The following is a 115,343-nucleotide window of genomic DNA, read 5'->3' as shown; positions in this document are numbered from 1 at the left end:
TGGTTGTAAGTATACAGCAAATGTTACTTTATGTAAAGACACAGTAGATTTAGTTGCTGCAAACGGATATACAAGTTATACCTGGTATAGTGACGAAGCGCGTACAAAACAAATAGGGACAGGACAAACACTTACGGTTAAAGATCCGGGAACTTATTATGTATACAATTTAGCTGCGGCACCTTGTAGATCAATTTATCAGGCTATTACAGTAACCAGATTTGGTGCTACAAATACAAACCCTGTAATTCCTTATGCAAAAGCTCCGTATAAAGGAGAGGTCTTAATTTGTCCAAATAATGGGAAAGAGTTACCTAATCTTTTCTTATGTGGTGCAAATGATTCCAGACTAATTGAAACGCATATCTCAGATGGTTCAACCCTTGTTTGGGAAAAATTAGATGAAGCAAGCTGTACAGCGCCAAGCAGTCCAAATTGTGCCAATGAAGGTACTTCTTGTTCTTGGACTCAGGTTGCAACGGGACCAAATTACTTGGCTAAAATTGCCGGGCAATACCGATTAACATTAAATTATGCCGGAGGTTGTTTTAACCGTTTTTATTTTAATGTTTTCACCAATTCATTAAGTCCTACAGAGAAACATACCGATATTATTTGTGGTAAAGCTGGTACGATTACAGTAGGAGGTGTTCCTGCCGGATATGAGTACAGTATTAATGGTACAACTTATCAGGCTAGTAATGTATTTAATGTTACTACTGCAGGCTTCTATACCGTTTATATAAGACTAGCAGGTGTAACAGGAAACACTTGTATTTTTACGGTTCCGAATATTCAAATCAGACAAAGGGACTTTAAGGTAGTACAAGAGGTAACACAGCCATTGTGTTATGGTGAAAAAGGTAAAATTAAAGTAGCCGTAAATGATGCTAATGCACAATATTATTATAAACTTTATAATAATGGAACATTATTGTCTAGTGTAGGACCTGTGCCAGATTCTGAATATACTTTTGATAATTTAAATACAGACCAGAATTATGTTGTAGAGATTACTACAGATGATGGTTGTAAAGATACCAAGTATATATACATGGGTAAGGTTTGGAACGAATATAAAGCAACAGTTGCTTTAGTAGAACCTCTTACTGCATGTAGTGACGGAAAAATCAGAATCACAACAGAAGGAGGTAATTCGCCTTATAATTATTTTATAAACAGCGATACTGTCTTTCAAACCAGTAATGAGTTTGTGGTAACAGCTCCGGGACTTTATACCATTAAAATTGTAGATAAAAACAACTGTACGATAACAAGAACTATTACAGTTCCTGATAATACAAAACCTGCTTATACTATTGATCATACCAATAGTAATTGTTATGATGGAAGCTCTAAGATAGAAGTAAAACTTACTGCCGGAGCAAACGGGTACACAATGGGGTATAGTATTAATGGAGGTGCTACTTTTCAGTCTAATCCTGTTTTTTCTAATTTACAGCCGGGAAGTTATGATGTAGTTGTCAGATACGGTATAGGAACGCCAATCAAGTATTGTACAGATCCTAAACAAAAAATAACAATTACAGGACCAACTTCTGCTATTTCAGCTTCTGCGGGAGTTGCCGCTTTGGCCGGATGTACATTACCTGACGGTAGCGGTGCAAACCAGGGAGGTAAACTGCGTATCAATAATGTTCAGGGAGGAACACCTGCTTATCAGTTTAGTTTTGATGGTGGTGTTACATGGCAGGCATCGAATGAAAAAGATGTTATGCCGGGTAATTTTATTTTACAGGTTAAAGACGCTTTAGGCTGTATATTCGAAATTCCTTATCAGATTACTTTAGATCCAAAACCTGCTGACCCAACGATCACTGTGGCTGATCCTGTTTTTGGCTGTAATGGTATGGCATCAACTACGGTTACGGTTACAAATCCGTCAAATAATTATACGTATGAGTACTATATTAATAATGTACCTAATACGCCAATTACAAATAATGTCTTTACAAATGTTCCTTCCGGAACACATACTATAAAGGTTAAATACAAAGTTACTACGGTACCTACTTACAGTAACTTGTTAAGAGAAGATTTTGGTAGAGGACCAGACACAACAACTCCGGGTATTCACCCTAATTATTGTTGGGAAAAACAAGATGCTGTAGAAGATTGCGGTATTGGAGGTTATATGCCAATTTTGCTTAATGATGGGGAATATGTTGTGACTCAGGCTCTGTTGCCACAGCACGTAGCTGGTTTTAACTGGAATCTGCCTAAAGATAATACGGCAGTTATTAACAATACACCACAAATAAAAGACGGAAGATTTTTAGCCGTTAATGTTGGAGGTGTGGTACCAATAGGTGGTGTTTTATACAAAAAAACGATTAATGATGTTATTCCAAATCAGGACATACAGGTATCACTTTATATGCTTAACTTATTAAGTAAAAATAATAATTTACCTTCTCCAAGATTAACGATACAACTTCAGAAAAATGGAACTGTTATAACGGGAGCCTCAAAAGATACACAAAGTATTCCTAGAGATGAGAAATGGCATAATACAACTGATCTTGGAAGTGGCCAGGTATTAACTTTAAATCCCGGAAATAATACTTCTCTTGACTTTGTTATCTTATCCTACAGTCAGGTTATTTCTGGTAATGATTTAGCGGTTGATGATATTTGGGTACGTCAGATTCCGGAGGTTTGTGGCGCTGAGAAAGAATTCCCAGTTGTTATTGGAAAAGATAAAGCATTTAAAGCTTCAATTGTAGGTCATAAAGACGTAACCTGTAATGGTGCTAATAATGGAGAAATTACATTATCTGCACAAAATTTTGATGCCACTTATGGTTTTGATTACTCTTTAGATAATGGTGCAACCTGGGTAAATTCTAAAACTTCACCGGTTACCGTTAAAAACTTGACGAGTAAAACGTATAATATTTTAATTCGTTATGATGATAAGGCGGGAACATGTAGTTTCCCATTCGATCAGCCAGTAGGTACTCCTGCTGCATTAACAATTACGGCAAGTGTTACAAAAACGGCTACTTGTACAAATGGAGCTACTATTACGGCTGTTGCAGGAGGAGGAACACCGGCATATCAATATGAATTAAGGGCAGCAAATGGTACTACAGTTATAACTGCATTCCAGAATTCTGGTGTATTTACAAATGTTCCTACTGGTACCTATACAGTGGTAACACGTGATGCATATGCATGTTCTTCAAGCGCCTCTGCACAGGTTAATGTTGTTGCACCAACAATGCCAACAGCATCTTTAGCAGCTACTAGTGACTATTGTGTTACCGGGACTAAAGGAGCAACTCTTGTGGTTACGGCTACAGGTACAGGAGCTCTAACGTATAGTTTAAATGGTGCACCTGCACAAACCAGCCATACATTTACAAATGTTGGAGCAGGAACACATACTATTACAGTTACAGACAGTAATAATTGTCCGATTACTATAAACGGAATTGTAATTGCTCCTGAGTTAAAAGCAGCAGCCTCTATTACAAAAACATTGGATTGTACAACTCCAAATGCAACGATTAAAGTTGACATTACGGATGGTGTTGCTGCCTATACTTATAAAGTTAAAAAAGACGCAGGTGCTTATGGTGGCAGTGTAAATGTTACAGGTAATACTTTTAATTATCCTACGCCGACAGCCGGACTTTATACTTTTGAAATTACAGATTCTAAGGGATGTAAAGCTTATATAGATGCTACAATTAGTCCAATTACAAATCCAACAGTTACTGCTAATCCAACGCAAATTACTTGTAACGGTCTTAAAAATGGTAGTGTACAGTTAGTTGGAGCAGGAGGTTCAGGCGGATATGAGTACAATTTTAATAATTTAGGTTGGTCAACAACTTCATTATATTCTGGTTTAGATCCAAATATTAACTATTCTTATCAGGTAAGAGACAGTAAAGGATGTACTTCTCCTGTTGGAAATATTACATTAACACAGCCAACTGCTGTATCAGGAACTATTGGAGCTACTATTATTAAATGTGGCACACCAAGTACTGTACCGGCAGTAGTTACAGTTACTGGTTCTGGCGGAACCGGTGCTTATACTTACAGTTTCAACGGAACGGCAAACTTTACAACAACAAATACTTACTCAACAACAGCTGCCGGAACAGTTACGGCATATGTTAGAGATGCAAATAACTGTCAGTTTGGGCCATTATCAATTACAATTGGTGCTTTAGAACCAATTACAGATATCACTATTGTTGATAGCGGATATGATTGTTCTACGGTTCCGGCTGGTGGACGTGTAACTTTGACAGCGGTAAAAACAGGAAGTACAGCAAATATTATCTATCAGATTATTTCTGGTCCTGCAGGATTTAACCCTGCGACCAATTCAACAGGAAACTTTTTATCACTGACTCCGGGAGATTATATCTTCCAGGCAACTGATACGGTTACTAATTGTTCATTCACAAAAGGACATACCATTAAAGCAACGTCAGATATTATTACAGGTGGTTCAGTACTTACAAGTATTCAATGTTTTGGTTCTACCGGAACTATTGAATTTACAGTAAATGGTGTTAAGGCAAACGGATATGATTATGTTATTAAAAACGCTGCCAATACAATCATTCAGCAAGCAACTGGTGTAAGTGCAGCTACAACTACCGTTGCAGTTCCTACTGCTCAGCCTGTAGGAGCGTATACGATTACTGCAACAGACAGATTAACGAAATGTCAGTCTTCTTATACAGTAACTTTAACGCAGTCAGCTGCAGCTGTTGATGTTACTGCTGTAGCCACTACAGTAAATTGTAACAAATTTACAGCTGAGATTACAGCAACCGGAACAGGAGGGACACCAAATTATACCTATGCAGTAGCAAGACAAGGTGCTGCAGTTCCTACAGTTTATGCTTCCAATAATGTTTTAACAGTTAATACTGTTAACGGAACAGTATTAAACTGGGTGGTTTATATAAAAGATGCGAATGGTTGTTTGGATAATTTCCCTATAAAAATTGATGTTGATGCTAAACCGGTTATTACAGGTGTGGTGGTTGACAATCAATGTCAGACAGGATCAGTTTCAAGTTTTACTATTACAGCTACTGCTACGGGATTAGTACCTTTAACGTATAGTATTGATGGAACTAATTTCCAGACTAGCAATACTTTTACAGTGAGTGCTGGATCTTATACCGTAACGGTAAAAGATAAAAATGGTTGTACAACAGCTGCTGCAGTTCCTGTAGTGGTGTATGCTAAAGTTGGTGCCTTAGCAGAGGTTACTAAAGAATTAGATTGTAGTGCAACTCCAAATGCAACAATTAAAGTTGATATTAGTGGAGGAAAAACTCCATATACTTATACTGTAGCGAAAGGTACAGGAACTCCTGGTGGAGTTATTAATGTTACCGGAACATCGTTTACAATTTCTGTTGCTTCTGCTAATGCTGATAAATATACATTTGCAATTACAGATGCAAACGGATGTTCTACGACAACATCTGCGACTGTTGCTCCTATTGCACCTCCAACAGTAACTGCTGTAAAAGTAGATGCTTCATGTAACGCTTCTGCAACAGGTACAGTTCAATTAACAGGTGCTAATGGTTCAGGAGGATATACCTATAGTAAAGACAATGTTACTTATACAGCGACTTCATTATTTGAAAATCTGTTAGCGGGTAACTACACTTTCTATGTAAAAGACAGTAAAGGATGTACCGGAAGTGTTAATGTTACAATAGGTGAACCTGCAAAATTAACAGCAGGTGCTACTGCTACTAACTTTACTTGTAGTGTTACCAATACGAAACAATCTGCGACTGTTACCATTACAGCAACAGATGGTACAGCTCCTTATACGTACAGTTTTAACGGAAGTGGATATACTGCCGCAAATACGTTAACAGTAAACGATAACGGTGCAGATCAAATCATTAGCTATTCTGTTAAAGATGCTAAAGGATGTACCACTGCGGTTCAGCAAATTACCATTAAGAAATTAGATCCTCCTGTTATTGTTTCAATATCAGGTAGTGCAATTCTATGCTCACCATCTACCAGTACTACCAGTACTGTAACTGTTACAACAACAAATGGAGTAGGGACTTTAGCTTATGTTATTACAGCACCAGCTTCTGCAACTTCAAACGTAACAGGTGCAACGACTGGAGTATTTACAGGATTAGTGGCAGACACTTATACTTTTAAAGTAACAGATGCAAACGGATGTTTTGCTATTCAGTCTTATACAGTACTTCCATTAACTCCAATTGCAGTTGCTGAATCAAAATTAAGCGATGTTTTATGTAATGGAGGAAATACGGGTTCTGCAAAATTCAGTATTTCTGGATTTAGTGCTACAGGAAATTATGCGGTAGTAATAACCTCTACTCCTGCAGGATTACCATATACAACTGTAACGACAGGAGATGTGATTACCTTAAACGGATTAGTTGCGGGTACTTACAACCTTGAAGTAACAGATAATACAACAAATTGTAAGGCAAACAAATCAATAACGATTACAGAGCCAGTAAATCAATTAGGAGGATCGCTTGTAATTGTGAATGCTAATTGTCATGTTCCAAATGCAAAAGTAACAGTTACTGCTACAGGAGGAACACCAACATATTCTTATGCATTTGTACACAATAATGTAGCTCCTGCATCAACAGATTATAAATCAAGTAACACAGCAAATCTTGATCCTGCTATTTCAGATTGGGATGTTTGGATAAAAGATGCAAACGGTTGTGTGTTTAAATTAGACGCGGCAATTGCTACAGATGCAGCTCCGGATGTTACGGCTTCGGTTACCAACCAATGTACGTCTACAGGAACTTCATTTAGTATCAAAGCTGTGGGAACAGGAGGTATTGCTCCTTTAACCTACTCTATTAGTAGTGGTGTTGCACCGGCTCCTGCAGATACTTTTACAGTAACCTCACCGGGTACTTATGTGATTACGGTAAAAGATGCGAATAACTGTACTGATACGGTTACAGTGACAGTAAATTCTGTTTTAACAGCCAGTGCCGTTTTAGTGAAAGATATTACTTGTGCTGCTCCTGTTAATGCAACAATAACAGTTAATGCCGGAGGAGGTTTAGCGCCTTACACTTATTTAGTTTCTACTGATGGTGTAACTTTCGGAACATCTCCTGATTTGATTGGAAATACATTTACAACAAATACTGCCGGCGATTATTATTTCCAGGTAACGGATGCTAGCGGATGTACAAAAATAACTAGTAAAGTTGTAGTAACATCACCACAAACAGTAACAGGAACTGCTGCAAAAGTTGATCCTACTTGTAATGGTTATACAGATGGTTCGATAACATTAACAGCTACAGCAGGACTTTCTCCATTTACTTACAGTATCGATGGTGGTACTACTTTTGTAACTACAAAAGTTTTTGGAGGGTTAGCTTCCGGAACGTATACTTATGTAGTAAAAGATGCTAAAGGATGTACTTCGGTACCTGCAACAATTACTTTGGTTAATCCAGCTCCAATTGTTGTTAACATCGTACGTAATGCTATTTTATGTAATTTAAATACGCCTGGTAGTTTTGATGTTAATGTAACATCAGGAGGAACAGCTCCGTATGTATATAGATTATACGATAATGCATTTACACAAATTGCAACCTACACGGAAACATCTACAGTAAATCCAACACCTGTTTATAAATTTGCAGGATTGAATTTTGGAGATTATTACATTACTGTTGTTGATGCAAATGGTTGTGAATACAGAAGTGGTAAATTGAGAATTGAAACACCTCCTTACTTAAAGATGAGTGCTGTTGCAGATTCAAATAATTGTGCTACAGGTGTGAATGTTACCGTAACTACTTCAGGTGGTACGCCAGATTATAAATACTCTATTTTTGGACAGCCTTTAACAGAGAGCCCTGCACAAACGAGTCCAACTTATACTTTCTTAGGTTTAAAACATGGAACTACTTACTTTTTACAAGTAAAAGATATTAATGATTGTATTTCTATTTTAGAATTTACAACGCCTCCACCACCATCAAGTATAAAAGTTACAGGAACAACTGTAACAGATGTTACTTGTAATGGAACTTCAACAGGAATATTGACGTTTACGGTAAGGGATTTTGATCCATCAATTACTACAGTAAATTATGAAGTATTAAATGCTTTAACCTTGTTACCGGTTTCACCGGCAATTAATAGCACATTAACGGGGCCATTAGGCGGTCCAGTTTCTGGAACTATTTCAACATTGAAAGCCGGAAATTATGTTCTAAGAGTTACTGAGGCAGGAGGAACACTTTGTTCTACTACATTTAGTTTTACAGTGTCACAGCCGGTTCAACCGCTTAAAACAACAATTACAAAAAATGTAAATGCTACTTGTAATGTTGGTGCACAAGTTACACTAACCACTATTGGTGGTACGGGACCTTATGAGTACGCAGCGGGTGCTCCTGGATTTACGCCAACAACTTTTGGAACTAGTAATGTTTTGGTTTTAGATTATACTACAAGACAAAATTGGGATATTGTTGTACGAGATGCAAAAGGATGTATAGACAGAGTTAATACGACAATAGGCCTGGATCCTAGTCCGGTTATTGCATTATCAGTTGTAAATAAATGTGTGGCTGAAGGAGCCTATGTAGTTAGAGTTTCTCTTACTACAGCGGGAATCTCTCCTTACGAAATTAGTGTAAACGGTGGAGTATATGCACCTGTTACTATTACAACAGCTGTACCTTATGACGTAACGGGTCTTAATTCAGGATTAAATACAATTAAAATTAAAGATGCAAACGGATGTATTGATACTAAATCAATTACGATTGATAAACCACTGGGTGTAACACCAGTGATCACAGCATTGCCAACTTGTGCGAACAATGACGGAGTTATAACATTAACACCAATTGGTGGTGCAGGACCGTTTACTTATAGTATTGCACCTTCTGTTGGAACTGTTGTTGGGAATGTTATTTCGGGAGTTCCTGCCGGAATTTACACGATAACGATTACAGATACAAATACGTTATGTACTGCAACAGCTCCGGTTGAGCTTTCTGCACCAACACTGGTAGATTTTGATGCTGTAGTGACGAATGCTACTTGTAATGGTTCACGTAACGGAACTATTACCGTAAACTTAGCTGCCGGAAGCGATAACCCGGTTTATACTTATTCTATTTTGCCTGTTCCGCCAGGATCAGTACAAACAGATAATGTATTTTCAAATCTTCCTGCGGGCACTTATTCAATTACGGTGTTTTCAGGCAGAGGATGTTCAGCATCTAAACCATTTACAGTAGGTCAGCCACTTACATTAGCGGCTACTGCAGCTGTTAAAGATTATGCTTGTACAGGTAATGTTGCACAGCCAGCTGTGGTAACAGTAAATGTTACAGCAGGTACAGGAACAGCACCTTACAAATACAATTTTGATGGTTCTGCTAACTATTTTGACGCTAATACACTAACAGTATTAGACAATGGTGCTGCACAGACTATTAGCTATTATGTAAAAGATGCTAACGGATGTTTGTTTAATAGTACAGTAACGGTTAATCCATACCAAAAAATTACAGACCTAAACTTTGCGGGTGCTGCAATTACTTGTAACGCTCCTGCGACAAGTATTACAGTTACTGTAGCGGGTGGATATGCGATTACGAAATATGAAATCGTTTCACCAACTGCAAACGCAGTTGATAACGGAACGGTGAATGTTTTCAATGGTTTATTACCAGGTACCTATGTTTTCAAAGTAACAGATGCTAATGGATGTTCATTCCAGAAATCATTGACAATTAAACCAGTAACTAATATTACCGTTTCTGGTCAATTAATAAAAGATGTAAGTTGTAACGAAACAGCAGCTGTTGCTAACGGTTCTGTTGAGTTCACTGTAGGTAACTTTGCAGCAACTTATACATATTCTATTAACGGAGTTGCGGTTGCAGGAACACATACTAATCCTAAAGTTACCCTTACCAATTTAGCAGTAGGGAACTATAAAATAGATGTTGTTGATGTGGCTACAGGCTGTATTGCAACAGCAAATGAGGATGTTAGCGAACCGGCAACGCCATTATTATTAACACTGGATTATAATATCAATGCGAATTGTAATTTTGGTGCAAAAGTAAGTGTTATAGGTTCAGGAGGAACTCCTGGTTATACTTACGCTTACGCTGAGAGCCCAACAGCACCGGCACTGGGAGCTTATAAAGCGAGTCCAAGTGCAGTTTTAGATCCATCTAAAGTTTGGATTGCTTATGTAAGAGATGATAATGGATGTATTGCTCAGTTACCATTGACTATTGCGACAGATCCTCTGCCAACAATTGACCCAATTACGGGTGTTTGTTACGATGGTTCTCCTGTAAATGTTACTTTGGTAGGCCATGGTGTTGGTCCATTAACGTACAGTATTGGTAATGGATTTAAAACAAGTCCTGACTTTGTACTTAACGCACCGGGTTCATACACTTTCTACGTGAGAGATGCTAACGGTTGTGATGCAGCAATTCCATATGTTTATCAATTGGATCAGAAATTGTTATTAGACGCGGTACTTCAGGATTTAACCTGTGCGGCTCCTAATATGGCGACTGTTACATTAACAGCTACGCAAGGATCTACTTTGTATACTAACTATGAAGTTTCATTTAATGGAGGTGGTTTTACACCAACAACATCTCCATACACAACTAATATTGCAGGAACCTATACTTTTAGAGTTACAGATAGTAAAAACTGTCAGTCAGTTTCAAAACCAGTAGTCGTAAATCCTATTGTAATGCCTACTATTTCAACTACTCCATTTAATGTAAGTTGTAATTTAGGAAACGACGGAAGTATTACAATTACTGCTGGTAGCGGACTTGCTCCTTATGAATATAGTATTGATGGTACAAATTACCAGGCTTCTAATATTTTTGGAACATTAGGTCAGGGTACTTATACGGTATACGTAAGAGATGCTAAAAAATGTGTGGTTAGTGAGGTTGTTACAATTTCACAGCCGACTGTTTTAGGTGCTACTGCTGCAGTTACTCCATTTAGATGTAATTTAACTAATGCACCAGATGATGCTATAGTAACTTTAACGGCTACTAACGGTACTCCAGGATACAAATACAGTTTTGATAATGGTGTTACTTTTGGAGATGCTTCAACGTTAAATGTAAGCACTATAACGGCTAATAAAACAGTGTTTTACGTGGTAATTGATGCTAATGGATGTAGAGTTTCAGGAAATGTAACGGTGATCCCTTACACACCGCCTACTGATATGAATATTACAGCAACACCAATTTATTGTAATACAGCTGGAGGAGTTTCTACTGCTACCGTAAATACAGTAACAGGTGGTGTAGCTCCTTACCAATACGATATTGTTTCACCGGCAACAGCTGTTACTAACAATACAACCGGTATTTTCCCTGGATTGTTACCGGATACTTATCAAATTAAAGTTACAGATGCTAATGGTTGTAGTACAACAAAAGCGATCGTGATTAAAGAATCTGATAAGATTAAAGCGACTACTCAGTTGATAACTGATGTGTCATGTAATGGAGTAAGCACCGGTACAGCGTCATTTGTTGTAAGCGGTTATATTACTCCTGCTGATTATATCTATTCATTAGCACCACTTGCTGGTACAGCTACTAAAACGGGTGATGTTATAAGCTACACTGGTTTAGCTGCAGGTATTTATACGTTTACAGTAGTAGACAGGATATCTGGATGTCAGGATCAGGTGGTAAACTTTGAGATTAAGCAGCCATTGGCTTTAGATTTTACATCTACTGCTACCAATACAAATTGTAACGATAAAACGGCTGAAATAACTATTGCAGCAACCGGAGGTACTCCTGCTTATCGTTATGCTGTTGTTGTTTCAGGTGCAGCAGCTCCAACGGTTTTTGGAAACAATAATGTTATAGCTGTTGATACAAACAATGGTGCCAATAGAAATTGGGATATTTATGTACAAGACCTTAACGGATGTCCGGTAATGAAATCTCAAAATATTGTTGAAGATGTATTACCAACAACTCCGTCAGTGGCTCCATTTAGTCAATGTCCGGATCCATTAAACGGAACGTATACCTTTACGATTACTGGAGTTACAGGTGTAGCACCAATCGAATATAGTATTGGTAAAGGTTTCCAAAGTAGCCCAACATTCACCGTTAATGCTTCAGGTACTTATGATGTAACTGTAAAAGACGGAAACGGTTGTGAAGTAAAAACGACGGCAGTAGTGAATATTTTCCCAGCTCTGACTTTAGATGTGGAGATCACAGCTTTACCAGACTGTAACACTAACAATGGAGCTATTAAAGCTACAGTTTCTGGAGGTGCTAACCCTGCAACCCCTGCAAACTATAGCTATAGTTTAAATGGTAACTTTGGTCAGACATCCGGAGTATTTACCAATATCGCTCCTGGAAAACATACAATTACGGTAACGGATGTGGCTACAGGTTGTACAAGAACCGTTCAATTTGAAATCATACCTGCGACTCCAATTAAAGGATTTACTTTAGCACACACAGATGTTACTTGTAATACATTTACTAATGGAACGATCACTGCAACTATTGATGAAACAGGTGGAAATGACAACCCAATTTACTATTACAGTATCACAGCGGGACCAGTTCTTAGACCTAATCAGACTTCAAATGTGTTCACAGGATTGCCAAAAGGTCAATATACAGTAACCGTTACATCTGGAAGAGGTTGTAAAGATTTAGAAGATGTTGAAATTCTTGAGCCGACTCCAATTGTTGTTACGGATTTTGTATTTACTCAATTTGGTTGTACAGCAGGAACAAACACAAATACAAATGCGACAATTACAGTAAACAAAGTAGACGGAGGATCTGGTACGTATGTTTTATATCAATTCATGAAAAATGGAGTTGAAGTTCAAAATAGTACTTCAAATACTTATACCGTATTTGATCTTACAGGAGGAGATTATACTGTAAATGTTTATGATAGTAAAGGATGTGTTGGATCATCTACAGGATTAATGAAAATTGTGCCTTTTATTAGCTTAGACAATATTACGGTAACAATAGATAAAGAAATTACTTGTGTAAACAATGAGGACATTACTGTTACAGCTGCGGTTACTGGTGGTACACCGACACCGACACAATTGTTATACAGCATTAGAGGAATAGGCGGAAGCACTTTTACAGCTAATAATACAACAGGAGTGTTCACAGCATTGCCAATTGGTAATTATTTAATTACTGTAGAAAATACAGATACAAAATGTATAATAGAGAAAGCGCATTATGTAGCTAATCCAAATACATTCGAAATTAAAGCTACTCCGGTAGTAGCTGAAGTTTGTTTTGGAACTGCTAATGGAAGTGTGAACCTAACTTTTGTTGATAATCAAAAACTTCCAAGCGATGATGCAGGTATATTTGATTACACGATTACAGGTCCTGTAAATGTTCCATTAACTCGTTCAGCAAATGCTGGTCCGGTTTCTATTACAGGTCTTCGTGCAGGTCAGTATACGGTAAACGCTACTTTAGTAGGCAAACCATATTGTTCAGTTTCAACTATTTTCTCAATAGGACAGCCTAGTGCGGCTTTAGTGGTAACAACAACAAAATCTGAAATCACTTGTGTGGCAGGTAATAATGATGGAGAAATTTCAGCTTCCGCAACAGGTGGTTGGGATACGAATTACCAATATGACTTAGTATTAAACGGAACAGTTATCGCAAATAACACCAACGGTAATTTTACCGGGTTATCAGCAGGTAATTACACCGTTATTGCTAAAGATGGAAAAGGATGTCAGGCATCAGCAACACAATCATTGAAGATCCCGGATCCAATTGTGGTTAGTGCAACAGCAACAGCTTCAGTATTACCATGTTTTGGAGACAGATCAGGTATCATTACAGTAAACCCTCCAACAGGTGGTCAGGGAAGTAACTATATGTACACCTTGAACATGTTGTCAGAGAATCCGGTGATTTCATCAGGTCCACAAAGTAACCCTGTGTTCACAGGCTTACCGGCAGGAACTTACAGTATTACAGTTACGGATGGATTTACTTGTTCTGCAACATCTGCAAATGTTGTGATTACAGAGCCAACAGAAGTAGTTCCAAGTTTAGTGCTGGCAACGACACAAACTTGTAATACACAATCAACACTTACGTTAAGTGCAACAGGAGGTTCTGGTCCATATACATACAGTACCGATCAGACTTTTACAACAACAACTGGTTCATTTGCAACTTCTGTTACCTTCGCGGTACCAGTGGGTAAATACCAATATTATGTGAAAGATGCTAAAGGTTGTGTGGCAAAAATTTCTAACGAAGTTAAAATCGATCCATTAGAGCCATTAGTAATAGATTTAGATGTTACCAATGCTGTAGTAAAATGTATGGGTGAAGCTACAGGAGTTATTGTAGCAAATGCAAAAGGCGGTTTAGGAAACTATATCTATACTTTAGAAAATAATACAGGTGTTGTGGTTAGACCGGCACAGCCTAGTGGCAGATTCGAAGATCTTCCAATAGGGACGTATGTTGTAAAAGTAGCTAGTGGTGATTGTCCTGCGACATCAGGAACTATCGAAATTAAACAGCCAGCTACAGCTATTCAGGCTACATTTACACCAACCAATGTTTCTTGTTTTGGAGAAAGTAACGGTCAGATTGTAGTTGCTGCAACAGGTGGTACAGGAATTATTAAATATGCAATATCACCGGATTTAGATCAGTTTGATGTTAAAAACACTTTTGATAAACTTGCACCGGGTAAATATACGGTTATAGCTCAGGATGAAAATGGTTGTTATGTTATCGATGAAATCGAAATCACTCAGCCAAAACCTTTAATCGTAACAGAACTTCCAAACTCTATGATTCCGGAAGTTTGTAAAGGAGATAAAGACGGTGCATTCAGTATCGAAGTTAAAGGAGGTACTGCACCATATAGCGTAAGTCTTGACAATAAAAACGGAACGTATATTCAAGGTACGGCAACTCAAACTATATTTGATTTTACTAATCTTTCAGGAGGAGTTCATACCGTTTACGTTAAGGATGCTCAGGGATGTGTGAATGAATTTGTAGAAAACATGCCTTTACCGGTTGTTCTTGATCCAACTACCGTAACCAATTACGATTGTGTGAACAACGCTCAAACGAATATGGTAACCGTAACAGTTGATGCTAGTAATACAGATCTTACACAAATAGATTATTCACTTGATAGTGATGTAGGTCCTTGGCAGGCAGCAAATATCTTTACCAATATTGCTCCTGGAACGCACTACATTGTAGCGAGACATACAAATGGATGTAAAGTGCCAACGGCAAGTTTCGAAATCAGAGCTTATGAGAAGTTAACACTTGCTGAGTCAACAGGAAAACCTGAAATGAACATCATTTCAGTTACTGCTGCCGGTGGAGCGCCAGCTTACGAGTACAGTTTCAACGGAGAGCCGTTTACTTCTTCTAGCAAATACAAAATCTACAAAACAGGAGATTATGTAGTAGTAGTAAGAGATCAAAACGGATGTACAGCAACAATTACAGTTCATGCAGTTTATGTGGATGTGTGTCTTGACAACTACTTTACTCCAAACGGAGATGGTGTTTATGATACGTGGGGGCCTGGTTGTACAAACATTTACAACAACCTTGAATTCTCAATCTTCGACAGATACGGTCGTGTAATTGCCAAATACCGTTACGGACAAAAATGGGACGGTAGATACAATGGTGCCGAATTACCATCAGGAGATTACTGGTATGTTCTTAAATTAAATGACGAGAAAGATGCACGTGAGTTTGTAGGACATTTCACTTTATACAGATAACAAAATAAGAGCCCCTAATGATGTTATCTAAAAAAATTATTACAATGAAAAAGTTTATTTTATCTTTAGTACTCATGGCTGTAACAACAAGTTACAGCCAAGAGTTAAACCTACCGGTTTTTACACAGTATTTAGCCGATAATCCTTTTGTTATCTCACCGGCCTTCGCTGGTATCGGTGATAACCTTAGAATTAGAGCCAATGGACTTACCCAATGGGTAGGGATAAAGGATGCGCCGGACAACCAGTCGCTTTATGCCGATTTTAGAGTTTTGGACCGTTCAGGAGTGGGTATCAATGTGTACAATGATAAGAATGGATATACGCGTCAGACTGGAGCTAAGATCTCCTTCGCGCACCACATTATTCTGGATTATTATTCAAAACAATACCTGTCTTTCGGACTTTCGTACAACTTTAATAGTTTCCGTATTGATATTGACGAATTCAATAACACCATTGAGCATCCTATTTTAGATCCAAGTGTAACCGACAATCGATATACCGCAAACAGCAACTTCGATGTAAGTGCTTTGTACCGTAACAAAGCATTCTATGTCAGTTTTAATGCGAACAACGTACTAAAGAAAAATACCAACAAATACAGAGGAGTAGAGCCTAGTTTACTTTCCAATTATCAGATATATACAGGATTTATTTTTAAAGACGGAGAAAACAGCCGTATCGAATACGAACCATCGCTTTACTACCAGTACTTCGCAAGTGATAAACGTTCTACAACCGATTTTAACTTCAAGTACAGACGTTACAACCGTTACGAGGATTATTACTGGATTGGGGTTTCGTATCGTTTTTTAAACGATCAGTTTCCAAAACCATTATCCGTTGGGCCAATGGTAGGTTTTATGAAATCTAAGTTCTACTTTGGGTATTCGTATCAGGTAATGTTTAACAATTTGGGCAATTACAACACAGGGACACACTCTGTAACTATTGGTTTCGATTTCTTGCAAGCCATTAGCAACTGTCCTTGTACACAAAGTCCGGTTCACGACTAAGCAAACATTTTTAACGTTTTTAAAGTTAATTTGTTTTTTTTCCTAAATTATATCGTTTTCGCTGTTAGAGCGGGTTTATTTTTATATTTTTCAAATTTGTTGCAACCCTAAAAGTTCTATATTTGTTTTTCTATCAGAAAAAATTAAAAAATTATCAAATGAAAACTCTAAACGATTTCGACTTTAAAAATAAAAAAGCAATTATCCGTGTGGACTTTAATGTGCCATTGGATGAAAACTTTAATGTAACGGATGCTACACGTATCGAAGCGGCAAAACCAACTATCGATGCAATTTTAGCGCAGGGAGGAAGTGTAATTTTAATGTCGCATTTAGGCAGACCAAAAGGAGCAGAAGATAAATATTCGTTAAAGCACATTTTAAAAACTGCTTCTGAAATATTGGGAGTTCAGGTAAAGTTTGCTGAAAACTGTATTGGAGAAGCAGCCAAGACTGCTGCTGCTAATTTACAGCCGGGAGAAGTTTTGTTGCTTGAAAATTTACGTTTTCACGCTGAGGAAGAAGCCGGAGATGTTGCTTTTGCAAAAGAGTTAGCATCATTGGGAGACATTTATGTAAACGATGCTTTTGGTACAGCACACAGAGCACACGCTTCAACCACAATTATTGCCCAGTTTTTTCCAACTGAAAAATGTTTTGGAACCTTATTGGCAAAAGAAATTGAAAGTTTAAATAAAGTACTTAAAAATAGCGAAAAACCGGTAACAGCAGTTCTTGGAGGTTCAAAAGTATCTTCAAAAATTACCGTTATCGAAAACATCTTAGACAAAGTAGATCACATGATCATCGGTGGCGGTATGACTTTTACATTCGTTAAAGCACTGGGGGGTAAAATCGGAGAATCTATTTGTGAAGATGACAAACAGGATTTAGCACTTGAAATTTTGAGATTAGCTAAAGAAAAGGGAGTTCAGGTTCACATTCCGGTTGATGTACTTGCAGCAGATAGTTTTTCTAATACTGCCAATACTCAGGTAGTAGAGGTAAACGCAATTCCTGACGGATGGCAAGGTCTTGATGCAGGTCCTAAATCTTTGGAAAACTTTAAAAAAGTAATTCTGGAGTCAAAAACAATCTTATGGAATGGTCCATTAGGAGTTTTCGAAATGGAGGCCTTTGCTAAAGGAACGATCGCTTTAGGTGATTATATTGCTGAAGCTACAGAAAATGGTGCCTTCTCATTAGTGGGTGGTGGAGATTCTGTTGCAGCAGTAAAACAGTTCGGTTTTGAAGATAAAATGAGTTATGTTTCTACCGGAGGTGGAGCTATGCTTGAAATGTTAGAAGGCAAAATTTTACCTGGAATCGCCGCGATTTTGGACTAAAAAATCACAATTAACATTTTTTTACATAGTTTTCTTCAATAAACTGTTTAAGTTTGTAAAACTAAGGTTTCTGTAATTTGTTGAATTATAGAATTTTAAAAAAATGTTATATGATTGTAAAAAAAATAGCAATAGTGGTTTCCGCTTTTTTTTCGATTTCTGTGGTCGCACAGAATGTGGCAAAAGCAGATGCTGAAATTAAACCGGTTGTAAAAATATCGTATTTAGATTCTGTTAAAAGTACCTTCAAAAAAAATGAACTGGCAACACGTGTTGACAGTCTTTGGATGAACGAATTAGTAAGTCTCGATATTTACGACGATTTAACAAAAGATATTCAAACCATTAACACAGATGTAACCGTTGATGAAGAACTGCCTACAGATTTGCTAAAACAGCGGTTGCAGGCAATGAATGGGAAATCACCTTTTAATATTGAATACAATCAGGGATTAGAAAACATCATAAAGTCATTTCTTAAGAATCGTAAAAAATCATTTTCACGATTAATGTCTTTATCAGAATATTACTTTCCAATTTTTGAAGACGCTTTTGCCAAACAAAATGTGCCTTTAGAAATTAAATATTTAGCCGTTGTAGAATCTGCTTTAAATCCTAAAGCAGTTTCTAAAATGGGCGCCACCGGACTTTGGCAATTCATGTACGGAACCGGTAAACAATACGCACTTAAAATAGATTCTTATATCGATGAACGCAGTGATCCGCTTAGAGCAACTGCCGCAGCATCAGAATATATGACTAAAATGTTCAGCATCTTTGGTGACTGGGAACTGGTTCTGGCCTCTTACAACTCAGGACCCGGAAATGTGACCAAGGCCATTCGCCGTTCCGGTGGAAAAACAAAATATTGGGACATTCGAAGCCATCTTCCAAAAGAAACTCAAGGTTACGTGCCCGCTTTTTTAGCCACCATGTACCTTTTTGAATACCATAAAGAACACGGAATTAATCCACAAAGAGCCGTTGTTAAAAATTTTGAAACCGATACTGTTCAGATCAAAAGCCAAATGTCATTCAAACAAATTGCTGATTTGTTAGACATGCCGCAATCTCAGATTCAGCTTTTAAATCCATCGTATAAACTAAACGTAGTTCCTTTTTATCAGGGAGAGGAGCATTATCTGCGTTTACCCAAAGAGAAAATTGCCACCTTTGTTTCAAACGAAGACAAGATTTATGCCTATGTGGCTTACCAATCGCAGAACAAAACCATTCCGGTTCAACTGGCGATGAGGACAGCCCCAAGAGCCAAATACATGGCGAAAGCCAAAGAAAAAGAAGAATCCTCTAAAGAAATTCAGTTTTACAAAGTTCGTAAAGGTGATAATCTGGGAGCAATAGCCGAAAAGTATAACGTAAGCATTGTAGATCTGAAGAAGTGGAACAATCTGAAATCAAACTCAGTGGCCTTTGGAAGAAATTTAAAAATTAAATCTGAAATAGAGGCAGTTGTTAAAAATCCTAAAGAAGCTAAAGCAACATTGGCAATAGATAAAAAATCAGAGGAGGCTATTGCTTCAGCAGATGATAAAGATAAAAATAATGCACAACCACAGGAGTATGTAGTAGCTGCCGGAGACAATTTAGGCAGCATTGCAAAGAAATTCGGTACGACTATTGCGGAGTTGAAAGAACTTAATAGTCTAACTTCAAATAATATTGGTTTAGGGAAAACATTAGTGATTTCTAAAGCAGTTCCTGAAATTGTAGAGGAGAATGCTGTAACAACCGCTATTGCGTCAAACAATTCAATTGATTCGTTTAAGAAAAAAGCAACGTCAAAAGCTTTGGGTGAAGACTATTATGTTAAAAAAGGAGATTCGTTGTATAGTATTTCTAAAAAATATCCAGGAGTGACTATTTCTGATATTAAAAAATGGAATAATATTAAAGACGGAGACATTAAACCCGGAATGAAACTTAAAATAAACGGATAATTCAAAATCTTATATAAATTTGGGTTTTATTTCATAACTTAAGAGAATGAATAAAACCCATTTTTTATTAGTACTACTTCCGCTGCTGTTCATTTCATGTTTTAAAAATGACAAGCAGACTGAAACTGTGTCTGGAAAAACCAATACCATTTCCGTCATTATAGACGATCAATTGTGGTATGGCGAAGTGGGCGACAGCATTCGAAATAAATTTGCCTCACCGGTTTTAGGACTTACACAGGAAGAACCCATATTTACCATCAATCAGTATCCGGCTCGTTTGCTGGAAGGTTTTGTTACCGACAGTCGTAGCATTATTGTAGTAAAAAAAGCCACCGCTGATAAGTTCGAAGTCACACACAGTGCCTCGCTGCCTCATAATACTTTTAGAATTTACGGAAAATCGGTAGATGATATCATTTGCAGTATCGAACTCAATTCCGCACAAATTATCAAAATAATCCGCGATACCGAGATCAAAAAAATTCAGGAGGACAACAGTAAATCCCTGTTGAATCCGGCCATTATAAAAAACAAGTTTCATATCGATCTTCAGATACCCGTTGGATATGAATACATGTTGCACAAAAAGAACTTTATCTGGCTTAAAAAAGACATCATTAGCGGAAATACCAGTCTGCTCATCTATCAGATTCCGATTCGCAGTTTTGAGAAAAGTTCAAATGTAGTAGACAACATTATCCGAATGCGGGATTCGGTTGGATATTATATCAAAGGGAAAGAACCCAAAACACGTATGATTACGGGAGAGGCTTATGCTCCCTATTTCTCGACGATTTCATTAGATGGAAAAAAAGCTTTTGAAACTAAAGGTACCTGGGAACTTAAGAATGATTTTATGGCCGGACCCTTTATCAACTATGCCATTGTCGACGAAATGTACAACCGAATTCTGGTAATCGAAGGATTTTGTTATTCCCCCTCCAATGAAGAACGTGATTTAATGCTGGATTTGGAAGCAATTATAAAATCGGTTAAAATTGATAAAAGGTAAATCCGTCGCTCCGAAAGAGCTTCAGCTAAAGCATAGTGCAACGCACTATGAAGCATGTAAAAGTTTGTTTACGCCCTGAAAGGGCAAAAGCCTCATCCCAAGGAAGGATATCTGTCCAGAAATGATCCTTTATTTAGGGATAAACATGCCTAAACACTATAAATATTTTCAATCCATAGTTTTTTATAGTAATCCTGTTACGGATGGAGTAATGAGGTGACAAACTAATTTTTCTTAATTTTGTTTTACAACTAACATTAAAACAGAACATTATGAAAAATTTAATTGCAGTATTAGTACTATTCATGTGTTTTGCCTCCTGTAAAAAAGAGGCCAAGACAGCAACTGAAACGGTCGGCTCTTCTGATAGTATTAAAAAAGAAGAACCAATAGCAGAACAGCCGGTTGATTCGGCTGCGCAAATGAAAGCCTGGCAGGAGTATGCAACCCCGGGGGCTCCTCATAAATTAATGGCCGATGAGGTTGGAACCTGGAATTGTGACATGACTTTCTGGTCTGAACCAAACGGGAAACCCGAAAAAGCCACTTCAACAGCAAACGTTAAAATGATTCTTGGAGGACGTTATCAGGAATCGAACTATCAGGGAACCATGATGGGACAAGCTTTTGAAGGTAAAAGTACATTAGCTTATAACAATGCCAGTAAAGAATACACCACCACTTTTATCGACAATATGGGAACCGGTATGCTGGTGGCCATGGGTAAGTACGATGAAAGCACCAAAAGTATGGAGCTAAAAGGAGATATGATTAATCCCGTAAACGGTAAAAAGACACCCTACAGAGAAATTTATACCATTGTGGATGCTAAAACACGTAAAATGGAAATGTTTGATGTAAAAAATGGTGAAGAGTTCAAGAGCATGGAAATCATTATGAAGAAAAAATAAGATTCTCCTTCCATCATAAAGTATAAATCCCGATTGCAGTTTGTAATCGGGATTTATAGTTAAGAATATTTGGTATAATTTTGTTTTTAGCGTAAGTTAGAACCATAAACAATAAGACAAAACAATAAACAAAGATCAAATGGAGCTAAAATGGAAAATAAAGCCTTTTGAGGCGTTAAATGTAAACGAGCTATACGATTTGCTCAAATTAAGAAGTGAGATCTTTGTAGTCGAGCAAAACTGCGTTTATTTAGATCTTGACGGTAAAGACAAGAAAGCATTACACCTGATTGGCGAGTACGATGGAAAAACAGTAGCGTATGTGCGTTTATTCGATGCGGGGATTAGTTTTGACAACGCTTCGATCGGACGTGTGGTGGTAGATGCCAATTACCGCGACCGAAAATGGGGACACGATCTGATGCGCGAAGCGATTGCGGCTATAAAATCAAATTTTGATAAAGATGCGATTACGATTGGAGCTCAATTGTATTTAAAAAAATTCTACGAAAGCCACGGATTCGTGCAAACCAGTGAAATGTATCTGGAAGATGATATTGAGCATATTGAAATGGTAAGAGGTTGACCAAAGACTCAAACTACCGATTATAGTAGTGGTATCTTTATCTTTTAAAATTCTATCAGGAGTATAAACCCTTATTTACTTACTTAAGTAGATAAGGTTTTTTTTTATGATTTAGATAACAGTTTCGAGTACTGGATTTATTTAATTTAGGTTTTGGCAGAGGTTTAGTAAAAAGAATAATAAATGAAAAGAAAAGTACTGGTGTTTGTGTTTTTAGTTTTTGGTGTCTTGAGCTTTGGGAACGGTAAAGGGATAAGTAGCAATGAAAATCAACGTATCGAAAATCTATCGAGTCTGGCAAAAATTTGGGGATTTCTAAAATACTACCACCCTAATGTCGCTAGAGGCAATTTCAATTGGGATGAGCAATTGATTATGATGATTCCAAAAGTGGAAGGGGCAAAGAACAGAGAAGATTTATCAAAAATCTATCTGGATTGGATTACAAGTTTGGGGGTTGTCAAAGAATGTAGATCATGTCAGAACATATCTGGAAAGAGTTATTTTGATAAAAACTTCGATCTTTCCTGGATGGATAATTTAGCTGTTTTTACACCAGAGCTTTCTCGAAAACTTAGATACATTGAAGAAAATAGAGCACAAAGTAATAGCTTCTATGTCACCAAAAGCCCAAGAGAAAATGTTGAAGTCAGAAACGAATCAAAATATAAAGATTTTGAATATCCGGAAAAAAATTATCGGTTACTAAGTTTGTTCAAATATTGGAATACCATTGAATATTTCTTTCCGTATAAATATTTAACGGATCAAAAATGGAGTACAGTTCTGGAGGAAATGATTCCAAGGTTTGAAAAAGTTAATAACGCAACTGAATATCAATTGGTGTTGCTTGAAACAGTTATTAAAATCGACGACACACATGCAAGTTTGTATACGAATAAGAATTTTGAGTTTTTTGGTAAAAAGTACATTCCGGCCTTCAGTAATGTGATAGAGAATAAAGTCGTTATTGTTGGGATTTACAATGATTCACTCGCGAGAATAAATGATATCAGAAAAGGTGATATTATTGAAGAAATTGATGGTGTGAATGCATTGGAAATAATGGCTGACCGAAAAAAATACGTAAACGGTTCAAATAGTAATACCAAAGCTAAGAATTATAACTACCAGTTGTTTAATGGTTCAACGGATTCAGTAAAAGTTAAAATAAGAAGAGATAATGATTTTGTATTAAAAACAGTAAAACGGTATAAAGGATCAGATTTAAAATCAAATTTGAGCCGCACCAAAGAAAAATTTAATCTGGATGCAAACAACATTGGATATATCAATTTGGCTAATATAGAAGCAAATGATCAGGAAGAAATTATGGATAAGCTGAAATCGACAAAAGCTTTAATCATAGATCTTAGAAACTACCCTCCATTGATGCCTTACAGAATCGCCAGAAGATTAAGTTTTGAAAGTAAGGAGTATGTGAAGTGTTTAGCGCCAGATTTAAAATATCCGGGAAGATTTTTTTGGAAAAAATCTCTTGTGATAGAGCCATTAAAAAAATCATATTATAGAGGAAAAGTAGTTTTGCTAGTTAATGAAGAGACCCAAAGCAGAGCAGAGTTTGTGACTATGCTTTTACAAGCGGGTGATAATGTTACTACTATTGGTAGCCAGACCGCAGCAGCGGATGGTGATGTGTCCCGATTTGAATTTTCTGGCTTTGTAACGGCTATAAGCGGACTAGGTGTTTTTTACCCCGATGGAACTGAGACACAAAGAAAAGGGGTCAAGATCGATATAGAGGTTCGTCCAACAGTTAAAGGAATTCAGGAAGGGAAAGATGAGGTTTTGGAAAAAGCAAAAGAATATTTAGTAACAGAAAAGAGCTAGAAGATTATTGTTTTTAAATCTTAGTAATCAAAAATTCAACACGACGATCTAGATTTTCACCTTTTCCCAGCGGGTATTTATTTCCGCAACCCTGATAAGTCATTCGGTTTTTGGAGATTTTTTTTGAGCTGAGGTAGTGAAAAACAGTTTTGGCACGGTTCCAGGAAAGTCTTCTTTCATTGGTGGCTCTGTCAATTCCGTCGGAGTAGATATCAGGGGTACAGCAAACATGACCTCTGATTTCGAATTTTAAACCCTTTTGTTTTTCTAAAATTGCGGCAACTTTATCTAATTCTTTTTTAGAATTTGGAGTAAGTTTTGAACTTCCAATATCAAACAAAATATTGTCTAAGAAGATCTTGTTACCAATTTTAAGTTTGTTAGGGAATGAGTTGTAAATTCCTTTACCAAAGCTGTTTTTCTTTACAGCAATTAAGTCAACCCGCCGATTTCGGGAACGGGTTTCGTGTAAATTTTCGATAGTGTCAGGCCTTAGAATCACACGGCCTTTGCCTTCTAAAATAACAATTTTGCCATGGTTGAAGCCCGCGCGAACCAAGAAGTTCTGAATGGTTGCCGCCCGATTGTTAGACAAACGAAAGTTGTATTCGTCGTTTCCGCGATCATCACAATAGCCATATATTTGTACCGACTCAACTTTAGAGGTGTCGATATTTTTAATAAAACGGTTTACAACTTCGGTTTGTTTTGGTGTAAGATCGAACTTGTCAAATTCGAAATAAATGGTTTCAATAGGTTTTTGCTGTGCCGATAAATTGTAAATAAGAAACAGAAATAGGGGTCTGTAAAGTTTCATTCTTTTACATTTTTAAAATCGTTTTATACTCGGTTTGGTTATTTAATACATTTACTGCTTTTTTAATTTCTGAATTATTTTTAATGTAATATTGATACAAGCCTTCCTGATACTGATATCTTTTAATCAGTTCTTCCAGTATCAGGTTTCTGATTTCCTTTTGATTTTTATCCAGTAAAGTACTTTCACTTTTTTCAAGAGCTGCCTGTAACTGTTGGTATTCTGTAGCAATAGTTTCGTCGATTTTTTCATTTTTGGCTGCAGCCATCATATTTTTTAACGCCACTTCTGATTCCGTGTCAAAACTAATTTTGTTGGTTTTCAGGAACTGCTTGAAACTACTGTAATCAGCATCAGTAAGGATTGGTGTTTTGTCTCCTAAGTTTGGATTCTTATAATAGTACGTGGTAGCATAATCAAAGATCCCGTCATTTTTTAGCAAGGCCGTTGTAATCGGACTCATTTTAGTTTCGTCCAGTTCGATATCCGGTAAAACACCACCACCATCATAAACCGTTCTTCCTTTTCGGGTTTTAAAAGCATTAAAGTTTTTAGCATCCGTTTTTTGCGCTACACCATTTTTGTCTTTGTGGGCATAATCCAATGCCTGAATACAACGTCCGGAAGGCGTGTAATAACGGGAGATTGTCACTTTCAACTGAGTTCCGTAAGTTAAATCAACAGAGCGCTGTACCAAACCTTTTCCGAAACTGCGGCTTCCCAGAATCACGGCACGGTCTAAATCCTGTAAAGCTCCAGAAACAATTTCTGAGGCTGAAGCACTTCTGCCATTGACTAAAATGGCCAAAGGAATAGAAGTATCAACAGGTTCTTTAGTTGTTTTATAAATGTTGTTGTGCTTTTCGATTCTTGATTTTGTCGTTACAATAACCTCATTCTTCGGAACAAATAAATTACAAATATCAATAGCTTCATTGAGCAAACCACCCGGATTCCCTCTTAAATCAAGTACGATTTGTGTAGCGCCGTCCGCTTTCAGTTTTTCCAATGCATCTTTCACCTCGTTGGATGCCTTTCTGCTAAAGTGCGCCAGAACAATATAGCCTGTTTTAGCATCGATCTTTCCAAAAAACGGAACCGACTTAATATCCACTTCGTCTAAAACCAGTTGAGTGGTGAAGGTTTGTCCTTGTCTGAGGTATTTGATGTTGATTTTCGTGTTTTTAGTTCCCTTCATTAATTGCGAAGCGTCATCTTTAAAGTCGGCGATCAAAACATCACCGATCTGAATGATCTCATCTCCGGCTTTCAGTCCGGCCTTGTCGGCAGGATAGTTTTTATAAGGTTCACGAACAATCAAACGGTCTTTTTTTCTTGAGATCAAAGCTCCAATTCCGGTATATTCTCCCGTATTGTTGATTTTAAAATTCACAACATCCTGTTCGTTAAAATAAACCGTATAAGGATCCAGACTGCTCAGCATGCTTTTAATGGCTTTGTCCATCAGGTCACCCGGGTTAGTCTCGTCAACATAATTCGTGTTTACCGCTTTAAACAGAGTCGTGAAAATTTCGATTTGTTTGGCAATTTCGAAAAAGTCGTCTTTGAAACTGGTTCCGATAAATAAAAACCCTGCAGCAACAGCAGGTATGATGAATTTCTTCTTGAAATAAGGATACATGATTATATTTTTTTTCTTTTAAATCTTTTTCTAATAAAGTAGACAAGTACGCAAAATACGATTATAAACGGCCATATACTAATGATCGAAATTAAAAAATCGGACAGGCTGAAAAATCCGGATTGAATAGCAGTCCATATTTTAGAACCATAAGAAATCTTAACGCCTTGTTTTTGAGCTATGGTTTTGTAAAATGATATCGTTACAGTACTTTCTGAAACGCGGCTTTCGAGATATTTCAATTGCCCTTCTTTGGCTTCAATTTCTTCACGAATAGCCGAAATCTGTTTTTCAATTTCCAGAATTTCACTAATCTTAGTGGCTTTTTGTAAAATCTCCAAATAGCGGGCTTCAAGTTTGCGTTTTGTGTTTAATCTTGAAGTTAAGTCAATGTATTGTTCGGTAACATTTTCTGCAGAAATCTCTTTTTGTTCAAAGTACGAAACACCCTTAGAAACCGCATTTATAAAAGAATCAAAGTTTGCACTGGGAACGCGAATCGTTAAGGTTCTGTAAATGTTGTCATATTCTTTGCCTTCAGAATCATTCTGAATGGAGGCTTTATTGGCAACAATCGCAGTTTGGATTTGTTTGAAAGTATCTTCTAAATCATTGGTTTCAAATCGAAGAGAAGCCTGTTTGATAATTTTTTGTGTAATCTCCGGAGCAGCAGGGTCATACTGTGCATCTGACGCTGGAGCGGATTCATTTTTTGGAGTAAGCTTGACAGCGCTAATCCTCATATTAGCAGAAGATTCTTCATTTTTACTGCAACTCGAAAAGCCTAAAAAAAGCAAGAATAAAAAGAAAATATAGCGCATAATATTTCAAATTAAATTTAAAACTACAATTTTTTTATAATTTTTCGTATAATTTGATAAATAAAGTTGTCGTAAACGAATTACAATTCTGTTTTATTTTCAGAATCAGCGCTTTTGTTTACTTGCTGAAGGAATTTTTCAAACAGCTGAATGGTCTTGGTGTTGATTTCTTCATAAGGCAGTCTGTCTTTCGTTTGATAAAAAAACATCAAGGAGTAGGGCTGTGGAATGTTATCCAAAAGTAAATGTTTGTTGAGTCGGTACGTTTCTCTTAGAACGCGTTTGAAGTAATTTCGGTCTACGGCTTTTTTGAAGTATTTTTTAGAAACCGAAACGCCAATTTTGATTTTTTCTGGTGAATTTTCTTCCGCCGGAGCATAAACCAAACGCAAAGGATATTTTGAAACCGATTTCCCTTCAGAAAACAGTAAACTTATTGTGGTCTTGCTCTTTAAGCGTTCATTTTTAGGGTAAGTGAAGTTCATTTAATTCAGAAAAAATTTGCAAATTTTAGGGTAAAGGTACAATAGCTGTTTTTATATGAAGTGATTTAATACAAATTCTTTGAACCAATTTGGAAAATCTTCTTCATTTATATGAAGTTTTAATGAATTACCATTGTTTATTTCAGCTATTAAAGTGAGTTTTTCGCCAGAATTATCAAATAAGAAGGTCTTGTTTGAAATTTCGATTGCGGGAAACAAATTGTTTAAAGTTCGTTTGTATCTGTTTTTTATAATTTCACTGTCAACGGCGTGTCCACCTTTTTGAACTCTGTTTTCAACACGAGAGATATTTACTTCCGGATCGTCTATGCACACAAAATATAAGTATGAAGTATAGCCCAGAGCATTTGCTATACTAATATCTTCTAGTTTTGAAATATGGCTCATAACCGTTTCAAAGCAAAAGCTTTTATTTTCTTTAAGAAGTTTTTCTCTTAGAAAAGAGGAAATAAGTGAGCCTTCATAACTATTAGGATCTTTAGAAACTGATACTATAAAGTTTTCTTTTATCTCAAGAGATATTTGAAAACCTTTTTCATTGGCAGTATTTATTAGCGTTTTTGTGTTTTCTTTTTTGTAGAAATTTTGTAATTCTTTCTGAGAAGATTTTAGTTCATACGAATCTAAATCTATTAAGCCTTTAGTTCGCAAGATCTTTTCGAGGTAATCTGCATTTATAAAATAGCCCGTATTGTAATGTTTAGAAAATTCTTCAAAAAGAGTGCTCTTTCCAGATCCGTTCGGTCCGGCAAATATTCTCAGTCTTTTCTTTATTTCCTGCATAAAATCATTCCTTTTTTCAAACCTTTATCAGTATCTTTCTTTTGTTGAAGATTTCGAATGATCTTAATTTCTCCATTTGGGAGCCTTTCAATTATTTTTCTGTCTGATATTGATTTTATAGTTAGTCCCAAAGCTTTAGATTCTCTAATGGCATAACTTGAACTTCTCGAAGCAGATCTTATTAGAATATCTGTTTCATTAGCGCCAAGTTTTTCTTTATGTTGCTTTATTACAAAGCGGGCGATCTTATTTCTCATGACTTACTTAAAAAGAAGTTTATTGTCAAATTTACGATTTTTTTATCTGATTCTAAACAATTAAACAACGTGTAAGAACTCTATTTAATTCAGAAAAAATTTGCAAATTTTAGGGCAAAGGTACAATTAAACCAGAAAAACGGTTATTGTTTTCAATTTTTATACCGCTAAATATTTATTTATTACTTTTGGGCATTAATTTTTTAAGCATGCAAAAGATAATTTCGTACCCCATTTCCGTAATTTATTACTTGTGTTTTGGTTTTTGTCTGGCGGTATTTCACCCGATACAATGGTTCTGCCTGAATGTTTTTGGGTACCAGGCGCATAAAAAAAGCGTAGATTATCTGAATTTCTTCCTGTTAAGATGTACCAATCTGGTGGGAACAAGGTACACTGTTACCGGAGTAGCCGATATACCAAAGGGAGTTCCAATCATTTTTGTTGCAAATCACCAAAGTATGTACGATATCGTAACAATGATTTGGTACTTTAGACGATTTCATTGTAAATTTGTAAGTAAGAAAGAGTTAGGAAGCGGAATTCCGAGTGTGTCTTTTAATTTACGCCACGGAGGATCTGTCTTAATCGACCGAAAAGACCCTAAACAAGCGATTCCGGTAATCAAAGGCTTGTCTGAATATATCGAAAAAAATACCAGAGCTGCTGTAATTTTTCCTGAAGGAACAAGAAGTAAAACAGGAAAGCCCAAAGAATTTGCACAAAGCGGTTTAAAAATCTTATGTAAATATGCACCGTCTGCTTATGTAGTGCCGGTAAGTATCAATAATTCATGGAAAATGGTTCGTTTTGGAATGTTTCCGGTTGGATTAGGAAATCATTTAACCTTTACAGCACATAAAGCAATGGCCGTAAAAGATTATGATTTTGCCGATTTAATGGCTTTGACAGAAAAAGCGGTGGTAGAAGGAGTAAATGAGTATAAATAGATTTTTGTTGTAGTACAAACGAAAACTTAAATCCCAATCTTAAATAAGTAATGTCTATAAAAAACATTAGATTAGAAGTAATGCAGTTTTTGGAAAAAAACGTGGATAGCTTCGTTGAACAGTATTTAATTCCAGTGGAAAAAATTTGGCAGCCGTCAGACTTTTTGCCTAATTCTGAAGGAGAAAATTTCTTTGAGGAGGTAAAAGAGTTACGTGAAATTGCTAAAGAATTGCCTTATGATTTCTGGGTAACTTTAGTGGGGGATACCATCACTGAAGAAGCTTTGCCAACATATGAGTCATGGTTAATGGATGTAGAAGGAGTCAATCAGATAGAAAACGGTGGAAATGGCTGGTCGAAATGGATCAGACAATGGACCGGAGAAGAAAATCGCCACGGAGACCTTTTAAATAAATACTTGTATTTGTCCGGTCGTGTAAACATGCGTGAAATCGAAATGACTACTCAGCATTTAATCAACGACGGTTTTGATATTGGAACCGGATCTGATCCGTACAAAAACTTTGTGTACACCAGCTTCCAGGAATTGGCTACTTATGTGTCGCACAACAGAGTGGCACAAATGGCAAAGAAATTTGGTGATAACAAACTGTCTAAAATGTGTAAAATGATTGCAGGCGACGAAATGCGTCACCATCATGCTTACAGCGAGTTTGTTACCCGTATTTTTGCTGTTGATCCAAGTGAAATGATGTTGGCGTTTCAATACATGATGAAACAAAAAATCGTGATGCCGGCGCACTTTTTAAGAGAATCAGGTCAGAAAATAAGCAGTGCTTTTGAGCAGTTTTCAGATTCAGCACAACGTATAGGGGTATACACCGCTAACGATTATGTTGATATTATGCAAAAGCTAATCAACAAATGGGAAATTGATAAAATTTCAAATTTGACAGACGAAGCAGAGAAAGCGCGTGATTACCTGATGAAATTACCAGCTCGTATGGCAAGAATTTCTGAAAGACTTGTAATTCCTGCAGAATCTCATATCTTTAAATGGGTTGAGCCTGCCAGATTGTAAAGTACAGATTTCTGATTTTAGAGTTTAGATTTGTAAAACTTTAAGCAGAATAGCTGAAAAACATATTGTTGATTGTTGAAGTTTCAAAGCTTTGACAATCAACAATTTTTATTTAAAGTACAAAATACCAGAGTAAATCTTTTTCACCTGCTTGAGGTGTATGACATTTACCGCAAACTATAAATACTATGAATAACTCCGAACTTATAAATAAAACGATTGCTTTTGTAAAAGAGAAATTAAACGATGCCGAAGGTGGACACGATTGGTTTCATATTGAACGTGTTTATAAAAATGCACTTTTAATTGCCAAAGGAACTGACTGTGATCTTGCCATAGTGCAATTGGGAGCTTTGCTTCATGATATTGCCGACAGTAAATTCCACAATGGAGATGAGACCATTGGCCCTAAAACAGCTCGTTTATTTCTGGAATCAGAGAAAGTTGCAGAGGAAATAATTCAGCATGTGGTAAACATCATCGAAAACATCTCCTATAAGGGCGGAAATTTTGAAAAGAGGTTTTCTTCTGTAGAATTAGATATCGTTCAGGATGCGGACCGTTTAGACGCAATTGGAGCCATTGGAGTAGCAAGAGCATTTAACTATGGCGGATTTAAAAACAGAACGCTTTATGATCCTGCAATTGCACCCGTAACCAATATGACAAAAGAGGAATACAAAAAGAATACGGCACCAACGATCAATCATTTTTATGAAAAGCTTTTGCTTTTGAAGGATAAGATGAATACTGAAACCGGTAAGCAAATTGCCGCAGAAAGACATCGTTTTATGGAAACATTCCTGGCACAGTTTTATGCGGAATGGGAGGGGGAGAAGTAAGGGGTTTTCTAGTCTCAGTCTCAGTTTTTGGTCTCAACAGCCGTGGTGTCACCCTGAGCGGAGTCGAAGGCTTATGGAGTTGTATTTTTTTTAGTCTCAGTCTCAGTTTTCAGTTTTTAATAGAGAAAGGGCTTCGACTTCGCTCAGCCTGACACCCAGATAATGATAGTGGAATGTCAGGCTGAGAGAACCGGCCTAGTTTTATGAATAAGGGGAAGAAGGAAGTACTACTCAGTCTCAGTCTCAGTTTTCAGTTTTTAATAGAGAAAGGACTTCGGCTTTACTCAGCCTGACACCCAGATAATGATAGTGGAATGTCAGGCTGAGAGAACCGGCTTAGTTTTATGAATAAGGGGAAGGAGGGAAGTACTACTCAGTCTCAGTCTCAGTTTTCAGTTTTTAATAGAGAAAGGGCTTCGACTTCACTCAGCCTGACACCCAGATAATGATATTGGAATGTCAGGTTGAGAGAACCGGCCTAGTTTTATGAATAAGTGGAAGGAGGGAAGTACTACTCAGTCTCAGTCTCAGTTTTCAGTTTTTAATAGAGAAAGGGCTTCGACTTCTCTCAGCCTGACACCCAGATAATGATAGTGGAATGTCAGGCTGAGAGAACCGGCCTAGTTTTATGAATAAGGGGAAGGAGGGAAGTACTACTCAGTCTCAGTTTTCAGTTTTTAATAGAGAAAGGGCTTCGGCTTCGCTCAGCCTGACACCCAGATAATGATAGTGGAATGTCAGGCTGAGCGAAGCCGAAGCCCCCTTTTTTTATTATTGCGAGCGTTCCATAGGAACAATTTATAAACAGAAAAAAACTTAGTACCTCAGTACCTCAGAAGCTTAGTACCTTAAAAATTACGAACACCCACAATTCCCATCCCCACAATCTTTCTTCTTTTTAGATTTCCAAAAGAACTTTTTGATGAGGTACCCAACGGCAATGAATAATATGATAAAAGCGATAATTTCCTGTACCATGATCGTTTATTTTAAAAGTTGATACGCTATTAATGCAACAAAATAGGCAAGACCACTCATCAGGACAAGCTGCATGGCAGGCCATTTCCAGGAATTGGTTTCCTTCTTGGTGATGGCGAGCGTACTGGCACATTGCATCGCAAAAGCATAAAAAAGCAATAAGGATATACCAGAGGCAAAATTAAAAATCTTATGACCCGTTTCCGGATTGATCTCTTCCTGCATTTTACTTCTTATGGTAGATTCGTTATCCGTGTCTCCAACACTGTATATGGTTGCAAGAGTTCCCACGAACACTTCACGCGCGGCAAAGGAACTGATTAACGCAATTCCGATTTTCCAGTCGTAACCTAAAGGAGAAATAACAGGTTCTATGGCTCTTCCCATCAAACCGATATAAGAGTTTTCCAGTTTTTGCGAAGCGACTTCATTTTCAAACTGAGTTTCATCTAAAGTAGTATCTGCAAATCTCTCTTTTACAATAGTCTCGGCTTCATTAAAATCTTTTCCGGGACCATACGAAGCTAAAAACCATAAGATCACAGATATGGCTAAGATAATTTTACCGGCACCCACTACGAAAGCTTTTGTTTTCTCCACAACATTAATCGCAACGTTTTTGAACAGCGGCAATTTATAACTTGGCATTTCTACCACAAAATAGGTCTTTGAACTAATCTTCAGTATTTTGTCCAGGATATAAGAAGCAAGAATTGCAGTTGCAAAACCTAGTAAATACAATAACATCAAAGCTAATCCCTGCATGTTTAAGATTCCAAAAAGGCGTTCGTCCGGAATTACCAATGAAATAATGATCGTGTAAACAGGCAGTCTGGCAGAGCAGGTAGTAAAAGGAGTTACCAGAATTGTAATCAGTCGTTCTTTCCAGTTTTCGATATTTCGGGTAGCCATAATGGCCGGAATAGCACAGGCCGTTCCTGAAATTAAAGGCACGACACTCTTTCCGGACAAACCAAATTTTCGCATGATTTTATCCATCAAAAAGACCACACGGCTCATATAACCACTTTCTTCTAAAATCGAAATGAACAGAAACAGAAAGGCAATTTGTGGAATAAAAATGATCACACCGCCAATTCCCGGCACAATTCCCTGAGAAAGTAAGTCGGTGAGAATTCCGCTTGGCAGTTCTGCGGCAACCCAGCTGCTTAAGGAAGCAAAAGAGCTGTCTATGAAATCCATAGGAATAGTTGACCAACTGAAAATAGACTGGAAGATCAGAAATAAAATAGCCAGGAAAATGACATAACCCCAAACTTTATGGGTTAAAACACGATCCAGTTTCGCTCTGATATCCTTCGCCATTGAGGCATCTACTTTTAAACCTTCTTTTAAAACATCATTTATAAACTGATAACGCTTGATCGTTTCTTTTTGCTGTAAGCGTTTTAGTTCCGAATGCGACTTAGTAAAAGTACTTCTGATTTCATTGCGATCGAGGTTCGAAAAATTCACATCCTGCGTAATTACCAGCCAAAGCTTGTATAGCAACTGATTCGGAAAAGCTTCCTGTAGTTTTTCAAAATACGCCTGATCAATAACCGATGCGTTCAGGCAAGGCTCGTGAGGAATATTTTTATACGCAACAATTAGTTCTTTCAGTTCTTCAATTCCCAAACCTTTTCGGGAACTTACCAAAGCAATTTTTGTTTTTAGTTTTTCCTCCAGATACGGAATATCCAAAGTAATACCCTTGCTTTCCATGCGGTCTGACATGTTAATGACCAGAATCGTTGGAATTTCAAGATCTTTAATTTGAGTGTAAATCAGTAAATTACGTTTCAGATTTTCGACATCTGTAACCACTACCGCTACATCCGGATATAATTTGTCGTTTTTGTTCAGTAACAATTCGATAACCACACTTTCGTCCATAGAGCTGGCATTCAGACTATAGGTTCCCGGCAAATCCAGAATGTTGGCTTTGATATTGTGTGGTAACTTACAGAAACCGATTTTTTTCTCAACGGTAATTCCGGGATAATTCCCAACCTGTTGATTTAATCCGGTTAGCTGATTGAAAACAGAAGTTTTTCCGGTATTCGGATTCCCAATAAGGGCGACGTTGATATTTTGAATGCTCATTACAAATTGGTTTTGATAAGTTCAACTTCAATTTCACGAGCAGTTTCAACGCGAATGGCTACATGTGAGCCATTAATGTCTAAATACAGGGGGTCGCCAAAAGGCGCAATTTGCAGTAATTCAACTAAGTTGCCCGGCAAACAACCCATTTCTAGTAGTTTTAGAGGAATAAGATCGATATCAAAATCTTTGATAATGGCTTTTTCGCCTTTTTTCAGAGTGTGGATAGTATTTTGCAAGCTTATTTAGATTGAATTTAGATTGCAAAAATAGGCATTTATTCTTTATTTCAAGGTATTTAACACTTGCGGAAATGCTAAATCTTTCTAAAAATAAGGGATTTTAGACTGAATTTAATGAATTTCGCGATTGTTCTTTTGAGGGACTACTCCTGGCACAGAAAATTAATGTCTTCTAAAAGACGTTTAATTTCTTCTTTATTTGTTCCGTCATAAAAACCACGAACACGTCTTTTTTGATCCACCAAAACAAAATTCTCGGTATGCACCATATCGTAAAGCTGATCAGGACGTCCGAGTTTTACAGCCAGATATGATTTTCGTGCCATCGTATAAATTTCTTTTTTATCGCCCGTAACCAGATTCCATTTACTGTCGACCACAGCATGTTTTATAGCATAGGCTTTCAGTACGGGAATACTGTCAACCTCAGGAAATACGGTATGAGAAAGCAGCATCACTTTCGGATTGTTTAAAACTGCTTTTTGAACATCCTCCAGATTGGTCGTCATTTTTGGGCAGATTGAACCGCAGGTGGTGAAAAAAAAGTCGGCCACATAGATCTTTCCTTCGTAATTCTTCTGGGTAATAGTATCTCCATTTTGATTCACAAACGAAAAATCGGCAATTGTATGGTATTTGCTTTTATATTGAACCGTGCTGTCTACCAGTTCCGGATTTACATCGGCAGGATTGTAAATAGGTAAAGTTTTTTGCGGTTTTAAAGCCGAGTAAAATAAAGATATAGTAACGGTTGAAAATACAATAAGAACAATAAAGAATTTACGGTATTTGTATAGAAAAGATTTCATAAAAGCAATTTGGGGGCAAAAATACGAAAAGCACTTCTCAAAATCCTAAGAGAGCTTAGTTTTTAACAGGTTATAAGGAGTGAAATAAGGCTGAAAGCCCAAAAGCATGAGCATGACGCAACTCGCTATGAATGATAATGATGATAATAATACCCAAAGCCCTCAAAGGGCTAAAGCAGATTGACACCAATAAACAAATTTTTATTTTTTGGTTTTCCGAATAGTCTTGTTTACCAAATACAGTCCTGTTAAGGTTACGATGGTACCAATCGCGATCGCCTGCGTAAGGGTTTCTCCAAAGATGAACGAGCCTAAAATCATCGCAACAATTGGATTGATGTATACATAAATACTGCTGATCTCTGTTGGAAGATGCTGCAGCGAATAGATAAAAGCGATGAAAGTTAAAACCGACCCAATAAGAACCAGATATGCAATAGACCACAAAGAAGGCAATGGAATTTCGCTTAGGGGAATATTAACTCCTGCAGCTTCCGTAACTCCAAAAAGAAAAATACTGGAAATCAGCATTTGCAATCCTAAACTGAAATAGGGGTTAAAACTGGATGCTTGTTTCTTTGTTTCGAGTATTCCGAATGCCCAGGTTATGGTAGAAGCCGTCATCAGTATAATTCCAAATTGAAAATCAGGTCGGAGAAAATCAGAGATATAGTCCATAAAAATAATACAGACCCCTCCAAAACTGATCAGGATGCCTATCAAAGCCATTTTGGCAATTTTTTGACCGTTAAAGAAGTTGATGATAATAATCCAGATCGGAAATAAAGCACTAATGATCGCTCCAAGTCCACTGCTCATGTATTTTACACCCCAGGTGCTTAAACCGTTGCTGCATACAAAATTCAAAAAGGACAAAATTAGGATCGTACGCCACTGTCTGCCTTTTGGCCAGGGCTGTTTTTTCAGAAGAAAATATCCGACATATAAAATTCCGCCTAAAAACTGACGAATGGTGGCCAGCTGTAAAGCAGGCATGTGTTTTACGCCTTCTTTAGAGGCCAGCCAGGTGGTTCCCCAAAAAAAACTTACCCAGCATAAAGCCAAAATCGGTAATCCGATAGCTTCAATTTTTCCTGAAACGGCATTTTGAATTTTTGCTTTCACTTTTATTTCAATTCGGTGTAACAAATATTCGAAAAAGTATTCTAATATAGAGTTAAAAACCGATGATAAAAACATGAAAATATTTGAGAAGATCTATTTTGATGTTATAATATTGGAGTTTTTACAATTATTTTAAAAAATTTAACATTACGTTCCGGATATTAGGAATACGTTTGTACAACCACCAAAACTTAAATATAAATGAAAAGACAATTTAGCAGACCTTTGTTCTGCGCCCTTTTTTCAGCAGTTTCATTTACAGCAGTCAATGCTCAGAATGCAACTTCCAAAGAACCAGGTATTAATGTTTCGTACATGAATCCTAAAATCAGTGCCGGTCAGGACTTTTTCCAATATGTAAACGGAACCTGGCTTGACAAAACTCAAATTCCTAATGATCGTACCACATGGGGAAGTTTCAATGAGTTGATCAAAAAAACGGATAAAGACGCGATGTCTATTCTGAAAGAGGCTTCTAAAAATCCAAAGTACAAATCAGATACAGACCAGGGTAAAGCCGTAAACTTGTTTTCAACAATTTTAGATACAGTTGGGAGAAACAAAGCGGGTATAAAACCGCTGCAGCCTTACTTTAAAAAAATTGATGCGATTAAAAATGTTGCTGATCTTCAAAAATACCTGACTGAAATCGGACAGGAAGGGAATAGCGTATTTTTCGGAATTTATATTGGCGCCGATGAGAAAAATAGTTCTAAAAACTCCGTAATGCTTTATCCAAACAGATTAGGATTGCCGGATCAGGATTATTATATCTCTGAGGATAAAGATTCTAAAGAGAAGCGTTCAAAATATGTACTTCATTTGGCGAGAGTGATGCAGTTTACTGGCGAATCGCCGGAAAAAGCAAAGCAAAGTGCTGCCGGAATTTTAGCCTTAGAAACACAATTGTCAAAACCAAGACTGAATCGTGTAGAAAGCAGAGACAGTCGTTTGCAATACAATCCAATGACCGTTGCTGAACTTCAAAAATTAACGCCTGCTATTAATTGGGATGCTTATCTCTCAAGTCTTGGTTTGGCAAAATTGCAGAGTATAGTAGTGACGGAGCCTAAATACATGAAAGCTTTACAAACTGTTTTTACAGAGAATAAAGTAGCACTTTGGAAAGAATACCTGAAATGGGATTTGCTTAACTCTTATTCAAGTGAGTTGTCAACAGATTTGGAGACGGCTAATTTTGATTTTTACAGCAAGACCTTAAGAGGTGCGATCAAACAATTGCCACGTGAAGAAAAAGCATTGCAGGTGGTAAATTCAAGTGTTGGTGAAGCATTGGGTAAGTTATATGTAGAGAAAGTGTTTCCTGCTGAAGCAAAAGCAAAAGCGGTAGACATGATTCATAACGTAATTCAGGCATACAAAACCCGTATTAATAATTTGACCTGGATGTCTGCGGCTACAAAGATAAAAGCGATTGAAAAACTGGATAAACTTACTGTAAAAGTAGGGTATCCGGATAAATGGAAAGACTACTCGGCCCTTGAAATTAAAGGTGTAGCTGAGGGAGGAAGTTATTTCGAGAATATGGTAAATCTGTCTAAGTGGAATTTCAAAAAAGGAATCGACAAATTATACAAACCAGTTGATAAAACCGAGTGGGGAATGTCGCCACAGACTGTAAATGCTTATTTCAATCCATCGTACAACGAGATTGTATTCCCGGCAGCAATTTTACAGCCTCCGTTCTACAATTATCAGGCAGATGAAGCAGTGAACTACGGAGGTATCGGAGCGGTTATTGGTCATGAAATCTCTCATGGTTTTGATGATTCAGGCGCACGTTACAATGCCGAAGGAAACCTGGTAGACTGGTGGACACCGGAAGATTTAAAACAATTTACGGCACTTGGTACCGCTTTGGCAGATCAATACAGTGCTTTAGAGCCTTTACCGGGTATTCACGTTGATGGTAAATTTACATTAGGCGAAAATATCGGTGATTTAGGTGGTATTAATGCTGCTTACGATGGTTTGCAGTTGTATTTAAAAGCGCATGGGAATCCGGGATTGATTGACGGATTTACTCCGGAGCAACGTTTCTTTATCTCATGGGCAACGGTGTGGAGAACCAAAACGAGAGACGAAGCCCTTAAAAATCAGGTAAAAACAGATCCGCATTCACCTGGAATGTACAGAGCTGTTGTTCCGGTTCAGAACGTAGATGCCTTTTACGATGCTTTCGGAATTAAAAAGGGAGACAAAATGTATGTTGATCCTGATAAAAGAGTAAAAATCTGGTAATAAATAAAACCATAGAAAACGACGCTAAATTAGCGTCGTTTTTGATTTCTGTAAAGATCTTTATCTGTTTTTTTCTCATGCAGATTTAGGAGATCTTTAATTTTAAGGATGTACTATAAAAATAAAGGAGTGTAAACCATCTAACTAATCATGGGTATAGAAGCAGGCCATAGTCTGAAGGCATTCCGGGAGTCAATTTTATGTGAAAAATTTAACATGACGTTTGGAATAATTAGAATATGTTTGTGTATATACTAAAAACTACAAATAAAAATGATCAAACAACTACGAAAACCAATGTTTTGTGTTGTTTCTGCAATGGTTACCATTACCGCAGTAAACGCACAAAGTGCAAAACCAAAAGAGCCCGGTATCAATCTGTCTAATATGAATACCAAAGTAAGTCCGAAAGAAGATTTCTTTAAGTATGTAAACGGGACCTGGTTAGACAAAACTGAAATTCCTGGTGATAGAAATTCCTGGGGAAGTTTCAATGAACTACGTCAGAAAACGGACAATGATGCACTTGCTATCTTAAAAGAAGCATCAAAAGATCCTAAGTACAAATCCAATACAGATCAGGGTAAAGCGATTGCTTTATTCAATACGATTTTAGATACTGTTGGACGCAATAAAAGAGGAGTTACACCGCTTCAGCCTTTCTTAAAAAAGATCGATGCCATTAAAAATGTAACAGATCTTCAAAACTTCTTTATCGAAATGCAGCCACAAGGCGGTATTGGTTTCTTTGGTGTTTTTGTTGGTGCTGATGCTAAAAACAGTAACAAAAACACGGTTAACTTAAGTCCGGGTGGTTTAGGATTATCGGACAAAGATTATTACAACGCTGATGATAAAGATTCAAAAGAAAAACGTGAGAAGTATGAAGTACACGTTGCCAGAATGTTACAGTTTATTGGTGAATCTCCTGCAAAAGCAAAAGAAAGTGCCAAGCAAATTCTGGCTTTAGAAATTGAATTGTCTGCTCCAAGATTAGATCGTGTAGAGCGCAGAGACCGTAGAAAACAGTACAATCCAACAGCAATTGCTGATTTAAAAAAGAACACGCCTTCTATCCAATGGGAAAAATATTTTACCGGAATTGGAATGGCAAAATTGGATAGTGTAAATGTGGCGCAACCGCGTTATATGATCGCTTTAGAAAAGACATTTTCGGAAAAGAAAGTAGAGGCCTGGAAAGAATATTTAAAATGGTCTTTATTAAACAGAACCGCTTCGACTTTGAGTACAGATATCGAAAATGCTAATTTTGATTTCTACGGAAAAACGTTGACAGGTGCTTTAAAACAACGTCCTCGTGAAGAAATGGCGTTACAGGTAATTAATACTGCTACCGGTGAAGCCTTAGGAAAATTGTATGTAGAGAAATTATTCCCTGCTGAAGCAAAAGACAAAGCAAAGAAAATGATTGCTAATGTAATGTTAGCTTACGAAAACAGAATTAATGCATTGCCTTGGATGTCACAACAAACCAAAGTAAAAGCCATTGAGAAATTGAAGAAACTAACCATTAAAATCGGATATCCTGATAAATGGAAAGACTATTCAGCATTAGAGCTTAAAAATGTAGGGGAAGGCGGAACCTATTTTGACAATATGAGAAGCATCTCCAAATGGGCTTATGCTGAGAACCTGGCTAAATTAGGAAAACCGGTTGATAAAACAGAATGGGGAATGTCTCCACAAACGGTAAATGCTTACTTCAACCCATCTTACAACGAGATTGTTTTCCCGGCAGCGATCCTTCAACCGCCTTTTTACAATTATCAAGCGGACGAAGCTGTGAACTACGGTGGAATTGGAGCAGTAATCGGACACGAGATTTCTCACGGATTTGATGATTCAGGAGCACGTTACAATGCTGACGGTAATCTTGTAGACTGGTGGACTCCGGAAGATTTAAAACAATTTACAGCTCTTGGAGCAGCCCTTGCAGCACAGTACAGCGCTTTAGAGCCTCTGCCTGGAATTCACGTAGATGGTAAATTTACTTTAGGTGAAAACATCGGAGACTTAGGTGGAATTAATGCAGCTTACGATGGATTGCAATTGTATTTGAAAGCCAATGGAAATCCGGGATTAATTGACGGATTTACACCAGAGCAGCGTTTCTTTATTTCATGGGCTACGGTTTGGAGAACGAAATCAAGAGATGAGGCTATAAAAAGCCAGGTTAAAACAGACCCGCATTCACCTGGAATGTACAGAGCTGTAGTGCCAATTCAAAATGTTGATGCTTTTTACAAGGCTTTCGATATTAAAAAAGGAGACAAAATGTACATTGATCCTGATAAAAGAGTTAAAATCTGGTAACAGAAAATCCATAAAAAACGGCGCTAATTTTAGCGCCGTTTTTGTTTTTGTATTTATGAGATCGCAATAAATATATCTACTGCCGCATCTTCAGGATTTTGAGCCTGTTCCCCGTAAATTTCAAAATCTTCGGTATAAAGTCTGTCTAAATCCGAGTTCCAAATTTTCATCCATTCGTTAATCACAATACCATCGGCCAGATTGCCTTTGGCTGTAAACTTTTGGTAATGAACTCCGGAGATTGTTTTGGCAACCATTCCTTCCGGGATAATAGTTAGATTTTCTACTACACAGCCCAATATAGTGGTATAAGGACGTGTATAATCCTTCTCATAGTCCGTATAGATACAATAGATCGCATTACTAGTTTTATTGGGAATTTTTTGAAGAATTCCTTCTGACATAAATCGATTCCAAAGTGCCGGAATATCTGTTCCCGATTGGCCATTTTCGTTAGTCGTTCGTATTGAAATACCAATCACATTGAATTTTTGTTCCATCTTAGCTGTTTTTTGTTAAGCTGTAAAGGTAAAATGTTGCAATGACAACAGTATGTCAGCAGGAAGCAATAATCTTACTTTAAATGGCTGTAAATATAGGTTTCAATCGCTTTTAGTTCTTCATCCGACATCGCCTGTGTTACCGGGAAATTAGTTTTCATAACGGCAAACTGACTCGGATCAACAATAGGCTCGGCATTTCCTTTCAGGAAAGTAACAATGTCTCCGTTTTTGTCTTTGTATATTTTGGCTATTTCCTGAATACTTGGGCCAATTACTTTTTTGTCCGGCTGGTGGCAGGAGAAACAATTTCCCTGTCCTTCAAAAATTTGTTTTCCAAATTCTTCCGGAGTTTTGGCTTTTGCTGTTTCTCCTTCTGAATAGGCTTCCGTTGTAGTTTCAACTGGCGTTTCTGCAGTTTCTTTTTTACAGGATGCAAACGCTAAAACGGCTGATAAGAATAGTATTTTTTTCATATTATTTATTTAGTAAGACTGCTGCTTCTTTTGCAAAATAGGTTGTGATAATATTGGCACCTGCGCGCTTAATGCAATAAAGTTGCTCTAACATAATTTTGTCGTGATCAAGCCACCCTCTTTCTGCTGCGGCCTTTACCATAGCGTACTCACCAGATACTTGGTAAACAGCAACCGGTACCTGAACGGCATTTTTTACTTCACGAACAATGTCTAAATAAGCAATTCCCGGTTTTACCATAACGATATCTGCACCCTCTTCAACATCTAATAAAGCTTCACGAATTCCTTCAATTCGGTTGGCATAATCCATTTGGTACGTCTTCTTATCTTTTGGGATATTTTGAGAATCTACAGGAGCAGAATCTAATGCGTCACGAAATGGTCCGTAAAATGCCGAAGCATATTTGGCACTGTAGCTCATGATTCCCACATTGTGATGTCCGTTTTCTTCCAATGCTTTTCTAATAGCTAAAACCCTTCCGTCCATCATATCACTTGGTGCAACAAAATCGGCTCCGGCTTCGGCGTGGCTTAAACTCATTCGGGTTAACGCATCAACCGTAGGATCATTCAGAAGCTGTCCGTTTTCTATAATTCCGTCATGACCATAAATTGAGTAAGGATCGAGAGCCACATCCGGCATTACAATCATTTCAGGAACAGCATCTTTTATCGCGCGGATGGTTTGCTGCATCAAACCGTCTTTGTTCCAGGCTTCGACACCTTTGTTGTCTTTTAAATGATCGCTGATTTTTACGTAGATGTTCACCGCTTTAATGCCTAAATCCCAGGCTTCTTTTACTTCTTTAATGGTGTTGTCGAGAGAATGACGGTAAATTCCCGGCATAGACGGTATGGCTACTTTTACATCTTTTCCTTCAGTAACAAACATCGGAAGCATAAAATCCTGTGGACTTAAACTGGTTTCACGAACTAAAGAACGAATGGATTCATTGGTTCTTAAACGGCGGTTTCTTTGTAATGGGAACATAAAAATTTAGATTTTAGATTTTAGATTTTAGATTGCAACCCATTTCTTCGAAATATGATGGAGAATCCTACTTTCTAAAGTGTATTGTTTTTTGTTTTTTTGAAGATTGTGTTACTTTTTAATAAGTGGCACAAAGTTAAAGAAAAAGGAACAGAATTAGGCATTTAGCCTCCGGTGGAATCCGTTAATATTATCTAAAAATTTGTGGAATATGGCAGTTACATCTTCGTTCGTTAAGTTTTAAAAGCAATTGGTGATCTAAATTTAGAATTAACTTTCAGACTCTGGTTTTTTTGAATATTTACCTATAAATTTGTCTAATGAAGAAATTTCTCGCATTATGCTGTTGTTTACTGCTAACCAGCTGTTTTGAAATAACAGAAAGAATCAAACATCACGACGATCAAAGTGGAGAATACACACTCATGGTTGACTTTTCGAAATCATGGTTTAAGACAAAATCGGCCATGTGGATGGAAGAGGTTGATGGTGTAAAAATCCCAAACGAACAGGAAATCACCAAAAAACTGGAAGATTTTAAAGTCAAAGCCTTAAAAATTGACGGTATTACCAATGTAACCACTAAAACTGATTTTAATCAGTATGTTTTTATTATCAAACTCAATTATGCCAATCTGAAAGCACTCAATGCTGTTGTTAATACGATAAACAATCAGAGCAATCAAGTTCATTTTAGCGGCAATACCAAAAGTTTTGAAAGGATCGCCTCTTATCCGGTTCCTGAAAAAGTAGTAAAAGATCCAAAGAAAAAGGAAGATCTGGAAGCGGCAAGTATTACAGCGATTTATACTTTTGATAAAGATGTTAAGGCCGTAGAGAATCCGAACAGTAGAATTTCACCAAACAAAAAGACCGTTTTCTTAAAACAAAGTATGTACAGCGTACTTAAAAAATCGGCCCTAATGAACAATACAATCCAATTAACCCCTTGATTTATGAAGCAATTTTACATTTTATTTTTAATATTGGCCACCCATTTGACTTTTGGACAGATCAATTCAAAATCCTACGATTATTTTGTGCAGTTTAACGGAGATCAGCTTTCGAAAAAAGTAAGCGTTGATCAAGTATTAAATCATCCGTTAATTAGTAAATACAAAGAAGGTAAAGCCAGTCTCGATCTTAAGAAATATACCGCTCTTTTTAAGTTGGATCAAAAGATAACCGTTCATGGTAACTTCACAGACAGTATTCCGTATTATCAGGTGACACTTCCGATTAAAAACAAAGAAGCAGTGAAGCAGTTTTTAATTGAAGAGCATACAAAGAATAAAAACACGGATTCAGTTGAGGTTCCCGTAATTCAGGATTATGGCAAATACGCTGTTTTTACACCAAAATATCAAAAGACTTCATTTGTCTGGAACGATAATTATCTGGTGTTGATTGAATTGACTAAAAAATACAAGCCAAAATCATACGATTGGGAAGACAGAACGCAGGATTCTATTGCGATAGATGAACCTTATCAGGAAACTTCAACGGAAACAACAGCAGAACCTGCGCAATCGGCTGAAGAGGCTGCGGCGAGTGCTGCAAAAGAAACAGAAGAAGCTGTAGCGGTGTCTAATGCCGAATACGAGAAAGCAGAGGCCGAGTTTAATCTTTTGCAGAAAGAACAGCAAAGCCTTTTTATCAAGTCACTATTCGAAAATGGATTCATGGCTCCGGTTTCAGAGAAGGTAAACGCCGCGGCAGATATTTCGTCCTGGCTGAATTACAGTTCGGCGATGACCAGTTTAAATTCGGCTTATGGTCTTTTATCGAAATTCACCAGTTACAATAAGTTTTTACCCATGCAGAATAATGCGGCAAATATGGTAAAAGGAATTAATCTGGATTTTTATTTTGAGAATGACAACGCCCGTATTGAAGAAGTGATTGAATATGCTGAACCAATGGCGGCTATTGTGGGAAAAATGACGGACAGAAAAATCAACAAAAACATTTTTAATTATTTTCCGGATGAAAAACCTTTAGGATATATGTCTTATCATATCAATACGAAGGCGGCACTGGAAAAATTTCCAACGTTAGTGGCAGATTTATTTCAAAGTCAGTATTTAGTAAAAGAAGACTTGACCATTATTACGGATTTAATTTCGACAATCGTGGACGAAGAAGCTACAGCGACACTTTTTGATGGTGATTTAAGTATGTTTTTGTATCATGTAAATGAAGTTGAGGTAACTAAGAAAATATATGGGTATGATGAAAATTATGAAGAGAAGATCACAGAGGAAAAAGTGAAGAAGAACATTCCGTTATTCTCTATGGTATTTACTTCAACCCATCCTACTTTTGGTGATAAGTTAATCCAATTAGGACTGCGCAAAAAATTCCTGGAACAAAAGGGAGATTTTTATGAAATTTTTGGAACGGAAGACTATGGAACTATTTTTATTAAAAAAGACAAAGATGTGGTTATGATAGCCAATACTTTAGATTATTTTAATGACGGAAAAGGAGTTTTTGTTAAGGAAGCAAAAAAGGAATTAAAGAAAAATTACATCTCCGGAAAGTTAAATTTTGCAAGGGCATCATTTGCTTATGAGAATTCTGGTAAAGCAAAAGGAAAAGATTCAGAAAAATTGAAACGATTGTCAGAGCAGTTTAGTGATATTGCCGTGCAGTCTCCTAAAAAACTGATCGATAACAAATTGAAATTTGAGTTGAAATTAAACGCTTTAAAATCAGATAAAAATATCATCTTGCAAACGTTGGACTTAGCAGAAGAATTGAGTAAATAATCTAAAGCTTACTATAAAACTAAAATCCCCGAAAGAGATCAAATCTTTTTCGGGGATTTTTTTATTCTGATTTTAAAGGATTGATGCCTCATAAATTCCCTTAATGGATTTTTCAAGTTTTGTATTAAATTCATCATCAGACTGGCCAAATGTTAATCCCTCAGAAAGTGCTCGCGAGAAGCTGGCAATCAATCCGTGATTTAGAGCCAGTTTTTGGTTGGCCTCTTCCTGCGCATAACCTCCGGACAATGCCACTACACGTAAGACATGCGGATCAGACATTAATTCTTGGTAAAAATCATTTACGGTTGGAATCGAAAGTTTTAGCATTACTTTTACTTCTTTGTCCAGTAAATTAAGCTGCTTGATGATTTCTGCTTTTAGAATTTCTTCTGATTTTTCTTTGTCGGTGCTATAAATATCAACCTCCGGTTCAATAATTGGAACAAGGCCTTTGTTAAATATTTGAAGTCCTACTGCAAATTGTTGTTCAACGACTTCGCGAATTCCCGTAGCATTGGCTTCTTTGATTACAGAACGCATCTTGGTTCCGAAAACATTGCGTTCTACAGCGCGAGTTAACAATTCGTTCAGATTAGAAATGGGTTTCATGAGTTGTACCCCGTTTGCGAGCTCAGCAAGACCTTTGTCTACTTTTAGAAAAGGAACGATATTTTTATGCTCCCACAAATAATCCGCAGTCCATTGCCCGTTGATTTTGCGGTCCATCGTATTTTCGAACAAAATAGCTCCCAGAATATATTCGCTGCTAAAGGCAGGACTTTTAATAATTCGGGTTCTCATTTCATGCACGAGGGTGTACATTTCTTCTTCGTTTGTATAACTGCTTTCCTGTACACCGTATTGTGCTAATGCTTTTGGTGTACTTCCGCCACTTTGATCTAATGCAGCAATAAATCCTTTTCCGGTCTGCATGCGGTTCAATTGTGTGGTATTCAATGCCTCTCTCTTTTTCATAATAATGATTTTAAGATAAATTACTTATGTTGAATCCGTTTGTTGTAACTCATTCGAACACATAGAAATATAGATTTTGCATCGATAAAAAAGGCGTTACACTTCATTTAAATACACATATCCGTCTATTTGAAAGAAATAGATTTCTTTTTTTGTTCTCTTTTTTAAACCTATAAAATCTATGTTTCTATGTGTTAAATTAATCTTTCGTATTATGCCGATGCAGTTTATGTTGAGTGTTTTTGCTGCCGTTTTTTCCGGACAATTTCAGAACGTATTAAAGTCCGGTTTTCTGATTTATTTTTTCGTAAACCTCTTTTACTTTTTTCGGAGGATCAAAACGATAGCCAATACTTAGCTTTAAAGTTGAAATATTGTCATTCAATAGGGCATCCGTATTGTTGTTCTGAATGAAATTAACCGTGTTTAAATTCACAAAACCGAAAAAACGATCCCTATTGTAGGCAAGCTTTAAATTAAAGTCTAATTCAAGCAAAGCAGAGGTTACTTTATCGATATTGTTAATTCCTGCACCAACTGCGATTCCTGCACCAATTAAAACGTGATCACTTATCACAAAATTATAAAAGTAGGAGGGGGCTAACGAAAAAACATAAATTTCGCCATCTGAAGAGTCTGGCGTATTGTTCAGATTGATATTGGTATAATAAAAGGAGAAAGTCGGAATGAAACTTCCGGAGCTTTTGGTCTGCCATTCGTTTTGGTTGACTAATGTTTTATACGAGAAATTATCATTAAAGATGTAAGATGTCGCTCCTCCAATTTTGGTGGTGCGCATATGCGGATAGGCGATCTGAAAGTTTTCATCACCGACATAAAATCCTTTTTGATTGATAAAAGTAAAAGATTGCATCCACTTTTTAAAATAAAAACGGGTGTTGAAACTGAACAGCTTGGAGCCTGAATTGTCTTTGTTTACAGTAAAAAATTTCGGTGCAAAGCCAAAACTGATGTCTATAAATTTGTAACTTAAACCGATCCCCAGTTGTTCTCGTCGATTGGGACTTAATTCAAAATATTTTTTTTCTCCTTCGGAATCAGAACCAATCTGAAAATTGTTTGATGTGTCTAAATAATAAACAGTGCTGGTGACTTTATCGTCATAAGACTTAAAATAGGGGTTGTGCGATGTATCATTTTGAGCAAAACACCCTAAAAAGCTAGCGAGGAATACGATATAAATCAGCTTTAAGTTCATTGGTTTAAAATTGCAATTATCTGGAATTTAACAAAGAGGAATTACTATTTTTTAATATGTCACCCCTTCGGGGTTTAAAAACTAAATCTACAAAAAAATATATAAATATGTCGTCCCGTTGGGACTCTGATATGTATTGGTTTAGATTTTTTTGAGGTATTGTGTTAGTTTTAGAATTCCATTATTTTTTACAGAGCTCCGAAGGAGCAGTATATCTATAGAACATGAGCATTAGATTTTTTAAGCTCCGGAGGAGCGATATATTTATTGCGGTATGTTTGTAATGATATATTATTCGTTAACATCGTCAAACAAATATTCGTTTTTAAAATCAACGTTAAACGATTTCAAAAAACCGATATATTCCTCTTTGAATGTTTTTGTTTTGTGATGCTCTTCTTGATTTTCAATGTATCGTATAACATTTGTCAAATGGGAATGACTGTACGAAAAGGCTCCAAAGCCGGCTTGCCATTCAAATTTTCCATTTACCCACTTCCTGTCATTTATGAATTTTGAAGAATTTGCTTTAATATCTCTTACTAAATCTGATATCGACTTATCTGGTTTTAATCCAATCAAGATATGAATATGATCCGGCATTCCGTTAATAGCAATTAGTTTTGACCTTTATTGCTAATAATACCGGTCATGTATTTATAGAGTTCGTCTTTCCAATTTTTGGAAATCAGATTTTGCCGGCCTTTAACGGTGAAAACAATATGAATGTATAATTGAGAATAGGTGCTTGCCATACTAACAGATTTTTATAGATATCGTCCTTATGGGTTTAAAGACTAAATCTACAAAAATCTATTGATGGGATGTTATTTTTTGAAAGAAATTTTCTACAGTAAAATAAATAGACTCTATTGCAATTCAATCCAGTCAACTGGATTCTCTAACACCTGAATCAATTTTTCCTCAACACTTCCGGCTTCTGCATGATGATCGTAAACCCACTGCACATGTGGAGGTAAACTCATTAAAATGCTTTCAATTCTTCCGTTGGTTTTCAAACCAAACAAGGTGCCTTTATCATGAACTAAATTGAATTCGACATAACGACCACGGCGGATTTCCTGCCAATTTCTATTTTCGGCTGTGTATTCCAGATTTTTTCTTCTTTCTACAATCGGAACATAAGCTTCCAGGAAACTGTTCCCCACTTCGGTTACAAAACTGTACCAGTCTTCCATTGACATGGTTTCGGTTGCTTTGCAATAATCAAAAAACAAACCGCCAATACCTCGTGCTTCGTTTCGGTGAGCATTCCAAAAATAGGCATCACATTGTTTCTTATACTTAGGATAGAACTCCGGATTATGTTTGTCACAAGCCGTTTTACAGGTCTGATGAAAGTGAACAGCATCTTCTTCAAATAAATAGTAAGGAGTTAGATCCTGTCCGCCGCCAAACCACTGCTGAATTACTTTTCTTGGACCTGTACTGGACGAAGACGAAGTATCATACATTTCAAAGTAACGCCAGTTCGCATGAACTGTTGGAGCCATTGGGTTTTTAGGATGAAGAACCAGACTTAACCCGCAGGCAAAAAAATCGGCTTCGTCTACATTAAACATTTTCTGCATGGCCTCCGGCAGTTTTCCGTGAACGGCCGAAATATTGACACCGCCCTTTTCGAAAACGGCTCCGTTCTCGATTACACGTGTTCTTCCACCGCCACCTTCGGGACGTTTCCAAAGATCTTCGCGGAATTTTGCAGTTCCGTCAACCGCTTCTAATCCGGCACAAATCTGATCTTGTAATTGTTGTATGTAAGCGTAAAATTTATCTTTCATGGGTATTGTATTCTGATTTGAGTAATCCAAAGTAAACAACATCCTCCAGTGTTCCGTCGCTGTTTTTGAATTCGTCTCTTAATATTCCTTCTTGTTTAAAATGATGTTTTAAAGCGATCTGCTGACTTGCCTTGTTGATTTTTGAGGTACAGATGAATACTTTATTCATGTTTAAAGTATTGAAGCAAAAATCTAAGGTTTCGGAAACCATTTTTGAAGTAATACCTTTTCCCTGATAATCCTCATCAATAAAATAGCCCAGTTCACATTTTGAAATGCGATTGTCAATGCTTTTGATGCACAAATAGCCAATTAAAGCATTGGTTTTGTTGTCTCTCGGATAGAAAAAATATCCTTCTTTATGATTTTCTTTGTCTTGGTTAAAAGCAAGAAACTGCTTTGTTTTTTCGAGATCCGGACAGTAAGAAAGTGTGACAGGAAACGTTTTTTGAATGTGGTCTCTATTCTTTTCGATGAGGTGGTAAAATTCCTCAGGAAGAATATGGGCAATCGTATCTGTTTTCCAATCTGTAAAAACCATTAGGATCTGTTTTTGGCCGAAGCAATTTTAGTATTTATTCCGAAAGAGAAAACCTTACTTTCTTGTTGGATATATTCATAAATAGCCAAAGCTTTATCGATAAGATTATAATTTTCAGCCTTAGAAAGTTCGATTAAAATATCCCCGAATTGTTCTAAATGTTCCCAATCAAAGTGAAGCTGCATTAATAATGCGATCAAATCTTCATTTTTTTGATGTGATAAAGTTTCAAAGTCTAGCCTGATTTCTTTCAGCTGATTTTCAATATTTTCTTTTTCCGTATTACTAAAAGGATAAGGAACAAAAACAAGTGATCGTAACGTCTTGAGGACGTTATCAATTCTTATTTTTTCTTCGTCTCTTAAACCTTTGTTCAGCATTTTTTTAGTTTTTGGCCTCAGTCCCAGTTTTCGGTCTCAGTTTTCAGTTTGCTGGTAGGCAGCTGAAAACTGAGACTGCGTACTGAAAACTAGTTTCCGTATTCTTTAACCGCGTCAATAAACGCTTTAGCATGATCTACAGGGATATTTGGTAAAATCCCATGACCTAAATTTACGATATATTTGTCTTTTCCGAATTCGTCGATCATTTCGTGAACCATTTTTTTGATGGTTGGAATTGGAGAAAGTAATCTTGAAGGATCGAAATTACCTTGTAAAGTAATATTTCCACCTGATAAATAACGAGCATTTCTAGGAGTACAAGTCCAGTCTACACCAAGTGCTGAAGCTTTACTTTTACCCATTTCGCCTAAGGCAAACCAGCATCCTTTTCCGAACACAATAACAGGAGTAACTTCTGCCAACGCATCGATAATTTGGTTGATGTATTTCCAGGAGAATTCCTGATAGTCAACCGGAGAAAGCATTCCTCCCCAGGAATCAAAAATCTGAACGGCATTAACCCCCGCTTTTACTTTTTCTTTTAAGTATAAAATCGTCGTATCTGTAATTTTTTGTAATAAAGTGTGTGCTGCAACCGGGTTTGAAAAGCAAAATCCTTTAGCAGTATCAAAACTTTTAGAGCCTTTTCCTTCAACAGCATAACAAAAGATGGTCCAGGGTGAACCCGCGAAACCAATTAAGGGCACTTCGTCGTTCAGCATTTCTTTAGTCAGTTTAATGGCATCAAAGACATATCCTAAAGTTTCATTTACATCCGGCACAAAAACCTGATTTACCTGCTCCATTGTACGAATCGGATCCGGAATAATTGGACCTAAATTGTCTTTCAATTCTACATGAATACCCATTGCACGTGGAACCACTAGAATATCCGAGAATAAAATAGCAGCATCAGGAGCAATTCTGCGAATAGGCTGAACAGTAATTTCGGCAGCCAGTTCCGGAGTTTCACATCTGGTGAAAAAATCATATTTATCACGTAAAGCTCTAAATTCAGGTAAATATCTCCCAGCCTGACGCATCATCCAAACAGGTGGACGTTGAACGGTTTCTCCTTTTAGTGCTTTTAAAAATAGGTCGTTTTTTAACATTGTTTTTTTGCTTTAGGCTTTAAGCTTTAGGCTTTAAGCGATGTTTGTTTTTTATTTTTTGTGTTTGCTTGCAGCCTAGAGCTTAAAGCATACGGCGATTATTTATATTCTTGTAAAACATCTTCAATCACATCCTCAACGGTAGGCTGATCTGCAATAACGATATTTTTGGTAATTTTTTCTAGAGCTTCCGCAGTAGTTTCACCAATGCAAAAGCAGATTTCTTTTTTAATCGAATTCTCTTTCAGATAACTTTGTACACCTGATGGACTGAAAAACAGAATAGCATCAATAGGAGTCTTTATTTTCTGAGGGGTCAAAGAAGTATTATAAACCTGAATTTCATTGAATTTTAGCTCCGCTTCTTTTAAGGCTTTGGGTAAAGTTTCTCGGCGAAGATTTCCGCTGAAAAAAGTATAACTTTCACTGCGGTATATTAAAGTGATAATTTCGGCTAAATCGGCAGCATAACCAGTGTAAGCTACTACATTGAATCCGTTTTCTGATAAGAGGATCTTGGTTTTTAAGCCAACGCAAAATACATTTTTACTTTTCAGTTCTTCCGATTTGGGATGGGAGAGAACACTATGAACGGCATTCTGACTTGTAAAAATCAAATTATCGTTGAGGTCTTTTATTTCGAAAGGTTTGTTTTCGGTTTGAATAAAATCGGCTTCAACAACTTCAAGATGAGCGGCTGTTAAGGCTTGTCTTTGTTCAGTTGAAAGCTTTTTTGTAGATACTATTTGAATGGATTTACTCATTATTTCTTCAAAGATTCTTTAATGGCTTGCATCAATTCTGTTCCGCCGTTGTTTAGAATTTCCTGAGCAGCAAAGAATCCTAGTTTTTTCCACTCTCCAATTTCGACAGTCTTGTTGATTTCCAGTTTTTGTTTTCCATCAACCGAAAGTAAAACGCCCTGAAAGTGAAGTGTGTCCTCCTCTTCATTATAGCGAACCAAAGCCCCAATTGGCGCCGTACAGCCTCCTTCCAAAGTTCTTAAAAATTGACGTTCGATATAGGTGCAGATTTCAGTTTCAATATCGTTTAATTGTGATAGAGCTTCAAGGGCATAATTGTCGTTTTCCATGGCCACAACCACCATGGCCCCTTGTGCCGGTGCGGGAATCATCCAGTCCAGATCGATATAATTTTCCGGTTTTAAGTTGATACGCTCCAAACCTGCTGCAGCAAAAACAGCCCCGTCCCAGTTATTGTCCTGTAATTTTTGCATACGGGTATTTACATTTCCGCGTAAATCAACAACAGTATGATTGGGGTATTTGTTGAACCATTGCGCCTGACGACGTAAACTTCCGGTCGCTATTGTACTTGGATTGGCAAAATCAGGATTTCCTTTATGAACCAGAATATCAAGAACATTGGCTCTTTCTAAAACTGCTGCCTGAACAATACCTTTTGGTAAAGCTGTAGGTACATCCTTCATCGAGTGAACGGCAATATCTACGTCACCATTAATCATAGCAACATCTAAGGTTTTGGTGAAGATTCCGGTGATGCCAAGCTCGTAAAGCGGTTTGTCAAGGATAATATCACCTGTAGATTTTACTGCAATAATTTCGGTTTTATAACCAAGATCGTTTAGTTTTTTCTCGACAGTGTGTGCTTGCCAAAGTGCTAATTCGCTATCGCGGGTTCCAATTCTGATTGTTTTTTCTGCCATTTTTATTTTTTAACCATTAAGATATTAAGGTTCATTAAGCTTTGTGTTGATTTTTTAAGGTAATGAAGCTGTTAATCTATTAGCCTTGTAAAATATTCATTTACAAGTGGTTTTATTGATTTTGTTATATTTAAAGTGTTGAAATTAATTAATAGTCCTTGAGGTCTCTGTAATAATTTCATATAAGTTAATAATTGTGCTTCGTGAATAGGTAATAGATTTTCTATTGCTTTTAGTTCAACAACTACACAATCATTAACAAGCAAATCTATTCTTAAATCAGATTCCAACTCAAGATTATAATATTCTATTTTAACACTCAGCTGCTGTTTAACATCGTATCCATTTTGTTCTAATTCATATTTGAGGCACTTTTCATAAATGCTTTCTAAAAGTCCCGGGCCTAAGGCTTTATGCACTTTTATAGCAAAACCGGTAATTTCGTAAGCCAATTGAGTAACCTCCTTTTTTGTCATAGAACTTTTTGTTTGTAAACCATTATGATATTAAGTCATAGCTAGAATTAAAAACGCGAGATCCTTAATATTCTTTAGGTTATTTTTTTACGTAAAAACTTAATTCTCTTAATGCCTTAATGGTAAAAACCTTAAGAGGCTTTTATTTTGAAGACCTTTTCGATCCATTCGATGCTTTCATCAACCATGGTATCGTCGTCTTTTAAGTGATTGGCAAAATGAGTAGTGATTTTCTGAATGATTCGGTTACTGATAATCTCAGCTTGTTCCTCATTAAAATCAGCAATTTTTCTGCTTTGAAAATCTAATTCCGAGTTTTTAATCGCGTTTAGTTTTTCTTTCAAAGCATTAATGGTAGGAGCAAATTTACGGCCTTTAGTCCAGGTTATAAACTCTTCTTTAACTTCCTCAATAATGGCTTCGGCGGCAGGAATATGCAGTTTTCTGTTTTCCAGCGTTTCATCTGTCAACTGTGATAAATAATCCATGTGAATCAAGGTCACGCCTTCTAACTCCTCAACATTTTCATTAACGTTTTTCGGAATAGATAAATCCAGAATCAATAAAGGTTTTTTAAGATTGAGGATAGCTTTGTCAACCGTTGGGTTTTGAGCTCCGGTTGCTACCACAACTACATCGGCTTTTTGAAGCTCAAGATGTAATTCGGAGTAATCCTTAACGATAAGATTCAGTTTTCCGGCTAATTTCTCTGCTTTGTCTTTCGTACGGTTGATTAAGGTGATGTGTTCGTTTTTAGTATGTTTTACTAAATTCTCGCAGGTATTTCTCCCTATTTTTCCGGTTCCGAAAAGCAGAATGTTTTTGTTTCCGATATCTTCTACATTTTTAATAATGTATTGTACCGACGCAAAAGAAACCGAAGTAGCTCCTGAACTGATTTCTGTTTCGTTCTTGATTTTTTTACTCGCCTGAATCACAGCGTTTACCAGTCTTTCCAAAAAAGCATTGGCTAAACCCATTGATTTCGAATGGGTAAAACTGGTTTTGATTTGAGAGATAATTTCAAAATCACCTAAGATCTGACTGTCTAAGCCGGTTCCTACGCGAAACATATGATTGATCGCCTCCTGATTTTTATAAACGAATCCTACTTTCTGAAAAGCATCAACAGATCCGTTACTATTATCGCAAATTAACTTTATTAATTGAAAAGGATGTTCTGCAAAACCGTAGATCTCGGTTCTGTTGCAAGTCGAAGTGACAATTAAACTTTCTATTCCCTCTTTTTTAGCCTGTTCCAACAAATGTGTTTTGGCAACTGCATCCAGACTAAATTGACCTCTGACCTCAGCATCAGCTTTTTTATAACTCAGACCAACTGAATAAAAATAAAGGTGTTTCGGTACGTTATTGTTTTCCATAAATTCACTTTCATAAAAGTGCAACAAAATTATCATTATAGTGTTTAGAAAAATAACGCTAAAAGTACTTTTTGTATCGCTACATGTTTTTTTGTTTCTAAACAGCTGTTTTTATGCAAAAAGAAGTATTTTTGTAGCAAAATCAAGTTGTTAGAAAAGGTTTGTTTAGAGTGATTCTAAATAACATTTTGCATTTACGCTAATTTTTGTTTCAAAAAAATATCGCTATGAGTTCTCAGGAAATTATTAAAATCGAAGATGACTTTACGCTGATCCGTTTTCAAAACGACAGTTCAGAGCTCTTTTTGGGGCAGCACGAAGTAGGTAGTGGTCTGATACAGTTTCATTTCGGGATAAAAGGCAATGCTAAATTTTTGTTCAATCAGGGAACTTATGCTCTGGAATTGAAAGAAGAAAAATCGCTCCTTTTGTACAATCCACAAAAAGAATTACCATTGAATTTAGAACTTTCTCCAAATTCCTGGGTGATTTCGGTAATCGTATCGATCAAAAAATTTCACGCGTTGTTTTCTGCCGAAGCAGATTATATTACTTTTTTAAGTCCTGATAATAAGGACAAAAAATATTATAACGAAGGAAATATTAGTCCCTCTATGGCTATTGTGTTGAGTCAGCTGTTTCATTACAACCTGCATCCGTCCATAAAAAACCTTTATTATAAGGGAAAGGGATATGAATTACTCAGTCTGTATTTCAACCGAACCGAAGATCCAAATGCAGAACAATGTCCGTTTTTGATTGATGAAGATAATGTTTTGAAAATAAGAAGAGCCAAAGAAATTATCATTGCTAATATGGCTGAGCCACCAGGTTTGCAGGAACTGGCGGATGAGATTGGCCTGAATCTTAAGAAACTTAAAATGGGTTTCAAACAAATTTATGGCGATACGGTTTATGGATTCTTGTTTGATTACAAAATGGATTTCGCCCGAAAATTACTCGACAGTGGTTCTTATAACGTAAATGAGGTAGGGCTAAAAATTGGTTACAGTACAGGGAGTCATTTTATTGCGGCATTTAAAAAGAAGTTTGCTACAACTCCGAAAAAGTATTTGATGTCGATTAATGCAAATGTTTAAGTTTTAAACAACCGGAACGATAATAAAGTGCCGGGGCAATTTCAGAAATGAACTTGAAAGTATCTGCGAAATCTGCGTGAAAATTTCTAACGAATCAATTTTTGATATTTGACAATAAACAAAAAGTAACATTTATCATATTTCTAAAAAGTTTGAAGTTCTACTTTTGACGAAATTTTTTAAAACAAACATATTAAAAGCTTAAAGCTTAGAGCTTAAAGCCTAAAGCAAAAAAAACATAATGAAAGGCGTATTATTAGTAAACTTAGGATCTCCGGAAAGCCCGGAACCAAAAGATGTAAAACCATACTTAGACGAATTTTTAATGGATAAATACGTGATCGATGTTCCGTATTTGTTAAGAGCTTTGTTGGTTCGAGGGATTATTTTAAGAAAAAGACCGGAAGAATCAGCACATGCTTATGCGAAAATATGGTGGGATGAAGGTTCTCCTTTGGTCGTGCTTTCTGAAAGAATGCAAAAAAAGGTTCAGCCTTTGGTAAATGTACCGGTTGCTTTAGCAATGCGTTACGGAAGTATGACCATCGAAAAAGGGCTTCAGGAATTATATGAAAAAGGTGTTACAGAGGTATTGCTTTTCCCTTTATACCCACAATACGCAATGGCTTCGACTTTGACTATTTTAGTTAAGGCAGAAGAAATTCGTAAAAAGAAATTTCCACAAATGACTTTTACTGATGTTCCTGCGTTTTACAATAAACCGGATTATATCAAGAATCTGGCCGATTCTATTCAGAAACATTTGGTTGGTTTTGATTACGATCATTTATTGTTCTCGTACCACGGAATCCCGGAACGTCATATTCGTAAAACCGATGTGACGAAATCACACTGTAAAATTGACGGATCTTGTTGCAACACCCCTTCACCGGCGCATGATTTTTGCTACCGTCATCAATGTTATGAAACAACCAGGCAAGTCGTAAAGTTATTAGGACTTTCTGAAGATAAGTATAGCTTAACTTTTCAGTCACGTTTGGCGGGAGACAAATGGCTGGAGCCTTATACGGATGTTGAAATTGATAAGATGCCAGCAAAAGGAATCAAAAATTTAGCCGTTGTAACACCAGCTTTCGTTTCGGATTGTTTAGAAACTTTAGAGGAAATCGCTATGCGTGCCAAAGAAGATTTTGAAGCAAACGGAGGCGAGGAGTTTTTGGCAATACCTTGTTTGAATGACGACGACGAATGGTGCCAAACGGTAGGTAACTGGATTAACGATTGGGTTTCTAAATAAATTTATCGGTGGAGAACTTACCTGTTAATTACCATGAAACACTTCTTCTGCTAAAAGAAAGAATTAAATTGGCTCAGTATAAGAGTCTATCTTTAGTTAATACAGAGATGATTTTGATGTATTTAGACTTTGGAAAAGTGCTCTCTGAAAGGTCGAAATTGGGTTGGGGTGAAAGTATTGTGGATAACTTATCTAAAGACTTACAGATTGAATATTCTGGTGTAAAAGGATTCTCCTCGCGAAATTTAAGAAGAATGAAGCTTATTTATGAGGAGATAGAACGTAATTCAATTTGGACACAAGCTGTGGCCAAAATACCTTGGGGACATACAAATATTATATTTTCTAAATTGAAAGACTCTGAAAGGAGAAGTTTTTATCTGCAAAAATGTCTAGAAAGAGGATGGAGCAGAGCTGTTTTAGAAGAAGAAATACGATTTGACAGTTTTGCAAAAGCAAATGATTTTCAAAGCAATTTTTCTAGTACGATTGCTGAAAATAAATTAATTGACTATCGATTAGAATTTAAAGATGAGTATAATCTTTCCTTTTTAAATTTGGAGGATATTCATACAGAAAGAGAATTAGAGAATGCAATTGTGAATAACATTACAAGGACATTAGGACAGTTTGGAAATGATTTTGCTTTTATGGGAAAACAATTTAGACTGGAATTGGATGAAAAGGAATATTTTATTGATATTCTTTTTTATCATCGAAAACTAAAGTCGATGATTGCAATTGAACTTAAAACGTCGGAATTTAAACCAGAACATAGTCAACAGTTAAATTGGTATTTACAATTGTTAGATAAAACAATTAAATATCCGGAAGACAATCAAAGTATTGGCATACTACTTTGTAAAACTAAAAGTAAGCTCACTGTAGAATATGCTTTAGAGATGGCAAATAAACCAATTGGTGTGGCAACATATAATTATCGTCAATTACCTGAAAACATAGCGAAATATCTCCCGACGGAGCAAGAATTTGAAAAATTATTACAATCTAATACTGATGATAAATAATGGAATACTATAACTATTTAAAATCACTGCATCTTATTTTTGTGATTACCTGGTTTGCAGGACTATTTTACATTGTTCGTTTGTTTGTATATCAAATTGAAGCCAGTGAAAAACCATCTCCCGAGAAAGAAATTTTGCAGGCACAGTACAAAATAATGGCCTATCGTTTGTGGTACATTATTACATGGCCGTCAGCAGTATTGGCGAGTATTTTTGCTTTTTGGATGCTGCTTTTTACCGATTTAGGAAATGCCTGGCTTAAAATGCCCTGGATGCATGTGAAATTGTGTTTTGTTTTTTTACTTTACCTGTATCATCTAAAATGCCATCAGATTTTTAAACAATTACAAAACGATGAGGTGAAATATTCCAACAACTTCATGCGTTTATGGAATGAAGGCGCTACCATCATACTATTTGCAGTAGTTTTTTTAGTAGTTTTAAAAAGTGCCATCAACTGGATTTTTGGTGTGATCGGAATCATTTTATTTTCAGTTCTGATTATGTTGGGATTTAGATTTTATAAAAGAATAAGAGAAAAAAAGTAATTAGTAAAAAGTGATTAGTAATTAGTTTTTAAACTTTTACTCTTCACTAATAACTCTTCACTAATAACTAAATATGTTTAACAACTTCAAAATGTCAATGCTTTCGCTGCGTGTCAGGATTTTCCTGTCAATGATTGTATTGATTGTTGTGGCATCGTTTTTATTAGCTTCTATTTCCATTATTCAGTTTAAAAACGAGGCAAAAGAATACCATCAGGAACGTCTCGAGCGCAAAGAAAATGCCGTAAAAGAACACATCAATTATGTGCTTTCCACAACAACATATCCTTTAAAAACCGCCAACCTGGATTTGATTTTTAAAGATAAAATTCACGAACTGGCTCAGATTCATAAAATCGAAATCAATATTTACAGTCTTGACGGGAAATTATTGAAGTCCTCAAAGGAGTCTTTCGCTGTTGATAAAGTTGCTCCTCCAATTCCCGAATACATCCTGAAATTAGTGCGCTCTTCTATCGAAAAACGTTTTGTAGATATTAAAACCATTGATGGTGTTAAAAACAGATCGTCTTACAGTTTGATTAAAGACGAAAAGTTCAAACCGCTGGGGATTCTAAACCTTCCCTATTTAGAAGACGATGGGTACTACGATAATGAGCTCAATACCTTTTTGATTCGCTTAAGTCAGGTATATTCCTTCATGCTGATTGTGGCTTTTGGATTGGCTTATTTTTTATCGACTTATATTACAAAATCGCTTAAAACAATTTCCGATAAACTGGAAGAAACCAATTTAGATCAGAAAAACGAAAAGATTGTTTTAGAAGCCAACAGTAAGGAGGTTAATTTCTTAATCAAAGCTTATAACGGAATGGTGGATAAACTGGAAACCAGTGCTATAAAATTAGCCCAAAGTGAACGTGAAGAGGCATGGCGCGAAATGGCGAAACAGGTAGCCCACGAAATCAAAAATCCGCTTACACCGATGCGGTTGACTGTGCAGAGTTTTCAACGTAAGTTTGACCCAACTGCGCCGGACGTTAAGCAAAAACTAAATGATTATTCAGAGACCTTAATCCAGCAAATTGATACCATGACAGCGGTGGCTTCGGCATTCTCGAACTTTGCTTCGATGCCGGCACAACAAAATGAAACCTTAAACGTGGTTGAGGTCGTGGAGCTTGCTTTAGATATTTTCAATGAAGATTATATCGTTTTTGAAAGTGAAGAGGAAGAAATTATCTCCAAGATGGATCGTACACAATTGATACGGGTTATCACCAATCTTGTTAAAAATGCAACACAGGCGATCCCGGAAAGTCAATTTCATAAATCGATTGTAGTTACTGTAAAACGCATAGACGACGATGTCGAAATTGCTGTAAAAGACAACGGTATCGGGATTCAGAAACAGGATATCAGCAGAATTTTTGAGCCAAAATTTACCACAAAAACAAGTGGAATGGGACTTGGACTCGGAATTATCAAAAACATCATCGAAAATTACAAAGGAACAATTACCTTTGAATCAACTTACGGAAAGGGAACGACATTTAGAGTTTCTTTACCGATAACCAACTCATAAAATTAGCATCATGAACTACGAAAATCTTTTAATCTCAATCGAAGAAAAAATTGCGACCGTAACCATCAATAGGCCTACCAAATTAAATGCGTTAAACAAAGCTACAATTAGTGACTTAAGCAAAGCAGTGAAGTTGTTGGGCAAAAATGATGATGTTCGTGTTATCATTATCACCGGAAGCGGGGAGAAGGCATTTGTAGCCGGAGCTGATATTTCGGAATTTGCCAATTATACCATCATCGAAGGAGCGCAATTAGCGGCTGAAGGACAGGAAATTTTATTTGATCTTATTGAAAATTTGAAAAAACCTGTAATTGCGGCTGTAAATGGTTTTGCTCTTGGTGGAGGATTGGAATTGGCAATGTCTTGTCATTTCAGAGTAGCCTCAGACAATGCTAAAATGGGCTTGCCGGAAGTAACTTTAGGATTGATTCCTGGTTATGGAGGAACGCAGCGTTTGCCACAATTAGTAGGGAAAGGCCGTGCGATGGAAATGATTATGACTGCTGCTATGATTGGTGCAGAAGAGGCCAAACAATACGGTTTAGTGAATCATGTAGTGCCACAAGCAGAGCTTTTGGATTTTACTACCGGAATCGCTCAGAAAATTATTAAAAATGCACCATTTGCAATCGCTAAAGCCATAAAAGCGATCAATGCGAACTATGCTGATGGTAAAAATGGTTTTGACACCGAGATCAAATCATTCGGAAAATGTTTCGGGACTCAGGATTTCAAAGAAGGAACAACGGCATTTTTAGAAAAACGTAAAGCTGAATTTACAGGGAAATAATTTTTTTTCATAACCGCTAAGACCGCAAGGGTTTACACAAGGTTCGCAAAGTTTTTAATTTTCCTTGTGCCCTTTGCGTAAATCTTAGCGAACTTTGCGGTAAAAAACCTCAGCATCTCAGAATCTTAGAACCTTAAAAAAATGTACGAACCAATATTTGCCCTTTTTTGTGAACGAGTTAAAGAAAGCATCCAGGCGGGAACCTTCGCAAAATTGACTTTGGCCAAAACAATGGGCGATACCGAGATTAAGAATATTTATTTTCGTTTAGTTTTGAATGAGGATAATACCTTCTCTATTTCTTTAACAACCAGATATAAAACCGAAGAAGTTGAAAGCGTTCATACCTTAGACGAAGCACTATTGGTATTAGGAACTTATATTAAAAATCCATTTTTAACAGCTTTACTGTTTACCACAGATAATGATTTGACTTTTAAGGTGAACAAGAAGAATGCTGGAAGTATTATCGAACAGCCACCAACGTTTAAAAACGCTTCTCCGGTTATGCTGGAAATGATCGAGAAAGGGATAGTTTAAAGGATACTATTTATCGTTACGGTTATTTTGTAGAGAAATGGTTTGAAGCAAAGGCCTGGTTCCGATGGAACTATATTGTTTTTTTGCATTTTTTGGGTCAACGGATTAAAATCCGTTGCTACAATATGTTCCGTTCCTTTGGAACTTTAATTGTATGGTGTGTTTCCAGATTATCGAATTAAAATCTATTGCGACATCATTTATCATTTCTCTGAAATTTTCTGAAGATATGATTAAAAGAGAGCCATAGGCTCGTTCTTTAATTTTGTAGGGACGGATTTTAATCCGTCCAAACGATAAATTCCCACAGAATTGAGAGCCATAGGCTCGGCCCATTTATGGAGATCTAAAAAAATCTTTATCCATAGCGAATAATAAACCTCTAAACCAGCTTTACAAACAAGTTTGAGGCAATTTTATTCGAAATAGACAATTCCCGTCCATCCACCTTAATTTTAACGGACAAATCAAACGATTCTTTCGATAAAAGATCAATTTTAGAGCCCAAAGCAATTCCTTGTTTGTCCAGATACTTTAAAAACTCCGAGGAAGTATCTTTTACTCCCACACAAACTCCGGTTTGATATTCTGTTAATTCTGAAAGCAATTGTTTCTCGATTTTGACGATTCGTCCGTTGGCATCGGGAATTGGGTCTCCGTGCGGATCTTCTGTAGGGTTTCCCAGAAAATCATCCAGACGATTAATCAGTTGTTCCGATTTGATGTGTTCCAGCTGTTCGGCAATATCATGAACTTCATCCCAGGAAAAGCTGAGTTTTTCTACTAAAAAAACCTCCCATAAGCGATGTTTTCTAACAATCATTTTGGCGGCTAGTTTCCCGTTTTCAGTCAATGAAACTCCTTGATACTTTTTGTAATTCACTAAATCTTTCTCCGACAATTTTTTAAGCATATCGGTAACTGATGAAGCTTTGGTTTCCATCATTTCGGCAATGGCATTGGTGCTCACTTCAGCATCGTTTGAAGCCGTAAGGTGGTATATGGATTTAAGGTAGTTTTCTTCTGAAAAAGTCATTTTTTTGAGGTTCTAAGGTTCTAAGGTTCTAAGGTTCTGAGTTGCTAAGTTAAAGGACTCTAAAAACCTGAGGACCTTAGCGACTTAGAACCTTAGCCACTTTATTTAACAATTAGCAAAGGTATAGAAATTTTGTGTCTCAATTTGTCTACCGTTGTGCCAAACAAAATATCTTTTAGTCCGGTGTGGCCATGGGTTCCCATTACTAAAATGTCGAAATTACCAAGATTGATGATTTCCGGAATCACACTGTTGGGTTTTCCAAAGCCTAGTTCCGTTTCGATTTTGAAACCTTTTGAGGACAGCATCTCTTTATATTCTGATAATAGTTTTTCGTCGATAGTCGTTTCATGATCGTCGACATTGCCTCCATACATCAAAGCTCCAACAGTTTCAACGATGTGAATTAAGGTGTATTGCGCGTCGATTCCGCCCAGTTCAAAGGCATTGTTTAGTGCAGCTTCATCGGCCTTAGAAAAATCGACTGTAATCGCTATATTTTTCTTGCCATAACTTTCTTTCGGCGTATAGACCAGTTTTAAATGATGCGGGGAATGATTCTCGATATTTGATTTTATTCTAGTGACAAAAGGCTTGAAAATAATGTACAGCAATAAAGTCAGAAATCCGAAGGCGAGCGGAACGACTGTCAACCAGAGTACGGTTGGGTTATCAGAGTTTTGCAGCCACGAAGTGATTTCGTCATACACCAGCTTTGCATTGAGAGTTACTATAATCGAAGCAATAATCCATGCGGCGACCTGTGTCGTTCTTGAAATATGAAAACCTTTCATTTTGGTTTTATCGCTCACGAAATGAATCAGCGGAATAATCGCGAAACCAAGCTGTAAGCTCAGGATAACCTGACTTAAAATCAATAATTTCCCTGTTACGCTTTCTCCATAAATTAAAATCACCACAACGGCAGGTACAATAGCGATTAGTCGTGTTATAATTCTTCGAACCCAAGGCTGGATGCGTAAATTCAAATATCCTTCCATTACAATCTGACCCGCTAAAGTTCCGGTCACGGTTGAGCTTTGCCCCGCAGCAATTAAAGCCACCGCAAATAAAATAGGCGCCCATTTAGTTCCCAGTAAAGGTTCGAGAAATTGATGCGCATCCTGAATTTCAGCCACTTCAAACATTCCGTTTTTGTAAAAGGTAGCAGCTGCAAGGATCAGAATGGCCGCATTTACAAAAAAGGCCAGGTTTAAGGCGATGGTCGAATCTATAAAGTTGTATTTCAATGCCTGTTTGATTCCAGCCGGAGTCCTGTCGAATTTTCGGGTTTGTACGAGTGACGAATGTAAATACAAATTGTGAGGCATCACCGTGGCACCAATAATTCCGATGGCAATGTACAAAGCGGCAGAACTTGGAATTGAAGGAACCAGACCATAAATAACTTTATCCAGTTCAGGTTCTGCAAAAATCATTTCAAATATAAAAGAGAATCCAATGATCGCCACCAATACAATAATAAAAGCCTCCATTTTTCGGATTCCTTTGTTAATCAGGAATAGTAATAAGAAAGTATCCAATACCGTGATTAAAACTCCTTCGATTAAAGGGATGTCGAAAAGAAGATTAATTCCAATCGCCATTCCCAGAACCTCTGCAAGGTCACAGGCTGCAATAGCAATTTCGGCTAAAAAATATAAAATGTAATTGATAGACCTGGAGTAAGTCTCCCGTGATGCCTGAGCCAAGTCACGTTGGGTCACAATTCCAAGCCTTGCACTTAAGCTTTGAAGCAGCAACGCCATCAAATTACTCATTAGTAAAACCCAAAGTAAAGAATACCCAAACTGACTTCCGCCGGCAATATCTGTCGCCCAGTTTCCGGGGTCCATATAACCGACACTTACCAGGTAGGCCGGTCCTAAAAAGGCTAATATTTTTCTAAATCCTTTTTTTTTATGTTGTGTAGCAACCGATTGGTGTACTTCTTCTAAAGATTTGGTCATTGTAAAAATGTTGTTTGAACAAATATAGGGATAAATTATATCTGCACAACAATATTTTTAGACAAGTCTAAAACTTAATTGTTTGAATTCAAACAGTTCGGACACAATCCTGACAAGGTGAAGTTTATCTCATTTACTTTATAATTGTGCGGAATAATGTAGCTAGGTTTTACATTTTCCAGACAAGTGACCTCGAGACATTTTTCACAGCTAAAATGAGCGTGGTTGTGAATGTGTACTCTTTGAGCATGATGATGGCATTTGGCATACTTTACGGTACCGTCAAGATTCACAATTTTATGAACGATATCTTCATTTACTAACCGGTCTAATATTCTGTAAACGGTCACACGGTCACACAAATCATCAATCTGTTTGTGAATTTCGGTGTGGGACAAGGCTGTTTTAGATTTGTCAAAAATCTCTAAAACCGCTGTCTTTGCTGCTGTATTTCTTGTTGTTTTCATTTTTAAAGCATTAAAAAAATTAACGCAACAATGTTGCATTAAAAATAAAGTTCTATATTTGCAACATAATTGCATTAAGCAAATGTACTGAAAATGAAGAAAACAACGACGCCTTTTTACGATATATTAGGAATCTCAAGTGCTGCCATTTGTCTGGTTCATTGTCTGATATTTCCGCTACTTACTATTTTGCCTTTGGGTATTAGTCATAATCCATTTATCGATTTGACCTTTGCCTTAATAGGTTTAATTGCAATCCTCAAAATTATTAAAAAATCAAGTCTTTTAGTCGCTACAACTTTGATTTTATCGATATCTCTGATTTGGATCAGTATTTTGAGTGAAATGATACTGGATATTCATTTGGATCTGATTTTTATTGGCGGGATCGGAATGATTATCGGACATCTTCTAAATTATAAAAAACACAAACACATTTAGTAATGAAAAAACTACCCGTAACCGTTTTAAGCGGATTTCTTGGCGCAGGAAAAACAACTCTTCTCAATCATATTCTTCACAACAAAGAAAACCTTAAAGTTGCTGTTATCGTAAATGATATGAGTGAAGTTAATATAGACGCGCAGCTCGTGAAGAAGGAGCATACCTTGTCCAGAACCGAAGAAAAACTGGTTGAAATGACGAATGGCTGTATTTGCTGCACCTTGCGGGAAGATTTAATGCTTGAAGTCGAAAAACTGGCCAAAGAAAGCAGGTTTGATTATTTGCTTATCGAAAGTACAGGTATCAGCGAACCCATTCCGGTAGCCCAGACTTTCTCTTTTGTGAACGAAGAGGAAAATATTGACTTGTCCAGATTCAGTTACATCGATACCATGGTGACCGTTGTAGATAGTTTTAACTTTTTTAAAGATTTTGGTTCGGCCAAAACACTGCGGGAGGAAAACTTATCCGATCTTGAAAATGACAATAGAACGATCGTCAACCTTCTGGTAGATCAGGTAGAATTTGCTAATGTTATCATTTTGAATAAAACGGATCTCGTTAGTATCAGATCATTAGAATTTTTGAGAGCTTCTATTCAAAAGCTAAATCCTGTGGCGAAAATAATCACTTCGGTTTCAGGCAAAGTAAATCCAAACGAAATTATGAACACCGGATTATTCAATTATGAAGAAGCCGAAAATTCAGCGGGTTGGATTCGGGAATTAGAAGGTATTCATACACCTGAAACTGAAGAATATGGAATTAGTTCTTTTGTATTTCGAGATCCCAGACCTTTTCATCCCAATCGGTTGTGGAATTTTTTTACATCCGATTTTCCCGCCAACATCATTCGAAGTAAAGGACTGCTGTGGATGGCATCCCGACCGGAACAAGCGATAAACTGGAGCCAGTCCGGTGGATCAATGAAAGCCGAAGGAGCCGGAGTCTGGTGGGCAAGTATGCCGCTAAGCGAACGAATGACCTTTAATAATTTTGTTGAATTTCAGGATATTATAGAAGAACGATGGACTTCTAATTTCGGCGACAGACTCAATGAACTTGTTTTTATTGGTCAGAAAATAAAAGAAACAGAAATCCTGAAAGAGCTTGAAAAGTGCCTTTGTACAAATGATGAAATTGTAGATTATCAGGACGGATTTTTCCCGAAGAAAGATCTATTTCCCATACCAAGAACTTCTTAAAAATAGAATATAGTGAGAGATAAAAATAAATACGATGTTATAATTATTGGCGGCAGTTATAGCGGGCTTTCGGCAGCGATGAGTCTGGGGCGTTCTTTGCGACAGGTTTTGGTGATAGACAGTGGTTTGCCCTGTAACCGACAAACGCCTTATTCGCATAATTTTATCACACAGGATGGTGAAAAACCTGCCGTTATTTCGGCGAAAGCTTTAATTCAGGTTGATTTTTACGATACCGTTCATTTTTATAACGGATTAGCGATTCGGGCAATTCAAACAAAAGATGGATTTGAAATCAAAACAGAATCCGGAAAAGTGTTCATTTCTAAAAAGTTATTGTTCGCAACCGGAATAAAAGATTTACTACCCCAAATGGAAGGTTTTAGCGAATGCTGGGGAATTTCGATATTGCATTGTCCGTATTGTCACGGTTATGAAGTCAAAAAGGAAAAAACAGCGATTATCGCTAATGGTGATATAGGGTTTGAATATGCTAAACTCATTTCGAACTGGACGGAGGATTTAAGAGTCTTAACGAACGGAAAATCAGCTTTTACCACAGCGCAATCTCAAATTTTACTACAACATAAAATTAAGGTTATGGAAGATGAAATTGCTGCCGTAAAACAGGAAAATGGAAATATTCAGCAGCTTATTTTCAAAAGTCAAGCTACAATTGAAGTAAAAGCTATTTATTTCAGAGCGCCTTTTGAGCAACATTGCCCACTTCCGGAAGCTTTAGGCTGTGAATTGACAGAACAAGGTTTGTTGAAAGTAGATGCGTTTCAAAAAACAACAATTCCCGGAGTTTTTGCCAGTGGTGATTGTCATATTCAGGCGCGATCTGTTGCTATGGCTGTTTCTTCAGGATCTTTTGCCGGGGCTTCGATTAATAAAGAACTGATTGATGAGTCATTTTTAGGTTAAATCGGATAAGCTTTCCATGTGATTAAAATAGCTGCAAAACCTTGAATTGAAGTTAGATCAAAGTTTTTTGCGTTAGGAACACTATTTGTCAAATTTAATTTTTAGTTTTGTCTAAATTTAATTTTATAATAATGAAAAAACTATTTTTGATGCTGCTTTTCTTTTGTCTGCAGTTTTCATTTGCTCAGGAAACCAGTTCTGTTTCCGGAATTATTTCAGGTGATGGCCATGAATTGCAGTTGGCAAACGTACATTTATTGGGAACAAAATACAGATCGGTAACGGATAGTTTAGGATATTATAACTTCGAAAATGTACCGGTTGGAAATTATACGCTTCAGGTTTCACTGGTAGGTTTTCGGACTTCAAAAAAGAAAATCGACGTTACAAAGGGCGCTGTTCAAACGTATGATTTTGAATTGGACGATACAGACAATCAATTGAATGAAGTAGTGGTTTCGGGAACTTTAAAAGCAGTTAAACGTTTGGAAAGTGCTGTTCCGGTTGAGGTTTATTCCCCTGTGTTTTTTAAGAAGAATCCAACACCGAGTATTTACGATGCGCTTCAAAACATAAACGGCGTCCGTCCACAGTTGAATTGCGGCGTTTGTAATACGGGAGATATTCATATAAACGGTCTCGAAGGCCCGTATACTTTGGTTTTGATCGATGGAATGCCAATTGTCAGCAGCCTTTCAACTGTTTATGGCTTGTCCGGAATTCCGAATTCTCTGGTGGAAAGGATTGAGATTGTAAAAGGTCCGGCTTCTTCTCTTTACGGAAGTGAGGCTGTTGGGGGATTAATTAATATTATAACTAAGAACCCAACGAATGCTCCGGTTTTTTCGGCAGATTATTTTACAACAACGTATCTAGAAAATAATCTCGATTTGGGAATGAAATTTAATGCCGGTAAAAAGGCGACTTCACTTTTAGGAGTTAACTATTTCAATTACGATCAGATTATCGATAAAGACAACGATAATTTCACCGATGTGACGCTTTCTAAAAGGATTTCGGTTTTTAATAAATGGAGTTTTCATCGAAACGACAACCGTCTTTTTACCATAGCAGCACGTGGTATGTATGAAGACCGTTGGGGAGGAGATGTTCGTTGGGAAAGAAAATACCGTGGAGGTGATGAAATTTACGGTGAAAGTATTTATACGAAAAGGGGAGAATTAATTGGAAGTTACCAACTGCCTTTTGAAGAAAAACTGATGCTATCGTTCTCGGGGAATGTACATTATCAGGACAGCCGTTACGGAACAACATCGTATATTGCGAATCAAAAAATAGGGTTCCTGCAGTTAACCTGGGATAAAAAGATTGGCAGTAATGATTTCCTTGCCGGAATAGCAAGCCGATATTCCTATTACGACGACAATACGCCGGCAACAAAAATTGCCGAAAAAACCTGGTTGCCGGGAATTTTTGTTCAGGACGAAATAACGTTTTCTCCAAAGAGTCAGGTTTTGTTAGGGGCGCGATACGATTATAATTCTATTCATGGTTCTATTTTTACACCCCGATTTGCGTATCGTTTTAAGGCAAATGAAAATACGATTTTCAGGTTAAATGCCGGAACAGGATTTAGAGTGGTGAATTTGTTTACCGAAGATCATGCAGCGCTTACGGGATCACGAGATGTGGTGCTTAAAAGTGATTTAAAACCGGAAAAATCAGTAAATGTTAATTTGAATTATATTCAGAAAATAAACTTTGACAGCGGAGTTTTTGTCGGAATCGAAACAACGGCTTTTTATACCCGTTTCAGTAATAAAATCATTTCAGACTACGAAACCGATCCCAATAAAATCATTTACGACAATATCGATGGTTATGCTCTCAGTCAGGGAATCAGTACGAATATCGATGTCAATTTCACCAATGGTTTAAAGTTTATTTTAGGAGCAACCGTTTTAGACAATAAAAATGTTCAGGACAAAATTTCACAGCGACCGTTCTTAACCGAAAGATTTACCGGAACCTGGAGTGTCTCGTATAAAATAAACCCTTGGAATTTAGTGCTGGATTACACCGGAAATGTTTACAGTCCGATGAAATTGCCCTTGTTGAATGAGTACGATCCGAGAAATCCAAATTCACCTTGGTACAGCATTCAGAATATTCAGTTTACGTTTACAGGCTGGAAGAATTTTGAACTTTACGGGGGAATCAAAAATCTACTGAACTTTACTCCGAAACAAAATAATCCGTTTTTGATTTCGAGAACGAATGATCCTTTTGATAAAAATGTACAGTACGATTCGGCGGGAAAAGTATTGGTTACACCGGATAATCCATACGGTTTAACTTTTGATACCACTTATGTTTACGGACAAAACCAAACGATTCGAGGGTTTTTAGGATTGCGATACAGTTTTAGGTAAATTTGTGATTCACAGATTCATAAATGTTTTTTATTTGCCACGAATTCACGAATTGCCCTTTTTTTAGATAAAGATTTACAATTTAATTCGTGAATTCGTGGCAGAAGAGCAATCCTTTACATTCTGTTGAAAAAAAACAAAACAATGAAAAAGCTATTTCTACTTATTTTCTTCTTCGGTATAACTTCAAGCGGTTTCTGCCAGTTAAAAAGCAGAACATTTGAGGAGGTGGATAGTTTGGCGCAATTTCAAAAACGAAAAATCATTGTTTTCATTCACACCGATTGGTGCCAGTATTGCCAGAGAATGAAAAATACGACGTTTAAAAATCAGGAAGTGAATGAAAAACTCAATTCAGACTTCTACTTCATCGATTTGAATGCCGAAGCAAAGAGAGCGATTACCTTTAACAAACACATTTTTAAATACAAGCCTTCAGGAAACAATGTGGGTGTCCATGAACTGGCTTTGCAGCTTGGCACCATAAACGGACAGCTTGTGTATCCGGTTTTATGTGTTTTGAATGAGGAGTATGAAATTATTGCTCAGTATAACAGTTACTTGAAGCCTACCGATTTTAAACTGCTTTTGGAAAAGCTTCAAAAATAAAATTTCTTATTTTTGAGGATGAATTCTTCGCAAATCAAACACTTCGATTACATTTTTACCGGAACGGGTTTAGCAGCTTTGATGACCGTTTACAAAATGGTATTGTCAGGGAATTTTGCGGATAAATCGATATTATTACTGGATCAGGACGTAAAAAAGACCAATGACCGAACCTGGTGTTTTTGGGAAAAAGGAGATTCAGTCTGGAGTTCGATTGTTCTTAAAAAATGGGATTCGGCTTTGTTTGCCAATGAAAATTTCAAACGTGATTTAAATTTCAAACCTTATCAATACAATCAAATTCGGGGATTGGACTTTTATGATTTTGTTTTTGAAGAGTTGTCTAAACATTCCAATATCACTTTTTTAAATGAGAAAGTAACTGATATCAACGAACTTGAAACCCATGTTTTTGTAGGTTCAGAAGAGAATAGGTATACTTGTAATTATTTACTGAATAGTATTTATACCTCATCGACTGCATTAAGTCAAACGAAATATCCCGTTCTGCAACAGCATTTTGTAGGTTGGTATGTGAAAACCGAAAAAGAAGTCTTCAATCCGGAACAGGCTACTTTCATGGATTTTTCGGTGGAACAAAAAGGGAACACTAGATTTATGTATGTACTGCCTGTTTCTAAAACCGAAGCTTTGGTTGAATATACTTTATTTTCGGAGAACTTGCTTTCAACGACGGACTATGAAAACGAGATTCAGATTTATTTAGAAAAACGAGGTATTGAGCAGTATGATATTGTAGAGAAGGAGCAGGGAAGCATCCCGATGACTTGTTATCCGTTCTGGAAGAAGAATACTAAAAGAGTTCTAAATATTGGAACTGCCGGAGGGTGGACCAAAGCCAGTACAGGTTATACTTTTAAAAGTGCTGATAAAAAATCAGCTGATTTGGTGGAGTTTCTCTATTCTTCGACATCAATTAGGATGACCGCCTTTCATAAAAGAAGCCGATTCTGGTTTTATGATTTACTGCTTTTGGACATTCTGTATCGCCATAATGAATTGGGAAGCGGTATTTTTTCCTCATTATTCAAAAAAGGAAATCCGTCTTTGATTTTTAAATTCTTAGACGAAGAAACTACTTTGATCGAGGATGTTAAAGTTATTTTAAAGTGTCCTAAAGTGCCATTTATAAAAGCGTTATTTAGAGTGATTTTTCTGCCAAATAAATTTAACTTAAACCAATAACCTTTGAAAAACACTATTTTAGGATTCAGTTTCTTTTTTTCGATTATCTCTTTTGCACAAGTATCCAAAAATAAAGCTCAGGATGCTATTCAGGTCAAATACTTAGACAGTTGTGCCTATAAGTACAATTATACTTTTGAAATGGCGGAATGGCAGAATTGCATCGACGAAGGTCTAAAAAAAGATAGCACAATAGCTTATCTGTGGCAACAAAAAGCAATGCCGTATTTTAAATGCAAGAAATACGAAGTCGGAATGCCTTTTCTGGATAAAGCCGTTCGTTATAATAAACAAGAATGGCTTCCGTACCGGGCTTTTATAAAATGTATTTTTGCGAAAACGTATAAAAGTGCGATTGTTGATTTTGAAGAATGCATTAAACTTTACGGAAACAGTTATGTCATGGATCATACCTATAGTTTTTATATAGGACTTTGTTATCTGCAATTGAATGAATACAATAAAGCCGAAAAGCTGTTTGACGATTATGTAAATGACATTTATAAAAACAGACAACAATTAGAACATCCTACAGCGTATTTTTATCAGGGAATTGCCAAATACGAGCTCAAGAAATGGGACGAAGCACTTGTTATTTTTGATAAAGCGCTCAAAGTATATCCTGAATTTTCGGATGTGAAATATTATAAAGCGGTTTGCTGGTTAAAGCAGGGTAAACCAAGAGAAGAAGTCGTCGCTTTGGTTGGCATTGCGAGAGATGATGCTGCTAAGGGGTTTTCTCTTAATGAAGACAATACGATTTATGAGACTTATCCATATCAGAAGAAATTCACCAAACAATAGATTGTTTTAGGTGTTTATTTTTTATGGCTTTACAGCTTTCGACTAAATCAATTGAACTATAACAAAACTTTATACCACAAATTAAGTAGTTGCGGGTAAACTTTGTAACTTTGCAAATCAAAAGTAAAATTTAAAAATAAGAAATATGTATCCACAAGAAATGGTAAAACCTATGGAGGCTGAATTAACAGCTGCTGGTTTTCAAGATTTACATAGTGCAGAAGCAGTAGATAATGCTATCAAAGCTGAAGGTACCACTTTAGTTGTTGTAAACTCTGTTTGTGGTTGTGCTGCAAGAAATGCACGTCCGGGAGCAAAAATGAGTTTAGAAGGCGCTAAAAAACCAGATCACTTAATTACAGTTTTCGCTGGTGTTGACAAAGATGCAGTTGATGCTGCAAGACAACATATGTTCCCTTTTCCTCCATCATCGCCATCTATGGCTTTGTTCAAAAACGGAGAATTAGTTCACATGTTAGAGCGTCACCACATCGAAGGTCGTCCGGCTGAATTAATCGCTGAGAATTTGAGAGACGCTTTTAACGAGTTTTGTTAATTTAAGGGACTAAGATTCTGAGTTGCTGAGGTTCTAAGGTTTTAGACTCAAAGTGACAGAGGTATAAAGAGTTATAACAAGAAGCACTATTTTCATAGTGCTTCTTGTTGTTTTATAAGGTTTTAAAACCTTAGTGCCTTAGAATCTTAGTAACTCAGAACCTTTACGGATTCCATCCCCCGCCAAGGGCTTTGTACAATTGCACCATCGAACTTAATTGTCTTTCAGACAACTGTGAAAGACTTAATTGCGCCTGAAACAAGTTGCTTTCGACATCTAAAACTTCCAGATAAGAAACATAACCGCTGTCATATCTTTCGTAGGACAGTTTATAGTTTATTAAAGCCGCATTAACCTGTCGGTTTCGGGCGTTCCATTCTTCTTTGTAGGTTTTGATGTTCTGAATAGATTGTTCTACTTCATTAACCGCAGAAATATACGTTTTTTGATAGGTAAACTTGAGTTCTTCAGCCTGTTGTCTGTATATTTCTACTCTGCGTTTGTTTCTTCCAAAAGCAAATATAGGACCGGTAACTCCCGCAGAAGCATTTTGCGAATAAGAACTTCCTAAAAACAAATTGCTTAAATCGGCGCTGGCGAATCCTGCAATTGCTGCGAGGTTAAAAGAAGGAAAGCGCATCGCCTGGGCGGTTCCGATTCTTTCATTGGAAGCTTTGTATTTTAATTCTGCCGCTTTCACATCAGGTCTGTTTTCCAGTAAAGCGGACGGAATTGATAACGGTATTTCGCTTACAATTCGCAATTCGGTATTGGATTTTCCTCTGGGAATTTGTGATGGAAGCTGACCGGTAAGAAGGGAAATAATATTTTCCTGAATCGTTATCTGTCTTTTAATGTTAGGAATAGTTGCTTCGGCGATCGCGACCTGTTGTTCGATTTGTGCTTTGTCTACCTCAGAGATATAACCGCTTTTGAATCTTTGGTTTATAATTTCATAATATTTTTCCCGGGTAGAAAGGGTATGCTGTGCGATCTCTAACTGATCGTCGAAATTTCGCAACTGAAAATAAGCCGTAGCAATATCACTCACAATATTTGAAAGTACAACTTTACGGGCTTCCTCAGTAGCCAGAAGTTCATTTTGTACCGCTTTATTTTCATGACGGTATCTTCCCCAAAAATCAATTTCCCAGGACATGTTTGCACTGACATTTGACGGCGTCAGATTTTTTTCGTTGCTGTTTATGGTTGCTCCATATTGAAAAGAGGGTAATAGATTTGTTTTAGAGTATCCTAGTTGGGCCCTAAGCTGATCAATTCTGGTAACCGCAATTTTTAAATCATAATTATTCTGAAGCCCCTTTGTAATCAGGTCTTTTAAAACATCATCATTAAATAAATCAAACCATTTTAAGTTGACGACCGTGGCGAGACTGTCTAAATTTCGTTCGTTTTGATAAGAATCAGACTTTAGCTGTTCCGGCTTTTTATACTTAGGCCCCACCATACAGCCTACAGGCAATAAGAAGAGTAGAAGGATAATGGCTATTATTTTATATTTCTTAATCATCATGGCCAGTGGTATTAGAGTCCTTATTATTTTCCGTCGTTGCGATAGTATCTTTTTTCTTTTTTCCGATGTTTTCAATCATGACAAACAAGCCAGGTACAATTAATACCCCCAAAACGGTGGCGATTAACATACCGCTAAATACTGCCATTCCCATTACAATACGTGCCTGAGAGCCCGCACCCGTAGCCGTTAAGAGCGGAACAACACCAAGAATAAAAGCAAAGGCCGTCATTAGAATCGGTCGGAAACGAAGTTTTGCAGCGACCATAGCCGATTCGTACAGCGGTTTTCCTTTTTCGTATTCTTCTTTGGCAAATTCGACAATAAGGATCGCATTTTTGGCAACCAATCCGATTAAGAGCACTAACCCAATCTGAGCAAAAACATTGTTGACATAAGCATCACTTCCGATTCGGGCTAATAGCAGTCCCAAAAAGGCACCAAAAACGGCAAAGGGCGCACCAAGCAAGACACTGAAAGGTAACTTCCAACTTTCGTACTGTGCGGCCAGAATTAGAAATACAAATACGAGTGCCATGATAAATACAGAACTTCCGCCGGGAGAATGTTTTTCCTGATACGAAAGGTTGATGTAATCGTAACCCATATCCGCCGGCAGGGTTTGTTTGGCTACTTCTTCTAAAGCTTCTAAAGCTTGCGCACTACTGTAACCGTCATTCGGACTTCCGCCGATTTCGGCAGATCGGAACAGATTGAGACGATTGGTAAAATCAGGGCCCATAACCTTTGAAGCGGTTACCAATGTGGAAATAGGAAGCATATCACCATCATTATTTCTGATATAAATCAGGTTTAAATCTTCGGGTTTTACCCTATTGACGGCTTCACCTTGTATGAAAACCTTGTATTGACGTCCAAAACGATTAAAGTCATTTACATAACTTCCCCCTAAAAAGGCACCTAAAGCTTCGGTAACTTTCGAGACCGGAACACCAAGTTTCATGGCTTTGTCGTTATCAATATCCAATTTGATTTGTGGAGAACCGGCATTAAAAGTGGTATAGATTCGTTTTATTTCCGGACGCTGTTGAGCGGCGGCTATAAACGCCTGAGTCTGTTCGGCTAAATATTGTGGAGTATTACCCCCTTTGTCCTGCAGCATTAAACTAAAACCTGCGGAAGCACCCAGACCCTGAATGGCCGGAGGACCAAATCCGAATACGGAAGCAGTGGTGATTTGAGTCGCAAATTTTTTGTTTAAGCGGTCCACAAATTGTTTAGAAGTTTCATCTCTTTCTTCCCAGGGTTTTAATGAGATGAAAATAAAGGCACTGTTCGGCTGGTAAGAATTGGTAAGCATACTAAACCCGTTGATCGTAGTATAGGATAGTATGGATTTCTCTTCTTTTAAAAAACGGTCTACTTTTCGCGATATTTCATCTGTACGCTGTAAGGAAGAGGCTGGAGGTAGTGACATATTGACTAATACATAACCCTGATCTTCTTCGGGAATAAAACCTAACGGAATTTTTTTGCCTAATACTACAACGGCAGCCATGATTACGGCCAGTAAGACTACAATTCGCATTGATTTTTTGGCAAAAAAAGTAGCTCCTGTTAGATATCTTCCGGTAACTTTTTCGAAAATTCGGTTAAAACCGGCGAAAAATTTGGCCAGCCATCCGGTTTGTTCTTCAATTGGTTTGGTCGGTTTTAATAACATGGCACATAAGGCAGGACTTAAAGACAAGGCACTAAGGGCTGAGAACGCTACCGATACCGCAATAGTGATGGCAAACTGCTGATAAAAACGACCCGTGATTCCCGGAGTCATGGCAACCGGTACAAAAACAGCAATCAAAATTAAGGCAATGGCAATTACAGGACCCGATACTTCTTTCATTGCCTGAATGGTAGCTTCCCGCGGACTTTTGCCTTTTTCGATATGATGAATAACGGCTTCTACCACAACAATAGCATCATCGACTACAATACCAATAGCCAATACCAATCCTAAGAGTGAAAGTGTGTTTATCGAAAATCCTAATAAAGGAAAAACGGCAATGGTTCCCACTAAGGAAACAGGAACCGTTATTAAAGGGATTAAGGTAGCACGCCAGTTTTGCAGAAAGATGAACACCACCAGAATTACCAGTATAACCGCTTCAAAGAGGGTGTGAACAATATCTTCCACTCCGGCAGTAATGGCAAGAGTCGTATCGAGTGACTCCTGATATTCGATATCTTTTGGGAATTTTTCAGAAAGGTCTTTCATGGCTTTTTTGGCCAGTTCAGCTACTTCAAGCGCATTACTTCCGGGCATTTGATAAACTGCCATTACCGCACTTGGCGAACTGTTTCGTCGTGCAGACGAACTGTAATTCTCGGTTCCCAGTTCAATTCGGGAAATGTCGCTGAGTAAAACCTGTGCCCCGTCTTTTTTACTTCGAACAACGATTTCTCCAAATTGTTTTTCCGTTACCAGACGATCCTGAAGCGTAACACCATAAGTAAACTCAGTACCCGGTGGCGCAGGTTCAGCCCCGAATTTTCCGCCGGGACTAATCATGTTTTGGGCGTTCAGCGCATTTTTTACATCATCAACCGTAACTCCCAGTTTGCTCATGACATCGGCCTTTAACCAGATACGCATCGAATAGTCACTGCCTCCAAAAAGAGCAACCTCTCCAACACCTTTTATACGAGCCAGCTGATCTACAATATTGATACTCGCATAATTGTTTAAGAATTTAGCGTCATATTTCGGATTGTTTGAGGTGACAGTAAACAGCATCATCGGAAACGATAAGGACTTTTTTACCACAACCCCTTGTTGTTTTACACTGGAAGGCATAAAAGGCGAAGATTGATTTTGCCGGTTTTGAGTCAGCATATTGGCATTGTCCAGATTTGTTCCCACATCAAAAGTTACTTCAATGGTACAGGCACCATCAGAAGTATTGGTAGATTTCATGTACAGCATATTTTCTACACCATTTACTTTTTGCTCAATAGGTGTAGCAACAGCTTGTTCAACATTCAACGCATTGGCACCTGTAAAACTCGTATTGATTTTAACAACTGGCGGATTAATGTCGGGGTATTGCGAAATAGGCGTTTTTTGTAATGCCAGTAACCCGAGTATCACAATAATAATACTCATTACTATAGCAACGATTGGTCTTCGAACGAAAAATTCTCCCATGATACGTGGTGTATAAGTTATTTAGTTGCCGCAGCTTGTGTCTGACCTAATTGCCATTGAATTACTTTTGGTGTAATAACACTTCCATTCTTTAGTAAAGACGTACCTCCCATGGCTATTTTATCTCCAGGTTTTAAGCCGTCTTCTATTACATAACCATCTTTTACAGCCGGTCCCGGTTTTACGATTTGCATGTTGACTTTATTGTCTTTGCCTAATACGTAAACCTGATAAATACCCTGTACTTCGATAACAGCACGTTGCGGAATCACGATCGCATCTTTACGAATGTCGGTAAGCAATCCGATTTTTACATATTGTCCCGGACGTAATAATTTGTCAGGATTTGAAAATGCCGCTTCAAAGGTTATCGCGCCCGTAGAAGGATCAATCTGTCTGTCGGCGAAACTGACTTTACCCGTTTCAGGATAAACAGAGTCGTCGGATAATTTCAGAGAAACCACAGCGCCGGAACCTTTTAAAGAAGAATTAGGTTTGTTGAATTCTCTAAACAAACGAAGAAATTCCTGTTCGCTCATCGTAAATCGGACCCTGACATCACCTAAGTCGGAGATTGTATTGAGAACTGATGCCGCACCAGGTCTCACATAATCGCCTACTCTTACTTTTGATATTCCGATTAAACCAGAAATTGGTGCGATAATACGGCAATAGCTCAGTTCGATTTTTGAATTTTCCAAAGAAGCCTGAGACGCTTTAATTTTAGCCTGAGACGCACTATAGGCTGATTTAGCCGAAATTAACTCTCTTTGACTAACAGCATTTATCTTTGCTAATGGCGCTATCATGTCTAAATCGGCTTTGGTTTTTGCCAAACTGGCTTGCGATTCTGCCAGTGCCCCTGCGGCTTCGTCCATTTTGGTTTTATAAGGAAGTGGGTCAATAGTGTACAATACTTGTCCTTTGGTAACAAAACCACCTTCTTTAAAATTTTGACTCATAATAATACCGTCAACACGAGGATTTATCTGAATGTCTGACAGGCCATAAGTCTGTCCGGTGTATTCAGATTCTACATTTACATCCTGATTTAAAACAGTAAGAACTGAAATTTCAAGAGGTTTGGGCGGTGGCGGAGTTTCTTTTTTACAGGCTGAAAGAAAGAAAAGGAGTAGGATTGCAGAAGGATAAATTTTGTTCATTTTTAATTTATATTAAAATGTATTAATATTCAACTAACTAGAAACCAAATATGTGCATTGCTAAGTTAACATTTTTTTAGCAAAAAGTGAAAAAAAGAATATCCGCAGCTGCTCTGTTTGGATACGACGGTATTTGGATTAACCTTTTACAGAAACAGGACGAGCTTTTGAATGATAAAATAACAAGCATCTATAAAATTGGGCCTTTTTTCTGAGATGAAAAAATGAGATGAAATGTTAATAGCATTTTTAATCTAAAAATAATTGGTACTTTTGCACTAGATTTAAAAAAAATCAAACTTATTCTTAACTTAAAACTGTTTATAGCATGCAACTGTATAACACTTTGAGCGCAGAAGAAAGAGCTATCATGATCGATGATGCCGGTAAACAACGATTAACGTTGTCTTTCTATGCGTATGCCAAAATTGAAGATCCCAAAAAATTTCGCGACGATTTATTTATTGCCTGGAACAAGCTTGATGCTTTAGGCCGAATTTATGTGGCTAATGAAGGTATTAATGCTCAAATGAGTATTCCTGCCGAAAATTTGGAGGCTTTTAGAACAACTCTGGAAGTATACGATTTCATGAAAGGCATCCGTTTGAATGAAGCCGTAGAACATGATGATCATTCCTTTTTAAAACTAACCATCAAAGTTCGTCACAAAATTGTCGCCGATGGTTTGAATGACGAAACTTTTGATGTAACCAATATTGGCGTTCACCTGAAAGCCAAAGAATTTAATGCCATTCTTGACGATCCTGATACAATTGTGGTTGATTTTAGAAATCACTACGAAAGTGAAGTAGGGCACTTTAAAAATGCAATTACTCCCGATGTTGAAACTTTTAGAGAAAGTTTACCAATCATCAACGAACAGCTTCAAAATCATAAAGAAGATAAAAACCTTGTGATGTATTGTACCGGAGGAATTCGTTGCGAAAAAGCAAGTGCCTATTTTAAACACCAGGGTTTTAAAAATGTCTATCAATTAGAAGGTGGTATCATCAATTACGCTAAACAAATTGAGGAAGAAGGCCTGGAAAGCAAATTCATCGGAAAAAACTTTGTGTTTGATAATCGTTTAGGGGAAAGAATTACAGAAGATATTATTTCGCAATGTCACCAATGTGGAAAACCTTGTGACAATCATACCAATTGTGAAAATGACGGCTGTCATTTATTGTTTATTCAGTGTGATGAATGTAAATCGGCAATGGAAAATTGTTGTTCAACAGAATGTCTGGAAATCATCCACATGCCTTTAGTCGATCAGGTTCGATTGAGAACCGGAAAACAAGTTGGAAACAAAGTTTTCAGAAAAGGAAAATCGGAAAATTTGAAATTCAAACATTCAGGTGATTTACCCAATACAGCTTTGGCTGCAGCAGAAAAACCTGTTGACATTCGTCAGAAAGTAAAAGTAAAAAAAGTACTTCTTGGAAAAGCAGAGCATTATTATGTAAAAGCCCAGGTGGCACAGTTTACGATTGAAAACCAAGAGTTAAACAGCGGTGATAAAATCTTAATTTCGGGACCAACGACCGGTAATCAGGAATTGGTTTTAGAAAGACTGATTGTTGACGGAGCCGAAACTTCAATCGCTAAAATGGGTGATAAAGTTACTTTTGAAGTTCCTTTCAGAGTTAGATTGTCAGATAAAATATATAAGATTCTGGATTAAGCACTGACTTAATTATTAGAAAACCTAACAGATTTTAATGCTGTTAGGTTTTTTTTATACTCCGAAAACAACAAACCGCACAGGTTTCAAAAACCTGTACGGTTTACTTTATAAAACAGGATTTTTTTATGTGGTAAACGGATTCTGGTTGTTTTTCTAATTAAAAAGAATGAACTTAAATAACGCAATTGTGTTGCGATAAAATTAAATACCCTGTAATTTTGATTACAGGGTATTGATTATTAATGGAATATGTAGTCTTCGACCTGGTCGTAGACCTGCCATTTTCCTTTCACTTTCTGCATGATTATAGTTTTGTTTTCATGAATGAGACCTTCTATATCAGCAGTTGATCCACGTGAAAAGTAAAACAAAACATATTTTTTGTTTTTATAAAAAACAGGGTCAGATATTGAGAATACAAGTCCTGGTTTGTTTTCATACTTATCCAGAAATTTTGTGTTCCACATTCCCAATCTATTTTCAAAAATAAAATCAAATCCAGGAAAATCTTTTGGTTTCCAGTATTTTTTAATGGTGTCATTGGAATAAGTTTCAAGCATAATGTCATAACTTTTTTGATCAAATAATGAACTTCTGTAGTTTTTCTGGACTTCAGCCGTTTTGTCCCCACCATAAAATATGCGTAAAGCATTGCGAAGATCTGCTTTGTCTTTTATGATAATTATGCTTTCATTATTTGTAATTTTTGTTTTAAGGAAAGTATTAATTGATTCGTACCTGCTATGGTTAATAGATGAGCATGAAAGTAGTAATGCCTGGAATACTATTAAAATTAAGATCTTTCTTTTCATAATTGTTTTCTAATTACATGGTTTTCCTTGGGGATTTTGGTTTCCTCTGGATTTGTTTCTGGCTTCTACCGTTTTACGTTGCGCAATTCTGTCCTTATCAGCAGTTGATAGTTTAGCGTTATAAATTGGAGTGCCTTGCAAGCTACCCCATGCTAAGTCTTTGTACATTTGTTGAGCTGCACCTGAGGCAACAGGTGTTCCGGTGTTAAATTCCTGTAAGGCAGAAGCCATTATGTCAACATAGCGATTTGCAATTTCAGCATGATGTGCATCAGCCATGTCATTTGACGGAGATCCGGGATTAGTACTTCGTACATAAGCTTCAAATAAAGTTGGAAAATCGGATAACGAAGAATTTCCGGTTGATTTTTGTTGATCGATAATACTTAAAAAATAAGCATGTATTATTTCGTGAATTAGTGTTGTTGCTACTGATAAATCCGTTGGAGGTGAGTTTGGTTCTGAGTCTATAACTCCATTTAGATAATCCTGATTAATTGTAATTTGATAATTGTTATCAGACAATTTGATAGTTTGCCCAAAAACGGATGGACCTCCTAATACTGGTCCTTTTTGCATAGTAACATCATAAGGAGAGATTGGACCTCCAAAACGTTGTAACATCTTGGTAATGTCATTTTGTTTTAAATTTTTTAGTTTTTCAAGAGCTGATTTTCCGCAAGGATCCAGATTGTTGTCTTTAATTTGTTCCACCCTATTCCAATTTGCCGATCCGCCACTAGAACCACCACCGATTGGTACTATTGGAGGATTTACAGGATTTGTAATAGGGTTGGGCCAGGGACTGCCTCCAGGACCTGTTACAACTACCTCGTTTAGTTTAATAGCGCCTTCGTCTCCGTGGCAGTTATTGCAAACACCCGCTCCACTTGATTTCGAAAAGAGATTATTACCATTGGCTATCCCTTGTTTATAATTATCTTTTCTCGTATCCATGGTCTCTAAGTTAGTAATTCTTAACTCACCGGTAAACGATTCTAGTATTTTGTGTGTGGCTATTTTTTGCAGATCCTCTATTTCTTGTGAATCTTTAAAATCAAAGCTCCATAATTTTCCTGTAATATTATAATCATTGATGTCCAAAATAATTTTTTGTAAAAGAAAAGAGTTGGAAGATTTTACCGGAATTATGGCAACAAAAGAGTTTTCTGCGCTTTGTTGATAGAGGGTTGCGGAGTTCCAAAGTACATCTTTTTCATTGATAGTGTGTTTTGAGTTTAACCATTCTTTTGAGCGGATAAGTAATGCTGATTCCTGTTTTTCAATACTGGTGTAATCATTTTCAGGAGAACAGCTGAAGATTAGTAAGCATAACAGAACAATCGTTAACAGATTGTAAGGGTGTTTTTTCATTATATTATTTTTATTAAAACTGAATAAATTTAAAGCAAAAGTATTTAGAAGTTTTTTTATAAGAAAAAATATATGATTTGATATTTAAAGAATAAAATTGTAGGGAAAAGCCTCTAAAAGTGGCGTGAAATGAGTTAGAAAAGATGGATTTAAGAGACTAAAAAATGTGTTTTTGATTAAAAATGAGACATTTGTTCATTTAACATCCCTTTAGTTTTAATGCATAAAAAGCAAACTAAAAAAAATACTATCTTTACCGATCAAACGTTTATGAACTTAAGTCGCATTTTTGCGACACTACATATATAATTATGGCATGTACAAGTTGTTCAACCTCAGATGGTGGTGCACCAAAGGGTTGTAAAAATAATGGGACTTGCGGCACCGATAGCTGCAATAAATTGACGGTTTTTGACTGGCTCGCAAACATGAGTCCGTCCAATGGAGAGGCGATTTTTGATTGTGTTGAGGTTCGTTTTAAAAACGGACGCAAAGAATTCTTTAGAAATTCAGAAAAATTAACGTTAAGTATTGGTGATATTGTAGCAACTGTTGCTTCACCGGGACATGATATTGGAATTGTAACTTTGACAGGAGAATTGGTAAAAATTCAAATGAAGAAAAAAGGAGTAAATCCTGAAAGCAATGAAGTTCCTAAAATTTACAGAAAAGCTTCACAGAAAGATATCGATATCTGGTCTGTAGCACGTGATCGTGAAGAACCAATGAAAGTTCGTGCACGTGAATTGGCTATTCAGCATAAACTGGAAATGAAAATTTCTGACATTGAATTCCAGGGAGACGGGTCGAAAGCTACGTTTTATTACACGGCAAATGACAGAGTCGATTTCAGACTTTTGATTAAAGATTTTGCTAAAGAATTCAGTACCAGAGTCGAAATGAAACAGGTTGGTTTCCGTCAGGAGGCAGCCCGTTTGGGAGGAATTGGTTCTTGCGGACGTGAACTCTGCTGTTCAACCTGGTTAACCGATTTTAGAAGTGTGAATACTTCGGCAGCACGTTACCAACAGCTTTCACTGAATCCTCAAAAGTTGGCCGGACAATGCGGAAAACTAAAATGCTGTTTGAACTATGAGTTAGATACTTACATGGATGCGCTAAAAGACTTTCCGGATTACGATACCAAATTGGTAACCGAAAAAGGAGATGCTATTTGCCAGAAACAAGATATTTTTAAAGGTCTGATGTGGTTTGCGTATACCAATAATTTTGCGAACTGGCATGTTTTAAAAATCGATCAGGTAAAAGAAATTATTGCCGAAAACAAACAAAAAAACAAAGTTTCTTCATTGGAAGATTTTGCTATTGAGGTAACTTCTGAACCTGAGAAAGACTTTAACAATGCAATGGGGCAGGAGAGTTTAACCCGTTTTGATCAGCCAAAAAGAAAGAAAAAGCCAAGTCGTAAACGCAAACCAAATGCGGAGAATGCAGTTGTGGCTGCTCCGAACAAACCGCAGCAAGCCAATAATAATACAAACAAGCCGGCTGGTGGCAATCCGAATAAATCGAATAAACCACAAAACAAACAAAATCAATCGAACAAACCCAAAAATTCGAACGATAAAAAGCCAGCCGAGCCAAGAAAACCTATAATTATTACTAAAAATGAGAATAAAAAGTAGTGGAATTCTTCTTTTGTCAGCAATACTCCTTTTTTCCTGCGATAAAAAAAGAGTATTCGACGAATACAAATCTGTTGGAAGTGCCTGGAACAAAGACAGTATTGTAACCTTTGATTTACCGGTTTTAGATTCGACCAAAAGATACAACCTGTTTGTAAATTTGAGAGACAACAACAATTATCCGTTCAATAATTTGTTTTTGATCGTAGCTATCGAAACACCAAGCGGTTTTACCAAAGTGGATACTTTAGAATATCAAATGGCAAATCCCGACGGTAGCCTGATGGGGAATGGCTTTACAGACATTAAAGAAAGTAAGCTGTTTTACAAAGAAAACGTAAAGTTTAGAGGGAAATACAAAGTACATATCAAACAAGCAGTCAGAGAATCAGGGAAAATTCCGGGAGTTCAGACTTTAGAAGGTATTACAGATGTTGGTTTTAGAATAGAACAAAAAGATTAGAAAAATAGTTATGGCTGCTAAGAAAAACAATCAATCCAATAGCGTTAAAGATATTAATTACTACAAAAAGAAGTTCTGGAGAATTTTTGCCTATAGTTTATTAGGAGTTCTCGCCTTCTTTTTATTTGCCTCATGGGGCTTATTCGGTTCAATGCCTTCTTTTGAAGATTTGGAGAATCCGGATTCTAATTTGGCCACCGAAATCATTTCGTCCGACGGAGTGGTAATAGGTAAGTACTTTAAAACCAACAGATCGCAGCTTAAATATTCTGATTTGCCAAAAAATCTGGTAGATGCTTTAGTGGCAACAGAAGATGCCCGTTTTTATGAGCATTCCGGAATTGACGGTCGAGGGACTTTACGTGCTGCTTTTTCTTTGGGGACAAATGGAGGAGCCAGTACCATAACACAGCAATTGGCAAAACAGTTATTTCATCGTGGTGGATCTAGCTTTTTACCCTTTAGGATAGTGCAAAAAATAAAAGAATGGATTATTGCCATTCGTCTGGAAAGACAATATACCAAAAATGAGATTTTAGCGATGTACTGCAACGTTTATGATTTCGGAAATTATGCTGTTGGGGTAAGTTCGGCAGCTCAGACTTATTTTTCCAAAGACCCTAAAGACTTAACTATTGACGAATCGGCAATTTTAGTTGGTATGTTTAACAATTCATCTCTTTATAATCCTTTGCGTAACCCTGTTGGGGTAAAAAACCGTCGTGATGTTGTACTGGGACAAATGGTAAAAGCCAAGATGATAACGAAGTCTCAAAAAGAGAAATATCAGGCATTGCCAATCGCTTTAAAATTCAAATTAGAAAGTCACCGTGAAGGAACCGCTACTTACTTTAGAGAGTACCTTCGTGATTACATGAAAAAATGGGTGGCTGAGAATAAAAAACCGGACGGTACCGATTACGATATTTACAAAGACGGTTTAAAAATTTACACTACCATCGATTCAAGAATGCAGCTTCATGCAGAAGAAGCAGTTTCGGAACATATGAAAAATTTGCAGGAGCAATTTTTTATTGAAATGAAAACCAATAAAAACGCACCCTTCCTGAACATTACCCAAGCTGAAACAGATCGTATCATAATGCAGGCGATGAAAAATTCGACGCGTTGGGCTCTGATGAAAGAGATGGATAAAAGTGATGAAGACATTATTGCTTCGTTTAAAGTGAAGACCAAAATGCGTGTATTTACCTGGAAAGGAGAACGTGATACCGTGATGACACCACTTGATTCTATTCGTTATTTCAAACACTTCCTGCAATCTGGTTTAATGGCGATGGAACCTCAAACCGGAAACATTAAAGCATGGGTAGGTGGAATTAATTATAAATATTTCCAATACGATCACGTAGGGCAGGGAGCACGACAGGTAGGATCTACATTCAAACCGTTTGTTTATGCAACCGCTATTGAGCAATTAAACATGTCTCCTTGCGATTCTATTCTAGACGGACCTTTTATGATTCACAAAGGGCGTCACAATGTTACTGCTGACTGGGAACCAAGAAACTCTGATAACAGATACCGTGGAATGGTAACTCTAAAACAAGGTCTTGCCAATTCGATCAATACCGTATCGGCTAAGTTAATTGACAGAACAGGTCCTGAAGCTGTAGTAGAGTTAACACACAAATTGGGTGTAAAAACCGAAATCCCTGCTCAGCCCTCTATTGCACTTGGTGCCGTAGATATTACGGTGGAAGATATGGTGGCTGCCTACAGTACATTCGCCAATCAGGGAGTATATGTAAAACCGCAATTTTTAAGCCGTATAGAGAACAAAAGCGGAGAGGTGATCTATGAGCCAATTCCGGAATCTCATGACGTTTTAAACAAAGATATTGCCTTTGCTGTAATTAAATTATTAGAAGGAGTTACAGAAACTGGTTCAGGTGCACGTTTGCGTACAGAAGGCGGAGGAAGCGGTGACAATCGTTGGACCGGATACCCGTACATGTTCAGAAACCCTATTGCCGGTAAAACCGGAACCACTCAAAATCAGTCAGACGGTTGGTTTATGGGAATGGTGCCAAATCTTGTCACCGGAGTTTGGGTAGGTTGTGAAGACCGTTCAGCACGTTTTAAAAGTTTGACTTACGGACAAGGAGCTACAGCCGCATTACCAATTTGGGGGTATTTCATGAAATTGTGTTATGCCGACCCGGGATTACAGGTCTCAAAATCCGAGTTCGAGCGTCCGGCAAACCTTTCTATAAAGGTAGATTGCTACAGCAGACCGGCAGTGGTAAAAGATACGACACAAACGGACCAAAATACAGACGAATTCGAACTGTAGGTTTAGTTCTTTTAGAATAGTAAATCCTTTTGTGATCTTCTGAAACAGAAGATTACGAAAGGATTTCTTTTTTTAATGATGTAGTCTGCCGCTCAGCAGGCATGCGAGCAGTTCGTTTTCAAAGAATAAAATCAGTCATTTTATTTTTTACGAAATCGTTATAATTTAATCTAAAAATCTTATTTTTATCAAAAATATACAGTAATAAAGACAGTTTGTTATGATTACAAAAAAAGTAAATAACGTTCAGGAGGCTATCGAAGGAATTGAAAGCGGAATGACTATAATGTTCGGAGGTTTCGGTCTATGCGGAATTCCTGAAAATACAATTGCAGCATTGGTAAATACTTCCATTTCAGATTTAACCTGTATTTCGAATAATGCGGGAGTGGATGATTTTGGTTTGGGATTGCTTTTGCAAAAGAAGCAAATTAAAAAGATGATTTCCTCTTATGTGGGGGAGAATGCCGAGTTTGAGCGTCAGATGCTTTCAGGAGAACTGGAAGTCGAATTGACTCCGCAAGGTACTTTAGCCGAACGTTGTCGTGCGGCTCAGGCCGGAATTCCTGCGTTCTTTACACCTGCAGGTTACGGAACTGAAGTTGCCGAAGGCAAAGAAGTACGGGAGTTCAATGGAAAAATGCACATCATGGAACAGGCTTTCAATGCGGAGTTTGCTATTGTTAAAGCCTGGAAAGGTGATGAAGCAGGAAACCTGATTTTTAAAGGAACAGCCAGAAATTTCAACGCTTGTATGGCAGGTGCAGGTAAAATTACCATCGCCGAAGTGGAAGAATTAGTTCCGGTAGGAACATTAGATCCAAATCAAATACACATTCCGGGAATTATGGTGCAACGGATCTTTCAGGGAGAAAAGTTTGAGAAAAGAATCGAGCAGAGAACGGTAAGACAAAGAGCATAATTAGAGAATTAGAAAATGTGATAATTGGATAATTATTTGGATTGCGTACCTATTTTGCATTATCTAATTATCTAATTTCCAAATTGACACATTAAAACTATGTTAACAAAAGAAGATATTGCAAGACGTATTGCAAAAGAAGTAAAAGACCGCTATTTTGTGAACCTTGGAATTGGTATTCCAACTCTGGTAGCAAATTATGTGAGAGAAGATATTGCTGTGGAGTTTCAAAGTGAGAACGGTGTTCTTGGCATGGGACCTTTCCCTTTTGCCGGAGAAGAAGATGCAGATATTATCAATGCCGGAAAGCAAACTATTACAACACTTCCGGGAGCCAGTTTCTTTGATTCGGCCTTTAGTTTCGGGATGATCCGAAGCCAAAAGGTAGATTTGACCATTTTAGGTGCTATGGAGGTTTCTGAAAATGGAGATATTGCCAATTGGAAAATTCCGGGTAAGATGGTAAAAGGAATGGGAGGTGCAATGGATTTGGTAGCTTCTGCCGAAAACATTATTGTTGCCATGATGCACGTTAATAAAGCAGGTGAATCTAAAATACTAAAAAAATGCTCTTTACCCTTAACTGGTGTGGGCTGTGTTAAAAAAGTAGTCACCGAGCTTGCGGTTCTGGAAGTAACTGATAAAGGTTTTAAGCTACTAGAAAGAGCACCGGGTGTTTCTGTTGAGCACATCATCGCATCAACCGAAGCTGATTTGATCATTGAAGGTGAAATTCCGGAAATGGATATCAGATAATTCTGTAATTAAGATAAATTCGCATGAAGGCTAGCTTTTAAAAGGGCTGGCCTTTTTTGTAGGAAAAAATTAAAGAAGAGGCACCGGGTTTGCTTTTTTCTAAAAGCCTTGTATTTGCTGACTTTTGTGTGTTAATGTATTAGTTATCAGTAGAATAATTATTTTTTAGGCCTGTTTTTTGTGAAATCATCACAGTTTGTTAAATAAAAGTAAATTTAAAGTAAAAAACGTTGTATTTAATCGATTAACGGCAAATTTCATCGATTATTTAACTAAAATGAAATACTTTTATTTTAAAATAGAGTATTTACTTACGTTTAATATTTTATTTGTAATCCATTTAACCAAACTAAATACCACATTATTATGAACAGAAAATTACCAAAAAGCATGGCGTCAGCCGTTGTTATTCTTACATTTTCAGTATCAGGATTTGCCCAAAACACAGACAAACGGGTAAGCCAGAAGAATGTATCCGAAAATGGACAACCAAGCTTAATCACTTTTAGTGATAAATCTACTTACAGAGGAACCGATTACAACACTGTCTTTAAAGAACAATTAGGTTTAAAAGACAATCAATCCTTTTCTAAAATTAAGATCGAATCTGATAGAGAAGGTTTTACACATGAAAAATTTCAATTGTACGAGCAGGGTATTAAAGTAGAATTTGCCAATTACACTTTACATTCGAAAGACGGAAAACTAGTTTCCATGAATGGAGAGTTTTATGCTCTTCAAAATGTAAAAACAACCCCAAAATTATCCAATAAAGCAGCTTTCGATAGAGCGGTTGCTTATACAGGAGCAAAACAATATCTGTGGGAAAACCTGCAAGATGCTGCAGCAATGAACTATGAGAAGCCAAAAGGCGAATTGGTTTTATTGCCGGCAATGGAAGAACAGGGGGAAACCAGAAAGTCAGATAAGGTGAGGCTGGCTTATAAATTTGATATTTATGCCACTAATCCGGTAAGTCGCGGAGATCTTTATATCGATGCAGAAACCGGAAAAGTCCTGTTTTATAACGCTACCATAAAACACCTTGGTGAATACAGCCACGGAAATAAAGTAAAAACCGCCAAAGCAATACATCAAAAAGAGGATGCGACTGCAAAAAAAGCTTTTGTTGCAGCCAATGCCGCGACACGTTACAGCGGAACGCAGGTAATACAAACTACCTTAAGCGGAGCGTCCTATATACTTGCTGATGCGACAAGAGGTTTGGGAATCAACACCTACAATATGAAAAAGGGAACCAGTTATACAGCAGCCGTAAATTTTACGGATGCCGATAATAACTGGACCGCTGCTGAGTATAACAATGCGAACAAAGATAATGGAGCTTTGGATGCACATTGGGGAGCTGAAAAAACATACGATTACTGGTCAACAGTGCATGGCAGAAACAGCTTTGATAACGCAGGAGCAATTATAAAAAGCTACGTACATTACAGCAATGCCTACGATAACGCTTACTGGAACGGTAGTGTAATGACTTACGGTGACGGAAGCGGAACTTATTTCGATATCCTGACTGCTATTGATGTTGCAGGACACGAAATAGGACATGCTGTTTGTACTTATACAGCCAACCTGGCGTATCAAAAAGAATCCGGAGCGATGAACGAGGCGTTCTCTGATATTTGGGGAGCCTGTATTGAATATGCAGCAGCACCAACAAAATCGATCTGGTTAATTGGTGAAGATATCGAAAGAAGATCAGGGCACCTTTCTTTGCGCTCAATGAGTGATCCAAATTCTGAAGGTCAGCCGGACACTTATGGCGGAACCTATTGGATCAATCCAAATTGTACACCAACAAGCAGTAACGATTATTGCGGTGTGCATACCAACTCCGGTGTATTGAACCATTGGTTTTACATTCTGTCTGTGGGTAAATCAGGTACAAATGATATTGGAAATGCCTATAACGTAACGGGGATTACAATTGATAAAGCGGCTAAAATTGCGTACCGTTTGGAAAGCGTCTATTTAACAGCAAATTCTACTTTTGCCAATGCAAGAACTTCAGGAATACAATCGGCTATTGATTTGTATGGTGCCGGTTCACCGGAAGTTATTGCTACCACCAATGCATTTTATGCTGTAGGTGTTGGAGCTGCGTATGTGGACTCAAATGATACAACTGCGCCAACAGCGCCAACAAATCTTGCTGCTTCCGGAACAACGGGGTCAACAACTAATTTAACATGGACTGCTTCAACAGATAATGTAGGGGTTACTGGGTATGATATTTACCAGGGAACAACTCTAAAAGGTTCGTCTACTACAACCAATTATACCGTAACAGGTTTAACAGCATTGACGGCATATAGCTTTAGCGTAAAAGCCAAAGACGGAGCAGGAAATGTTTCAACAGCAAGTAATGTGGTAAATGTTACGACTACAGCGGCTTCTTTAAATTATTGTAACTCTCAGGGCAACAGTACTGTAGATGAGAGAATTGGAAAAGTGGTATTCGGTACCATCAACAATACTTCAACAGGAACAACCGGTTATGAAAACTATACTGCTATCTCTACAAATGCTGCCAAAGGAACAGCCTATACGATAACAATCACTCCAGTTTGGACTTCTACTATTTACAGCGAAGGTTATGCTGTTTTTATCGATTACAACCAAGATGGGGATTTTACAGATGCAGGTGAAACAGTTTGGACGAAAGCGACCTCTACAGCGGCTACAGCTACAGGAACCATCACAATTCCGGCTACTGCAACACTTGGTACAACAAGACTTAGAGTTTCTATGAAATACAACGGAATACCAACTTCTTGTGAATCATTTTCTTATGGACAAGTAGAAGATTATTCGATCAATATCACAGCTTCAGGAGCTATTGTAAATCAGGAAATTGTAGCAGGATTAGTGGAAACTAATGAAACGGCAAGATTTGCATTGTATCCAAATCCGGTTGTTGATGAATTGAACATTTCGTTGGCAGATAATACAGGATATACTTTCAGAATTACAAATACATTGGGGCAACAAGTGAGTTCAGGAGCCCTTTCAGGAAATCCTATTGATGTGAGAACTTTAAAAACAGGACTTTATGTTATCGAGTTGAATAATGGTGCTAAAAGAATCGTTAAGAAATTCGCCAAAAAATAAAAATGTTAATTTAAAGAACGAAAGACCCCGCAATTTGCGGGGTTTTTTTATGAAGTTCTCAAATGTAATTTTTGTATATCACAGTTAGACCGCTTTTTGTAAGTTTGTTTGTTCAGTAATCCTAAAAAAAATCATGATGAAATTGTACTTATTGTTTTTTTTGTATGCCATTAGTTTTAGTAGTTTTTCTCAGAACAACGTGCTGGTTTTTCAGTCCGATTTTGGGTTGAAAGATGGAGCAGTATCAGCAATGAAAGGTGTGGCAATAGGAGTTTCAACAGATTTAAAAATATTTGATCTGACCCACGAAATTCCGGCATACAATATTTGGGAGGCCGCTTATCGCTTGTCACAAGCCGCACAGTACTATCCTGCAGGAACTGTATTTGTATCTGTTTGTGATCCGGGAGTGGGAACCGCAAGACATTCTGTAGTTTTACTCACCAAATCAGGACATTATTTTGTGACTCCCGATAACGGAACCTTGACTTTAATTGCAGAACAACTTGGGATTCAGGAAATTCGCGAAATTGATGAAGTACAAAACCGTCGCCAAAATTCAAATGAATCGTATACCTTTCATGGACGCGATGTATATGCTTTTACCGGAGCACGTTTAGCCTCAAAAACGATTGCATTTGAAGAAGTAGGGCCTAAGCTGCCTAATGAAGTGGTGAAAATTGATTATCAGAAACCGGTTTTAGAAAATGGAGTTATTAAGGGCGGTATTCCGGTTTTGGATATTCAATATGGAAATGTATGGACAAATATCGATAAAAAGACCGCTGAAAAATTAGGCTTGAAAGCGGGAGATGTCGTGAGAGTTCAGGTTTTTAATGGTGCTGAAAAAGTATACGAAGGAAAACTAAAGTTAGTAAATACATTTGGTGAAGCAGTAATTGGTGCAGCTGTTTGTTACTTCAACAGTCTTTTAAACTTCTCGCTTGCAGTCAATCAGGGGAATTTTTCAGAAAAGTATAAAGTGTTTAGCGGAGCTCATTGGAGTATTTTGCTAAGCAGATAAAATAAAAAACCGCCCATCTAGGCGGTTTTTTGACTTTATAAATTTTGCTCTCGGACAATTTCAGAGGAAATACGGCTTTAAATAAAACTTGTATTTTCTTATCCGTTGCGCTTACTGTAAATTGAATGAAGCTCCTAAACTAAAAGTTGCCTGATTGTTTAAATGATCAAATACATCCTTGTTGTTTCCGTATTTTGCAATTGGAAATCCAATCTCTGTGAAAACACCAAATCCGTCCGTAAAGAAATAACGTCCGCCAACATGACCTCCAAAGTTGCGCAATCCTAAACTTAAACCAGGGTAAACATCCAATTGTTTAACCCCAATGACACTGCTTAGGTTAGCATTAATTCTGGCTTTAGCATCAAAACGGTCACTAAAGTCAGGTTTTAAATCAGTGTATGGAGTTGGATTGTTATGATAGAAACCATTAAAGTTGTCTACTCCTAATAAATAATTGGCTACAAAGCCAAAAGAGAAATTTTCTCCAAGACCAAAATCTACCGAACCCTGAATTCCAGAACCACCATTTTGTATGTTAGCACCAACACTCACTTTAATATCTCCTTTTCCTTTAAAAGCCTCTTGTGCTTGTGTGAATCCAAATGATACTAAAAACAAAAGTGTAATTACCTTTTTCATAAATATAAATTTTAATTATTTTTTAAAGTGCAAAAATAGTATTTTTAGGAGTTAATTCCTACCTTTTTCAGAGAAATACAGTTCATTTAACGGTTCGCTCTGCCAGAAATCTTTAGTGTCGACGTTTAAAATAGTCAACGGGCCTTTAAAAGCGGCACCAGTATCAACGTTCCATATATTTGCTTTTTGTACAGGTGTTGTTTCGCCAATTCGGGTCACAGGAGTATGTCCGATATAGATTTCTTTATACAACGTAAAACGCTTAGGATAAAGTACATCACCGATTTTTAAAGTAGGATCTAATGAAAGAGCAGTTTCCCAAAGTGTTCTGTCCCAATAGAATAATTTTGGAAAATATTCATATTTGACGCCATTCAGATTGGTAAAACCTGCGTGAACAAATAATCGGTTTTGATCGTCAAGGTAATAGTCTTCCAATGATTCGAGGAAAGCGATATGTGTCTGTTTTTCTTCCGCACTCAGTTTTTCGTAAGCCAGAACAGTCGCTTCACCACCATGTTTGAACCATAAAGTTTCGTCAACGTCTTCTGTTTTGCTTTTAAACCAGGACAAAAGCAGTTCATCGTGATTTCCTCTGATGCAAATGCAATTTTGCTTACTTTTTAAGTCCATTAAATATTCAATTACTTGCGGAGATTGGCTCCATCCGTCAACATAATCGCCTAAAAAAATAAGAGTATCTTGTGTGGTAACTTTGGCTTTTTTCATCACTTGTTCAAGCGCGAGTAATCCGCCGTGTATGTCGCCTATAACAAATGTTCGCATTTTAATTCTTTAATGTAGAAATACAAAAATAACGAAAAGGATTCGTTTGAGACTATTAACTTGAGAATCTTTACAAAGGGTGTGATTTGAATTGTTATATGTGAAATGTGAGATGTGGAATGTAAAATGTGAAATTTGGAATTTGGAATTTGGAATTTGAGATTTGGAATGAATTTTAAGGGGTTATTTTTATGATTATTTTCGACGCATTTTGTGCCTTTCCTCTTTAAATTTGTAGTATGTCTGAAACGCCTACATATCGAAAAATCATTCATATTGATATGGATGCTTTTTATGCTTCAGTAGAGCAGATGGATAATCCCGCTTTGCGCGGAAAACCTGTTGCTGTTGGCGGATCGGAGAATAGAGGCGTAGTCTCGGCTGCGAGTTACGAAGCGCGAAAGTTTGGTGTACGAAGTGCCATAAGTGGTGTTCTGGCCAAAAAATATTGTCCGGAAATTATTTTCGTTCGTCCGCGATTTGAGCGTTACAAAGAGATCTCGAATAAAATTCATAAAATATTTCATGACTACACCGATCTGGTTGAACCTCTTTCGCTGGACGAAGCTTATCTTGATGTGACACAAAACAAGAAAGGCAACCCAAGCGCAAGTTTGCTTGCACAGGAAATTAGACTCCGAATTTTGAATGAAGTAGGGCTCACGGCCTCTGCGGGAATTTCGATTAATAAGTTTGTAGCGAAAATTGCATCGGATGTTAACAAACCAAATGGACAGAAAACCGTTAATCCGGACGAGGTTTTAAGCTTTTTGGAAGAACTGCCCATTCGGAAGTTTTATGGTGTTGGAAAAGTGACCACCGAAAAAATGTACCAATTGGGAATCTTTACAGGAGCAGATCTTAAGAGCAAAGAAGTAGCGTTTTTGGAGAAACATTTCGGAAAATCGGGGGCTTTTTATTACAATGTGGTTCGCGGAATTCATAATAGTGAAGTAAAAGCGTCTCGTGTAACTAAGTCAGTTGCGGCAGAGCACACCTTCGATGTCAACTTATCCTCTGAAATTTTTATGCTCGAACAGCTTGAAAAGATTGCAGCATCTTTAGAAAAACGATTAAAAAAGTATAACATCTCGGGTAAGACCGTGACGCTTAAAATCAAATACAGCGATTTTACGCAACAAACACGCAGTAAAACGCTGCCATACTTTATTTCCGATAAAAGTTTGATTTTAGAGACCGTAGAGGAGCTTCTGTATCAGGAACGAATGAAAGATTCGGTTCGATTGCTTGGCATTTCTCTGAACAATTTAAATACAGAAGAAAAAAAGGCAGTAGTAGTACAACTTAAATTTTCCTTCTAATTGCATTAAGGAATAATTAAATCATGTAATTTGTTCTTTTATGATGAATTTTCTTTCTACCTTTGAGAGTAACAGTACATTAACATTGAATCATTCACAATGAAAACGAATAAATTTGAAGAAGTTTCTCATCGTAATTCAGTCCCTATTATGGCTTGGGATTTTCATTGTGAACATTTAAAAGAATTAAAAGCGATTCTTACGGATGTAAAGAAAGTGAATAAAATTTCGACTCAGTTTATCTGGGACGCTAAAAATCTGGAAATTGAAGAACGGATAAAAAATGAAGTAGTTCTGGTTACCGATTTGGATTTGAAGATCGTTTTTGCTTCAAATGGAATCAGAAAAATGACAGGTTATAAGGAAGAAGAAGTTTTGGGTAAAACTCCGAAGATGTTTCAGGGACCGGCAACTTCAAAAGTAGTACTTAAAGAAATAAAAGAAGCCATTCAGCAACGAATTCCTTTTGAAAAAACAATTGAAAACTACAGAAAAGATGGCAGAACTTATAAATGTAAAATCAATGCACTTCCTGTTTTTAATTTAAAAGGACAGTTGTCGCATTTCATTGCTTTCGAAAGTGAAGAATTGGACTAAGGTTCTAAGATTCTGAGGTACTTAGGTACTGAGACGCAAAGGTTCAAAGGATAATACTTAGTAAAAACAAAACCGCCCTAAGGCGGTTTTTTATTGTTTAAGAAGACTTAGAATCTTAGTATCTCAGTACCTTAGAACCTTAGTCTACAGATTTTCAAAAAAATCATTTCCTTTATCATCCGTAATAATAAAAGCCGGGAAATCTTTAACGGTAATTTTACGAACCGCTTCCATTCCTAATTCTTCAAAATCTACGACTTCAACTTTTAGGATGTTGTCTTGTGCTAAAATAGCGGCAGGACCTCCAATAGAACCTAGATAGAATCCGCCATATTTTTGACAGGCATCTGTTACCTGTTTGGTACGGTTTCCTTTGGCCAGCATGACCATACTGCCTCCATGTTTTTGAAACTCGTCTACATAAACGTCCATACGTCCCGCAGTGGTCGGTCCAAAACTTCCTGAAGCCATTCCTTCGGGTGTTTTTGCAGGTCCGGCGTAATAAACAGGATGATTTTTAAAGTACTCCGGCATCGGTTTACCAGCTTCCAATAATTCCATGATTTTGGCATGTGCAATATCACGGGCTACAATTACAGTTCCGTTAAGTTTTAAACGGGTTTTAATTGGATATTGAGATAATTTGGCCAGAATATCGGTCATCGGCTGATCTAAATCAATTTCAACAGGCGCTTCTAAGTGCGGGGCAGTTTCCGGTAAAAATTGCTTTGGATTTACTTCCAATTGTTCCACGAAGATTCCGTCTTTGGTAATCTTCCCTTTAATATTTCTGTCGGCTGAACAAGAAACTCCCAATCCAACCGGACAAGAAGCTGCGTGACGAGGCAAACGAATTACACGAACGTCATGCGTGAAATATTTTCCACCAAACTGAGCACCAATAGCACTTTCCTGACAGATTTTCTGAACACGCTCTTCCCATTCTAAATCACGAAACGCCTGACCGGCCATATTTCCTGAAGTTGGCAGGTTGTCATAATAACCGGCAGAGGCTTTTTTTACAGCACTTAGATTTGCTTCCGCAGAAGTTCCTCCAATTACTAAAGCCAGGTGATACGGAGGACAAGCCGATGTTCCTAAATCTTTGATTTTCGTACGGATGAAAGCATCCATAGATTTATCATTTAATAAAGATTTTGTTTGTTGGTACAAGTAGGTTTTATTCGCAGAGCCGCCACCTTTTGCCATGAATAAAAACTCATAAGAAGCTCCTTTTTTGGCGTAGATATCAATTTGCGCCGGAAGATTTGAGCCTGAATTTTTTTCTTCAAACATCGAAATCGGAACAATTTGAGAATAACGAAGGTTGCGCTTTTGATACGTATTGAAAATTCCTCTGCTTAACCATTCAGCATCATCAACACCTGTAAAAATGCTTTCCCCTTTTTTTGCCATTACAATAGCCGTTCCGGTATCCTGACAGCTTGGCAACTGACCTTCGGCAGCAACAGATGCATTTTGCAATAAATTATAAGCTACAAAACGATCGTTATCTGTAGCTTCTGGATCGTCAAGAATATTTCTTAATTTTTGTAAATGCGTTGTTCTAAGCATGAACGAAACATCCGTAAGGGCTTCTTCAGCCAATAATTCTAATCCTTTTGGGTCAACAGTTAAAACTTCACGTTGTCCAAATTGCTCTACTTTTACAAAATCAGAGGTGATTTTGCGGTATTGCGTATCATCCTTCAAAATAGGATAAGGGTCCTGGTATATAAAATCAATCATTGTTTTGTTTTTTACAAAGTTAGAAATTATTTACCTAAGAAAGAATTTGAATAAGGTCCGTTTTTGATCCTTTATTTTTGACTGTGGAATTCATCAAAACTCATTTTTTTCTCAAAATAGGTTTGGTTTTCCTTGGTAAGTAGCTGCTTTTTCCACTGATTTCCAATCAAGCGAAAAATCGTTGAATCGGAGTATTTAACAGTTCCCATATTCTCGTCATTGTCATCGGGTTCAAAGAAAACTGTTTTGCAGTAGAAGGAATCCGGATCCGTTTTTGCAGAAGGATTTCCGAATTCAACCCAGCCGCCCCAGCCACTATCGGACATGCTTGACCATTCGTGAACCAATTGTATGTTTTTATTTTTCAGATAATATAAATAGTTGTTCTGACTATAACCGCAAGCAGGATATCCAAAACTAAGATGAACAAACGGAGAGTTTTTAGCCGTGGCTGAAGTCAATCCAAAAGAAGCCCCCCATTCCGAACCTTTTTCGATTCCTTTAATAGAGATTTTTGAAGAAACAGTTTTGGTTTTATTTTGATAAAAATCAAGTTGGTAATTTCCGGTTATGATACTGTCTTTATCTGCCTTTTGGCTGATAAGATGCGCAAGAATATAGCTGTTTGCTGAGATTTCTTCCTCATCGCTGATTGTTATGGTATCCGTTTTCAAGAATTTTTCTTTAGCGGGAATTGCATTTTCAACTTTGTTTTCAGAATGGACACCTACTATCTGCGATTCGGATTTTGGTTTTTGACAGGCGATTACAAGAGAGAGAAGGAAAAGGTATTGTGGTTTCATGGTTTGTTATTTTTTAGGCTTTGATTAAATGGCTCTTATTTTAATATGGTTTTTTTATTGATCAACGGATTAAAATCCGTTGCTACAAAAGAGGTCATTCCTACGGAATTTTTAATTTTTAAGAAAGTGCCTTCGGCTCGACCAATATTGTAGGGCCGGATTTTAATCCGGTTTAAAAATATTCGACAATGGGGTTTAAAGATCCATCGGATCGGTTTATATTTTTAGGTTTTGCGAAAGATCGCATTTAATATGTTTCGTTCCTATGGAACTTTTTGAATTATGGTTTTTTCATTGATCAACGGATTAAAATCCGTTGCTACAAAAGAGGTCATTCCTACGGAATTTGTAATTTTTAAGAAAGTGCCTTCGGCTCGACCAATATTGTAGGGCCGGATTTTAATCCGGTTTAAAAATATTCGATAAGGGGATTTAAAGATCCATCAGATCGGTTTATATTTTTAGGTTTTGTAAAAAATCGCATTTTAATATGTTTCATTTCTATGGAACTTTTTGAATTATGGTTGTTTTTATTAATCAACGGATTAAAATCCGTTGCTACAAAAGAGGTCATTCCTACGGAATTTGTAATCTTTAAGAAAGAACCTTCGGCTCGACCAATATTGTAGGGCCGGATTTTAATCCGGTTTAAAAATATTCGACAACGAGGTTTAAAGATCCATCAGATCGGTTTATATTTTTAGATTTTGCAAAAGATCGCATTTTAATATGCTTCGTTCCTATGGAACTTTTTGAATTATGGTTTTTTTATTGATCAACGGATTAAAATCCGTTGCTACAAAAGAGGTCATTCCTACGGAATTTGTAATCTTTAAGAAAGTGCCTTCGGCTCGACCAATATTGTAGGGCCGGATTTTAATCCGGTTTAAAAAATATTCGACAACGAGGTTTAAAGATCCATCGGATCGGTTCATATTTTTAGGTTTTGCAAAAGATCGCATTTAATATGTTTCGTTCCTATGGAACTTTTTGAATTATGGTCGTTTTATCGATCAACGGATTGAAATCCGTTGCTACAAAATACCCCATTCCTACGGAATTTTACAATCTTTGATCACGAGACTTCGGATCGGTTCATATAAGATCATTAAATAGATATTTTTCATCATAAGAAACCTGAAATCTCTCTAAAAATGTAAAATACTCTTCTTTGAAAGATTGCTTTTTGTGGTGTTCTTCCTGATTTTGAATATATTTATATACCGCATCAACATGTGATTGGCTGTAGGAGAAAACACCGTAACCTTCCTGCCATTCGAATCTGGATTTTGTCAGCTTATGGTCATTGATATATTTTGATGATTTTGCTTTTATGGTTTTCATTAGTTCAGAAATTGAAACATTTGGTTTTAAACCCAGAAAGCAATGAACGTGATTTTCGGTACCATTTACAATTATGGTTTTGCATCCTGTTTCGTTTATCAGATGACCAAGAATACTTAATAATTTCGATTTCCATTCGCTATTAATAAGTGCTTCTCTGTATTTGACAGCAAAAACGGCCTGTATATAAACTTGATGATAGGTGTTTGCCATTTTGCGTATTTTGTATTATAGAAGCAATAATACAAAATATTTCTATGCGTAATTAATAAAAAAATAAGAAAAATACTATTTTTTATTAAGCTTTAAAAAAACCAGCTGGCTACAAAAATGGCGGCGATTACACATATAAAATCAACCAATAACATGGTGGTAAGTGCATATCGGGTGTTTTTAATGTTTACCGATCCAAAGTAAACCGCAATTACGTAAAAAGTAGTTTCGGCACTACATTGGAAAATACTGCTTAAACGCCCGGTAAGCGAATCTGCTCCGAAAGTACTCATAGAATCCAGTAAGAATCCTCTGGAACCTCCTGAGCTAAAAGGTCTAAGTAATGCAACCGGTAACGCATTTATGATTTCAGAACTTACGCCGATACTGCTAAAGATAAATCCGATTCCGTTACTGATAATCTCAAACAGTCCGCTATTTCTAAAAAGGGAAATGGCAACCAGCATTCCCAAAACGTAAGGGAAGATTTTAACTCCGGTTTTTAAACCATTGTTTGCACCATCAACAAAAGTATCGAACATTGTAGTGTCTTGTGCTACAAATTTCTTCTCATGAATGAAGGAAAAAATGAGAGTAATTCCAATGATCCCAACCAACATCAATCCTGAAAGATTAGAAGTAAAATAGTTTTTTCCAATTAAATCCAAGTGATTAACGTAGAACAATAATCCTATGATCGCAGCAATAATGGCCATTAAAGCAAGTACTAATGAAGCACTTTTGAAATTTATTTTTTGTCTGATTCCCACAATTAGGAATGCTGCGACAGTTCCAATTAATGAAGTAATGATACATGGAAGCATAACATCCGCCGGATTGGCTGCATTTGCTGCGGCGCGATATCCAATAATTGAAGTTGGAATCAGGGTCAGACCCGATGCATGCAGACACATAAACATGATTTGGGCATCACTTGCTTTGTCTTTTTCGACATTTAATTCCTGTAAACTCTCCATTGCTTTTAGTCCAAATGGTGTGGCAGCAGAATCTAAACCAAGGAAGTTTGCTGCAAAATTTAAGGTCATATACGATATCGAAGGATGATTTTTGGGTACCGTAGGGAACACTTTGGTAAACATCGGACTTAGGAATCTGGCCAGTTTTTCGGAAGCTCCGGAAACGATTAAAAGTTCCATTAATCCGCAGAAAAAGGCTAAGTAGGCAATTAATGGAATAATAATGTCGATCAAAGTACTTTTACAGGTAGGCAGTAAACCGTCTGATTTTTGTACACCGCTATAAATTTTTACCGTTTTGTTTTTGTAAACATAAGTAGTATCAGGATTTGTTAAGTCCCTGTTTACAATCATGGTTTTATCTTCTTTTAAATCGATGCTGTCTCTCACAAAAGCAGGAATCTGCTCCAGATATTTTTCAGAAACCAGAATTGGGTCATCTTTTTGTCCGTTCAAAATAAAATCGAGTGTATAACTGTTGCCGGTAAACAAACTCACTACCACAAATAAAATTGAAGACACAAAAATAGCTAACCAAAATCTGCTCAATACCATAATTATATTTTTTTGTAAATGTAATTATTTAACCCTAAAACGCGCAAGGATTTTAAACAGGAAACAGGAAGTATTTCATTGAAAGTAATTCGGTTTTGTGAAAATTCAAATTATTCGATTTGAATTTTGGTTTCTAAATAGTTTTCAAAAGGCTTAATGCCTTCAAAAAGAATTGCCTTTTTATGATTTTCAGTCTCGTTAAAAAATTGGGTTTCTATTTTGGCGTGATCTTTTTTGATGGTGCGTTTCCAGGTTCCGATGACTTTGCTGTTCTCCAGGATTATGGGTTTGAAAATGCCATTGTTGGTAAAAGCCTTTGGTTGATGCTCGGGTGATATGGATGCTTCACGTGATTTGTACGAAATTAAGATTTCATCAAAAGCCGGAAGAAAATGGATGCTTTCGCGGAAATTATCCTCAGTTGAAATATCATTTTTGAACCAATACTTCTGATCCTCAATGGTAATAGTATTTAATTGCAATTCGATTGCATTAATGATGTTTTTGCAGCTGGTAGGAGAGAAGCCTGACCACCATGAAAAGTCAAGAAGGTTAGCAGGGCCATGGCTTTCAAAGTATCGAAGGGCTAGTTTTGTCAAACCTTCCTCTTGGGTTAGTCTGCCTTGTGGTTTCGGAACCCTTTCTTCAAGTAAAGCATACGTCATTTGTTTTCCGTTCATTTTTCCGTTACAAACCAAACCATCAAGTTCAGCATACATCATAATGGCACCGCTTAAATGATCAGGGCCAGGAGTTTTAGTAATGCTAAGTTCCTGCATGATTTCTTCACGGGTGAGATGATTGTTTCCTGCAAGTATTTTTTGGATAGCGGCATTCGTTTGATGTAGTTTCTTAGTATCATAACCATATTTTTTTACGTAAGAGGTTACAATGCGTTTGACTTGCGGCCCTGAAATATCCAACATCCAGTAAATATCATCGGCAGAAACAAAATGCCAGGTAGGCCGTAAAATATGAGTTCGGATAATTTGTGCCGAATTGATAGCTTCTTCAATCGCTTTTTCTGAAGCATCGCAACGGGAGCCAACTGCCCATTTTGCCATTGCATAGTCCTGAGCCTGCATTGCCCCTAAATGCTGCACAATTTCTTGTGGTGCATTGTGAGTCGTTTTATGAAGTTTTTGAGAGATGAGCCTGAGCTGAGCTATTTTTGAATCCATCGTTTAAAGCGGTATTACACATGAATAATTTCATCGTCAATTAATAAATCTTCACGACGAAGGCGAAGAAAAATCTGAGCTACAGCTATGGTGTCTTTCTCACAATAGGTTACAATTCGGTCAATGTCTTTTTCGACATAAAAGACATGTGCAACCTGACTGCCGTCGATATCACCTTTTGGAGAGGGAACTCCCAGGATCTTGGTTAATAGTTTTAAGGAGGTAAAGTGCTTGTAATCGCCAAACTTCCATAATTCTAAAGTATCTAAATGTGGTATTTCCCAAGGTTTTTTCCCAAATAAATTAAGCTTGTCCGGAATTGCAATCTGGTTGATGATCATACGTCGTGCAATAAACGGAATATCAAATTCTTTGGCATTGTGTCCGCACAGCAGGTGCTGCGGTTTATTGAAATGATTGTTGATCAGATTATTGAAGTCGCGCAGGATTTTCTTTTCATCTCCAAAAAAAGAGGTTACTCTAAAATTTCTGATATCACCTTTAATGGTAAAATAGCCAACCGAAATACAGACAATCTTACCGAATTCTGCCCAGATTCCGGCACGTTCATAAAATTCTTCGGGAGTAAAATCGTCTTTACGCTGGTATTGTGTCTTCTGATCCCAAAGAGACCTCATTTCTTCGTCAAGCGAATTGAAATTCTCCTCTTCCGGTACCGTTTCAATATCAAGGAAAAGAATGTTGTTAAGGTTAATTTTTTCAATCATTATGGTGACGTCTTATATTTTTAGGCATTTAGATTTATAAATGTACGCAAATGATTCTAAAAATAAGAAATAGCTTATGTTTTTAAGATTTTGATACTTTTTTGTCTTCCGCTTTCGTAAAGGTATGACTTGTTCAAAAGCTAAAACAAACTCTGCTGCGTACTAGGATTCTCATGTTCCAACAGCCATTTCTTACGGGAAAGACCACCGGCGTAACCCGTTAAAGAACCATTGGTACCAATAACACGGTGACAGGGAACCACAATCCACAGTGGGTTTTTACCATTTGCCGACGCAACAGCCCGAATGGCTTTTAGATCTCCCAGTTTCTTGGTCTGATCCATGTAACTGATGGTTTTTCCGTACGGAATTTCCAACAAGGATTTCCATACTTTTTGCTGGAAGTCCGTTCCTTTTGGGTTTAGTTTTAAATCGAAGTCGGTTCTTTTACCATCAAAATACTCTTGAAGCTGTGAAACGGCCTTTTCCAAAACTTTAGGAATGGTTTGCGAAACGTCATTATCGCCAACATCAGAAACAGAGACAATAGCAATGCCGTCTTCATCTCCAACGATTTTGGTAATTCCTAATGGTGAATTGACATAAACTGTTTCCATAGTTTTAAACGTAAAGTTTTAGCGCAAAGGTTTATAGCAAAGTTCGCAAAGTTTTTTTTAAATGATATAAGTTATGGCGGTAATTTAAGTTTTATGTGTTTTGGCAAACGATTGTTGCCCTGAGCGAAGTGACAGGCTTATAAAAAGGTTTGGAATTCGCTCAGTCGGATAGGAAACTTTTAATAATTGTCAGGTCTAAATTGATAATTTAAAACCGATTCCATTTTTTTACTTGAAATAATCTTTTGAATGTTTGAGTTTTCAGTTCTAAATTTCGGAGGATTCAGATTGTATTCTTTTGCTTTTTGAGTGTAGTATTCTTCTCTCGTTGGATGAAAAGGTGCTACGGCATTAAAGACCTCGTTCCATTTAGCCTGATTTAGGATTGCTTCGATAATGGCGATACAATCGTTTTGATGGATCAGATTTATCGGTGCATCAGGGTTTTCAAGGTTTTCTTTTCCGGCCAGAAATTTTACCGGATGACGATCTTCTCCGATTAGACCGCCAAAACGCAATATGGTGGCTGCAAAGTTTTGATTCTTTTGAAGCAAAGCTTCCGCTAAAAGCAATTGTTTACCACTTTCGGTTTCCGGATTTGGGTGTGTATCTTCTGTGATCGTCGCGTTCTCATTCCCATAAACTGCGGTTGAACTTACAAAAAGAACTTTTTTTACCGTTGATTTTTCTATAAACGGAATCAGATTCTCCATTTTTCGAACAAATATCCTCTCAGACGGAGTCGGAAGACTGGCGCTTTTTTCTCGTAATTTAGGCGGTATATCAATAATCAGAATCTCACTTTCCGCCAGGAAGTTAGTGATGCTGTTTGAAACATATTCGCTTTCAAGCGCAACCAGGAAAGCCTTTATTCCCGATGCTTCTAAACTCGGAAGTTTATTTTCCGAAGTCGTTGACCCGTTTACCGAATGTCCTTCTTTAATTAGCTTTTTCGCCAGAGGCCATCCCAGCCAGCCACATCCTAAAATACTGATTTGTGTCATTTTTCGTTTAAAGTTGCAAAGATAAAGCCTTTCGTAGCTGGAAAGAATTAAAACCAGTATTTACCTGATTTTTTTACCTCTTTGCGGGATTAGAATATTAGAGATCCAAAGTAAATCGCACTTTGTCTTTTCCTTTTGCGCCCATTCGGTGATAGAATTTGATGGCTCTTTCGTTAAATTGCGGGGTTTGCCATTGCATATTGACGCAATTGTTTTCTTTTCCAATTTGTTTTAGCTTTTCAATCAGTATTTCGCCAATACCAAAACTTCTGGCCTCTTCTTCGAGAAACAAACAGTCCATATAAAGAAAATTTGCGGCATTCCAGGTGGAGAAGTCAAAAGTAAAGGAAGCATAACCTACAATCGTATCTTTTGTTGCAACCACCAGACAATGTACTTTTGGACGATCGCCAAACAAAGCTTCTTTTAACTTATTTTCTTTTCCTTCCGAAGAAAACTGAGCTTTTTCATACTCCGCATGTTTTTGGCATAAAACCACTAGTTTTGGTAAGTCTGAAGGTTCACAGTTTCTTATTGAATATTCCATTGAAGATTGATTTCGTTTTGTAAAAAAGTGATGAAGCGATAAAAGTAGTCCGGATATTCCTGATTTTCCCGAATAGCAATAAAGTGTTTTCTTTTTAAACCGTTTTTTCCAATTTGTACAGCTTTTATCGGATTGTTTTTCAAATGAGGTAACAAGGCCCATTTTGCCATTGATATTACCCCCATATCGGCCTTGACCATTTCGAGCGATGCTTCTGTAAGCGGCAGGGCAGTTATTTTTCTGGGGGTTACCTTGGCGGGGGCCAGTACAAACTGATGTATGGTAACCGTTTCCATCGGAAAGGAGTGAATGAGTAAATGTTCATCGATAAAATCTTTGGCTACCACATATTTTTTAGTTGCCCAGGCGTGGTTTTCAGAGACGGCCATAACCATTTCATCCTGAAAAAGCTCAATATATCTAATGTTGTTGTCTTTGATCTGATCGCTTATTACGGCAATATCGATGGTGTTTTCCAGTAATTTTTGTATCGGAATATGGGTTGCTTCGGTTACAATTTTAAGTTCGACGTTTGGATATAAAAAATGAAATTGTTTTAAAACCGATGGCAGCCAATGATAACTTGAAAAACATTCGGTGCTAATTCTGATTTCACCGTATTCTCCATAAACCATTTGTTTGATTTGCAATTCGGTTTGCAAAAGTTTGTCCAAAATTTCATTGGCAAGTTCGTAGATCTTTTCGCCGGCTTTGGTTAGAACCAGTTTTTTATTGCTGCGCAGAAAAATGGCGGTTCCCAATTGATACTCGGCTTCTTTAAGCTGATGGCTCAAAGCCGATTGTGTCAGATGCAACTTGTCAATTGCCTTAGTGATGCTTCCTTCTTCAACAATTGCTTTTATTAATCGTAAATGACGTATTTCCATTTTTTTGGGAATTAGAAGTACAAAGGAACAAAATTTTAGGATGGCTTTTCTATGAAAAAAAGTAATCAACTGAATGAATTCTTTTCGTTTTTATGGAAGGAGCCATTACATTACATTTGAAAAACTGAAATAGTAAAACTGTAAAAAAATGGAAGCACAAATTAAACATTATGAGAATAAGCTGGCGTTCGAAATAGATCCGTCTGATTTATTTGATGCCCTGAACAATGGAGAGAAAGTAATCGCTATTGATGCGCGCAAAGCTTTTGGCTTTGAAGCAGAACACATTCCCACAGCAATCAATATTCCGCATCGTGAAATGACGCTGGAGCGTACCCAACATTTAGACAAAGAAGTTTTGTATGTAACTTATTGTGATGGAATTGGCTGCAATGCTTCGACAAAGGGCGCCTTGAATATGACAAAACTCGGCTTTAAGGTGAAAGAGTTAATAGGAGGGATCGAGTGGTGGAAGTTGGACGGTTATGCCACTGAGGGAACAAAAGGGGGACAGACAGGTTTGAGAATGGAATGCGCCTGTTAAAAGATAAAGGCAAACTTTATATAAAGTTTGCCTTTATTATTTTAAAATTCATTTTACGATTCGATTAAAGCTTTTAAAGCTTGTAAAATTGGGTTTTCTTCATCCTGAGGTTTTTCCTGAACTGCTCCGGGGCGATTGTCTTCCTGAACAATTTCGAGTTTTGTTTTCTGATTTTCTTCTGTTAAGACATAACTCATTACGAAGTAATTCTCGGGTTTGTCCTCTAATTCCGGTCTGGGGAAGAATAAGGAATATTTGATTTTCTGATTGGGGATAATCTCCAAAACAGTCCCCCATTGCTCAAAAACCTGACCTTCCCATTCGTTCCTAAATCTGATTTCATTACCAATTTTCCAGTCTGTGATTAAGTCACTGCCGTATTGCCATTGTTTGACCCACTCCGGTTGAGTGAGTGCATTCCAGACTTTTTCTGAGGGAGCATTTAAAAGAACTGTAGAGATATTGGTTGCCATAATAAGTGTTTTTTATTGTGGTTTTACAATTGGCTTTGCAATAGGTTTTAAGCTGTCTTTTTTTATGGCAGTACTGTCTTTCGCTATTGCTGCAGGTGCAGGAATAGTTGCGGGTGCTGTGTAGCGTTTTATTTTTTGCTGAAGGAGTACTGCGTCATTCAATACAAAAGGTGTTGGCATCATCCAATCGCTTCTTGGTTTTACTTTAAGCAGCGGATTGGTCATCAAATCAAAAGAACTTTCAATTAAATCCATATCCAGAACGGTCAATTTGTTGGTGTAGAATTCCATGATAAGAGGTTCATTGCCTACCACATAGTAACATAAGATTTTCATGCCATCGCGTTCCAGACGATTTCCTTTTTGTCCTGAAGCTGCAACTCCATTAGCTTTGAAATTGAAAAAAGTCATTTTTGGATTGGCATAAATATCATAACGATTTACCTTTCTGTTTGGGGTGATTTTTATTTTTAAATACCTGTTATTGCCAACCACACTGTCTTTTAAAAATGCAATGGTTGGTTTCGGTATGTCGACTACAGGAGCAATCGCACTATACGTAAAGCCCGAATTGTATTTGCTGGCTATTGGTAATGTATTTAAACCAATAGCGCTCTGGTTTTTTTGACCTAAATAAGTTTTGGTCCAATCGTCAAGGTTAACATCGTAAGTTGCCCAAAGAGCAGAGTTGGTATTGGCATTGTAAACGTACAGTAAACTGTTTGATTTTGCTTTTCCTGGTTCGTAATCGGAGTGGTATCCTGCATAGATAAAAAAGCCAATTGAAACAGCAAAGAAAAAGATCGTCCAGATCCCTTTTTTAGCAAACGTACCAAATATCGGTAATACCAATGTAAAAAGTAATACGGTTAGAATAGCACTTACAAAGAGGATTTTTAATCCTAAACCAACCGGAAACATTACAATAAATGGAGCGATGATAACGAATGCCGGAATACTAAAAAGGAGGTTGAGTCCGAGGCTATAATGTTGAGTAAGAACAAAAATTCCGAACAGGAGTATGCCGAAGTATACCGGTATGATCAGAAAACCTGCACCAGTCAGACTATTAGCTACAAATGCATTCATGATGATCCAGAGTAGCAACGGTGCTACAAAATGATTCATGGTAATTTTAGCTTCTGAAAAATGATGGTAGAAGGCAAATGAAATGGCGATACTTAGTGTTACAAATGCACCGATATAAGCATGACCGTTGTATGTGAATCCATTCAATAAGTCAGAATATTGCGGATAAATCTGTAATACAATTTTCCATCCTAAAAAGGTTACCAGACCCGCTATGATGAGAGATCCTAATAAAGGAACAAATCCTTTGAATATTTCTCTGAAAGTGATAACACGTTTAACCTTTCCTATAAAGATGAAAACAATCAACAATCCTAAAGCAATAATTGTCATTGGCCATACCCATGAAAAAGGATAGTTAATGAAGGAGAACGGAGCAGTAAAGTACACATCATCCTCTGTTGAAGTTGTAGTATTTAAATCTACATTGGAAAAATATTTTAATAAGGGCATTAAGTAAGTTCCCTGATGAGCCAAAGTTGTTTTGTTCAGGTGCTGAACATCATCTTGTTGTGTGTGATAATTGTAGTGACCGTCTATAAAAGCAAAGTTGAATCCCTGAATGTTTCCTTGCTCTCTGAAAACCGTTAAGTCGGTATCATTTGGAAGCATTTTGTAGATGCTGTACATAAGTGAATTGGAAACAGGATAAGTAGTTTTTGCATTAGAAAATTCTTTTACCAATGCTTTGTTTCCTTTATTGGTTTCCATTAACATATAACTTGGACCTGAGGATCCTCTTGCCTCAAAATTAAGAACCAAACCTACATCTTTTGCCCACGGATGGCTGTTTACAAAAAGAGCCGCACCATTTAACCCCAGTTCTTCAGCATCTGAAAAAAGAATGATAATATCATTTTTATGCGGTTGTTTTGCATACAAAAAAGCACGAATTCCTTCGAGAATAGTTGCGACACCTGAAGCGTCATCACTTGCCCCTTTTGAAAAAGAATGTGGAGCACTGTCGTAATGGGAAAGAAGTAAAAGTGCCTTTGTATTGTTGGTACCCTTTATGCGGGCAAGAATGTTTTTTGATTTTACAAGAAGTCCTCTATCATTTAAAGTAAAGCCTTCCTGAACACTGGTTTCCAAACCAATTTGGTTTAGTTCAAGTTTAAGATAATTGGCTACGAGTTCATGATTGAGAGAACCTACATAGTGCGGTTTCTGCGCAATAATTCTGACTTGATTTAAAGCTCTGTCCGTAGAAAACTCAGCAAGAGCCTCATCTCCTTTAGAGATTACCTGCGGCATCATTGTGGCGTATATAATACCAAGAATGGCAAGAATGCAAACTATGGCTAGAATTGAGGTTTGGTTTTTTTTCATGGTAGATAGGTACTATAATTCTTTTTTAACAAGCATAAAATAATCATTATCCAAAGAGCGATATCCCTGGTCGTACAGAAAATAGTAGGTGTTTCCTGTTTTGGTCTGCAAGATATTGGTAAAGAAATCGAAATCAAAACCTTTGTTTGTCATTTTATCCCTTGTTGCTTTAGATTTCCCGTTAGGGTTTAGTTCGCTCAAAATTCGGTAATTTTTTCGTAATTTATTGTTTACATTACGCATGAAATTCGTACTGTCTTTGTTTATTTTATTATTGTAAGCATTTCGACAGCTGTCTGAGCAGAATTTCTTGTCTTCCCTGCCTACAATTTTTTCGGAGCATTCGAGGCATGTTTTCATGAATCTATCTTTTTAATTTCGTACAAATCGGTTCTTCGATCTTTTAATGTGCGTACACTCCCATGTTCGTGAAGTTGTTTCAGCAGGTTTAGATCAACATCAACTATAAGAGTCATTTCTGTATTTGGCGTTGCTTCGGCTTTTATTCCATTACTCGGAAAAGCAAAATCAGAAGGTGTAAAAACAGAGGCCTGAGCATATTGAATGTCCATATTGTTTACTTTCGGGAGGTTGCCCACACAGCCGGCAATAGCGACATAACATTCATTTTCGATGGCACGTGCCTGCGAACAGTGTTTCACTCTGGTGTAGGCGTTTTGAGTGTCGGTTAAAAATGGCACGAACAAAATGTTCATTCCCTCGTTGGCCATAATTCTTGAAAGTTCCGGAAATTCAACATCATAGCAAATCAGAATGCCGATTTTTCCGCAATCCGTATCAAAAGTTTTAAACTGAGAGCCGCCTTTCATTCCCCAATGCTGTACTTCATTGGGAGTTACATGGATTTTAGTGTAGATCTCCGAAGTTCCGTCTCTTTTGCAAAGAAAACCAACATTGTAAAGGTTTCCATTGTCCAGATAAGGCATGCTTCCGGTAATGATATTGATATTGTATGAAATAGCAAATTCCTGAAAACGCTTTCGGATAGGGTCTGAATATCGGGCCAGTTCCCGAATGGCTTCGGCTTCAGATAAATGATTGTAATCGGCCATTAAAGGAGCTATAAAAAGCTCGGGAAACAAAGCAAAATCACTTCCGTAACCCGAAACGACATCAATAAAAAATTCGGCCTGCTCGAAAAATTCTTCAATATTGTTCAGCGGACGCATTTGCCATTGAATCAGTCCCAAACGGATGACACTTTTTTCGAGGTTAATTAGTTTTGGACTTTCATCGTAATACACATTGTTCCATTCTAAAAGTACCGCAAACTCTTTCGACTCTTCGTCACCTTCAAGGTAGTTTTTAATAATTCGCAATACATGGAAGTCATTACTTAACTGAAACGAAAGTACCGGATCGTGCAGTTCTTTATGTTTTACCTTGTCGATATAGTTTTTTGGAGTAAGCTTTTTAGAATGCTGGGCATAGTTTGGAATTCTGCCGGCAAAAACGATGGCTTTCAGATTTAACTGTTCGCAAAGCTCTTTTCGGGCATCGTATAAACGCCGGCCGAGACGTAAACCGCGATAGTTAGGGTGAATAAAAACATCGATTCCATAGAGGATCTCTGCATTTTTATTATGGGTAGAAAAAGTATGGTTTCCTGTTGCTTGTTTGTAATTGTGTCTTTTGTCGATTAGCTTTTCATCGACAATTAAGGATAAGGCCGATCCAACGACTTTTCCATCTGCTAGTATGACGAGCTGCCCTTCAGGAAAAATAGAAAGTAGTCTTTTAATATCGTCCTCTTTCCAGTACGAATCTGCCATCTCGGGATAGGATTCTACCATAGAATCTTTTAGCTGCTTGTAGTCGTCAAATTCCAAATTACGCAATTCAACTTTATTGATTTTTGTCTGCATATCGTAAGATTTATCTCAAATATACGAAATAAATTCCATTTACAAACGGTTACAAATAGTTACAACCGAAAGTAAATAGTTGTCTACCGGATAATTGCTGGCGTTCGTCGGATCTTTGTCCTGTTGAATTTGATGAACGAATTCATTTTATACTAACATTTAAATATTATACGCCATGAATGCAATGAAAAACAGAGTACAGTTAATTGGGAACGTAGGAAACGATCCGGAAATTAAAACATTAGAAAACGGTAGAAAATTAGCGTATTTGAATATCGCTACCAATGAAAAGTATACTAATGACAAAGGAGAAAAAATCGAACAAACCGAATGGCATCGTGTTACAGCCTGGGGCAAAACAGCCGAAATAATCGAAAAGTTTGTAGTGAAAGGTAAAGAAATTGCTGTTGAAGGCAAACTGACTCACCGAAGCTACGACGACAAAAATGGTGAAAAAAGATATGTAACGGAAGTAGTCGTAAATGAAATTTTACTATTGAAGTAAATATAGTACTATTTGATACTCAACCCGACAGGTTTTCAAAACCTGTCGGGTTGAGTATTTTTAGTAAGTAAGGGTTTTAGAGGATAGAAACTCCGTTAATATCTGTCGTTAATATTTCACTCATATAATCAAAAAAGGGTCTCATATTTTTAAAAGTAGTGAGAGCCTGTTCCAGAAAAAGAGGACTCAGAACTTCCTCATCCGTAAAACGTTTGATAAGCAGAAACGATTTGAATCGGAGCAAATCTATCGCTTCATGGTTTATGTCGTAGCCCTTGGGAGCCGTTTTAAGTTGTTCTCCCTGCAAAGTCCCAAAAGTGCTGATAAAAGATTCTGACTGGAGTATTTTCTGCATGGCTTGAGAGTCGTGACCAAATTCGGCTCGGATGCGTTTGAGATCTGCTGCATTTGGTCCCCAAAAACCGCCGGCCAGAAAACTATTTCCTTTTTCGAGATGAAAATAATAACCGCCGCGTCTTTCTTTTGTTGCTCTGGTGTAACTGCCTCCCCAAAAGGTTTTAAAAGGAGTTTTGTCTTTAGAAAAGCGAATGTCACGATAGATTCTGTATACGCTTTTTTTGCCGGAAGCTGTTTCCAGTACATCTGTTTTAGAGAGTTCCTGAAGCAAAGCACCTGAAAAAGTTTCAATATGATTTAGCTCGATTAGATATTCGGGCTTATGTATCTCAAACCAGGGCTTGTTATTGTTTTCTTTAAGCAGAGATAAAAAAT

Annotated in this window: 92 protein-coding genes and 1 pseudogene (2 of these 93 running past the window's edge); 42 read left to right on the top strand and 51 right to left on the bottom strand. The window is 37.1% G+C overall.

What is annotated here, in order from left to right; genetic code table 11:
- The 8 genes from LNQ34_RS08155 to LNQ34_RS08120 form a co-directional block, all read left to right on the top strand.
- Positions 1-15,877: the 3' portion of a T9SS type B sorting domain-containing protein gene (locus LNQ34_RS08155; protein ID WP_229999187.1), read on the top strand. Its footprint begins 1,616 nt before the window's first position; 15,877 of the gene's 17,493 nt are visible here — the last part of the coding sequence; the start codon falls outside the window, past its left edge; it ends in the stop codon at positions 15,875-15,877.
- A 44-nt stretch (positions 15,878-15,921) separates the two neighbouring features.
- Positions 15,922-16,896, top strand: coding sequence for a PorP/SprF family type IX secretion system membrane protein (locus tag LNQ34_RS08150; RefSeq protein ID WP_202700738.1), 975 nt, complete (start codon positions 15,922-15,924; stop codon positions 16,894-16,896).
- A gap of 158 nt (positions 16,897-17,054) precedes the next feature.
- Positions 17,055-18,242, top strand: coding sequence for a phosphoglycerate kinase (locus tag LNQ34_RS08145; RefSeq protein WP_229999185.1), 1,188 nt, complete (start codon positions 17,055-17,057; stop codon positions 18,240-18,242).
- Positions 18,243-18,352: 110 nt separating this feature from the next.
- Positions 18,353-20,200, top strand: coding sequence for a LysM peptidoglycan-binding domain-containing protein (locus tag LNQ34_RS08140; protein WP_202700740.1), 1,848 nt, complete (start codon positions 18,353-18,355; stop codon positions 20,198-20,200).
- A gap of 46 nt (positions 20,201-20,246) precedes the next feature.
- Positions 20,247-21,215 carry a DUF4837 family protein gene (locus LNQ34_RS08135; RefSeq protein WP_202700741.1) on the top strand — a complete coding sequence of 323 codons (969 nt, stop codon included), beginning with the start codon at positions 20,247-20,249 and terminating at the stop codon, positions 21,213-21,215.
- A gap of 272 nt (positions 21,216-21,487) precedes the next feature.
- Complete coding sequence (locus tag LNQ34_RS08130; RefSeq protein ID WP_229999183.1) at positions 21,488-22,126, top strand: DUF1579 domain-containing protein; 639 nt, start codon at positions 21,488-21,490, stop codon at positions 22,124-22,126.
- 139 nt (positions 22,127-22,265) lie between these two features.
- A complete protein-coding gene (locus tag LNQ34_RS08125; RefSeq protein WP_202700743.1) occupies positions 22,266-22,712 on the top strand; it encodes a GNAT family N-acetyltransferase in 447 nt (148 codons plus the stop codon).
- A 183-nt stretch (positions 22,713-22,895) separates the two neighbouring features.
- Entirely contained in the window at positions 22,896-24,563 is a 1,668-nt protein-coding gene (locus tag LNQ34_RS08120; RefSeq protein WP_229999182.1) for a S41 family peptidase, read from the top strand.
- A gap of 13 nt (positions 24,564-24,576) precedes the next feature.
- Here the strand turns inward: LNQ34_RS08120 and LNQ34_RS08115 are convergent, their stop codons facing one another.
- The 6 genes from LNQ34_RS08115 to LNQ34_RS08090 form a co-directional block, all read right to left on the bottom strand.
- On the bottom strand, positions 24,577-25,380 hold the full coding sequence (locus LNQ34_RS08115; RefSeq protein WP_229999180.1) for an OmpA family protein: 804 nt from the start codon (positions 25,378-25,380) through the stop codon (positions 24,577-24,579).
- Positions 25,381-25,384: 4 nt separating this feature from the next.
- Complete coding sequence (locus LNQ34_RS08110; protein ID WP_202700746.1) at positions 25,385-27,022, bottom strand: S41 family peptidase; 1,638 nt, start codon at positions 27,020-27,022, stop codon at positions 25,385-25,387.
- A gap of 2 nt (positions 27,023-27,024) precedes the next feature.
- Positions 27,025-27,843: a DUF4349 domain-containing protein gene (locus LNQ34_RS08105; RefSeq protein WP_229999178.1), complete on the bottom strand. Its 819-nt coding sequence runs from the start codon at positions 27,841-27,843 to the stop codon at positions 27,025-27,027.
- A gap of 80 nt (positions 27,844-27,923) precedes the next feature.
- On the bottom strand, positions 27,924-28,328 hold the full coding sequence (gene rnpA, locus LNQ34_RS08100; protein ID WP_229999176.1) for a ribonuclease P protein component: 405 nt from the start codon (positions 28,326-28,328) through the stop codon (positions 27,924-27,926).
- 51 nt (positions 28,329-28,379) lie between these two features.
- On the bottom strand, positions 28,380-29,132 hold the full coding sequence (locus LNQ34_RS08095; protein WP_202700749.1) for an ATPase: 753 nt from the start codon (positions 29,130-29,132) through the stop codon (positions 28,380-28,382).
- A complete protein-coding gene (locus LNQ34_RS08090; RefSeq protein ID WP_229999174.1) occupies positions 29,120-29,389 on the bottom strand; it encodes a hypothetical protein in 270 nt (89 codons plus the stop codon). Before LNQ34_RS08090 ends, LNQ34_RS08095 begins: the two co-directional genes overlap by 13 nt.
- A 209-nt stretch (positions 29,390-29,598) precedes the next feature.
- On the opposite strand from LNQ34_RS08090, the gene LNQ34_RS08085 reads away from it, so the two are divergent.
- The 3 genes from LNQ34_RS08085 to LNQ34_RS08075 all read left to right on the top strand — a co-directional run bounded on the left by LNQ34_RS08085 (position 29,599) and on the right by LNQ34_RS08075 (position 32,224).
- A complete protein-coding gene (locus LNQ34_RS08085; RefSeq protein WP_202700751.1) occupies positions 29,599-30,339 on the top strand; it encodes a lysophospholipid acyltransferase family protein in 741 nt (246 codons plus the stop codon).
- A 50-nt stretch (positions 30,340-30,389) separates the two neighbouring features.
- On the top strand, positions 30,390-31,382 hold the full coding sequence (locus LNQ34_RS08080; RefSeq protein ID WP_202700752.1) for an acyl-ACP desaturase: 993 nt from the start codon (positions 30,390-30,392) through the stop codon (positions 31,380-31,382).
- Between the two features lie 188 nt (positions 31,383-31,570).
- Positions 31,571-32,224: an HD domain-containing protein gene (locus LNQ34_RS08075; RefSeq protein ID WP_229999172.1), complete on the top strand. Its 654-nt coding sequence runs from the start codon at positions 31,571-31,573 to the stop codon at positions 32,222-32,224.
- Positions 32,225-33,079: 855 nt separating this feature from the next.
- On the opposite strand, the gene LNQ34_RS08070 is transcribed toward LNQ34_RS08075, so the two are convergent.
- The 5 genes from LNQ34_RS08070 to LNQ34_RS08050 all read right to left on the bottom strand — a co-directional run bounded on the left by LNQ34_RS08070 (position 33,080) and on the right by LNQ34_RS08050 (position 37,559).
- Positions 33,080-33,202: a FeoB-associated Cys-rich membrane protein gene (locus LNQ34_RS08070; RefSeq protein ID WP_255664253.1), complete on the bottom strand. Its 123-nt coding sequence runs from the start codon at positions 33,200-33,202 to the stop codon at positions 33,080-33,082.
- Between the two features lie 6 nt (positions 33,203-33,208).
- On the bottom strand, positions 33,209-35,308 hold the full coding sequence (feoB, locus tag LNQ34_RS08065; RefSeq protein ID WP_229999170.1) for a ferrous iron transport protein B: 2,100 nt from the start codon (positions 35,306-35,308) through the stop codon (positions 33,209-33,211).
- Positions 35,308-35,547, bottom strand: coding sequence for a FeoA family protein (locus LNQ34_RS08060; protein ID WP_017495803.1), 240 nt, complete (start codon positions 35,545-35,547; stop codon positions 35,308-35,310). The genes feoB and LNQ34_RS08060 overlap by 1 nt, the downstream gene beginning before the upstream one ends.
- 146 nt (positions 35,548-35,693) lie before the next feature.
- The gene (locus tag LNQ34_RS08055) at positions 35,694-36,359 is read right to left on the bottom strand and encodes an SCO family protein (protein WP_229999168.1); all 666 of its coding nucleotides are present in this window, start codon (positions 36,357-36,359) and stop codon (positions 35,694-35,696) included.
- Positions 36,360-36,560: 201 nt separating this feature from the next.
- Positions 36,561-37,559: a DMT family transporter gene (locus LNQ34_RS08050; protein WP_255664252.1), complete on the bottom strand. Its 999-nt coding sequence runs from the start codon at positions 37,557-37,559 to the stop codon at positions 36,561-36,563.
- Positions 37,560-37,685: 126 nt separating this feature from the next.
- On the opposite strand from LNQ34_RS08050, the gene LNQ34_RS08045 reads away from it, so the two are divergent.
- Both LNQ34_RS08045 and LNQ34_RS08040 read left to right on the top strand, forming a co-directional pair.
- On the top strand, positions 37,686-39,746 hold the full coding sequence (locus tag LNQ34_RS08045) for a M13 family metallopeptidase (protein WP_202700757.1): 2,061 nt from the start codon (positions 37,686-37,688) through the stop codon (positions 39,744-39,746).
- Between the two features lie 273 nt (positions 39,747-40,019).
- Positions 40,020-42,080 carry a M13 family metallopeptidase gene (locus LNQ34_RS08040; RefSeq protein WP_202700758.1) on the top strand — a complete coding sequence of 687 codons (2,061 nt, stop codon included), beginning with the start codon at positions 40,020-40,022 and terminating at the stop codon, positions 42,078-42,080.
- Positions 42,081-42,133: 53 nt separating this feature from the next.
- Here the strand turns inward: LNQ34_RS08040 and LNQ34_RS08035 are convergent, their stop codons facing one another.
- The 3 genes from LNQ34_RS08035 to hemB form a co-directional block, all read right to left on the bottom strand.
- A complete protein-coding gene (locus LNQ34_RS08035) occupies positions 42,134-42,580 on the bottom strand; it encodes a GyrI-like domain-containing protein (RefSeq protein WP_202700759.1) in 447 nt (148 codons plus the stop codon).
- 74 nt (positions 42,581-42,654) lie between these two features.
- A complete protein-coding gene (locus LNQ34_RS08030; protein WP_229999166.1) occupies positions 42,655-43,056 on the bottom strand; it encodes a c-type cytochrome in 402 nt (133 codons plus the stop codon).
- A gap of 1 nt (position 43,057) precedes the next feature.
- On the bottom strand, positions 43,058-44,050 hold the full coding sequence (gene hemB / locus LNQ34_RS08025) for a porphobilinogen synthase (protein WP_202700761.1): 993 nt from the start codon (positions 44,048-44,050) through the stop codon (positions 43,058-43,060).
- A gap of 320 nt (positions 44,051-44,370) precedes the next feature.
- On the opposite strand from hemB, the gene LNQ34_RS08020 reads away from it, so the two are divergent.
- Positions 44,371-45,003, top strand: coding sequence for a hypothetical protein (locus LNQ34_RS08020; RefSeq protein ID WP_229999164.1), 633 nt, complete (start codon positions 44,371-44,373; stop codon positions 45,001-45,003).
- Between the two features lie 3 nt (positions 45,004-45,006).
- Entirely contained in the window at positions 45,007-46,821 is a 1,815-nt protein-coding gene (locus LNQ34_RS08015; RefSeq protein WP_229999161.1) for a hypothetical protein, read from the top strand.
- 72 nt (positions 46,822-46,893) lie between these two features.
- Here LNQ34_RS08015 and LNQ34_RS08010 read toward each other — a convergent pair whose 3' ends face one another.
- The 11 genes and pseudogenes from LNQ34_RS08010 to hemA all read right to left on the bottom strand — a co-directional run bounded on the left by LNQ34_RS08010 (position 46,894) and on the right by hemA (position 56,401).
- On the bottom strand, positions 46,894-47,781 hold the full coding sequence (locus LNQ34_RS08010) for a fructose bisphosphate aldolase (protein ID WP_230000585.1): 888 nt from the start codon (positions 47,779-47,781) through the stop codon (positions 46,894-46,896).
- A gap of 295 nt (positions 47,782-48,076) precedes the next feature.
- A complete protein-coding gene (locus LNQ34_RS08005; RefSeq protein WP_202700764.1) occupies positions 48,077-49,018 on the bottom strand; it encodes a DUF4421 family protein in 942 nt (313 codons plus the stop codon).
- Between the two features lie 291 nt (positions 49,019-49,309).
- Positions 49,310-49,773, bottom strand: a pseudogene (tnpA, locus tag LNQ34_RS08000) (IS200/IS605 family transposase).
- 114 nt (positions 49,774-49,887) lie between these two features.
- Positions 49,888-50,820, bottom strand: coding sequence for an oxygen-dependent coproporphyrinogen oxidase (gene hemF, locus LNQ34_RS07995; RefSeq protein WP_229999156.1), 933 nt, complete (start codon positions 50,818-50,820; stop codon positions 49,888-49,890).
- Complete coding sequence (locus tag LNQ34_RS07990) at positions 50,810-51,361, bottom strand: GNAT family N-acetyltransferase (protein ID WP_202700767.1); 552 nt, start codon at positions 51,359-51,361, stop codon at positions 50,810-50,812. The genes hemF and LNQ34_RS07990 overlap by 11 nt, the downstream gene beginning before the upstream one ends.
- A complete protein-coding gene (locus tag LNQ34_RS07985) occupies positions 51,361-51,741 on the bottom strand; it encodes a hypothetical protein (RefSeq protein ID WP_229999155.1) in 381 nt (126 codons plus the stop codon). The genes LNQ34_RS07990 and LNQ34_RS07985 overlap by 1 nt, the downstream gene beginning before the upstream one ends.
- An 89-nt stretch (positions 51,742-51,830) precedes the next feature.
- The gene (hemE, locus tag LNQ34_RS07980; RefSeq protein ID WP_017495819.1) at positions 51,831-52,856 is read right to left on the bottom strand and encodes a uroporphyrinogen decarboxylase; all 1,026 of its coding nucleotides are present in this window, start codon (positions 52,854-52,856) and stop codon (positions 51,831-51,833) included.
- A 98-nt stretch (positions 52,857-52,954) separates the two neighbouring features.
- A complete protein-coding gene (locus tag LNQ34_RS07975) occupies positions 52,955-53,620 on the bottom strand; it encodes a uroporphyrinogen-III synthase (RefSeq protein WP_229999154.1) in 666 nt (221 codons plus the stop codon).
- Positions 53,620-54,543, bottom strand: a complete 924-nt coding sequence (gene hemC / locus LNQ34_RS07970; RefSeq protein ID WP_070906283.1) for a hydroxymethylbilane synthase — start codon at positions 54,541-54,543, stop codon at positions 53,620-53,622. Before hemC ends, LNQ34_RS07975 begins: the two co-directional genes overlap by 1 nt.
- Before the next feature lie 71 nt (positions 54,544-54,614).
- Complete coding sequence (locus tag LNQ34_RS07965) at positions 54,615-55,019, bottom strand: GxxExxY protein (RefSeq protein WP_229999153.1); 405 nt, start codon at positions 55,017-55,019, stop codon at positions 54,615-54,617.
- A 131-nt stretch (positions 55,020-55,150) separates the two neighbouring features.
- Positions 55,151-56,401 (bottom strand): glutamyl-tRNA reductase, encoded by a 1,251-nt coding sequence (gene hemA / locus LNQ34_RS07960; protein WP_202700772.1) that lies wholly within the window; start codon positions 56,399-56,401, stop codon positions 55,151-55,153.
- Positions 56,402-56,628: 227 nt separating this feature from the next.
- Between hemA and LNQ34_RS07955 the strand changes: the two genes are divergently transcribed.
- The 7 genes from LNQ34_RS07955 to LNQ34_RS07925 all read left to right on the top strand — a co-directional run bounded on the left by LNQ34_RS07955 (position 56,629) and on the right by LNQ34_RS07925 (position 63,214).
- The gene (locus tag LNQ34_RS07955; RefSeq protein ID WP_017495824.1) at positions 56,629-57,501 is read left to right on the top strand and encodes an AraC family transcriptional regulator; all 873 of its coding nucleotides are present in this window, start codon (positions 56,629-56,631) and stop codon (positions 57,499-57,501) included.
- A 241-nt stretch (positions 57,502-57,742) separates the two neighbouring features.
- Positions 57,743-58,759, top strand: a complete 1,017-nt coding sequence (hemH, locus tag LNQ34_RS07950) for a ferrochelatase (RefSeq protein WP_229999152.1) — start codon at positions 57,743-57,745, stop codon at positions 58,757-58,759.
- A gap of 8 nt (positions 58,760-58,767) precedes the next feature.
- Positions 58,768-59,787, top strand: coding sequence for a PDDEXK nuclease domain-containing protein (locus LNQ34_RS07945; RefSeq protein WP_229999151.1), 1,020 nt, complete (start codon positions 58,768-58,770; stop codon positions 59,785-59,787).
- On the top strand, positions 59,787-60,335 hold the full coding sequence (locus LNQ34_RS07940) for a CopD family protein (RefSeq protein WP_229999150.1): 549 nt from the start codon (positions 59,787-59,789) through the stop codon (positions 60,333-60,335). Before LNQ34_RS07945 ends, LNQ34_RS07940 begins: the two co-directional genes overlap by 1 nt.
- Before the next feature lie 130 nt (positions 60,336-60,465).
- Positions 60,466-61,881 carry an ATP-binding protein gene (locus LNQ34_RS07935; protein WP_017495829.1) on the top strand — a complete coding sequence of 472 codons (1,416 nt, stop codon included), beginning with the start codon at positions 60,466-60,468 and terminating at the stop codon, positions 61,879-61,881.
- 10 nt (positions 61,882-61,891) lie between these two features.
- Positions 61,892-62,674: an enoyl-CoA hydratase/isomerase family protein gene (locus tag LNQ34_RS07930; RefSeq protein ID WP_229999149.1), complete on the top strand. Its 783-nt coding sequence runs from the start codon at positions 61,892-61,894 to the stop codon at positions 62,672-62,674.
- A 141-nt stretch (positions 62,675-62,815) separates the two neighbouring features.
- The gene (locus tag LNQ34_RS07925; protein WP_202700779.1) at positions 62,816-63,214 is read left to right on the top strand and encodes a hypothetical protein; all 399 of its coding nucleotides are present in this window, start codon (positions 62,816-62,818) and stop codon (positions 63,212-63,214) included.
- 382 nt (positions 63,215-63,596) lie between these two features.
- Here LNQ34_RS07925 and LNQ34_RS07920 read toward each other — a convergent pair whose 3' ends face one another.
- The 3 genes from LNQ34_RS07920 to LNQ34_RS07910 all read right to left on the bottom strand — a co-directional run bounded on the left by LNQ34_RS07920 (position 63,597) and on the right by LNQ34_RS07910 (position 66,687).
- Positions 63,597-64,250, bottom strand: coding sequence for a metal-dependent transcriptional regulator (locus LNQ34_RS07920; RefSeq protein ID WP_017495832.1), 654 nt, complete (start codon positions 64,248-64,250; stop codon positions 63,597-63,599).
- A 101-nt stretch (positions 64,251-64,351) separates the two neighbouring features.
- Positions 64,352-66,220: an Nramp family divalent metal transporter gene (locus LNQ34_RS07915; protein WP_229999148.1), complete on the bottom strand. Its 1,869-nt coding sequence runs from the start codon at positions 66,218-66,220 to the stop codon at positions 64,352-64,354.
- Between the two features lie 74 nt (positions 66,221-66,294).
- Positions 66,295-66,687, bottom strand: a complete 393-nt coding sequence (locus LNQ34_RS07910; RefSeq protein WP_017495834.1) for a Fur family transcriptional regulator — start codon at positions 66,685-66,687, stop codon at positions 66,295-66,297.
- 93 nt (positions 66,688-66,780) lie between these two features.
- Here LNQ34_RS07910 and LNQ34_RS07905 point away from each other — a divergent pair, with 93 nt between their 5' ends.
- From LNQ34_RS07905 to LNQ34_RS07870, 8 genes are all read left to right on the top strand, one after another.
- The gene (locus LNQ34_RS07905) at positions 66,781-67,128 is read left to right on the top strand and encodes a MerC family mercury resistance protein (RefSeq protein ID WP_202700781.1); all 348 of its coding nucleotides are present in this window, start codon (positions 66,781-66,783) and stop codon (positions 67,126-67,128) included.
- Between the two features lie 2 nt (positions 67,129-67,130).
- Positions 67,131-68,336 carry a GTP-binding protein gene (locus LNQ34_RS07900; RefSeq protein WP_229999147.1) on the top strand — a complete coding sequence of 402 codons (1,206 nt, stop codon included), beginning with the start codon at positions 67,131-67,133 and terminating at the stop codon, positions 68,334-68,336.
- Positions 68,337-68,348: 12 nt separating this feature from the next.
- Positions 68,349-69,263 (top strand): NAD(P)/FAD-dependent oxidoreductase, encoded by a 915-nt coding sequence (locus tag LNQ34_RS07895; RefSeq protein ID WP_229999146.1) that lies wholly within the window; start codon positions 68,349-68,351, stop codon positions 69,261-69,263.
- Between the two features lie 131 nt (positions 69,264-69,394).
- Positions 69,395-71,656, top strand: coding sequence for a TonB-dependent receptor (locus tag LNQ34_RS07890; protein ID WP_229999145.1), 2,262 nt, complete (start codon positions 69,395-69,397; stop codon positions 71,654-71,656).
- A gap of 144 nt (positions 71,657-71,800) precedes the next feature.
- On the top strand, positions 71,801-72,265 hold the full coding sequence (locus tag LNQ34_RS07885; protein ID WP_229999144.1) for a thioredoxin family protein: 465 nt from the start codon (positions 71,801-71,803) through the stop codon (positions 72,263-72,265).
- Between the two features lie 18 nt (positions 72,266-72,283).
- Positions 72,284-73,471 carry a lycopene cyclase family protein gene (locus LNQ34_RS07880; protein ID WP_230000584.1) on the top strand — a complete coding sequence of 396 codons (1,188 nt, stop codon included), beginning with the start codon at positions 72,284-72,286 and terminating at the stop codon, positions 73,469-73,471.
- Between the two features lie 3 nt (positions 73,472-73,474).
- Positions 73,475-74,275 carry a tetratricopeptide repeat protein gene (locus LNQ34_RS07875; protein ID WP_229999143.1) on the top strand — a complete coding sequence of 267 codons (801 nt, stop codon included), beginning with the start codon at positions 73,475-73,477 and terminating at the stop codon, positions 74,273-74,275.
- Positions 74,276-74,420: 145 nt separating this feature from the next.
- Positions 74,421-74,831 carry a BrxA/BrxB family bacilliredoxin gene (locus LNQ34_RS07870; RefSeq protein WP_202700790.1) on the top strand — a complete coding sequence of 137 codons (411 nt, stop codon included), beginning with the start codon at positions 74,421-74,423 and terminating at the stop codon, positions 74,829-74,831.
- Between the two features lie 163 nt (positions 74,832-74,994).
- Here LNQ34_RS07870 and LNQ34_RS07865 read toward each other — a convergent pair whose 3' ends face one another.
- The 3 genes from LNQ34_RS07865 to LNQ34_RS07855 are packed head-to-tail and all read right to left on the bottom strand — an operon-like array spanning position 74,995 to position 80,694.
- Positions 74,995-76,365 carry an efflux transporter outer membrane subunit gene (locus LNQ34_RS07865; RefSeq protein WP_229999142.1) on the bottom strand — a complete coding sequence of 457 codons (1,371 nt, stop codon included), beginning with the start codon at positions 76,363-76,365 and terminating at the stop codon, positions 74,995-74,997.
- Positions 76,355-79,531, bottom strand: a complete 3,177-nt coding sequence (locus LNQ34_RS07860; protein WP_229999141.1) for an efflux RND transporter permease subunit — start codon at positions 79,529-79,531, stop codon at positions 76,355-76,357. The genes LNQ34_RS07865 and LNQ34_RS07860 overlap by 11 nt, the downstream gene beginning before the upstream one ends.
- 17 nt (positions 79,532-79,548) lie before the next feature.
- Positions 79,549-80,694 (bottom strand): efflux RND transporter periplasmic adaptor subunit, encoded by a 1,146-nt coding sequence (locus LNQ34_RS07855; protein WP_229999140.1) that lies wholly within the window; start codon positions 80,692-80,694, stop codon positions 79,549-79,551.
- 328 nt (positions 80,695-81,022) lie between these two features.
- On the opposite strand from LNQ34_RS07855, the gene trhO reads away from it, so the two are divergent.
- Positions 81,023-82,381 carry an oxygen-dependent tRNA uridine(34) hydroxylase TrhO gene (trhO, locus tag LNQ34_RS07850; RefSeq protein ID WP_229999139.1) on the top strand — a complete coding sequence of 453 codons (1,359 nt, stop codon included), beginning with the start codon at positions 81,023-81,025 and terminating at the stop codon, positions 82,379-82,381.
- A 242-nt stretch (positions 82,382-82,623) separates the two neighbouring features.
- On the opposite strand, the gene LNQ34_RS07845 is transcribed toward trhO, so the two are convergent.
- Together LNQ34_RS07845 and LNQ34_RS07840 are read right to left on the bottom strand one after the other, a co-directional pair.
- On the bottom strand, positions 82,624-83,196 hold the full coding sequence (locus LNQ34_RS07845; RefSeq protein ID WP_202700794.1) for a hypothetical protein: 573 nt from the start codon (positions 83,194-83,196) through the stop codon (positions 82,624-82,626).
- 9 nt (positions 83,197-83,205) lie between these two features.
- Positions 83,206-84,570 carry a hypothetical protein gene (locus tag LNQ34_RS07840; protein WP_202700795.1) on the bottom strand — a complete coding sequence of 455 codons (1,365 nt, stop codon included), beginning with the start codon at positions 84,568-84,570 and terminating at the stop codon, positions 83,206-83,208.
- A gap of 311 nt (positions 84,571-84,881) precedes the next feature.
- Here LNQ34_RS07840 and LNQ34_RS07835 point away from each other — a divergent pair, with 311 nt between their 5' ends.
- The 7 genes from LNQ34_RS07835 to LNQ34_RS07805 all read left to right on the top strand — a co-directional run bounded on the left by LNQ34_RS07835 (position 84,882) and on the right by LNQ34_RS07805 (position 94,833).
- On the top strand, positions 84,882-86,216 hold the full coding sequence (locus LNQ34_RS07835) for a PSP1 domain-containing protein (RefSeq protein ID WP_229999138.1): 1,335 nt from the start codon (positions 84,882-84,884) through the stop codon (positions 86,214-86,216).
- Positions 86,200-86,679 (top strand): gliding motility lipoprotein GldH, encoded by a 480-nt coding sequence (locus LNQ34_RS07830; RefSeq protein WP_017495853.1) that lies wholly within the window; start codon positions 86,200-86,202, stop codon positions 86,677-86,679. The genes LNQ34_RS07835 and LNQ34_RS07830 overlap by 17 nt, the downstream gene beginning before the upstream one ends.
- A gap of 10 nt (positions 86,680-86,689) precedes the next feature.
- Positions 86,690-88,996: a penicillin-binding protein 1A gene (locus LNQ34_RS07825; protein WP_229999137.1), complete on the top strand. Its 2,307-nt coding sequence runs from the start codon at positions 86,690-86,692 to the stop codon at positions 88,994-88,996.
- A gap of 220 nt (positions 88,997-89,216) precedes the next feature.
- Positions 89,217-89,918, top strand: a complete 702-nt coding sequence (locus LNQ34_RS07820) for a CoA transferase subunit A (RefSeq protein WP_202702611.1) — start codon at positions 89,217-89,219, stop codon at positions 89,916-89,918.
- A 99-nt stretch (positions 89,919-90,017) separates the two neighbouring features.
- A complete protein-coding gene (locus LNQ34_RS07815; protein WP_017495856.1) occupies positions 90,018-90,674 on the top strand; it encodes a CoA transferase subunit B in 657 nt (218 codons plus the stop codon).
- A gap of 366 nt (positions 90,675-91,040) precedes the next feature.
- Entirely contained in the window at positions 91,041-93,809 is a 2,769-nt protein-coding gene (locus LNQ34_RS07810; RefSeq protein WP_229999136.1) for a M4 family metallopeptidase, read from the top strand.
- Positions 93,810-93,942: 133 nt separating this feature from the next.
- Complete coding sequence (locus tag LNQ34_RS07805; RefSeq protein WP_229999135.1) at positions 93,943-94,833, top strand: SAM hydrolase/SAM-dependent halogenase family protein; 891 nt, start codon at positions 93,943-93,945, stop codon at positions 94,831-94,833.
- A 111-nt stretch (positions 94,834-94,944) separates the two neighbouring features.
- Here the strand turns inward: LNQ34_RS07805 and LNQ34_RS07800 are convergent, their stop codons facing one another.
- Positions 94,945-95,475, bottom strand: coding sequence for a DUF6646 family protein (locus LNQ34_RS07800; protein WP_229999134.1), 531 nt, complete (start codon positions 95,473-95,475; stop codon positions 94,945-94,947).
- 51 nt (positions 95,476-95,526) lie between these two features.
- Complete coding sequence (locus LNQ34_RS07795) at positions 95,527-96,261, bottom strand: metallophosphoesterase family protein (protein WP_229999133.1); 735 nt, start codon at positions 96,259-96,261, stop codon at positions 95,527-95,529.
- A gap of 239 nt (positions 96,262-96,500) precedes the next feature.
- Between LNQ34_RS07795 and dinB the strand changes: the two genes are divergently transcribed.
- Together dinB and LNQ34_RS07785 are read left to right on the top strand one after the other, a co-directional pair.
- Positions 96,501-97,583: a DNA polymerase IV gene (dinB, locus tag LNQ34_RS07790; protein WP_202702616.1), complete on the top strand. Its 1,083-nt coding sequence runs from the start codon at positions 96,501-96,503 to the stop codon at positions 97,581-97,583.
- Between the two features lie 99 nt (positions 97,584-97,682).
- Positions 97,683-98,180 carry a PAS domain-containing protein gene (locus tag LNQ34_RS07785; protein ID WP_229999132.1) on the top strand — a complete coding sequence of 166 codons (498 nt, stop codon included), beginning with the start codon at positions 97,683-97,685 and terminating at the stop codon, positions 98,178-98,180.
- Between the two features lie 144 nt (positions 98,181-98,324).
- Here LNQ34_RS07785 and LNQ34_RS07780 read toward each other — a convergent pair whose 3' ends face one another.
- The 11 genes from LNQ34_RS07780 to LNQ34_RS07730 form a co-directional block, all read right to left on the bottom strand.
- Complete coding sequence (locus LNQ34_RS07780; protein WP_229999131.1) at positions 98,325-99,929, bottom strand: fumarate hydratase; 1,605 nt, start codon at positions 99,927-99,929, stop codon at positions 98,325-98,327.
- A 71-nt stretch (positions 99,930-100,000) separates the two neighbouring features.
- Positions 100,001-100,732, bottom strand: coding sequence for a hypothetical protein (locus tag LNQ34_RS07775; protein WP_229999130.1), 732 nt, complete (start codon positions 100,730-100,732; stop codon positions 100,001-100,003).
- A 740-nt stretch (positions 100,733-101,472) separates the two neighbouring features.
- Positions 101,473-101,667 carry a hypothetical protein gene (locus LNQ34_RS07770; protein ID WP_229999129.1) on the bottom strand — a complete coding sequence of 65 codons (195 nt, stop codon included), beginning with the start codon at positions 101,665-101,667 and terminating at the stop codon, positions 101,473-101,475.
- Between the two features lie 160 nt (positions 101,668-101,827).
- A complete protein-coding gene (gene tnpA / locus LNQ34_RS07765) occupies positions 101,828-102,289 on the bottom strand; it encodes an IS200/IS605 family transposase (RefSeq protein ID WP_202702620.1) in 462 nt (153 codons plus the stop codon).
- Between the two features lie 92 nt (positions 102,290-102,381).
- Positions 102,382-103,821: a nucleoside recognition domain-containing protein gene (locus LNQ34_RS07760; protein WP_229999128.1), complete on the bottom strand. Its 1,440-nt coding sequence runs from the start codon at positions 103,819-103,821 to the stop codon at positions 102,382-102,384.
- Between the two features lie 110 nt (positions 103,822-103,931).
- The gene (locus LNQ34_RS07755) at positions 103,932-105,002 is read right to left on the bottom strand and encodes a winged helix DNA-binding domain-containing protein (RefSeq protein ID WP_229999127.1); all 1,071 of its coding nucleotides are present in this window, start codon (positions 105,000-105,002) and stop codon (positions 103,932-103,934) included.
- 14 nt (positions 105,003-105,016) lie between these two features.
- Positions 105,017-105,730 (bottom strand): 3'-5' exonuclease, encoded by a 714-nt coding sequence (locus LNQ34_RS07750; protein ID WP_202702623.1) that lies wholly within the window; start codon positions 105,728-105,730, stop codon positions 105,017-105,019.
- A 140-nt stretch (positions 105,731-105,870) separates the two neighbouring features.
- Positions 105,871-106,347 carry a methylated-DNA--[protein]-cysteine S-methyltransferase gene (locus tag LNQ34_RS07745; RefSeq protein ID WP_229999126.1) on the bottom strand — a complete coding sequence of 159 codons (477 nt, stop codon included), beginning with the start codon at positions 106,345-106,347 and terminating at the stop codon, positions 105,871-105,873.
- Positions 106,348-106,526: 179 nt separating this feature from the next.
- Positions 106,527-107,351 carry an NAD-dependent epimerase/dehydratase family protein gene (locus tag LNQ34_RS07740; protein WP_229999125.1) on the bottom strand — a complete coding sequence of 275 codons (825 nt, stop codon included), beginning with the start codon at positions 107,349-107,351 and terminating at the stop codon, positions 106,527-106,529.
- Positions 107,352-107,448: 97 nt separating this feature from the next.
- Entirely contained in the window at positions 107,449-107,898 is a 450-nt protein-coding gene (locus tag LNQ34_RS07735; protein WP_229999124.1) for a GNAT family N-acetyltransferase, read from the bottom strand.
- A complete protein-coding gene (locus LNQ34_RS07730) occupies positions 107,883-108,785 on the bottom strand; it encodes a LysR family transcriptional regulator (protein WP_229999123.1) in 903 nt (300 codons plus the stop codon). Before LNQ34_RS07730 ends, LNQ34_RS07735 begins: the two co-directional genes overlap by 16 nt.
- Positions 108,786-108,933: 148 nt before the next feature.
- Here LNQ34_RS07730 and LNQ34_RS07725 point away from each other — a divergent pair, with 148 nt between their 5' ends.
- Entirely contained in the window at positions 108,934-109,329 is a 396-nt protein-coding gene (locus LNQ34_RS07725) for a rhodanese-like domain-containing protein (protein WP_202702629.1), read from the top strand.
- 53 nt (positions 109,330-109,382) lie between these two features.
- Here LNQ34_RS07725 and LNQ34_RS07720 read toward each other — a convergent pair whose 3' ends face one another.
- The 4 genes from LNQ34_RS07720 to LNQ34_RS07705 are packed head-to-tail and all read right to left on the bottom strand — an operon-like array spanning position 109,383 to position 114,106.
- Positions 109,383-109,802 carry an SRPBCC family protein gene (locus tag LNQ34_RS07720; RefSeq protein ID WP_229999122.1) on the bottom strand — a complete coding sequence of 140 codons (420 nt, stop codon included), beginning with the start codon at positions 109,800-109,802 and terminating at the stop codon, positions 109,383-109,385.
- 12 nt (positions 109,803-109,814) lie between these two features.
- Complete coding sequence (locus LNQ34_RS07715) at positions 109,815-112,220, bottom strand: M28 family peptidase (protein ID WP_229999121.1); 2,406 nt, start codon at positions 112,218-112,220, stop codon at positions 109,815-109,817.
- 12 nt (positions 112,221-112,232) lie between these two features.
- Positions 112,233-112,580 (bottom strand): hypothetical protein, encoded by a 348-nt coding sequence (locus tag LNQ34_RS07710; protein WP_202702632.1) that lies wholly within the window; start codon positions 112,578-112,580, stop codon positions 112,233-112,235.
- Positions 112,577-114,106, bottom strand: a complete 1,530-nt coding sequence (locus tag LNQ34_RS07705; protein WP_070906324.1) for a bifunctional GNAT family N-acetyltransferase/carbon-nitrogen hydrolase family protein — start codon at positions 114,104-114,106, stop codon at positions 112,577-112,579. Before LNQ34_RS07705 ends, LNQ34_RS07710 begins: the two co-directional genes overlap by 4 nt.
- Positions 114,107-114,281: 175 nt before the next feature.
- Here LNQ34_RS07705 and LNQ34_RS07700 point away from each other — a divergent pair, with 175 nt between their 5' ends.
- Entirely contained in the window at positions 114,282-114,611 is a 330-nt protein-coding gene (locus tag LNQ34_RS07700; RefSeq protein ID WP_202702633.1) for a single-stranded DNA-binding protein, read from the top strand.
- Between the two features lie 76 nt (positions 114,612-114,687).
- On the opposite strand, the gene LNQ34_RS07695 is transcribed toward LNQ34_RS07700, so the two are convergent.
- A protein-coding gene (locus LNQ34_RS07695) for a DUF2461 domain-containing protein (RefSeq protein ID WP_229999120.1) crosses the window boundary here: on the bottom strand, positions 114,688-115,343 show its 3' portion. The gene runs 37 nt beyond the window's last position; 656 of the gene's 693 nt are visible here — the last part of the coding sequence; its start codon lies off the right edge, out of view — the gene reads right to left on this strand; its stop codon occupies positions 114,688-114,690.

This window comes from Flavobacterium lipolyticum, from assembly GCF_020905335.1.
GTDB lineage: Bacteria > Bacteroidota > Bacteroidia > Flavobacteriales > Flavobacteriaceae > Flavobacterium > Flavobacterium lipolyticum.
The sequence above is the reverse complement of the archived record's forward strand: the minus strand, read 5'-3'. Positions and strand labels throughout refer to the sequence as shown.

Coding starts and splice junctions, on each gene's coding strand:
- LNQ34_RS08150 (WP_202700738.1), top strand. CDS start 15,922: ATGAAAAAGTTTATTTTATCTTTAGTACTCATGGCTGTAACAACAAGT.
- LNQ34_RS08145 (WP_229999185.1), top strand. CDS start 17,055: ATGAAAACTCTAAACGATTTCGACTTTAAAAATAAAAAAGCAATTATC.
- LNQ34_RS08140 (WP_202700740.1), top strand. CDS start 18,353: ATGATTGTAAAAAAAATAGCAATAGTGGTTTCCGCTTTTTTTTCGATT.
- LNQ34_RS08135 (WP_202700741.1), top strand. CDS start 20,247: ATGAATAAAACCCATTTTTTATTAGTACTACTTCCGCTGCTGTTCATT.
- LNQ34_RS08130 (WP_229999183.1), top strand. CDS start 21,488: ATGAAAAATTTAATTGCAGTATTAGTACTATTCATGTGTTTTGCCTCC.
- LNQ34_RS08125 (WP_202700743.1), top strand. CDS start 22,266: ATGGAGCTAAAATGGAAAATAAAGCCTTTTGAGGCGTTAAATGTAAAC.
- LNQ34_RS08120 (WP_229999182.1), top strand. CDS start 22,896: ATGAAAAGAAAAGTACTGGTGTTTGTGTTTTTAGTTTTTGGTGTCTTG.
- LNQ34_RS08115 (WP_229999180.1), bottom strand. CDS start 25,380: ATGAAACTTTACAGACCCCTATTTCTGTTTCTTATTTACAATTTATCG.
- LNQ34_RS08110 (WP_202700746.1), bottom strand. CDS start 27,022: ATGTATCCTTATTTCAAGAAGAAATTCATCATACCTGCTGTTGCTGCA.
- LNQ34_RS08105 (WP_229999178.1), bottom strand. CDS start 27,843: ATGCGCTATATTTTCTTTTTATTCTTGCTTTTTTTAGGCTTTTCGAGT.
- rnpA (WP_229999176.1), bottom strand. CDS start 28,328: ATGAACTTCACTTACCCTAAAAATGAACGCTTAAAGAGCAAGACCACA.
- LNQ34_RS08095 (WP_202700749.1), bottom strand. CDS start 29,132: ATGCAGGAAATAAAGAAAAGACTGAGAATATTTGCCGGACCGAACGGA.
- LNQ34_RS08090 (WP_229999174.1), bottom strand. CDS start 29,389: ATGAGAAATAAGATCGCCCGCTTTGTAATAAAGCAACATAAAGAAAAA.
- LNQ34_RS08085 (WP_202700751.1), top strand. CDS start 29,599: ATGCAAAAGATAATTTCGTACCCCATTTCCGTAATTTATTACTTGTGT.
- LNQ34_RS08080 (WP_202700752.1), top strand. CDS start 30,390: ATGTCTATAAAAAACATTAGATTAGAAGTAATGCAGTTTTTGGAAAAA.
- LNQ34_RS08075 (WP_229999172.1), top strand. CDS start 31,571: ATGAATAACTCCGAACTTATAAATAAAACGATTGCTTTTGTAAAAGAG.
- LNQ34_RS08070 (WP_255664253.1), bottom strand. CDS start 33,202: ATGGTACAGGAAATTATCGCTTTTATCATATTATTCATTGCCGTTGGG.
- feoB (WP_229999170.1), bottom strand. CDS start 35,308: ATGAGCATTCAAAATATCAACGTCGCCCTTATTGGGAATCCGAATACC.
- LNQ34_RS08055 (WP_229999168.1), bottom strand. CDS start 36,359: ATGAAATCTTTTCTATACAAATACCGTAAATTCTTTATTGTTCTTATT.
- LNQ34_RS08050 (WP_255664252.1), bottom strand. CDS start 37,559: ATGTTTTTATCATCGGTTTTTAACTCTATATTAGAATACTTTTTCGAA.
- LNQ34_RS08045 (WP_202700757.1), top strand. CDS start 37,686: ATGAAAAGACAATTTAGCAGACCTTTGTTCTGCGCCCTTTTTTCAGCA.
- LNQ34_RS08040 (WP_202700758.1), top strand. CDS start 40,020: ATGATCAAACAACTACGAAAACCAATGTTTTGTGTTGTTTCTGCAATG.
- LNQ34_RS08035 (WP_202700759.1), bottom strand. CDS start 42,580: ATGGAACAAAAATTCAATGTGATTGGTATTTCAATACGAACGACTAAC.
- LNQ34_RS08030 (WP_229999166.1), bottom strand. CDS start 43,056: ATGAAAAAAATACTATTCTTATCAGCCGTTTTAGCGTTTGCATCCTGT.
- hemB (WP_202700761.1), bottom strand. CDS start 44,050: ATGTTCCCATTACAAAGAAACCGCCGTTTAAGAACCAATGAATCCATT.
- LNQ34_RS08020 (WP_229999164.1), top strand. CDS start 44,371: ATGAAGAAATTTCTCGCATTATGCTGTTGTTTACTGCTAACCAGCTGT.
- LNQ34_RS08015 (WP_229999161.1), top strand. CDS start 45,007: ATGAAGCAATTTTACATTTTATTTTTAATATTGGCCACCCATTTGACT.
- LNQ34_RS08005 (WP_202700764.1), bottom strand. CDS start 49,018: ATGAACTTAAAGCTGATTTATATCGTATTCCTCGCTAGCTTTTTAGGG.
- hemF (WP_229999156.1), bottom strand. CDS start 50,820: ATGAAAGATAAATTTTACGCTTACATACAACAATTACAAGATCAGATT.
- LNQ34_RS07990 (WP_202700767.1), bottom strand. CDS start 51,361: ATGGTTTTTACAGATTGGAAAACAGATACGATTGCCCATATTCTTCCT.
- LNQ34_RS07985 (WP_229999155.1), bottom strand. CDS start 51,741: ATGCTGAACAAAGGTTTAAGAGACGAAGAAAAAATAAGAATTGATAAC.
- hemE (WP_017495819.1), bottom strand. CDS start 52,856: ATGTTAAAAAACGACCTATTTTTAAAAGCACTAAAAGGAGAAACCGTT.
- LNQ34_RS07975 (WP_229999154.1), bottom strand. CDS start 53,620: ATGAGTAAATCCATTCAAATAGTATCTACAAAAAAGCTTTCAACTGAA.
- hemC (WP_070906283.1), bottom strand. CDS start 54,543: ATGGCAGAAAAAACAATCAGAATTGGAACCCGCGATAGCGAATTAGCA.
- LNQ34_RS07965 (WP_229999153.1), bottom strand. CDS start 55,019: ATGACAAAAAAGGAGGTTACTCAATTGGCTTACGAAATTACCGGTTTT.
- hemA (WP_202700772.1), bottom strand. CDS start 56,401: ATGGAAAACAATAACGTACCGAAACACCTTTATTTTTATTCAGTTGGT.
- LNQ34_RS07955 (WP_017495824.1), top strand. CDS start 56,629: ATGAGTTCTCAGGAAATTATTAAAATCGAAGATGACTTTACGCTGATC.
- hemH (WP_229999152.1), top strand. CDS start 57,743: ATGAAAGGCGTATTATTAGTAAACTTAGGATCTCCGGAAAGCCCGGAA.
- LNQ34_RS07940 (WP_229999150.1), top strand. CDS start 59,787: ATGGAATACTATAACTATTTAAAATCACTGCATCTTATTTTTGTGATT.
- LNQ34_RS07935 (WP_017495829.1), top strand. CDS start 60,466: ATGATTGTATTGATTGTTGTGGCATCGTTTTTATTAGCTTCTATTTCC.
- LNQ34_RS07930 (WP_229999149.1), top strand. CDS start 61,892: ATGAACTACGAAAATCTTTTAATCTCAATCGAAGAAAAAATTGCGACC.
- LNQ34_RS07925 (WP_202700779.1), top strand. CDS start 62,816: ATGTACGAACCAATATTTGCCCTTTTTTGTGAACGAGTTAAAGAAAGC.
- LNQ34_RS07920 (WP_017495832.1), bottom strand. CDS start 64,250: ATGACTTTTTCAGAAGAAAACTACCTTAAATCCATATACCACCTTACG.
- LNQ34_RS07915 (WP_229999148.1), bottom strand. CDS start 66,220: ATGACCAAATCTTTAGAAGAAGTACACCAATCGGTTGCTACACAACAT.
- LNQ34_RS07910 (WP_017495834.1), bottom strand. CDS start 66,687: ATGAAAACAACAAGAAATACAGCAGCAAAGACAGCGGTTTTAGAGATT.
- LNQ34_RS07905 (WP_202700781.1), top strand. CDS start 66,781: ATGAAGAAAACAACGACGCCTTTTTACGATATATTAGGAATCTCAAGT.
- LNQ34_RS07900 (WP_229999147.1), top strand. CDS start 67,131: ATGAAAAAACTACCCGTAACCGTTTTAAGCGGATTTCTTGGCGCAGGA.
- LNQ34_RS07890 (WP_229999145.1), top strand. CDS start 69,395: ATGAAAAAACTATTTTTGATGCTGCTTTTCTTTTGTCTGCAGTTTTCA.
- LNQ34_RS07885 (WP_229999144.1), top strand. CDS start 71,801: ATGAAAAAGCTATTTCTACTTATTTTCTTCTTCGGTATAACTTCAAGC.
- LNQ34_RS07880 (WP_230000584.1), top strand. CDS start 72,284: ATGAATTCTTCGCAAATCAAACACTTCGATTACATTTTTACCGGAACG.
- LNQ34_RS07870 (WP_202700790.1), top strand. CDS start 74,421: ATGTATCCACAAGAAATGGTAAAACCTATGGAGGCTGAATTAACAGCT.
- LNQ34_RS07865 (WP_229999142.1), bottom strand. CDS start 76,365: ATGATGATTAAGAAATATAAAATAATAGCCATTATCCTTCTACTCTTC.
- LNQ34_RS07860 (WP_229999141.1), bottom strand. CDS start 79,531: ATGGGAGAATTTTTCGTTCGAAGACCAATCGTTGCTATAGTAATGAGT.
- LNQ34_RS07855 (WP_229999140.1), bottom strand. CDS start 80,694: ATGAACAAAATTTATCCTTCTGCAATCCTACTCCTTTTCTTTCTTTCA.
- trhO (WP_229999139.1), top strand. CDS start 81,023: ATGCAACTGTATAACACTTTGAGCGCAGAAGAAAGAGCTATCATGATC.
- LNQ34_RS07845 (WP_202700794.1), bottom strand. CDS start 83,196: ATGAAAAGAAAGATCTTAATTTTAATAGTATTCCAGGCATTACTACTT.
- LNQ34_RS07840 (WP_202700795.1), bottom strand. CDS start 84,570: ATGAAAAAACACCCTTACAATCTGTTAACGATTGTTCTGTTATGCTTA.
- LNQ34_RS07835 (WP_229999138.1), top strand. CDS start 84,882: ATGGCATGTACAAGTTGTTCAACCTCAGATGGTGGTGCACCAAAGGGT.
- LNQ34_RS07830 (WP_017495853.1), top strand. CDS start 86,200: ATGAGAATAAAAAGTAGTGGAATTCTTCTTTTGTCAGCAATACTCCTT.
- LNQ34_RS07825 (WP_229999137.1), top strand. CDS start 86,690: ATGGCTGCTAAGAAAAACAATCAATCCAATAGCGTTAAAGATATTAAT.
- LNQ34_RS07820 (WP_202702611.1), top strand. CDS start 89,217: ATGATTACAAAAAAAGTAAATAACGTTCAGGAGGCTATCGAAGGAATT.
- LNQ34_RS07815 (WP_017495856.1), top strand. CDS start 90,018: ATGTTAACAAAAGAAGATATTGCAAGACGTATTGCAAAAGAAGTAAAA.
- LNQ34_RS07810 (WP_229999136.1), top strand. CDS start 91,041: ATGAACAGAAAATTACCAAAAAGCATGGCGTCAGCCGTTGTTATTCTT.
- LNQ34_RS07805 (WP_229999135.1), top strand. CDS start 93,943: ATGATGAAATTGTACTTATTGTTTTTTTTGTATGCCATTAGTTTTAGT.
- LNQ34_RS07800 (WP_229999134.1), bottom strand. CDS start 95,475: ATGAAAAAGGTAATTACACTTTTGTTTTTAGTATCATTTGGATTCACA.
- LNQ34_RS07795 (WP_229999133.1), bottom strand. CDS start 96,261: ATGCGAACATTTGTTATAGGCGACATACACGGCGGATTACTCGCGCTT.
- dinB (WP_202702616.1), top strand. CDS start 96,501: ATGTCTGAAACGCCTACATATCGAAAAATCATTCATATTGATATGGAT.
- LNQ34_RS07785 (WP_229999132.1), top strand. CDS start 97,683: ATGAAAACGAATAAATTTGAAGAAGTTTCTCATCGTAATTCAGTCCCT.
- LNQ34_RS07780 (WP_229999131.1), bottom strand. CDS start 99,929: ATGATTGATTTTATATACCAGGACCCTTATCCTATTTTGAAGGATGAT.
- LNQ34_RS07775 (WP_229999130.1), bottom strand. CDS start 100,732: ATGAAACCACAATACCTTTTCCTTCTCTCTCTTGTAATCGCCTGTCAA.
- LNQ34_RS07770 (WP_229999129.1), bottom strand. CDS start 101,667: ATGAACCGATCCGATGGATCTTTAAACCTCGTTGTCGAATATTTTTTA.
- tnpA (WP_202702620.1), bottom strand. CDS start 102,289: ATGGCAAACACCTATCATCAAGTTTATATACAGGCCGTTTTTGCTGTC.
- LNQ34_RS07760 (WP_229999128.1), bottom strand. CDS start 103,821: ATGGTATTGAGCAGATTTTGGTTAGCTATTTTTGTGTCTTCAATTTTA.
- LNQ34_RS07755 (WP_229999127.1), bottom strand. CDS start 105,002: ATGGATTCAAAAATAGCTCAGCTCAGGCTCATCTCTCAAAAACTTCAT.
- LNQ34_RS07750 (WP_202702623.1), bottom strand. CDS start 105,730: ATGATTGAAAAAATTAACCTTAACAACATTCTTTTCCTTGATATTGAA.
- LNQ34_RS07745 (WP_229999126.1), bottom strand. CDS start 106,347: ATGGAAACAGTTTATGTCAATTCACCATTAGGAATTACCAAAATCGTT.
- LNQ34_RS07740 (WP_229999125.1), bottom strand. CDS start 107,351: ATGACACAAATCAGTATTTTAGGATGTGGCTGGCTGGGATGGCCTCTG.
- LNQ34_RS07735 (WP_229999124.1), bottom strand. CDS start 107,898: ATGGAATATTCAATAAGAAACTGTGAACCTTCAGACTTACCAAAACTA.
- LNQ34_RS07730 (WP_229999123.1), bottom strand. CDS start 108,785: ATGGAAATACGTCATTTACGATTAATAAAAGCAATTGTTGAAGAAGGA.
- LNQ34_RS07725 (WP_202702629.1), top strand. CDS start 108,934: ATGGAAGCACAAATTAAACATTATGAGAATAAGCTGGCGTTCGAAATA.
- LNQ34_RS07720 (WP_229999122.1), bottom strand. CDS start 109,802: ATGGCAACCAATATCTCTACAGTTCTTTTAAATGCTCCCTCAGAAAAA.
- LNQ34_RS07715 (WP_229999121.1), bottom strand. CDS start 112,220: ATGAAAAAAAACCAAACCTCAATTCTAGCCATAGTTTGCATTCTTGCC.
- LNQ34_RS07710 (WP_202702632.1), bottom strand. CDS start 112,580: ATGAAAACATGCCTCGAATGCTCCGAAAAAATTGTAGGCAGGGAAGAC.
- LNQ34_RS07705 (WP_070906324.1), bottom strand. CDS start 114,106: ATGCAGACAAAAATCAATAAAGTTGAATTGCGTAATTTGGAATTTGAC.
- LNQ34_RS07700 (WP_202702633.1), top strand. CDS start 114,282: ATGAATGCAATGAAAAACAGAGTACAGTTAATTGGGAACGTAGGAAAC.